Here is a 111,582-nt window from a genome sequence, read left to right as displayed (position 1 = left end):
GCTATCGACCGGCGCTTATCGCGCCAGCGTCGCCGCGACCATGCCGCGCGCGGCATTGCCGATGAAAAAGCCGCGTTCCAGGTCATGAACCTTGAGGTCCGCCTCCGCAGCTTCCCCCATGTCGATCAGGCTCTGGCGCAAAACGCCGGGTAGCAGGCCGCGCGTGAGCGGCGGCGTCACCAGCTTGTCGCCGCGTTCGACGAAAAGGGTCGAGAAACAGCCTTCGGTCAAATACCCTTTTTCATCGGTCAGCAGCACTTCATAGGTGCCGCCACGGCGCAATGCGTCGCGATAGACGGCCCGGTCCGTCGTTTTGTGCCGCAGGCGCGGGTCGTTAGCCGACGCCTGTCGGGGCACGACCGCAACCGGCACGATCGCGTGCGGCCAGGTGCGATGATCGCGCACCTCGATCGCCAGCGCTCCGCCCCTGGACACCAGCAACCGTACCCGGCTGCGTTCGCGCAGGCGGAAGGTCGCGGCCTGAAGTTCGTTGCGGACATCGTGCCGATCAAAGGCAAAACCCAGCGCATCGGCGCTTGCCTTCATGCGCGCGAGATGCAGGTCCAGCAGCCTTATCCCCTCATGCGGGTCGAAGGCCATGGTTTCGAGCAGGTCATACTGTCCGTCGATCAAAGACATTGCGGTTATTTCAAGCCCCTGCTCTCATTCAAGTCAAGCTGCGCAAAGAAATCGGCTCTTGGCAAGACATTCGGCCCATTCAGATGCGCCATCGGAATCCGCGACGATACCAGACCCCAGCCCCAACTGCGCCACGCCCTTGCCGTCTTCGATGCACAATGTGCGGATGGCGACATTGAACGCCGCGTCGCCGTCCGGATCGATCCAGCCCATCGCGCCGGTGTAGACGCCGCGCGGATGCGGCTCGACCGCGTCGATGATCTCCATTGCCCGCACTTTGGGCGCGCCGGTGATCGACCCGCAGGGAAACAGCACGCGCAACACATCGACGGGCGACAGGCCCGGCAGCACGCGGGCGCGGACGGTGGACACCAGTTGATGCACCGTGGGGTAGCTTTCCACCCGGAACAGGTCAGGCACGATGACGCTGCCCGCCTGCGACACGCGAGACAGGTCGTTGCGCAGCAGATCGACGATCATCAGATTTTCGGCGCGCTGCTTGTCATCCTCCTCCAGCCAACGCGCCTGGGCCGCGTCGCTTGCCGGATCGACGCCGCGCGTCGCGGTGCCCTTCATCGGCCGCGCGGTCAGCTGGCCGCGCACCTGGCTGAAGAAGAGTTCGGGGGAGAAGGACAGAATGTTATGGCTGCCGGTGTGGACGACGCCACCATAGCCGGCGGCGGCGCGCGGGCGGACCGCGGCATAGAGCGCCAGCGGGTCGCCTCCGAACGGCACATCGCAAGGAAAGGTCAGATTGACCTGATAGATGTCGCCGGCATGGATATAGCCCTGCACCGCTTCGAAGGCGCGGCGATAATCCGCCTCGGCGATCAGCGGCCGCACGGTTCCGATCTTTGCCTGCGCCCTGTCCGGCAGCAGGCCGGGCACGGCGGTGGAGGGGATGCGGCGCATCCCTTCGAACAGGCCGAACCACAGCAAAGGCGCGCCGCCCCCCTCGCTTCGCGCGGCGATCGGCGCCAACCTGTCTTCCAACGCCAGGCCCGCTTCATAGCTGATGAAGCCGGCGGCGTGCAGGCCCGCATCACTCGCCTGTGCGACGCGATCGAGCGCTGGTTGCACTTCATCCATGCGGTACGCCGCGATGGTGGCCACGGGATCACGATAGAGACGGGCGGGCGCGGGTCCGCGCACACGCGCGTCGTCGAACAGACAAAATATTTCGGTCGGACCCGGCAGGCGCATGACGCTTCCTAGCAGGCTTTGCGCTCGACGGAAGCGATGTCCGCGCGCCCATCATATTGCGCCGGTCCGGATGTCGTCCTAGCGATGAGGGCATGACCGATCCGATTGTCCCGCAACCGCCCGAACGCGCCGCCTGGCCCGCCATCGCGCGTGGCCTGCGTGGCCGCTGTCCCGCGTGCGGCGCGCAGGGCATGTTTGCCCGGTTTCTGAAGGTCAGGCCCTGCTGCGAGCGGTGCGGCCTCCAGCTGGACACGCATCAGGCGGACGATTTCCCGGCCTATATCGTGATCCTGCTGCTGGGCCATATCCTGGTGCCATTGATGATCGAGACGAACAGGATGCTGGCGATCCCGCTGGCGTGGCAATCGCTGATCTGGCCCGGCTTGGCCGCGATGCTGGCCATCGCCCTGATCCAGCCGGTCAAGGGCGGGGTCATCGCTCTGCAATGGAGCCGCCATCTGGCGGGTTTTAGCTAAGGCGCCATCAGGCGGGGGTGCGCAGGAAATTCCGCTCCATCGCTTCGCGCAGCGTATCGTCGATGATACGACGCCCTTCGGCGCCATGAGTCACCACCGTCGTATCGCAGGTCGCGACGCACACGCCCTTCTGGAACCCCGCCGAACTGATCGTCCAGCTGGTGCGGCCAATATGGCCGATGGCGCAATGGACTTCGAACGGATAGGGAAAATGCGATTCCTCCAGAAAATTAAGGTTCACATTGGCCACCAGCCAGCGCACCCCCTGTTCCTGCGGGTGACGGCCCAGATGATGGTGAAAGCGGATGCGCGCCGTTTCGAAAATACCAGAAATGGCCACATTGTTGATGTGACCCATCGTGTCGAGATCCTGGAAACGAGTATCGATGCTCGTGATGAAACGATAGGCATCGGGACTGAACCGCCAGCTTTCAGGTTTGGGCATGTTCTGCTTTCCCTTGGAAATATATGGTCATTGCCATAGCCGTCACGGCCATCGATGCAATAACATCATGCAAAATGACGAGGGTGCGGCTTTTCTGACACAGGCCTGCAACACACCATTCATGACGCACCTGTCACGACCATGACGCCAATCCGTCAACGATCCCTCACCACCTTGCAACATGCCGACGATACAGGCCCCTCGCGACCCGGCGATCAGACCGGTGTCCAGGGGGACTATCATCATGCGGCCACTTCACACTTTCTTGCTTGCATCGACTTTCCTGGCGGCGACGCCGGCTTTCGCGCAGAACGCCCTGCCCGCAGCAGCCACGCCGACGGACGGCGGGGAAATCATCGTCTTTGGCCGTGGCGAAACGCGCCAGGTGCAGGAAATCACGGACAAGGACATCGTCACGCTGACGCCGGGCACCAATCCGCTCAAGGCGATCGAGAAGCTGCCAAGCGTCAATTTCCAGTCCGCCGACCCGTTCGGCAATTATGAATGGTCGCAGCGCGTCACCATCCGCAGCTTCAACCAGAACCAGCTGGGATTCACCTTCGACGGCATTCCGCTGGGCGACATGAGCTATGGCAACCATAACGGCCTGCACATCACCCGTGCGATCAGCAGCGAAAATATCGGCAGCGTGCGCGTCAGCCAGGGGGCAGGTTCGCTGGGCACCCAATCGACCGGCAATCTTGGCGGTACGGTCGAGACATTTTCCGCCGACCCTGCCGAATATCTGAGCGGCGGATCGCTCGCGGGCCAGGGCAACCTGACCTATGGCAGCGACGAAACCTGGCGCGCCTTCGCCCGGTTGGCGCTGGGCACGCGCGATGGCATCCGCGGCTATGTCTCCTATGGTTATGGCGCGACCGACAAGTGGAAGGGCCAGGGGACGCAGGACCAGCATATGGGCAATGCGAAGGTCGTGATCCCGGCCGGCAACGCGACGATCGACGGGTGGCTGAGCTATTCCGACCGGCGCGAGCAAGACTATCAGGACATGTCGATGAACATGATCCGCCGCCTGGGATGGGACTGGGACAACACGTTCCCCGACTATGCGCGCGCGATCGATTATGCCGACCGCCTCAACGACGTCGATCGGGTCAGCAACAGCGGCGGATCGCCATTCCCCGACGGCCTGTACGATTATAGCGGCGCACCGGTCGCGGGCGGACAGGTCTATCCCGGTAACGTCACCAGCGCCGACGACGCCTATTATGACGCGGCGGGCCTGCGTAAGGACTGGCTGGGCGCGGTCGGCCTGACAACCCCGATCGGCGAGGCCGCGACCTTCCGCATCAAGGGCTATTATCACAATAATAGCGGCATGGGCCTGTGGGGGACGCCCTATACGCCCAGCCCCAACGGCGTGCCCATGTCGGTTCGCACGACCGAATATGACATGGACCGGATCGGCGTGTTCGGCAGCGTCGACTATACGCTGGGCATTCAGACGCTGAGCGCGGGGGCATGGTATGAGAATAACGAATTCCATCAGGCGCGCCGCTTTTACGCCTTCGCCAGCCGGACGGAGCCGGGCCTGAGCTTCCGCGACTATCCCAAAAACCCCTTCTTCACCCAGTGGGAGTTCGATTTTACGACGAACACCTTCCAATATCATGTCCAGGACAAGATCGACCTGGGCATGGTGACGATCAACCTGGGATGGAAGGGGTTCAAGGTCACCAACAAGGCCGATGCCATCGTCCAGGCGAGCTTCCCCGAAGGCAGGATCAAGGTCGAGGACTGGTTCCAGCCGCATGCCGGCTTTGCCGTCGAGCTGAGCCCGGAGGCGGAAATCTTTGGCGGCTTCACCCAGGTGACGCGCGCCTTCTCCTCCGCCACCACAACTGGCCCCTTTTCGACCAACCAGGTCGGCTTCGATGCGATCAGGGATGATCTCAAGCCCGAGCAGTCGGATACATATGAATTGGGGCTGCGCTACAACACGCCGATGTTCAACGGCGTGCTGGGCGCCTATCTCGTCAACTTCCGCAACCGCCTGCTGGCGGTGACGGTGGGCAGCCCGATCCAGGGTCTTGCGTCCGCGTTGCAGAATGTCGGCGGCGTGCGCGCGCTGGGCTTCGAAGCGGCGGGCGACCTCAAACTGGGGTCCGGCTTTGGCGTCTACGCGTCCTACAGCTACACCGACGCCACGTACCGGGACGATGTGCTGAACAGTTCGGACGGCACGCTGGTCGCGGCGATCAGGGGCAAGACCGTCGTCGACAGCCCCAAGCATATGGCGCGCGGCGAGTTCAATTATGATGATGGCCGGGCGTTCGGACGGGTCGGCGTCAACTATATGTCGCGCCGTTATTACAGCTACACCAATGATGCCTCGGTGCCCGGCCGGGTCATCGTCGACGCATCGGTCGGCTATCGCCTGACCGACCGGATCGAAGTGCAGCTGAATGCCACCAATCTGTTCGACAAGAAATATGTCGGAACGATCGGCTCGGGCGGCTTCGTCAACAGCGGCGATGCACAGACCCTGCTGGTGGGCGCGCCCCAGCAGTTCTTCGCCACGCTCAAGACCGGCTTCTGAGCCGGATAGCGGAGAAAGACGCATGAAAAGACTCGCGCTTGTCGTTTCGGCCCTGACCACGGTTGTACCGCTCGCGGCCCGGGCAGAACCCGTCCTCCTCATCTCCATCGACGGGTTGCGCCCCGGCGATGTGCTGGAGGCGGACAAGCGCGGGCTTTCCATTCCCAATCTGCGCCGCTTCGTGAAGGAAGGCGCGCATGCGACCGGCGTGACCGGCGTGCTGCCCACTCTGACCTACCCCAGCCACACGACGCTGATGACGGGCGTGTCGCCGGCCAAACATGGCATCGTCGCCAATAACAGCTTTGACCCCATGGGGATGAACCAGGGTGGCTGGTACTGGTACGCACAGGATGTGAAGACGCCGATGCTGTGGGAAGCGGCGACCAGGGCAGGGCTGTCCACCGGCAATGTCCATTGGCCCGTCAGCGTGGCGGCCAGGGGCGTGACGTGGAACCTGCCGCAAATATGGCGCACCGGACATCAGGATGACGCGCGACTGCTCGATGCGCTCGCGACACCGGGTCTGAAAGCGCAACTGGAAGCGCGGGTCGGCGAACCTTATGCCATGGGGATCGACGAAAGCCTGGCTGCGGACCAGAATCGCGCGCAGTTCGCCCGCGCCCTGATCGACGCGCACAAACCCGATTTCCTGACCGTCTACTTTGCCGCACTGGACCATGAGGAACATGCGAGCGCGCCGGGATCGCCAGCGGCGAAGGCCGTGCTGGAAAAGATCGACGCGCTGGTCGGCGATCTGGTGGCCGCCGAACGACAGGCGCATCCCGACGCGGTGATCGCGCTGGTCAGCGACCATGGGTTCGAAGCGACGCATAGCGCACTCAACCTCTACCGCCCCTTCATCGACGCCGGCCTCATCACGCTGGGGTCCGACGGCAAGGTCGCGTCCTGGCTGGCGATGCCCTGGATCGCGGGCGGATCGGCGGCGATCATGCTCGCACGACCCGATGATGCGGGTCTCAAGGCGCGGGTCAAGACGCTGCTCGACCGGCTGGCCGCCAATCCCGCCAACGGTATCGATCAGATCGTGGATCACGACAGGCTCGTTTCGATGGGCGGCAATCCGCAAGCGAGTTTTGCCGTGAACCTGAAGCCGGGCTTTGTGACCGACATCTTCCGGGGCGCGGCAGCTCCCGTAACCGGCCCAAGCCCGGTCAAAGGGATGCACGGCTATTTTCCCGGCCCCGCCGCCCTGGACGCGACCCTCCTGCTGCTGGGCGAGGGCATTCCCGCCGGCAAGGATCTGGGGCGGATCGACATGCGCGCCATTGCGCCCACGCTGGCGAAAATCATGGGCGCCGACTTGCCAACGGCGCAAGTGAAAGCGCTGGATATCGAGGATTAGCACGACCTCCCCCCCGGCGTTGCACGGGCCGGTCGCGGGCGTGACCTGCGTGATTGGTTGCAAGATGATGGACTTGCATGCGCGTCCGACCTAATTTGGCGGCACGCCACAACGGGGAGCATCCATGCCGCAGCGCTACAGCATAGCCGCCATCATCCTGCACTGGGCGATCGCCGCCCTGCTGGCGTTCCAGATTGCCGTGGGATGGGCGCTGGAAGATCTGGGCGCGCGCGGCTTCAACCTGTTCCAGCTGCACAAGTCGGTCGGCATCACCATATTGGCGCTGACGCTGTTGCGGATCGCCGTCCGTTACTGGAAGCCGCGTCCGCCAGCAAAGGAAGGCGGTTGGCAGGGAAGCCTGGCCTCTGCCGTGCATTTCGGGCTCTATGCCTTCATGCTGGCCGCGCCGCTGACGGGCTGGGCGCTGGTTTCCACTGCGAAGGTCAAGGTGCCGACACTGATCTTTGGCGTCATCCCCCTGCCCCATCTGCCGGTGCCCGCTGGCGCGCACGAACTGGCCGAGGGCAGCCATGGCGTGATCGCCTGGATCGGCATTGCCTTGTTCCTGCTGCATGTCGCGGGCGCGTTGCGCCATCATCTGCTGCTGCGCGACGGGTTGCTCTGGCGGATGGTGCCGGGCCGCTCGCAGCTGTGGCTGGTGGCATTGCCCGCGCTGATCCTGATCGGCTTCCTGGCCGGAAGCGCGATCGTGCCGACCGGCGCGCCGCCCGCCCCGGCGCCGGTTGCGCAGGACGTCGATATGGGCAACGACGCCGCCAATGTCGCCGAAGCGCAGAATGCCACTGCCGCGACGGAGGTGGACAATGCGGTCGCCAACGCCAGCGACGCGGCCGAGGACACGACCGCAGAGCCAGCGACGTGGGCCGTGCAGCCGGGCGGCGCCATCCGATTTTCGGTGGGCAATGACGGTGAGACGATCAGCGGCACATTTTCCAAATGGACCGCGAACATCGTCATGGACCCCGCCCGGCCCGAAAGCGCGGACATCGCCGTAACGATCGACATGACGTCGGCGAGCGTCGGCGACGCCTATAAGGACGGGATGCTGCCCGGCGACGAGTTTTTCGCGACCGCCGCCCATCCAACCGCGACCTTCACCGCCAAGGGCGCACAGGAAACCAGCCCCGGCCGCTACAGCGCCGATGGCATGTTGACGCTAAAAGGGATCTCCAAGCCCCAGTCCATCCGGTTCAGCCTGTCGGGCGACGGCGCGACGCGGCGGGTGCGCGGCATCGCCAGCATCGCGCGCGCGGCCTATGATGTGGGCAACGGGGAGAGCGGCGGCAGCCTGGCCCCGCAGGTGGCGGTGACGTTCGACTTCACCGCCCGACGCAAGGACTGACGGCAGGACTGGCGACTGGACTGATGGCCTGGTCGATCAGCCTGATCGAGACAAATCATTGCGCGGCGGACGGGCAGGACCGCTATAAACTTGCCTTGACCTGCGTGGCGGCGTAGGTGCGGCGCCTATTTTGATGCATGCGAAGGAGAAGAGACGTGGCGGCGAAGTGGACGCCGGAAAGCTGGCGGAGCCAAAAGGGCATTCAGATGCCCGTCTATCGGGACCAGGCGGCGCTCGCTTCGGTCGAGGCTCAGCTTGGCCAGTTTCCGCCGCTCGTCTTTGCGGGCGAGGCGCGCAACCTGAAGGCCGATCTTGCCAAGGTGACGACTGGCGAGGCGTTTCTGTTGCAGGGCGGCGATTGCGCCGAGAGCTTTGCCGAATTCCACCCCAACAATATCCGCGACACGTTCCGCGTGCTGCTCCAGATGGCGGTGGTGCTGACCTTTGCGTCCAAGCTGCCAGTGGTGAAGGTCGGCCGCATGGCGGGCCAGTTCGCCAAGCCGCGATCGGCTGATACCGAGACGATCGGCGGGGTGGAATTGCCCAGCTATCGCGGCGACAATGTCAACGACATCGCCTTTACAGCCGAGTCGCGGGAGCCGGACCCGGCGCGGATGGTCCGCGCCTATAATCAGTCCGCTGCGACATTGAACCTGCTGCGCGCCTTTTCGACGGGCGGCTATGCCAGCCTCGACCGGGTGCATGGCTGGATGCTCGACTTCATGGGCCGCAGCCCCTGGGCCGCGAAGTTCGAGGCAATGGCCGACCAGATCGGCCAGGCGCTCGACTTCATGCGCGCCTGCGGGCTGGACGCGGAGAGCGTGCCGCAGCTGGGCGGAACCAGCTTCTACACCAGCCACGAAGCGTTGCTGCTGCCGTTCGAACAAGCGCTGACCCGGCAGGATTCGATCACCGGCGAATGGTATGACACGTCAGCGCATATGCTGTGGATCGGCGACCGCACCCGCTTTGAAGGGTCGGCGCATGTCGAATATCTGCGCGGCATCGGCAATCCCATCGGCATGAAATGCGGGCCGAGCCTGGAGCCGGACGCGCTGCTGCGCCTGCTCGACGTGCTGAACCCCGCACGCGAAGCAGGCCGCATCACGCTCATCACCCGCTATGGCCATGACAAGATCGAGGCGGGCCTGCCCAAGCTGGTGCGCGCGGTGCTGCGCGAAGGGCATCCGGTCGTCTGGTCGTGCGACCCGATGCACGGCAATGTCATCAAGGCGCCCAATGGCTACAAGACGCGGCCGTTCGACCGCATCCTGGCCGAGGTGCGGGGTTTCTTCGCCGTGCATCGCGCCGAGGGCAGCTTTGGCGGGGGCATCCATGCCGAAATGACCGGGCAGAATGTCACCGAATGCACCGGCGGCGCGATCGCCATCACCGACGAAGGTCTGGCGGACCGCTACCACACCCATTGCGACCCGCGCCTCAACGCGGCGCAGAGCCTGGAGCTGGCCTTCCTGCTGGCGGAAATGTTGAACGAGGAACTGAAGGAACGTCGCGCGGCGGCGTGATTTCCTAGCCGATCGAACATGGGGCGCTACCGGCGGGTGGCGCCCTTTTTCATGCCTATAGCGCGACAGCAAAAGCGACGGCTGTTAGGCGTTTTGCATTTCCGCGCCGCCAGGATCAAACATTATCGTTGTAAATCAGATGCTTAGCCGTTCGCAATAAGGCGCATTATTGCGAATCCTGCCATTTTGTAAAAAACGCTCCGCACCTGTCGCCTTTGCGGGGCGCGGTCAGTTGCTGCGCTGCGGCACCGAGAAGGTGCCCGAGACCCGTCCGCTGGGGCTGGTAGAGGTGCCCGCGCCGCCGCCGCTGGAGCGCCCATCGACGGTCGATCGCCCGCTGTTCAAATCCATCACCAGCCGTCCGCCGGTGAGCCGATTCGCCCCCTGCGTCAGCGCAACATTGCCCAGCATCGTGATCAGCTTGGCATTGAGGTCGTAAATGGCGACATTGCCGCGCGCGGTCTGATCGCCCTTGGTCACGACGACATTGCCCGATGCGTCGATGCGGTCGATTTCGACGCCATTGGCGCCGCCGCCCGGCTGGTTGCGATAGGCGACGGTCATGCGCGCGGCGTTGAGCGTCATGCCCGCCTGCGTCACGACGACATTGCCCGACACGACGACGCGGTCGGCGCGGTCCTGCACCTCAATCCGGTCAGCGGTGAAATTGACCGGGGCGTTGCTGTCATGATTGCGGAGCGCCTGCGCGAACAGGGGGCCGCCAGAGCCGACGATCATCACGCCAGTGGTGGCCAGAAAGCCTGTCGAAAGCAGGATGAGGGTGCGTTTCATCACTTCTGCCCTTTGAGGCCATTTTGTTCGATACGCAAGCGGGCGCGGCCGTCCAATGTCACGGTGCGCGCGCCCATGTCGGCTTCGAGATGATCGGCGCTGAACGTGCCGATGGGAATGCGCCCGTCGACGCGGCCGGCGCTGCGCATTCGCCGCGTCGTGAGATCGACGCCGACGTCGCGGGTTGTGAGGCGATAGCCGCCCGCCGCCTGGAACTGCACAGGCCCTTCGATCGCGACGCGTTCGCTTTCCATGTCGTAGCGGCCCTTTTGCGCGGTCAGCACGGCGGGACCATCCGACAACAGGATGCGCGCGGACATGTCGTTCAGGTCCACGATCGGTTCGCGTGAGCTTTTCTGCACCGCCGATCCGGCGCGCAGTGAAAAGGGCTGACCCTTGCTGTCTTCGCCGCGATAGAGCGCTTCGCTGACGCGCATGCGTTCCTTGGCCACTTCCACCTTGTTCTTGTCGAGCACGAAGCTGACCTTGTCGCCGCTGGTGAAAGGCGCGGTGGCGAGCAGCGCGGCGAGTATGCCGACCGACACGGGCAGCCAGTTTTTGAGCAGCTTGACCAGTCGGTCATGGCTGCCCCCCGGCCGCGCCCAATGGCGGCGTACATTACGTTGCTGTTCGGCCTGAACGGACATGGCGGTGCGTCCCCGTCCCCCTTACATATGCGCGAAAATGTCGGTTTCCGGCCAGCCCGCCAGGTCCAGTTCGGCCCGGTGCGGCAGGAAATCGAAACAGGCCTGGGCCAGTTCCATCCGCCCTTCCCGCTCCAGCCGCTTGTCCAGTTCTGCCTTGAGCTGGTGGAGGAACCGCACGTCGGACGCGGCATAATCCTTTTGCGCGTCGGACAGGACCGGGCCGCCCCAGTCGCTCGATTGCTGCTGCTTGCTGATGTCCTGCCCCAGCAATTCGCGCACCAATTCCTTCAGGCCATGGCGGTCGGTATAGGTGCGCACCAGGCGTGAGGCGATCTTCGTGCAATAGACCGGCGCGGCGACGATGCCCAGATAATGGCGCAGCGCGGCAATATCGAAGCGGCCGAAATGATAGAGTTTGAGGCGCTCAGGATCAGCCAGCACGGCCTTCAGATTGGGCGCGGCATAATCGCTGCCGGGGTTGAAGCGGACCAGATGCTCGTCCCCCTTCCCGTCGCTGATCTGGACCACGCACAGCCGGTCGCGCGGGGTGATGAGCCCCATGGTTTCGGTATCGACGGCGATCGGCCCAGGCGCGAGCACGCCGACGGGCAGATCTTCTTCATGGAAATGAACGGTCATGCCACCCCCTCTATGGCGAAACCGCCCGCACCGCAATCGACGCAATGCAGGAGCCCCGTTGCGCGACGAGCGGACGCGCACATGCGGCAGGATGCACAGGATAGCGATAATATCGCGAAAAGGAACGGATCGGGTCCGAAGAGGTGAAAATCATTCGCATGGCCCTGAAAAGTTGATATAGTGATTCCCAAACCCGCCTTTGCGGTGGATTTTGCATGTCATTCGCCCGACATGTTTGTCCGATTGGTCTTGGGGCGAAGCGAAAGTGACTAACAGGGCATGAGTTTTGATAGAGGTCGCCGCGGCGGGCGCGGCAAGGACAAGCGCGACGGTTTCGGCGACGACAATTTCTACGATCAGGGCCGCGGCGGTTTTGGCGGCGGCGGTTTCGGCGGTGATCGCGGCGGCTTCGGCGGCGGCGGTGGCGGTTTCGGCGGCGATCGTGGCGGTTTTGGCGGCGGTGACCGCGGCGGCTTCGGCGGCGGCGGCGGTGGTGGCCGCGGCGGCTTTGGCGGTGGCGGCGGTTTTGGCGGCGGCGGCGGCGGCGGTGGTCGCGGCATGCCCGCGCAGGTGGTCGGCGAAGGCAAGGGCGTCGTTAAATTCTTCAACGGACAGAAGGGCTTTGGCTTCATCGTTCGTGACGATGGCGGCGAAGACGTGTTCGTTCATATCAGCGCGGTGGAACAGGCCGGCCTCACGGGCCTCGCCGAAGGCCAGCCGCTCGGCTTCACGCTGGTCGATCGCGGCGGCAAAGTGTCCGCCACCGACCTGGTGATCGACGGCGAACCGATGCCGGTGACCGATCGCGCGCCTCCGCGCGAACCGCGCGCCGGCGGCTTCGGCAACGATCGCGGCGGCTTTGGCGGCGGCGACCGTGGCGGCCCGCAGCGGCAGCTGACCGGTGAGCGCGCGAGCGGTACGGTGAAATTCTTCAACGCGATGAAGGGCTTTGGCTTCATTCAGCGCGATGACGGCCAGCCCGACGCCTTCGTCCACATCAGCGCCGTCGAACGCGCAGGCATGGCCGCCCTCAACGAAGGCGACCGCCTCGACTTCGAACTGGAAGTCGACCGTCGCGGCAAATATGCCGCGGTGAACCTCCAGTCGAAGGCCGACTGAGCCAGCGCAAAAGACACATCCCTGTCACAAGGGAGAGGATGCGAAAGGGGCCGCTTGAAAAAGCGGCCCCTTTTTATTTGGTAGATCGGAAGACCGATGCAGCAGCCCTATGCCCCCGTCGCCAAGGGCAGGGATCGGTTGCCAGTGATCATAAGCTGTCAGCGATACCGATAGAGGCGGACGCGATAGACCTTGTTTTCGGCAGCGTCCGATGAGGAGAGCCGCAGGGATTGACCCTGGCCATTTTCGTCGCCGTTCAGTCTTCTCCCGGCGGACATCGTCCCATCCTTCAAGATTTGTTCGTCGATACTCTCAATACCGACAATCGGCGGTCCGGGACGGTCCGTGGTAAAGCTGACCTGCATATCGCCAGCCCCCAAGACGATGAATTCGTCCGGTCCGGTTTGGAGGAACATCGCCGCGACGCGGCTGTCAGGATCGACATTACCATCGGGTCCGTTCGCGCGGGCCATGTTGACCATATAATCGCCGATCCGCCCCCGGCCCGATCGTTGCGCCGAGCCCTCCATGATAACAGTCGAGATCTTTCCTTCTGCCTGCTTCTCAAGCACCAACGGCGCGAGTTGTTCGAGCTGGCCATAGAGCGCGCCGATCACAGGGTCGCCATCCCCGCCAGTGCCGAGCCCGACGCTCGGATCTCCAGCCAATTGCACGCCGCGCTCGTCAATGCCGAAGGGCGAGAAGCCGAAACCCTTGAGCGCGCCGAACGTGTAAAGAGCATTGGCCGCACCGATCGCCCCGCCCCGCGCTTCGGGCACGAACAGCACATTATCGGGGCGTCGATATTGAGACGCCCAATAGGCATAATTGTCGAAATAAATGTCGGGAGCAAGGAAATCGAGGGCCGGCGCACCCGCCTTCCAAAGATCCATGGCAAAAGGCAGCGGGCCACCCGAATTATACTGGCCCGGCTCGTAATTGGGCCGGATCAGCGCCGCATTGGTGAACATGGGCAGCGCATATTCCGCTTTGCCAGCCGCAGCGACATGATTAATATAGCGCGCATAGGACCAGGACATGAACAGAGAATCCGTCATGCCTTCGTCCCCGAAGACCTCGGTCCAACTTCCGCTGGCCCGCCCTCCATTGGCTTCCCACGCGGCGCGCAATTCCGGGTTAAGTGTCGCGCGATGCTCGGTCAGATAGGTCATCAACTCCACAGGGACCGGCCCGGCAAAAGCGGCTTCGGCGTCGGGCGCGTGGTCGCGCGATTCAGGAATGACGCCGACCTCATTTTCCACCTGCACCATCAGCACCGTCTGGCGCGCGCCATCCACGGCCTTCAAATGCCGCATCAGTTGCGCAAAGGCACGCGCGTCGGCATCGCGAGCTGTGGTGGACAGAGCGGAAATGCGTTCCGTCCCGCGTCCATCCGCAGTCTGCATGCGCGGAAACCGCTTCGTGTCGCGCTTCACCCAGGAAGGGACATAGCTGGAGAACGTGTTCTTCCAAGTGCCGAACCAGAGAAATACCAGCCGCAGATCATGATCGCGCGCGCCCTTTATCAGGCCATCGACATTACTAAAGTCAAACTGGCCCTCGACCGGCTCGATGGTCTCCCATGCGACGGGCACCAAGATCGTGTTAAGATTGTCGCGGACCAGCAATGGCCATTTCCGACTGAAATGGACAAGGTTGCTGGTGCTGCTGTTCTTGACCTCGCCGCCCAGCACCAGAAAGGGTTTGCCATCCACGATTAGCTGCGTTGCGGCGCCGCGTTGTTCGAAATGCGGCAGATCGGTGCGCGGGGCGGTAGCGGCGATGCCAACCTGAGGCAGGCCGCATAGGCTAGCCAGCAATAACAGCGCGCATATATGTCGCATGGAAACCCTCTCCGCATCGTATTGTGTTAACGATACCATTACGCGGAGTTACTTTGGATGCCAAGACGCAATTGGGTAAATGCCGGTCCTATCAGGATCGTCTGGAATGCCAGCCCAAAGGTGGTGCGCCCATGACAGCCCTTACCGCTACCCCGCGTCGCGGGGGCGGCGTGCTTGGGCCTCGCGTTGGGTGACGGCGAGGATTTTGGCGTGGGCGCGGATCAGGTCGCTGTCGCGATTGCGGCGCGTCTGGGCGGGCGGGCTTGCCGCCTGCGCCGCGCTGGGGGTGCGGAGGGCCGCTTGCTGGCGTTCGGTCATCGGCGAGAGGTCGCGGCCGGCAGTTGACGCGCGACATGCGAGGCGGAGCGCACCACTTCACCCTGGATCAGCTTGCCCTTCATCAGTCCGCGCAGCGTGTCGGCCTCGCGCGGGTCCAGCATCACGACGCGCACGCCGCCCGATTGCAGCGGTTCGATCACCGAAATGCGCAGCGCATGGCTGGCGCACAGGGCCGTGACCGCTTCGGGCGTGCCCTTGACGTTGATCGCGCGGCTCATGCCCGCACCTCCACATGCGCGGAAAGGGTGAAGCTCGCCGAGCCATCGGCGCGTTCCGACCGATAGGGATGAGGATGCTGGCGAATACGTCGATTATAATCGGCCGCCGATCGACGATGGGCGGAAGATATTTCAGGCGTATGCGCGCTATGATAGCGGATCAGTTCTTCCTGTTCCCGCATCAACAGATAATTGAGATCGTCCAATATTTGGCTCCCTGGCTGGCAAGCGGGAGCACAATGGTCTCTCTGTCACGGCGAATGCTTGCGGCATGGGTCGCGCGATGGCCATGATGTAGCATAATAGTGACGCCGCGTCGCCCTTTTAATCGTCCAATGTCAGGCGGGCAGCACCAGGCTGGCCTCCAGCCCCCCTTCCGGGCGGTTGGCGAGGAGGAGTTCGCCATGATGTTCGGTCATGATCGCACGGACGAGCGCAAGGCCGAGGCCCGCGCCGCCGGTTTCGCGGTTGCGCGAGCCTTCCAGGCGGGTGAAGGGTTCGAGCATTTCGGCCATGCGGTCCTGCGCGATGCCAGGGCCTTCGTCGGCGACGGTGATACGCACCTGGCCGGGCAAGTGGGAAACGCTGACATGGGCGCGATCGCCATAAACGATGGCGTTTTCGATGAGGTTGCGCAGCGCGCGGCGGATTTGCTGCGGGCGGACCAGAGCGACCGCGCGGGCGCTGTCGGCCAGGGTGACGGGCGATCCCAGCTCGACGAAATCCTCCACAACCGCGTCCGCCAGCGCCGACAGGTCGACCTTTTGCGGGTTTTCGGCGCTGCGGCCGGCGCGGGCGAGCGAGAGAATATCCTCCAGCATACGGTTCATTTCGTCGATCGTGTCCGACATGCGTGCACGCTCGGCGTCATCCTCCACCGATTCGGTGCGCACGCGCAGCGAGGCGAGCGGGGTGCGCAGGTCATGGCCGATCGCGCCCAGCATCCGGTCCTTTTCATCCAGCATGGCGATGATGCGCGCGCGCATGGCGTTGAAGGCCATGGTGAGATCGCGCACATCGCCCGGCCCGCGTTCGTCCACCGGATCGGCTGCGCCCGTGCGAGCGAATTGCTGGGCCGAGGCGGTCAGCTGGCGCAGCGGGCGCGCAAGGCGGCGGCCGATCCACAGCAGCGGCGCGAGCACGATGATGTAGAGGATGAGCGTCTGCCCCGCCAGCCAGCCGCCAAAGCGCGGCGGGCGATTACCGATGCGCCCTTCGACCAGCAGCCACTGGCCCGCATCATATTCGACGGCCAGTTGCAGCCGGCCGACGCGGCGATCATCGGGCGCCTCCCCCTGGCGCAGGCGGAGCCTTTCCCAGCGGCGGAGTGGCATGACGCGGCTGTCCTCCGCCGCGATCACCTGGCGCACGGCAAGCCCCATATCCGCCAGCATGTCGCGCGCGCGATCCGCGACGTCGGGCCGGGGCTTGCCGCCGAGCGCGGGCTGCGCGGCAAGAAAGCGGATATTGCGGGCTTGGCGCCGGTCAGCCCGCCCTTCGCGCGGGGAGGCGCGGTCGGGCGTGCGGTCGGCGCGTTGATCAAGCGCGGTCAAGACGCGATAGGCGAGCGGCGCGGTCTGGCCCGTCAGCGTCAGCCGGTTGCGTTCGCGCAGCAGCAGGCCGAAATTGATCGCCTGCGCCACGAACAGCGCCAGCGCGACCAGCAGGATCACCTGCCCGACCAGGCTTTGCGGCCAGAAGCGGCGTATCGTCATGCGGCGCGCGTCACAATTTGCGCACTTCGGCCGAGAGCGTGTAGCCGCCGCCCCAGACGGTCTTGATGAGCGTCGGGTTCTTGGGGTCTGGCTCTATCTTCTTGCGCAGGCGGCTGATCTGATTGTCGATCGCGCGGTCGAAGGCGTTGGCTTCGCGCCCCTGGGTGATGTCGAGCAGCTGGTCGCGGCTCAGCACCTGATTGGGGCGCGTAGCAAAGGCCAACATCAGATTATATTCGGCGGTGGACAGCGGCAGCGACACGCCTTCGCTGTCGATCAGCGTGCGTTCCTGCGATTTGAGCAGCCAGCCGGCAAAGGCATAGGTCGCGCCATCGGGCGCGGTGACGCGCTGGCCGCCACTGGCGACGCGGCGAAAGATCACCTTGATGCGGGCGACCAGTTCGCGCGGCGAAAAGGGTTTGAGCACATAATCGTCCGCGCCCATTTCCAGGCCGACGATGCGATCCGTCTCCTCCGATTTCGCGGTGAGCAAGATGACCGGGATCTCGCTCGTCTCGCGGATATGGCGGCAGAGCGACAGGCCGTCCTCGCCCGGCATCATGATGTCGAGGATGACGAGGTCGATGGCGTTGGCGTTGAGCCGCACCCGCGCCTCCGCGGCGCTGTCGACGGCGGTCACGCGAAAGCCGTTGCGGGACAGATATTGCGCCAGCGGTTCGCGGATCGAACGCTCGTCATCGACGAGCAGGAGGTGGGGACGGTCGCTCATCATGCCTGTCTGTCATGGGTTGTTCATGGTTGGAAGGGCGAAGGCCAGGCCCCCGCCCTTCCGATGAAGGCCGGACGGTCGGTGCGCGGGGCCGAGGGAGAGGAAATCCCGTGCGCCGGGCCGCCGACAGTCACGCGGCTCAGTTCTGAGCGGACGCTTTGCGGTCCTTCCACGCAGCGCGCATCGCCTGACGGCCGGCCTTCATTTCGTCGGCGGTGACATAGCCATCCTTGTTGCTGTCAGCCCGATCGAACATGGCCATCGCGCCAGCGGTAAATTCGGCCTTGGTGATCGTGCCGTCCTTGTTCGCGTCGGCAAAGCCGCCGCGCGCGCCGTGCATCATGCCCTTGCCGGGGCCGCGATGATGGCGCTTGCCCATGTGACGGCCGCCTTCGCCCTTGCCCATTTCAGCGCGCTTGTCGGCGCGGGCCTGCTGACCGGCGGCGAGTTCGGCTTTGCTGAGCTGGCCATTCTTGTCGGTGTCGAGCCGGGCGAAGCGTTCGTCCATGCGCTGCTGGCGCTTGAGGTCACGATCCTTGGACGTCAGCTGGCCGTCCTTGTCGACGTCCATCCTGGCAAAGCGCGCGTCGAGCGCGGCCGTGAGTTCCGCCTTGCTGATCTTGCCATCCTTGTTCGCGTCGGCCTGCATCATCATGCCGCCGCGCGGGCCACGGGGGCCGTCTGCGCCGGGCTGGGCGAAAGCGACATGGGTGGCGGCAAGGCCCCCGACGAACAGGAATCCGACCGCGACGGTGGTGAAAAATTGGCGAAGCATATCTGTTTCCTTGGCTTGGTTCATCCGAACGAGGCCGGTGCCGCGTCCTTGATGACCCTTATGGAAACCAGTTGTCCCGCAACTTTGTCAGGCCACCGCCGAATTTGTCGCGAAATGTATCAGGCAGAGGCTGTCCGCAGGGATGGCGGAGGCGTCCTTTCGCAGGAATGGCCGAGGGGCAAGGCGGGTCCCCGCCTGCGCGGGGACGACGGGGGTGGCGGCTCTGGCGGCTGCGCCCACCCCCCCCCCCGGTGCGATCAGCGGTCGCGCCGTCCGAGCAGACGAAGCCGCAGGGCGTTCAGCTTGATGAAGCCGGCCGCATCGCGCTGATCATAGGCGCCAGCGTCATCCTCGAACGTCACGACCTTTTCGCTGTAGAGCGAATAGGGCGATTTACGCCCGACGACATGGACGCCGCCCTTGTAGAGCTTGAGCCGGACGGTGCCCGTTACCTTTTCCTGGCTATGGTCGATCGCGGCCTGGAGCATCTCACGCTCCGGGCTGAACCAGAAACCGTTATAGATGAGTTCGGCGTAACGCGGCGCGAGTTCGTCCTTCAGATGCGCAGCGCCCCGGTCGAGCGTCAGCTGCTCGATCCCGCGATGGGCGAGATGATAGATGGTGCCGCCGGGCGTTTCATACATGCCGCGCGACTTCATGCCGACGAAGCGGTTTTCGACCAGATCAAGCCGGCCTATGCCATGTTTGCGGCCATAGTCGTTCAATGTTTCGAGCAAGGTCGCAGGCGACATGCCCACGCCATTGATCGCAACACCATCGCCGCGTTCGAAGTCGATCGTGATATATTCCGGTGCGTCCGGTGCATCTTCCGGGTTCACGGTGCGCGAATAGACATAGTCCGGGGTTTCTTCCCACGGATCTTCCAGCACTTTGCCTTCCGAAGAGGTGTGCAGCATGTTCGCGTCGGTCGAAAAGGGGCTTTCGCCGCGCTTGTCGCGGGGAATGGGGATCTGATGCTTTTCGGCGAACTCGATGAGCTTCGTGCGGCTGGTCAAATCCCATTCGCGCCAGGGGGCGATCACCTTGATGTCCGGCGACAGCGCGTAATAGCCCAGTTCGAAGCGAACCTGGTCGTTGCCCTTGCCGGTCGCGCCATGGCTCACCGCGTCCGCGCCCACTTGTTTCGCGATTTCGATCTGCCGCTTGGCGATCAGCGGCCGGGCGATCGACGTGCCGAGCAGGTACAGCCCCTCATAAAGCGCGTTGGAGCGCATCATCGGAAAGACATAGTCCTTCACAAATTCTTCGCGCAGGTCGTCAATGAAGATATGCTCTTGCTTGACGCCCATCAGTTGCGCCTTGGCGCGGGCGGGCTCCAGTTCTTCCCCCTGCCCCAAATCAGCGGTGAAGGTCACGACCTCGCAGCCATAGGTCTGCTGCAACCATTTCAAAATCACGCTGGTGTCGAGACCGCCGGAAAAGGCGAGGACGATGCGATTGATCTTTTCGGTCATGGAGCGGCGACTCTTTCTGATGGAAACGGCGCGTAAAGGCGTGCGCGCGCCCGGTATCAGTCACGCCGAAAAAGCGCAACCGGACTGGCGCGGCCGGGATCGCAAAAAGGCCGAGCGCATGGCCCGGCCTTCGTTGCCTTTCTTGATTGCGTGGCGGGGGCCAGCGCCGATCAGCGTGTACGCGGTTTCAGGAAGCCGCTACGCGGACCATCCTTGTCGAAGCGGTAGACCATCTGGCTGCGATCCTGCGTCGCCGGACCGTGTGGTGCAACTGGTTCGGCATGTACTGTTTGCGGCGCATCGGGCGTGCGGGCCGCCGCTTCACGCTGGGCCAGCAGGAAACGGGCGCGTCGAGTGCGTTTGGCCCGGGTCGTAAAGGGATTTTCCGGGCTGGGGGGCGCGGCGACCATGGCGTCGAGCGTCGCGTCCTGTGGCGTAACCATCGCCGGGGCCATCGCCGGACGCGCACCGATCGAGGGCCGGCTGGCGGGCGCATGCTCTACAGGCGTCGTCCGCGCCGGACCGACCATAGCAGGCGCGGGCTCAGGCATTGCCGCAGCGGTGGCATAGGTTGGCGTAACAACTCCGTCCTCCGCAACGGGGCGTCGGCGGCGCATCACCATCGCGCCACCCAGGCCCATCAGCAGCAGCGCGCCGCCACCCATGGCCCACAGAAGCGCCTGATCCGTACGCGCGGCTTTTGCCGGGGCTTCAGCGACCGTCGATGGCGCGGTGGCGGCGGCAGCCGGCATATCTGCCGGGGCGCGATCCGTCGTGGATGGGGCTGGCGGAGTCGGCGCCTCCGTCGCGGCGGCGGGCGACGTCACTGGCGCGGCCGGCGCATCCATTGCCGTGGATTCGGGCGTGGGGGCAGCCTGGCGAGCGGTTGCCTGACGCGCGGATGGGCGGTTCGCCTGATCCGTAGCGCGGCTGCTTGCCTGCTCCGCCTCGGCAGCGGCACGTGCCTCGGCGATGCGCTGTTCAACCGGGGCGGTCGATTGCACGACAGGCGCGCTCGGCTGAAACACCGGGGTTGCAGGCATAGTGCTTCCTGCCATCGTGCTTCCCGGCGTCGCCACGGCCGGCGCGGCCTGTGCCGGGGTCATTGCCGGCGGACTGACGATGCTCGCCTCCGGCGCGGCCGAGGGCGCAACAGCGGGCGGCACAATGTCCTGCGCCAGCAGAGGCGTTGCGGTAAAGGCCAGAACAGCGGCGATCGCGGCCCTGGCGGGGCGGATGGTGCGAATATGTCCAGTCATAGTGGATCATCAACCATCGACTGGTCCGAATCTTTGCATGAACTGGCCGCATCAAGGACGAACCGAAAGGACGATAAGGCGAAGCGATCATTATGAACGGATGTTCATCGCATGAAGGCCAGGACATCTCACCTTCGCTAAACGATTATTCATCCTACAGAGATCATTACTGATCTTTTTCTTGAGGCGACTCGCGAAATGCGCCCCTCAACACGGCATTCTGGCGCTCCTCTTGGGCCGCCTGCGCCGAACGTTCGGCCTTCGTGCGGCCATGGAGCGCCCGATTGGCGGCCGCGTTCGCCGCCTTGTCGGCACGAGCCTTGCGCTTGCGCGCCTGACGCAGATTGATGACAGTGCCCATCGCGCCACCATAAGGGAGCGCGCCATGGCTTGCCAAGCGCGACGACAAAGGGGCATGACAAACGCCTCCCCGCGCCATGAGCCAGAACCCATGACCAGCATTCACGACGTCGCCGCCCTCGCCAAAGTCTCGATCAAGACGGTGTCCCGCGTCGTCAACAAGGCGCCCAATGTCAGCGACGCGTTGCGGGACCGGGTGCAGGCGGCGATCGCGCAGCTGGGCTATCGCCCCAACCAGTCCGCGCGGCGGCTGGCGGGCGGGCGGTCGTTCATGATCGCATTCCTTTATAACAACCCCGCGCCCGGCTATGTCAGCCGCATCCAGATGGGCGCGGCCTGGCGGTGCAGGGACCTGGGCTATCATCTGGTGGTCGAACCACTATCGCCGGGCGGAGAGGAACGGTTCGACGTGCTCGACCGGCTGGTCGCGGCGCTGCGGCCCGATGGCGTGCTGCTCGTCCCGCCGCTGGCCGACGACCAGCCGCTGCTCGACAGGCTGGCGCAGATGCAGCTGCCCTGCGCGCGCATTGCCGGTTCCGGGCCCTCGCCCAGCTTCACCATCTCCACGCCCGAACAGGCGGCGGGCCGGATGGTCGCGGATCATCTGACCGGCCTTGGCCATCGCCGCATCGGCGTCATCACCCCGCCCGCGACCCACCATGCCGCGCTGCGCCGGGTCGATGGCTTTCGCGAAGGGCTGGCGGCGGCGGGCATCGCGGCGGAGGACGCGCTGTTCGTGCCCGGCCGGTTCGATTTCGCGTCGGGGATCGCGGCGGGCGAGGCATTGCTGGCGCTGCCGCACCCGCCGACCGCCATCTTCGCCACCAATGACGACATGGCGCTGGGCGTGCTGACGCTGGCGCACCGGATTGGGTTGCGCGTGCCCGAAGACCTGTCCGTCACCGGCTTTGACGATACGTCGGCGAGCCTGACATCCTGGCCCCCGCTGACCACCGTGCGCCAGCCGCTGGAGGAAATGGGCCGCACTGTCATCGACGCGCTGGCGCAAGACACACGCGACACACCCGAATTCCGCTTCACCCTGATCGAACGCGGCAGTTCAGGGCCGCCGGCGCAAGCGTGAGGGATAAACGATGTACGGAATGGCTGGAGCGGGTAGCGGGGATCGAACCCGCATCACAAGCTTGGAAGGCTAGTGCTCTACCATTGAGCTATACCCGCCCGGCAGAGGAGCGCCCTGCCATCATCGCGGGGGGTTCGTCAACCCGGCTTTGCGTGGAAAGCGCGCGAAGATGGCGCTTACGCATGGAGGCCATTTCCTCTATCACCGGCGCATGAGCAGCCCGTCCCTGCGCCAGTTGGATATTTTCGCGCAGATGGTGGCGGCGGGCAGCGTGGCGCGCTGTGCCGAGGATATGGGTCTGACCCGGCCCGAGGTGCTGGACGGGATCGCGGCGCTGGAGATGCGGCTGGGCTATCGGCTGTTCGACGATCCAGGCGGCGAAGCGCGGCTGACGCCGGCCGGGCGCAAGACCGCGCAGGCGATGATGCAGCTGGGCGGCGACGCGCCGACAGCCCTCGATACGCCAGCATCGGATATGCCGCCTTTGCAAGCAGCGCAGCCCACGCCGCCGCGCGACGCGATCATCCTGGCCGCGCCCGCGCCGATCTTCGGCCATTTCCAGGACGCGCTCGCCGCGTTCGAGGCGGCCAATGACGATATCGCCATCAGCATCGACCTGCATGTCCACAGCGCGAACGACGCCGCGGCGGCACTAGCGAGCGGGCGCGCCGACATCGCCTATTTCTACGCGCTGGAAGAGCCGGCCGCGCCCCCGTCCCGCTATGGCTGGTCGGAGCCGCTCAACCTTTATGCCGGAAGCGGCCATAGGCTGGCGCGCGCGGACATGGTGGCGCGCGCGGACCTCGCCGCGACGCCGCTGCTGACGATGGAACGCAGCAACGGAATGCGCGACATCGTCGAGGCGGCACTGGCGCGCGGGCGCGCATCCTTTGCGATGGCAGCGCTGGAAAGCGACAATATGCTGGAGATCGTCGAGGCGCTGCGTGATGGAGCCGGCTGCTTTGCCGCCTTTGGCCCCCTGGCGCGCGACCTTGGCCGGATGAGCGGCATCCGGCGGCTGGCGCTGGACATGCCCCTGCCCGCCATCGAAATCCGGCAGGCGGTGGGACCGCATCTGGCCGACAAGCCGGCGGCCGAGGCGCTGGCCGACTATCTGTTTCTATAAGCCGCCATTGTCATTGCCGCCATGTTTCCGCGTCGTGGCGCATCGTCGCAAATTTCCGACGAACAGGCTTGTTACGGTGTAACATCCTAGATACAGGGTCGGCATCAGATCATAGTCAAAGGGTTGATCCTCCATGTCCCGCTTTTCGATGCTGCGCGCCGGCTGCGCCCTGCCGCTGCTGTGCCTTTCCGTCCCGGGCCTTGCCCAGACCGCGCCGGCCGCCGACGCGGATCAGGATGGCAGCTATCATGACCAGCGCGCCGACATTGTCGTCACCGCCCTGATCCCGCGGCGGCAGGGGGACATATTGTCGGGCACCAGCGTCCTGACCGGTGAGAAGCTGACTCGCGAACTGCGCCCCAGCATCGGCGAAACGCTGGCGCGTCAGCCGGGCGTGTCGGCGACCTCCTTTGGCCCCAGCGCATCGCGCCCCATCCTGCGTGGCTTTCAGGGCGAGCGGGTACGCATATTGACCGATGGCATCGGCAGCTTCGACGTGTCGAACACATCGGTCGACCATGCCGTGGCGATCAATCCGCTGACCGCCGATCGCATCGAAATCCTGCGCGGGCCGTCCGCCCTGCTCTATGGGTCGTCGGCGATCGGCGGCGTCGTCAATGTGATCGACAGCCGCATTCCGCGCCGCGTGCCCGATGAGCCGATACATATCGACGCGATCGGCACCTATGGCAGCGCCGCCAATGAGCGCACGGGCGCGGGCGAAATCGAAGTGCCGCTGGCCGACAAGTTCGTCGTCCATCTGGACGGCAGCTACAGCAAGACCGGCGATCTTGACACTGGCAACTATATTCTGACGCCGGCGCTGCGCGCGCAGGCGGCGGCGAGCGGCGACGCGGAGATTGCCGACCTAGCGAACCTCAAAGGCAAGCTGCCCAACAGCGCCGGGCGCGTATGGGAAGTGGCCGGCGGCGCGGCCTATATCGACGATGGCGGCAATCTGGGCGTGTCGTTCGCGCATACCGACAATTTCTACGGTGTGCCGGTGCGCTATGCGCTCGACCCCGATGGCGAGGCGGAGGAGGTGCGGCTGCGCATGAAGCAGGACCGCGTCGACCTGCGCGGCGAAGTCGCCGTCAACGGCGGCGTCCTCGACAGCATCCGCCTGCGCGCGGGTTATGCCGATTATCAGCATCAGGAAATCGAGGATACGGGTGAGGTCGGCACGACCTTCTACAACCAGTCGATGGAAAGCCGGCTGGAATTCGTGCAGTCCAAGCGCGGCGGATGGGACGGCGCGTTCGGCGCGCAGTTCTTCACGCGCCGCTTTGAGGTCGAAGGCGAAGAAAAATTCCTGCCCAAGAATGAAACCAACCAGATCGGCTTCTTCACGCTGCAATCGCTGGACCTGGGCGACACCCGGCTGGAAGGTGGCGCGCGCTTTGAACATACCAATGTCAGTGCCGACGCCGACGAGGCGCTGTTTTTCGACGGGCGCCGCCGCAGCTTCGATGCGCTGTCCGGTTCCATCGGCATCAGCCAGGCGATCATGCCCGGCTGGCGCGTGGGCCTGAACGCGTCGCGCAGCGAACGCGCGCCATCGGCCGAGGAGTTGTTCGCGCGCGGCAATCATGCCGGTACGCAGGCCTTTGAGTTGGGCAACCCCGATTTCGGCAAGGAAAAAAGCTGGGGCCTGGAAGGCACGCTGCGCGGATCGGGCGACGGCTACAGCTTCAGCCTGGCGGCCTACCATAACTGGTTCAGCGGCTATATCTATGAAAGCGTCGCCGCCGACAGCGCGTGCCAGGCGGTCAATGGCGGCGAGGAGCTGGAATTTCCCTGCTACGCCTTCAACCAGGCCGATGCCCGCTATTACGGGTTCGAGGCGGAGGCGACGGTCAAGCTGGCGCAGCTGGGCAGCTATGCGATCAATGTCGATGGCGTTGCCGATTATGTCCGCGCCACCATCAAGGGCAGTGGCCCCGCGCCGCGCATCCCGCCGCTGCGGCTGCTGGGCGGGCTGGAAGCGCAGGGCGATCGGCTGTCCGCCCGCGCCGAAGTCGAGCATGTGTTCGATCAGGATCGGGTGACGGACTTCGAAACGCCGACCGACGGCTATACGATGGTCAACGCATCGCTGTCGTTCAAGCCGCTGCCCGGCAACGACCGCACCACGCTGATGCTGTCGGCCAACAATATCTTTGACGTGGAGGCCCGGCGCCATGCCAGCTTCCTCAAGGATTTCGCGCCGCTGGCCGGCCGCGACATCCGCGTGACGGCGCGCTTCTCGCTATAAGGCACGGAACCGGGGCCGGACGATGCGTCCCGGCCCCGACCGGCCGATTGCGCATTATGACGTTTATGTTACATGCGATCGATGCGCCAGATCGCCGCCCTGCCCTATACGACCGCCGCCGATGGTTCGATGCAGATCCTGCTGATCACATCGCGCGATACCGGACGCTGGGTGATTCCCAAGGGCAATCGCATGAAGGGGCTTGCGGGGCATCGCGCCGCCGAACTGGAAGCCTATGAGGAAGCGGGGATACAGGGCATCGCCTGCCCGGCCCGAATCGGCCGCTACCGTTATGACAAGCGCCGCCGCAAGGGCGGATCGCGCGAGGCGATGGTCGACGTATTCCCCCTGGCCGTCACCCGCCACTTGACCCACTGGCCCGAACAGGGGCAGCGCGAACTGCGCTGGTTCCCGCTCGCCGAAGCGGCGAAAGCGGTGGACGAGCCGGACCTGCAATCCATCATCGCGCGCTTCCGCAAACCCCCCGCCGATCCGGGCTGGTTCTTTCGCGTCCTGATCGCTATGCGCGACCGGCAGAATGAAAGGACAGGTCTATTGCGCTGGTTCCACGCGCTGATGCCCAAGCAGGGGCGTTTCTTCGAACAGTTTGAGGATCATGCCACGACATTGGTCGCGGGCGCGGATGCGCTGGCGCGGCTGATGCAGGGCGGACCGGACATGGCGACCCATATCCGCACCATTTCCGATCAGGAGCATGTCGCCGACGACATCATCCGCGATGTGCTGAAGGACGTGCGGCGCATCTTCGTCACGCCTTTCGACCGCAGCGCGATCACCGACCTCATCGGGGTGATGGACGACGCGATCGACCAGATGAACCAGACTGCCAAGGCGGTCGCGCTCTACGAAGTGACGACATTCCCGCCGCAGATGCAGGATATGAGCGCTCTAATCGTCGAATGCGCGCGCATCACGGAGGAAGCGATCCCGCTGCTGCGATCGCTCAACCTCAACGCCGCGCGGCTGCACGACCTGACGGAGAGGCTGGTCACGCTGGAAGGCCATGCCGACATATTGCATGAAGACGGGCTGAAACTTCTTTATGCGCAGGCCCGCGACGGCAATCCGATGGACTTCATCGTCGGCCGGGAAATCTACAGCCATCTGGAAAAGGTGACCGACCGGTTCGAGGATGTCGCCAACGAGATTTCCGGCCTGGTCATCGACCACGCCTGATCCCGCGCGCATCCCATGGACCCCATCGCCCTTCCGCTGCTGATCGCGCTGGTCGGCGTCGCCCTGCTGTTCGATTTCCTGAACGGGCTGCACGACGCCGCCAATTCGATCGCGACCATCGTGTCGACCCGCGTTCTCAAGCCGCAATATGCGGTCGCTTGGGCGGCCTTCTTCAACTTCATCGCCTTTCTCTTCTTCGGCCTGCATGTGGCGACCACGGTGGGCAAGGGTATCGTCGATGCCAGCATCATCGACCCGCAGGTCATCTTCGGCGCACTGATGGGGGCGATCAGCTGGAACCTCATCACCTGGGCGCTGGGCATACCGTCCTCGTCCAGCCATGCGCTGATCGGCGGATTGCTGGGCGCGGGCGTATCCAAGGCGGGCCTGCCCGCCGTGGTGTGGAGCGGGGTGTTCAAGACCAGCGTCGCCATCGTCCTGTCGCCGGCGGTCGGCCTGTTCCTGGCGCTGATGCTGGTGCTGGTGGTGAGCTGGATATTCCGCCGCTTCACGCCGCAGGGCGCGGACCGGGTGTTCCGCAAGCTGCAACTGGTATCCGCCTCGCTCTATTCGCTGGGGCATGGCGGCAATGACGCGCAGAAGACGATGGGGATCATCGCCGTGCTGCTTTATTCGCAGGGCATGATGGGCGGCACCTTCTACGTACCCTTCTGGGTGATCCTGTCCTGCCAGGCGGCGATGGGGCTGGGCACGTTGCTGGGCGGGTGGAAAATTGTCCACACCATGGGGTCGAAGATCACGCGGCTGACGCCGGCACAGGGTTTCTGCGCCGAAACCGGAGGGGCTATCACCCTGTTCATGGCGACCCATCTGGGCGTGCCGGTGTCGACCACTCATACCATTACCGGCGCCATCGTCGGGGTGGGCGCGTCGCGCCGCCTGTCGGCCGTGCGCTGGAACATCGCGTCGCGCATCATCGTCGCCTGGGTCGTCACCCTGCCCGCCGCCGCGGCGATCGGCGCGCTATTCTATGGGCTGACACAGCTGTTCTAGGCAAGACGAAGGCGCGGTCGGTTGCCCGCCGCGCCTTTTCCTCTCCTAGCCGATACCGTCAGGCCACGCGGCCGAGGCGATGATAGAGATTGGCATATTTGACCGATTCAGGCTGGTCCTGCACTTCGCGCAGATAATGGGCGATGGCGGTGCGAATGAGGCTGAAATCCTCCTGACTGAACACCGCGCGCGAACGGGCGGGCTGGGGATGGCCGTGGGTCGGTTCGATCGTCTGCGCCTGCATGAGTCGGTTTCCTTGTGTGATGCCACATAGCGTTGGGGCCATGGACAGCGATGTAGACAGATGCGGCGGCGGCTTACAGGCCGATGAGTGGCCGCCAGTCATGATTTGGATTGGTCATAGTGTCAAATCATGACATAGTGACCGCATGGCAGGTGTAGGCGACCGCAAACTCTATCTAGGCCCCAAGCTCCGCGTGCTCCGCCGCGAATTGGGGCTCAGCCAGACGCAGATGGCCGAGGAACTGGGCGTGTCGCCGAGCTACCTCAACCATCTGGAGCGTAACCAGCGTCCGTTAACGGCCCAGATGATGCTGCGGCTCGCCAATACCTATGACATCGACATTCGCGATTTCGCCGCACCCTCGACCGATGGCGGGCCGCGCGAACTGGGCGAGATATTGTCCGACGCGCTGGTGCGCGACATCGGCATATCGCGCGACGAGGTGCTGGAGGTCGCGGAAAATTATCCGGGCGTGACCGAGGCGGTGGCGCGTTTCTACCGGGCGCTGACCGACCTGCGCCGGGTGCCGGGGGAGGCGCTTGCGGGCGGGGCGGAGCGGGTCCCGATGACCGCGCCGATCGACTGGTTGCGCGAGATGATCGCGCGGGCGGGCAATCATTTTGCCGAGATCGACGCCGGCGCGGAAGTGATCGCGGCGGATTTGCCGGAAGACCCGGCGCTGCTTCAGGCGGCCTTGCGCACGCGGCTCAAGGACCGGCATGGAATCAGCGTGCAGACGGTCCGGGCAGACCTGATCGCGGGACGGCTGCGCCATTTCGACATGCACCGCCGCCGCCTGATGCTGAGCGAGCGATTGGCCCCATCGGGCCGACTGTTTGGCGTAGCCTGGCATCTGGTGGCGCAGGAACTGGCCGAGGCCATCGCCGCGCAGGTTGCGCGCGCCGCGCCGCCGGACGAGGACAGCCGCCGACTCGCGACGATCGCACTCACCAACCATGCCGCCGCCGCGCTCGTCATGCCCTATGAGCGGTTTCGCCAGGCGGCCGAGCAGAGCCGGCACGACCTGCCATTGCTGTGCGACCGGTTCGGCGTGTCGATGGAGCAACTGGCGCATCGCCTGACCAGCCTCAACCGCACCGGGGCGCGCGGCATCCCCTTTTTCATGGCAAAGGTCGATGGGGCGGGACAGATCGCCAAGCGGTTCGATGGCGAGGCCTGGCCCTTTGCCCGCTATGGCGGCACCTGCCCGCGCTGGGACGCGCATGACGCGCCCGCGTCCGGGGCGATCGCACCGCAATTGATCGAGACGATAGAAGGCAAACGGTTCGTCACGCTGGCCGTGAGCGTGCCGCGCGGTGCGACGGGCGCGCGAGCGCGGAGCGTCATCGCGCTGGGTTGCGAGGCGAAACACGCCGCCCGCATCGTCCATGCCGATGGGTTCGACGCCGAGCGGGGCGAAGCGACCGAGGTAGGGCCGGGCTGCCCGCTATGCGAGCGGCGGGCCTGCCCGGACCGGGCACTACCGCCGGTCACGCGCGCGCTGGATCTGCACAGCTATGAACGGACCGCCGCGCCCTATCCCTTCCGCCGGGTCTGACGGAACGCCGCATCCGGTCAGGGATGGTCAGGCCGCGACTTCTTCCGCGTCCTCCGGCTCCACCTTCTTGCGATCGGTGAACCAGATGGCGATGATCGTGACTTCGTAGAGCAGCAGCAGCGGGATGGCGAGCATCAGCTGCGACACGACATCGGGCGGGGTCAGCACGGCGGCCAGCACGAACGCGGCGACGATCATATATCGACGCATGCCGATCAGTTGTGCGCGCGTGACAAAACCCGCGCGGTTGAGCAGCATCAGCAGCACCGGCATCAGGAAACTGATGCCGAAGGCCAAAATGAACTGCATAACAAGGCCAAGATAGGCGTCGGCGCTGGGCAATGCCTCGACCGACAGGCCGCTGCTGTCGCCCTGAAACTCCAGAAAGAAGTGGAAGGCAGTGGGCATCACCACGAAATAGGCGAGGCTGGCACCCATGGCGAAGAGGAAGGGCGTCGCCAGGATGAAGGGCAGCAGCGCCTTTTTCTCGCGCGCGTACAGGCCGGGCGCGACAAAGGCCCAGAGCTGGTTGGCGATGATCGGGAAGGAGAGGCAGAAGGCACCGAAAAAGGCGATCTTCACCTGCACGAAAAAGGCTTCGTAAAGCTTGGTGTAGACCAAGCGCCCGCCGCCATCGCCGAAGGCCTCCTTGAGCGGGTGGACGAGAATGGCGAACAATTGCTCGGAAAAATAGAAGCAGATCGCGCCAGTGATGGCGAGCGCATAGACGCATTTGAGCAGCCGACCACGCAGCTCGATCAAATGGTCGAGCAAGGGCGCCTTGCTGTCGTCAATATCGTTGATCATGCCGCCGCGTCACCCTTGTGCGCGGGCAAGGCCTCGTCGTCCTTGGCAGGGGCGGCCGCCACATAAGGTGGACGATCGCCCTCCTGTGACGGCGGCGGAGCGGGCGCTGGGCGTGATTCGGCGACAAAGGCGGGCTTGGGCGCGGGCGGCGCAGGATCGGCGACATAGGGCGGCGCATCCGCACCTTTTGCCCCATCCGCGCCGGGCAGAGCCGATTCGGACGCGGCGACGGACGAGCCATCATCCGACGCAGCATCGGGCGCCGGCAGCGCGTCGGTCGCGGGCGCGGGCGGATGATCGTCCATGATCCGCTTGTTCTGCGCGGCCCATTTCTTTTCCAGCTCTTCCAGTTCCACCTCGCGCACCATGGCGTCGATGCCGGTGCGGAAATGGCGCGCCATGCCCTGCGCCTTGCCCACGATCTGCCCCACCTTGTAGAGCGCGCGCGGCAGGTCCTTGGGACCGATCACGATCACCGCAATGATCACGATCACCAGAAATTCGGTCGAATCGATGCCAAACATGCGCGACTACCGGCCCGGGGGTTGAAGGATCAGGCCTTGGTCTTTTCTTCCGTGGTCGTGCCGGGCGCGTCCTGTTCGGGCACGCGATGCCCTTCGATCCGGGTGGCGGGCTTGGCGGGCTTGGCGTCCTCATCGTCGTCCGCCATGCCCTTCTTGAAGCTCTTGATGCCCTTGGCAACGTCACCCATCAGGCCGGAAATACGGCCGCCGCCGAACAGCAGCATGACGACCAGGAGCACGATCACCCAGTGCATCAGCGAGAAGGAACCCATAATATTTACTCCTGTCAGAGGGCCTTACTAGGCCTCTTCCTCATCATTTTCCAGAACGGATTGGCCGCCCATAGCCTCCAGTGCCAGATCGACGGGATCGAGCAGCCCGGCGGCGCGCAGATCCTCCAGCCCCGGCAGGTCCCGACGGCTGCTAAGGCCGAAATGTGACAGAAAGTCTACGCTGGTTGCATATATAAGCGGCCGGCCGGGCACTTCGCGGCGCCCCGCCGGACGCACCCAGCCCGCCTCCATCAGCACGTCCAGCGTCCCCTTGGCGACCTGAACGCCGCGGATCGCCTCGATCTCCGCGCGACTGACCGGCTCATGATAGGCGATGATCGCCAGCGTCTCCATTGCCGCGCGTGACAATTTGCGCGGCTCGTCCTTTTCGCGACGCAGTATATGGGCAAGGTCGGGCGCGGTCTGGAAATGCCAGCGCCCGCCGCGCTCGACCAGATTGACGCCGCGCCCGGCATAGGCGTCGGCCAGACTCGCCAGCGCGGCGGCCATATCGCCATCGCCGACATGAAGTTTCAGTTCGGCCGCCGTCATCGGCGCTTCGGCGACGAACAGGGCCGCTTCGATGGCGCGCATATAATCATCGGGTTCTGAATTCATGATGCCACCCGTCCCGGCACGGCGGCGCGCAAATAGATGGGCTGGAAAATCCCGTCCTGCTGGATATCGAGCCGCCCCTGCCGCGCGAGTTCCAGCGCCGCGACAAAGCTGCTCGCCAGCGCCGACTTCGCCTTGGGCTGCTCCAGACCGGCCGGCAGGAACGCCTCCAGCCGCGTCCAGTCCAGCGCCGCGCCGACCAGCGCGCCGACGCGCTGGATCGCTTCGTCCAGCGTCACGACCGGGCGCACGGCGATGGTGTGGACCACCGGCTGCGTACGCGCGCGAATCTGGCCATAGGCCTGGATCAGATCATAGAGGCTGGCTTGCCACTGCGCCTTTTTGACAAGCGCCAGCCCTTCCGGGCGGCGGCGGCGAAACACGTCGCGGCCGATGCGGTCCCGCGCCATCAGCCGGGCCGAGGCATCGCGCATCGCGTGTAGCCGCTGCAACCGCAATTGCAGCCGCAGCGCCAGTTCCTCGGGGCTGGGATCGGGCTGTTCCGCGCGGGGCAGCAGCAGCGAGGATTTGAGATAGGCGAGCCAGGCCGCCATTACCAGATAGTCGGCGGCGAGTTCGAGCTTGAGCTGCCGCGCCCCTTCGATGAAGGCGAGATATTGCTGCGTCAGCGCGAGGATCGAGATTTCGCGCAGGTCGACCTTCTGGTTGCGCGCCAGCGTCAGCAGCAGATCGAGCGGCCCTTCCCAATGATCGAAGCTGACGGTCAGCATCTCCGGCCGCGCCGCGCGGCTGTCCTCATCCTGCGCGAACTGGTCCTCGCTCACTCCACCGTCACCGATTTGGCAAGGTTGCGCGGCTGATCGACATCCGTGCCCTTGGCGACGGCGACATGATAGGCGAGCAGCTGCACCGGTACGGCATAGACCAAGGGCGCGATCAGCGGATGGACCTGCGGCATTTCGATCGTCGCCATGCAGCCTTCGCCCGCGATGGCGATGCCGTCCGCGTCGGAAATCAGTACCACCTTGCCCCCGCGCGCTTGCACTTCGGCCATGTTGCTGACGGTCTTTTCGAACAATGGGCCGCTTGGCGCGATCACGATGACCGGCACGGCATCGTCGATCAGCGCGATGGGGCCATGCTTCATTTCCCCCGCAGCATAGCCTTCGGCGTGGATGTAGCTGATTTCCTTGAGTTTCAGCGCGCCTTCCAGCGCCATCGGATAATCCGGGCCGCGCCCCAAATACAGGACGTCGCGCGCCGGCGCGATCAGGTGCGCCATCGCCTCGATCTGGCCGTCGCGGGCCAGCGCCTGGTTGAGCGCGGCAGGCGCTTCGGACAGGTGCCAGACGATGTCGGCTTCCTCTACCGCCGTCAGCTTGCCCTTGGCGCGGGCGAGATTGGCCGCCAGCGCCGCCAGCACGGCGAGCTGACAAGTGAAGGCTTTGGTCGATGCGACGCCGATTTCCGGCCCGGCATGGGTGGGCAGCAGCAGGTCCGCCTCGCGCGCCATCGAACTGGTCGGCACATTCACGACAACCGCGATAATCTGCCCTTCGGCGCGGGCATGGCGCAAGGCCGCCAGCGTGTCGGCGGTTTCGCCCGACTGGCTGATGAACAGGGCAAGGCCGCCCGATTCCAGCACCGGTTCGCGATAGCGAAACTCGCTTGCCACATCGATATCGACGGGCACGCGGGCGAATTTTTCGATCCAATATTTGGCGACGAGCCCGGCATAGAAGCTGGTGCCGCACGCGACGATGGTGATGCGCTTCACCTGGCCCAGGTCAAAATCCATGTCGGGCATGGCAATCTGGTTTTCCATGCGGCGCAGATAGGATCGCAGCGTCTGGGCGACGACGACCGGCTGTTCGTAAATTTCCTTCTGCATGAAGTGGCGATGATTGCCCTTGTCGATCATCGCGCCCGACACGCCGGAAATGGTGACGGGGCGGTCGACGGGGTTGTTGTCCTTGTCAAAAATCTCGGCGCCGTCGCGGGTGATGACGACCCAGTCGCCCTCCTCCAGATAGGCGATGCGTTGCGTCAGCGGAGCGAGCGCCAGTGCGTCCGACCCAAGGAAGGTTTCACCCTCGCCATAGCCCACCACCAGCGGCGACCCCAGCCGCGCGCCGATCAGCAGGTCGGGATGCTCCCGAAAGGCGATGGCGAGCGCGAAGGCGCCGTGCAGGCGCGGCAATATCGCCCGTACAGCGTCGGTCGGGGACGCGCCCTGCTCCACCTGCTCGCTTACCAGATGAGCGACGACTTCGGTGTCGGTCTGGCTGTCGAACACGCGGCCGCGCGCGACCAGTTCCTCGCGCAGCGGCTTGAAATTTTCGATGATGCCATTGTGGACCAGCGCCACCTGCGCGGTGGCATGGGGATGCGCGTTGCTGGTGGTCGGCGCGCCATGGGTGGCCCAGCGCGTATGGGCGATGCCGGTGGTGCCGGGCAGCGGTTCGGCGACCAGTTCCTTCACCAGATTGTTGAGCTTGCCCTCCGCGCGGCGGCGTTCGATCGCGCCGTCATGGATGGTGGCGACGCCCGCGCTGTCATAACCGCGATATTCCAGGCGCTTCAAACCATCGACCAGCCGTTCCGCCACGTCGTCCCTGCCGATGATCCCGATAATGCCGCACATGAAGGAAACGCCCCGCTATTGTCCCGCTCAAGCCCCTCGCGCGCCGCAATCGGCTGCCAAGGCCACGGACCAGCCATTAAAGACTCCGCGCCCCTGCGCCAACAGCGCGGCACAACTATTTCGGCGCGGCGGGCCGGATGGTGAGGAACCAGATGTCGGGCGGGGCAAGCATGCGAAAGGGCAGGCCGCTGGTGCCCACGCCCGCCGCGACGATCATCTGACGCTCACCCTCGCGATAACGGCCGCAAGCATAGCGCGTGCCATATTTCGACGGCACATAGACGATGCCGGCGAAGGGGAAGGCGATCTGGCCGCAATGGGTGTGACCCACCAGCGTTAGCGAGGGCGTGTCGGGCAGGCGCGGGAACACGTCTGGCCCGTGCGACAGGAGGATGGGCGCGCCGCCGACGCGCGCCATCGCCGCCAGTGTCCCGTCAATCGCTGGCTTGCGGGTATAGATATCCTTCAGGCCGCCGATCGCCAGCGGCCCGCGTCGCACCGCACCGTCCTGCAACAACGTGATGCCGACCGCATGGAACGCCGCCTGCCAGTCGCTCGCGCTCAAGGCCCGGCGGTTCTGCTTGCTGCGGCTGTCATGATTGCCGAGCACCGCCACCACCCCCATCGGCGCGCGCAGCGCGGCAAAGGGCGCGATGCTGGCGCGCGCGTCATAGATGGCCGCGCCCTTGTCATCGCCGATATAATCACCGCCCAGCAGGATGAGGTCGGGGCGCAGCGCGTTGATCTGGCGCACGATCCGCGCCATCCGCTGCGGGCTGTTGTCCGGGCCGGACAAATGCGTGTCGGTCAGCAGCGCGACGGTGACGGGGCGCAGCGCCGCACCAGCCGGATAGGGCAAGATCACCTCCGCCCGCCGCACCACCGGCATCGCGCGCGCATTGTGGATCAACCACAAGGCAAAGCCGACGCCCAGCACCAGCAACGCCGCCAGCCCCAGGAGCAATTTGCGGATCACGAGCGGTACGCGCTCAAGGGCGCTGCTTCTTCGCCTGCATCCTCTCGCGGAAGCGGGCCGCCCAGCCGGTCTTGCCGACTTGTTCGGGCCGGACGAGGCAGAGCGAATCCGGCTCTACCGGACGGGTCACCACGCTGCCGGCCGCCACGATCGCGCCCGCGCCGATGCTGGCCGGCGCGACCAGGGCGCTGTTGGAGCCGATGAACGCACCCGCGCCGATCTCCGTCCGATATTTGAAATAGCCATCATAATTGCAGGTGATGGTACCCGCGCCGATATTGGCCCCCGCCCCCACGCTGGCGTCGCCGATATAGGACAGGTGATTGGCCTTGGCCCCTTCGCCCAGCGTCGCCTGCTTGATCTCGACGAAATTGCCGACCTTGGCCTTTGCGCCGATCTGCGCGCCCGGACGCAGCCGCGCATAGGGGCCGACGGCCGCGCCGCTGTCGACGCTGGCCCCTTCCAGATGGGAAAAGGCGTGGATGATGACGTTGTCGGCAATGGTGACGCCGGGGCCGAAGACGACATTGGGCTCCACCACCACGTCGCGACCCAATAGCGTATCATGCGAGAAGAAGACGGTTTCGGGCGCGACCAGCGTCACGCCGTCGCGCATCGCATCGGCCCGGCGGCGCGCCTGCCACAGCGCCTCCACCCCAGCCAGTTCGGCGCGGCTGTTGACGCCCGCCACTTCCCACGCGTCGGTTTCAATCACCGCGCTCTGGCCGCCGGGCAGCATGACGATGTCGGGCAGATAATATTCGCCCGCTGCATTGTCGTTGCCGATCGCGTCAAGCAGCACGAACAGGTCGGTCGATCGCACCGCCATCAGGCCGCTGTTGCACAGGGTGACGGCGCGCTCGGCTTCATCGGCGTCCTTATATTCAACCATTTTCTCGATAATGCCCTGCCCGTCGGCGATGATGCGGCCATAGGCCGCCGCATTGTCGGGACGAAAGCCCAGCACCACGGCGCGCGGCTCGTCGCCCCGGTTGAGCCGATCCAGCATTGCGCGCATCGTGTCGGCGCACACCAGCGGGACATCGCCATAAAGGATCAGCACATCGCCCGCGAAACCGGCCAGCGCGTCATGCGCCTGCGCGACCGCATGGCCGGTGCCCAGCTGCTGGTCCTGCACGGCGACAATCGCGCCGGTGCCTTCGACCGCGCGCTCCACCTGGTCGCGGCCCGCGCCCACGACCACCACCTGCCGTTGGGGCGACAGCTGCGCCGCGCTCGCCAGCAGATGCAGCAGCATTGGCCGCCCGGCGACCGGGTGCAGCACCTTGTGCAGCGACGATTTCATCCGCGTCCCCTGCCCGGCGGCAAGGATGATGACGGCAAGCGGGCGAGCGGCGGAACTGGTCACGATGATTTCCCGATGATTGGCCTGTGCTGGCCGCTCTGTGCCATGTTTGCCTTGCCTTTGCCACCGCGCACGCGGCATGGAACGCGGCCATGAACAGCATTCCCTTCGATATTGTCGGCTTTGACCTGGACGGCACGTTGATCGACACCAGTGGCGACCTGGCCGCCGCGGTCAACCATGCGATCGGCACCATCGGCCGCAATCCCTTCCCTGCGGCCGACATCCGCCCCTTCGTCGGCAAGGGCGCGCGGGTGATGCTGCAACGCGCGCTGGATGCGTCGGGGGGCTGTGACGAGGCGATGCTGGCCGATCTGTTGCCCATATTGCTCGACCATTATGCGCAGAATCTGGCGATCCATTCCGTGCCTTATCCCGGCGCGGTCTGGGCGCTCGACGCACTGGCGCAGCGGGGCGTGCGGATCGCCATCTGCACCAACAAAGTCGAGCGGTTCACCATTCCCCTGATGCGGCAGATCGGCCTGCATGACCGGTTCGCTTCCATCGTCAGCGGCGACACCGTGGGCGTGTCCAAGCCCGACCCCGCGCCCATCCGGGCGATGATCGAGCGTGCGGGCGGCGGCCGCGCGATCTTCGTGGGCGACACGATCAACGACATTGCCGGCGCGCGCAATGCGGGCATCGCCAATATCGCGGTCGGCTTCGGTTTTCTGGACGGGCCGGTGGAGCAACTGGGTGCGGATGCGGTGATCGCGCATTTCGACGAGCTGGTGCCGCTGCTGGAACGCTGGCCGGGATGAGGGCGCGCGCATGACGCTGCGGCTGGAGTGCGAGGGACCGATCGCCCGGCTGCTGATCGACCGGCCCGCGCGCCGCAACGCGATGACGCAGGCGATGTGGGAGGATGCGCCGCGCCTCGTCGCGCAAGCCATGGCCGACGATACGGTGCGCGTGCTGATCCTCGCCTCCGCCACGCCCGGCCTGTTCTGCGCCGGCGCGGATATCGACGAATTTGCCCGCTGCGCGGCCGATCCCGACTGGCGCATCGCCAATCAGGCCGCGATCCGTTCCACCCAATATGCGCTGGCCCATGCCGACAAGCCGGTGATCGCCGCGATCGGCGGGGATTGCATAGGCGGTGGTTGCGGCATGGCGATCGCCTGCGACCTGCGCATCTCTGCGCCCGCCGCGCGGCTGGGCATCACGCCCGCGAAACTGGGCATCGTCTATTCGCTGTTCGACACCAAGCTGCTGGTCGACCTGGTCGGGCCAGCGCGGGCCAAGCGCATCCTTTTCACCGGCGCGCTGCACGATGCGCAGACGGCGCTTACGATTGGCCTGATCGACGAGATCGCGCCCGATCCGCTTGCCGCCGCCGATGCGATCGCCCGCGCGATCGCCGCCAATGCCCAGCACAGCGTGCGATCCGCCAAGGCGATCATCCGCCGCATCCTCGACGGCCAGGCCGACGACGACGATGCCACATTATCGCTGTTCCGCGACGCCTTCACCCTGCCCGACTTCACCGAAGGCGCCGCCGCCTTCCGCGAAAAACGCCGCCCGAATTTTTGAGCATCCAAGCAAAAAGGGGCAGATAACCGCCCCTTTCCTTTCTATCACTATAGGACCAGTCACATCACATCGTGATTTTGGCACCCGCATACATATAGCGGCCGACATAGCTGATCGGATAGTTGCTCGACGCAATCGAAGGTTGCTGGTCGAACAGATTGTTGGCGCCGACATAGAAACGGAAGCGTTCGTCCACGTCATAGGCGACATAGAGGTCGTGCTGCCACTTTTCCTTGTACCACAGATATTTGGATTCCGCGATGTCGGGATTGGCATTGGTCTGTTCGATTTCGTAGCGCCGCGTCTTGCTGAACCAGCTGATGCCGTAGTTGACGGTCAGCTTGTCAAGCTTCCAGGTGATGTCCCCGGTCGCGTTCCACTTGGGATAATAGGGCTCTTCGCGATCGACATCGACGGTCGCGCCCGGGGTCGGGATGAACTCCAGCTTGTTGAGGTAGCCGCCAACCAGCGACAGGGCGAAGTTGCCGGCGCTGGCGGTTTCAAACTGATAGTTCAGCTTGAAATCCGCGCCGGAGGTACGGAAATTGGCCACATTCTGAGGCTGCACGAACCAGCCGTTGATATAGCCGGTCGTGGGATCGCGCGAGATATTGCCGCAGAAGACATTGTCCAGCGACGGCTGGTCGACGCATAGTTCGGCGACTTCCTCGGCCGTGGCGGTGTTGACCGCGTTCTTCAGCTTGATGTCATACCAGTCGAAGGATGCCACCAGCCCGCGAATGAAGCTGGGCCGCACCACGACGCCCGCCGTCCAGGTCCGCGCGGTTTCTTCACGCAGATTGCGATTGCCGCCGCTGTTTCCGGGCAGGCTGACCGTCGCCGTCGGATCATTTTCCGGGTTGAAGGCGGCAATCTGATCGGGCGTCAGGCCCAGGGCAGACAAAGCCGCCTGGCAATTGGCGGCGCGATATTGCGTGCCTTCGCCGATATAGACCGGGTCGCACGGATCGCCGATGAACGAGAAGCCCCCATTCAGCGGAGCGAACAATTCCGTGATGTTGGGGGCACGCACCGCTTCCGACCAGGTGCCACGGAAAGTGATGTCCGGGATCGGCGCGTAGGTGCCGTCCACCTTCCACGTCGTCGTCTTGCCGATGGTGGAATAGTCCGACAGGCGCAGTGCGGCCCCGAAGCTCAGATTATAAGCGAAGGGCACTTCCTTGAGCACCGGCACCGACAATTCGCCGAAGACTTCCTTGACGTCAAAGCTGCCGCGTTCGGGAAGCTGGAGCGAGAAATCGGCGAGCGCCCCCTGCTGGAGCAGATCGTCAGGCACAAAGCTGCTCTTTTCCTTACGATATTCCGCGCCAAGGGCAAAGCCCACCGGGCCACCGGGCAACTCGAAGAACTGGCCAAAATCGCCCGAGATGGATCCCGACACGACATGCTGCTGAATCTTGGCGCGGTTCATGATGTCCGCATTGACCCAGTCGAGCGCGGCCTGGCTGGGCGATCCGTTGCCCAGCAGGTTGAGCGGCTGGCACCCACTGCCAGCACCCGGCGTGAAGGTAGTGGCTGGCGCGTCATAATTGTCTGGATTGATATTGCCCGTCGGGTCGAGGGTCGAGCGACAGACGATCTGACCGGTCGCCGGATCGCGCACCGCGTCGATCGCCGCCCAGTAACGATCGCCGATGCGATAGTCGGTCAGCAGCACCTTCGACTTGGTCTGACCGAAAGTGTAGGACAGTTCGTAGCGGGCATGATCGGAAATCGCGCCTTCAAAGCCGCCAACGAAGCGCATCGTTTCGCGCTCATTTTCTTCGCCACGCACGCCCATGTCGAAATTGTCGCGAGAAATCAGCGCGCCATCGGGCGCCAGCGCGCCGAACTGATCCTGCAAATAGGCATTATCGGGCGACAGATAGGTGAAGAAGTCGAAGGATGGCTGCGCCAGCGTCTTCGTCTTGTTCTTCACATATTTGGCTTCGAAGAAAAATTTGACCGCGTCGCTGAAGTCGTAATGTGACAGCAGATTGATATTATGGACACGGTTATAGGCCTGCAAATCGCCCTGATAGCCAGCCAGCGGCGTACTGTCGCCGCCCTGCGTCAAGCCGCCCGACGACGGCAGCAACGTGCCGCGATCATAGACTTTGCCTTCGCCGGTATAGTCGGGAATGCCATCGAAATCGACGTCGATCGCGCCGCCCAGCGAACTGTCCGCATAGCGCAGATTATTGGTCGGCACGCGATCGGGGATGTTCGGATCGTCGGGGAAGTCGAGAGGATTGCGCACGATGCCATAGGTGTCGAGCGGATTGCCGGTGCGCGCCCGGTTGAAGCTGCTCAGCCGATCCTGTTCGCGAAATTCGTAGGACAGGGCGATATTGCCGCGCCCGTCGCTGAAATTGCGGCCATAGGTCAGCGATCCATAACGCTGCCCGGCGTCGCCGCGGCTGGAAATGCCGACCTGGCCGCTTGCCTTGAACCCGTCGAAATCGCGCTTCAGGCGGAAATTGACGACGCCCGACACGCCGTCCGCGCCATAAATGGCCGATGCGCCGCCGGTGAGGACATCGACCGCCTCCACCAGATCATTTGGGATCGTGCTGATGTCCACGGCGGCCGACCCCGCCAAGCTGGCCACATGGCGGCGGCCATTGACCAGAACCAGCGTGCGGTTTTCGCCCAGACCGCGCAAATCAAGCAGCTGGACGCCGACCGCACCGAAGTCCGCGTTCGATCCCGATGTCCGCGCGCCGTTGAGCGAATTGATGAGCGCGGGGTTCTGCGCCAGCGTATCGACCAGCTGGATGTTACCCGCCTGCTCCAGTGCTTCGGCGGTCACCGTGACCAGCGGGTTGGCAAGATTATAGTCGCTGCGCTGAATACGGCTGCCGGTAACGACTATCGTGTCGCCGGCATCGGCGGGCGCGGCATCCTGCGCAAAGGCCGGCGCGACGATCAGGGTGGACAAGGCGCTGGCCGCAAGCAGCCGGCGCGCCGCAACAGCGGTGCGATGCATATATTTTCCCTCTGTTTTGTGAGAGTTCGGGGGCGAACTCAATCCGGTGAAAGACGCCAAAAGCGATCCGACGGATCAACCCCGGTGCGACGAACAGAGGGCAATTGTAACGTTTTTGTTGCGACGTGTAGCATCACTGCAACACAGCCCGAAGCGGACCGCCGTTCGTTCGAAAAGTCTTACTCCCGCTTATCCCCCTACGGCTTCCGCACGCGCGATGAGCGCCCTGGCCTGTTCGACGTGCATGGTTTCGATCATGCGGCCTTCGAAGCGTTCGGCGCCGCCGGTGGCGGCTTCGATCAGGCGGCGGGCGTCGGCCAGGGCCTGGGCGTCTGGGCCGAACACCTGATTGGCGACCGGGACCTGCGCGGGGTGGATCAGCGTTTTGCCATCAAAGCCCAGCGCATGGCCCTCGGCGCATTCCGCTTCCAGACCCGCTTCATCGTCCAGCCGGTTGAACACGCCGTCGAACACCGCGATGCCCGCCGCCCGGGCGGCGAGCACCACCGTCTGCATCGCAAGGCCTAGGCCCGCGCGCCCGGCATTGTCAGGAAGGCCAAGGTCGCGGCGCAGGTCGTTATTGCCCATGAACAGCCCGGCGCAGCCTTCCCCCGCGGCGATGGCATTGGCCGCCAGCACGCCACGCGCGCTTTCGATCATCGCGATCACCGGCTTTTGACTGACGGAAAAGACATCCTTGACCTGCTTGGGATGTTCGACCTTGGGCAGCACCACATAGTCGGCCGCCGTGCCCTTGAGCGCGATCATCTCGCGCCCATGGGTGGCCGCCCCCTCGACATTGATGCGCACGGCGGCAAGCCTTGTTCCAAAACCCTCGCCCAGCGCTTCGAGCGCCTGCTCCAGCGCCTCTGCCTTGCGGTCATCGGCCACGGCATCTTCCAGGTCCAGGATCACCATGTCGCACGGCAAGGTGCGCGCCTTGGCGATGGCGCGCGGGTTGGATGCGGGCAGGAACAGCAGCGAACGGGCGTGGCGCAGCAACATGGGGCTTACTCTCCTTTGCGGTCGGTTTGACTTTCCTCGTTAACGAAACAGGCGCATGATCCAAGCCGGACATGCCCTCACGGAAAATGAAAGCGCCATGCTGACCACCTTTGCCCTGACACTGACCGGCCTTGTGCTCTTCTACCTTGCCGTTAGCGTGAAGGTCGTGCGGCAAGGCTATCAATATACGATCGAACGCTTCGGACGGTTCACGGAGGTCGCCCGGCCCGGCCTCAATTTCTACCCCGCCTTCTTCTACGCGGTGGGCCGCAAGATCAACATGATGGAGCAAGTTGTCGATATTCCGGGGCAGGAAATCATCACCAAGGACAATGCCATGGTGTCGGTCGACGGCGTGGTCTTCTTCCAGGTGCTGGACGCGGCCAAGGCGGCTTATGAAGTGAGCGAACTCTATGTCGCGATCATGCAGCTGGCGACGACCAACCTGCGTACGGTGATGGGGTCGATGGACCTGGACGAGACATTGTCCAAGCGCGACGAGATCAACGCGCGGCTGCTGTCCGTCGTCGATCATGCGACCAACAGCTGGGGCATTAAGATCACGCGCGTCGAACTGAAGGATATTCGCCCGCCCGCCGATATCGTCAACGCGATGGGCCGGCAGATGAAGGCAGAGCGGGAGAAGCGCGCGCTGATCCTGGAATCCGAAGGCCTGCGCGCGTCGGAAATCCTGAAGGCCGAGGGCGCGAAGCAAAGCCAGATCCTCGAAGCCGAGGGCCGTCGCGAGGCCGCCTTCCGCGACGCCGAGGCGCGCGAGCGCGAGGCCGAGGCGGAGGCCAAGGCGACGCAGATGGTGTCGGACGCGATTTCGTCGGGCAATCCGCAGGCGCTCAACTATTTCATCGCGCAGAAATATACCGAGGCGGTGCAGCAATTCGCGACGTCGCCCAATGCCAAGACGATCCTGTTCCCGGTGGAAGCGACGCAGCTGATCGGCACGCTGGGCGGCATTGGCCAGCTTGCCAAGGACGCGTTGGGCACCGATGGCCAGCCCATTCCCACCCCGCCCGCGCCGCCGCGTCGCGGCCCGTTCGGCCAGAGCCAGGGGTAAGGGCGATGGCGCGTGACGGCGGCAGGAGAGAGCGGGCATGACCGACTGGATCGCCATGATGGAGGATCATTGGGCCTGGCTGGTGTTCGCCGCGCTGCTCGGCATCGGCGAAGTGCTGATCCCCGGCGTATTCCTGATCTGGATCGCGATCGCCGCGGCGATCACCGGGCTTGCCGCGCTGGCGCTGCCGATCGGCCTGCCGCTGCAATTGCTGTTGTTCGCGGCGCTCAGCATCATCGCCGTCTATGCCGGGCGGCGCTGGTATGTCGACCATCCCGTCGCCTCCACCGATCCCCTGCTCAATGACCGCGCCGCCCGGCTGATCGGCGAGACGGTCAGCGTGGTGGAACCGATCAGCGGCGGCGAGGGCCGGGTGCGCGTGGGCGACAGCGTCTGGACCGCGCGCGGCCCCGACGCCCCCGCCGGCGCCCGCGTCCGCATCATCCGCGCGGAAGGCGCGACCCTGTGGGTAGAGGGGGCTGAATAGGGTTATGATTTCGACGTCATCCCCCGGTTGATCTTGAGCACTCTGTCCGTATCCGCCTGCGACCGAGCATAATCACCGAGGGATTCATATATATCGCCGCGCAGGCGGAGCGCCCATAAGTCATCAGGATCATGCCCGATGGCTGCGGAAAGTTGCTCTATGGCAGCATGGGGATTTCCGCCATGAAGGCTTAGCAGCGCGCGGCCGTGCAGAACGATGACATTAGACCGGTCAATTGCATCAACTTTCTGAAAATCAACAAGTGCTTTCTGGGTGTCCCTTTTCCAAACATAAGCAATACCCCTGTTTGCCAACGCTGTAGCGTTTTCGGGTTCCAAGTTAGCGGCCTCGGTAAAATCCGCTATGGCCCTATCCAACTCGCCATCGTCAAGAAACAGCAGTCCGCGATTGAGGAACGCCTCCCCATTCTTATTGTCTTTTGTGATGGCCTGACCGTAGTGACGAATACTGGCGCTGCGATTGCCGAGTTTGGTTGAAACGAGACCCAGATTGTACCAAACTGCCGAATTTTCGGGATCGAGATTTGCCGACGCGGCGTAGTCTCGTTCCGCCAATATATAATTTTTCTGGTCATAGTGGCCGTTACCCCTAGCCAGCAATATGTCCGATCTCTGCGCTCGACCATTGGCCCCTTTCAGCAACGCATTGCACGCTTCGATTGCCTCTACGGCCGAAAAGCGATCCTGATAATTATGGCATTTTTCCCGCTCTTGCTGGACCGGCGCATCACGAACACCAATCGCGCCCATGGAAATACATAGCCCACCAAGCGTGCCGTTCCACAGTAGCGCTGCCCAAAAGCGCTTAGGCTGAGATTTACGCTCAAATGTCCAGTCCACACCCCTAACGATGGGTTGGATTCGACCCTTGCGAAAAGCTGACACGATTGTGGAAGCCGCCCATAGCCCCATCAGTACGATGAGCAAGGGCCAAAAGGATGGCGACCTGGCGAATGCGTCTGCGGTCGGTGTGAAAATGAATAAACTGAGTGAGATCAAACCAGCGAGAATGAAAAAATTGCGTCTAAATTGCGCCACCGATCGGATCGTGTCCCGGGGGATGGTGTAACAGCGGGTATCCTCGGTAGAGGATCGGACTGGATCAGGCTGCCACGCCGGGCAAACTGATGAGGGGATTGTCGCTGACGGTGGCGAGACTTTCAAGTGTCATATATCGGCGAGCCACGGCCCATTCGTCCTGCTGTTCGAGCATGAGGGCTCCGACGAGGCGTACAATGGCCGCGTCATTGGGAAAGATGCCGACAACGTCGGACCTTCGTTTAATCTCTCCGTTGAGACGTTCCAGGGGATTTGTGCTGGAAATCTGCGGCCAATGTTCTTTCGGGAAGGCTGTGTAAGCGAGGACGTCTTCGCGGGAGCCATCCATCATCTCAGCAAGTTTGGGAGCGCGATCACGCAGGGCATCGGCGACTGTTTGCCATTGCTTATGAGCCTCCTGAGCAGTTTCCTGCGCGAAAATTGTCTTGATCATGGCGGTGACGGCAGCACGCTGCTTAGTGGAAACATGGGCGAGCGCATTGCGCATCCAATGAATCCGACAGCGTTGCTGGGTTGCGTGGAAAACCTTGCTGGCAGCGGCGCGTAGGCCCTTGTGATCGTCTGCAATGACAAGCTTGACGCCCCGGAGCCCGCGATCGGCAAGAGAGCGCAAGAAGCCCTTCCAGAAGGTTTCGGCCTCGGTTGGCCCGGTGTCGACGCCCAGTATCTCGCGGCGGCCATCGTTGCTGACACCGACAGCTATTATCGTCGCGGTCGACACAATCCGGCCACCCTGGCGCGATTTGATGTAGGTCGCATCGAGCCACAGATAAGGGAATTCGCCCTCGATTGGCCTGTTGAGGAAAGCGTTAACCCGTTCGTCAATCTCTTGGATCAGTCGGCTGACGGCGCTCTTGGAGATGCCCGTAGCGCCCATGGCCTTCACGAGATTATCGACCGATCGCGTCGAAATGCCCTGGACATAGGCTTCCTGGATCACCGCCGTCAGCGCCTTCTCGGCAGTCCGACGGGGTTCAAGGAAGGATGGGAAATACGATCCCTTGCGTAGCCGCGGGATCTCCAGTTCGATGTGGCCGGCCCTGGTCTCCCAGGAACGCTCTCGATAGCCGTTGCGCTGGACCTGTCGCCCGGCAGGGTCGCGAGCGCCATGCGCGGCGCCAGTCAGCACCTGCACTTCAGCTTCCATCATTCGCTCAGCGGCAAATGCCAACATCTCGCGAACGAGATCCGCATCAGCGCCCTTTTCAACCAGCTCAATAAGGGCCATTCTGTCTGTGGTCATCGTCGTCTCCGATAGGTTCATTGGTTTCGCAACCCGAACTCTACCGAAGATTGGCGATGGCCGCCTAGACAGAAGCCATGCCACCGTTGGGGCATGAAGCTCCGGTCGCTACGCTCCCTCCGCTTCACGCCCCAACGGTGACGCTGTTACACCACTTAACGGGACACGGCCCACCGATCGCCAACCATAGTCTTTAGGAGCGGAGGTAATATCTCGTCGAAGCGGCGTGTCGGTGAGGTATCTAAAGATATAAAGTGCAGGTCCGTACGCAGCGATTGCAATCGCGAACAATATCCAGACCCGAACCGACACATCATCGAACATCACTATTGATTGGAACATCCGCTCCCAACACGCAAGATATCGTAGAAGCCCCTTCGCTACTCTATCGTCACGCCCACCACCTGCCAGCCTGCATCGCCCTGTTCCAGCGTGACGGTTTCGACGGCGTTTGGCTTGGCGGCGAAATCGGTGCGGAATTTGATGACGGTGTAGCCGGCCGGTGGGGCGGGCAGTTCCTGTTGGCTCAGGAACTGGCGGGAGGATACCGCGCCCAGCGGCACGCGCACCTTGTCCGAAACGGAAGCCCATACCTGCGGTGTGTTAAGCTTGCGGAAAGCGGGGCCGAACAGGCGATAGCTCTCGTCCCAGCGGCCGGCGTCGACCAGCGTCAGGAAGGCGCGCGCCTTTTGCACCAGTTCGGCATCTTGCGGCGCCTGCGCCTGGGTCGCGGCCGGCTGCGTCGTCGCGCCATCGGGGGAAAGGGTCGTCATGGCGAGCAGGCCAAGGATAAGGGTCATGAGCATCACTCCTGTCAGGATCAGGGGCCGGCGGCTGGCCTGCCCCGCGCCGTCCATCGGCGCTGTCTGCTCATCCCCCGGCGCGGCCGTCCTGTCCGCCCCGATTTCGCTGTCCCCCAGATTTTCGGGGGGTCCCGACGTTGCATCGGCCCCTTCCGCGTTCAGCAGCATCCGGGCCGCTTCCCGGCTGCTCGACACCGCCAGCTTGCGCCGGGCGTCACGCAGCCGTTCGTTGATGGTGTGGACCGACAGGCCCAGGCTGCGCGCGATCGACTTGGCGTCATGCCCGCGCACCATCAGGCGCAACGTCTGCTTCTCCTTCTCGGTGAGCGCGAGAACGGCCTCTTCCACAGATATGCTCATGGGCATCATGCCTAAGCCCCCGGCCCAATCGCAGCCACCCCAAAAAATTGGGGTCATGCCGCCGCCCGCGCCGGGAATGGCCTCCGTTCGCCTCACCGGGCGCTCGCATGACCGGCAGACTGGCGCGCGCCGCGTCGTTCATTCATCAATCGGCAATATTCGCCGGAACAGGCAGGACGGGCTTATTCAAGAGGATGGAGGATCACCCATGTCTATCACGTCAAAGGGAGGCGCCGCGCTGCTGGCATGTGCGTTGCTCACCGGGCCGATGGCGAGCCCGCTGGCCGCGCAGGACGCGCCGCCGGCCGACCTGTCGGCCACGATTACCGAACCCGAGCCGGCCCCTGCCGAAGCGGTCAAGGGACCGACGATCGAAGGCTTCATCTCCGCGCGCAGCGGCGACCAGATGCAGGTCACGGGCGAGGATGGCGCGAACAATGTCGTGGCCATCGGGGAAGCGACCGTGGTGCGCGCGAGCGGCGGCTTCCTTGGGCTGGGCCGCGAAACGCTGGGGCCGGACGCGCTGCTGAACGGTCTGCCCGTCAGCGTCGAGACGGTGCAGGGCGCGCAGGGGCTGGTGGCGACGCGCATCGCGCTCAAGAACAAGGACCTGAAAACCGCGTCGATGATCCGCAACGGGACGGCGCAGGGCTTTGCCGAACAGAGCGCCGCGACCGAGGCGCTGCGCGGCCGGGTTGCCGATATCGATCAATATAATGTGAAGGCGACCACCAACGTCAATTTCGACACCGGCAAGACCGCATTGTCGCCCCAGGCCAAGAGCGATCTGTGCGCCACGGCGGCCAGCGCCGAACAGATGGACAACGCCCTGCTGCTGGTCGTGGGCTATACCGATTCGACCGGGCCAGAGGAGTATAACCAGATGCTGAGCGAGAAGCGTGCGGGGCGGGTGGTCAATTATCTGCAACAGCATTGCAACTGGAAACCCTATCGCATGCTGACGCCGACCGGCATGTCGGAAGCCCAGCCGATCGCCAGCAACGACACCGAGCAGGGCAAGGCCGAAAACCGCCGCGTGTCCGTCAACATCCTGGTCAGCAAGGGGCTGGACGGGATGTAGGACCCGACCGTGGCGGAAGGCGCGCGGCGTGGGTTCAGGCCCCGCCGCGTTCCTTGACCCAAGCATCGACATTGGCGGCGAGCACGGTCATCGGCACGCCGCCCCCCTTCACCACCATGTCGTTGAACAGGCGAAAGTCGAACCGGTCGCCCAGCGCCCGTTGCGCGTCCCCGCGCAGCCGTACGATTTCGCCATGGCCGACCTTGTAGCCGCAGGCCTGGCCCGGCCATGCGCAATAGCGGTCAACTTCGCCCTGCACATCCTCCAGCGTCGATCCGTTGGTGCTGGCAAACCATTGGATCGCCTGATCGCGCGTCCAGCGTTTGGCGTGCAGGCCGGTGTCTACCACCAGCCGGCAACAGCGATAGGCGATCGACTGGAGATAACCCAGCCGCCCGGCGACATCGCCATCATAGACGCCCAGCTCATCGCCCAGCTGCTCGGCATAGAGCGCCCAGCCCTCGCTATAGGCGTTGAACGCCAGCAGCGATCGGATCAGCGGCAGTTTATAGGTATATTCGCCCTGCCAGATATGGCCCGGTATCCCTTCATGATAGCAGAGCGTCGGCAGGCTGTAGCGCGGCCAGATGCCGGTATCGCGCAGGTTGATATAATAGTTCCCCGGCACACTGCCGTCGATGGAGCCGGCCCCGGCATAGGCGCCCGGCGCGCCCGCCTCTATCTCCACCGGCACGCGCTTGACGATCAGCTTGGCCGGCACCAGCGTCGCAAAGGCGCGGGGCAGCCGGGTGCGGATGTCGGCGAGCCGCCCGTCGATATAGGACAGGATCTGCGCCCGGCCTGTATCGTCATTGGGGAAGAGGTAGCGCGGGTCCTTCCCCATGGCGGTCATGCGTTCGCCCACCGTACCCTTGGTCATGCCCAGCCCCTTGAGCAGGCCGTCCATCTGCCCTTGCAGCGCGGCGAGCTGGTCAAGGCCAAGGCTGTGCACCTCATCAGGGGTCATGCGCGTCGTCGTGCCCGCGCGCAGCGCCCAGCGATAATAGTCTTCGCCTTGCGGCAGTTTCCATACCCCCGCGTCCATCGTCGCGCCCTGACGCTGGCGCTGAAGTTCGGCGCGCTGGCGGGCGAGCGCGGGCGCGACCTTGTCGCGCACGATCGCCTGCGCGCGCGCGGCATGGTCCCCCGGCACGTCCTGCGTACGGCGGGCCAGCGAGGCGACGGGCACCCATTGGTCGATGGGCTGCGCCTCCACCCGCGCCATCTGCCCCAGCGTCTTGTCGAGCAGGAAGGCGGGCGCGACGACGCCGATGCCCGCGTCATGGCGCAGGCGCTGCGTTTCGCCATCCAGATTGGCGGCATAGGCCTCCAGCCGGGACAGATAGGCGTCCGCGTCGGCGGCATTGCCGATCTTGTGGTTGGAATCGAGGAAGTCGGGGGTTTCGACGAAGCTGCCGGTATTCTGTGCCACCGCATAAGGGCTGTTGCGGTAGGACCAGTTGCTGTTCATCATCGCCATGTCGCCGAACGGGAAGGCGAAACCGTCCGCCGCCAGTTCGTGCGACGTGCGCACCACCTCCACATCGGTGCGGGTCGCGGGCGACAGCGCATTGAGGTCGATCGCGCGCAGCCGCGCCAGCCGGTCGCGCACATGGGCAGCGATGCGCGCTTGGCCTGCCGGGCTCTTGTCGCCCAACCGCGCCTTGAGCGGCGCGCGCGCGCCGGTGTCGATGCCAAGGCCGCTGGCGGTTTCCGGCGCATCGACCAGCATCGCTTCGGCCATCTGCGCCAGCAGCGCCTCGGCCTGCGCGTCCGCGGCGGTGGCGGCGCGCGCACGGGGCGGCAGGGCGGACAGGGCCAGCGCACTGGCGCCGGAGGCTAGCAGGTCGCGGCGAGTGATATGCATGTGAAAACGGTCTCCGGCGTAGCTGGTTATCGCTCGCTTTGGCATAGTCGCCGCAAAATTCGATATCTTATTTGACTGTCAGGCCGACGGCGCATCGTCAGGATCATCCTGACCCGTCAGTTTCCAGCGGCGCAGCAGCGGCGGCATGGTCAGCCCCTGGAGAAAGATCGAAAAGGCGACGACGCCGAACGCCAGCACGATGATCTGTCCACGCTCCGGCACGCTGTCCGGCACCGCCAGCGCCAGCGCCAGCCCCACCGCGCCGCGCAGCCCGCCCCACAGCAGCACATGCTGATACGGACCGGGGAGGCGCAGACGGGTCGGACGGAACAGCAGGGCGATAGGGTAGACCGCCGCCGCGCGGCCGACCAGCGTCAGCGCGATGACCACGGCCAGCGCGCCGGACACCAGCGCGAGCGGCTGATGCGCCTCATGACTGCCGATCATCAGGAACAGCAGCGAATTGGCAAGGAAGGCGGCATATTCCCAAAAGCCGAGCACATGGCCGCGCCCATTTTCGGAAATGGCGCGCCGCCAACCCAGATTGCCGACGATGACCCCGGCGACCAGCGCAGCGAACACCCCAGATGCGCCCAGATGTTCGGCCAGCAGAAAACTGCCCCATGCGATGACCGTCGTCAGCGTGATTTCGACCAGATGATCCTCCGTGCGCCCAGCCAGTTTCAGGAGGACGAAGGCGACGGTTCCGCCCGACGCGATCCCGCCCAACACCGTCCAGGCAAGCGCGCCCGCCGCCGCGACAGGGGTCAGCGCGCCGCCGCCCGCCAACCCCAGAAGGATCGAAAAGCCCACGGCGGCGACGCCGTCATTGAGCAGACTTTCGGACTCGACCACCATCCCCAGGCGCGGCTCAGCCCGCATCTCCTTGAAGGCGGCGATGACGGACACCGGGTCGGTCGCGGCGATCAGCACGCCGAAAAAAGCCGCGCCAAGCCAGCTCCATCCGAGCAACCAGTGAAGGCCACCCGCCACCACCGAGGCCGAAATGGCGACGCCCAGAAAGGCGAGCGTGATCGTCAGCGGCAGTTGATCGCGCAGCCGCTTCCAGGGCATTTGCAACGCCGCCTCGAAGATCAGCGGCGGCAGGAAGATGTTGAAGATCAGTTCGCGCGACAGCGGCAGGTCGATGCCGATCGGCAGCAGCGCCAGCACGATGCCCGCCGCCACCAGCCCCGCCGTATAGGGCAGCCCGATGCGCCGCGACACGATCGCCACCAGTGACGTGACGACCAGCAACATGCCAAAGTCGATCAGTTGCAGTTCCGCCATGCCTGTCCCGCCCCCGCCTGCGATTGGTCGGTCAGCGCACGACCGATCGCAGCACCGTATAGGCGCCGTCCGATCGTTCAAGCACGCTCATGCTGCCATCGCTTTCCAGCACGACCGCGCCCACATCCTCGATCCGCCCGATGCCGCTCTTGCGAATAGACGCTTCCACCTCCGCGCGGGTGACACGTTCGTCGCGCATCGCCCCTTCGCGAAAATCGCCATCTTCCACCAGCAACCGGGGGCGGGAGCGGACCAGGTCGCTGAACCAGGAGGACCGGATCGACAATTGCGCGACGATCCATTGCAGCAGCGCCAGCATGCAAAAGGCCAGCGCCCCTTCGGCAAAGGCGACATCCTTGGTCAGCAGCACCGTCGCCAGCGTGGACCCGAGCGCGACCGTGACCACCAGATCGAATGCGTTGAGCTTGGCGAGCGATCTCTTGCCCGACAGGCGCAGGACAAAGACCAGCCACGCATAGGCGAGCACGGAAATGACAAGGACGCGCATGAGGCCGTGCAGGGTATCGAAGAACATGAACATGGAAGCGTTGGGAGCGCCGCGCGGTTCCGCGCCGGCCCAACCTGCATCAGCCAATGGCGTGCCCGGCACGGTCCCGCCTGCGTCGCGCTTGTCAGCGGCCGCTGCGACGGGCAAAGCCATCGCATTCCTTCCCGTTCCGCGAGCATCCATGTTTCCTTCCTTCGACGTCCAAGCCTTTCTGCGCGATCACTGGCAAAAGCAGCCGCTGCTGATCCGTAACCCCTGGGGCGCGTGGGCCAATCCGCTGGAGCCTGACGAGCTGGCGGGCCTTGCCTGCGAAGAAGGGGTCGAATCGCGGATCGTGGTTCAGACGGACGGCGACTGGGCGTTGGAGCATGGCCCCTTCGCCGACGATCGGTTTGCGACATTGGGCGGGTCGCCCTGGACCCTGCTGGTGCAGGCGGTCGATCATCACGCCCCCGATGTCGCGGCGCTGATCGCGCCCTTCCGCTTCATCCCCGACTGGCGGATCGACGATGTGATGGTGAGCTATGCCAGCGACGGCGGCGGGGTCGGGCCGCATTTCGACCAATATGACGTGTTTCTGGTTCAGGGGCTGGGCCGCAGGCGCTGGCGCGTGGGGCAGCGCTGCGACCGCGACACGGCGTTGCGCCCGCATCGCGACCTGCGCCTGCTGCCCGATTTTGCCGCGACGGACGAATGGGTGCTGGAGCCGGGCGACATTCTCTATGTCCCGCCCGGCTTCGCGCATGAGGGCGTTGCGGTGGGCGATGATTGCATGACCTATTCGATCGGCTTTCGCGCGCCGTCGCGGCCCGACATGCTGGTCGAATGGGCCGACCATCTAGCGGCACAGATGCCCGACGATGACCTTTATGCCGATCCCGACATTCAACCCGCCGCCAACCCCGGAGAGATCGAACCCGACGCGATCGCGCGGCTGCACGAGATGACGATCGCGGCGATGGCCGACAGGTCCGCCTTCGCCGCCTGGTTCGGCCAGCATGTGACGACGCCCAAATATCCCGACGCGGATTGGCGGCCGGAGGAGCCTGTCACCGCCGAGGAACTGTTGGCCCTGATCGACGCGGGCGCGCAATTGTGGCGCAATCCGGCTAGCCGCTTCGCCTTCCTGCGCGAAGAGGATGGCGTGACGCTGTTCGTCGATGGCAGCGCCTATCCTTGCGCGGGCGATCTGGCGATATTGGCGCAGCAACTCTGCGCGTACCCGGCGCTGGCGCTCGATCCGTCGATGGTTGCGGGCGTCGGCCTGCTCGTGACGCTCGTCAATCAGGGCAGCCTGATGATCGAAGACGGGCAAGAGGACTGACCCGCCATGGCCCGGCTGATCCTGTTCAACAAACCCTATGATGTGCTGTCCCAATTCACCGATTCCAGCATCGGTGCGGACCGGCGCACCTTGTCGGACTTCATCGACGTGCCGCGCGTCTATCCCGCCGGGCGGCTCGACCGCGACAGCGAGGGGCTGCTGCTGCTGACAGACGACGGCCGATTGCAGGCGCGCATCTCCAATCCGCGCTTCAAGACGCCCAAAACCTATCTGGTGCAGGTGGAAGGCGATGTGACGTCCGATGCGCTTGCCTGCTTGCGCGCCGGCGTGAGCCTGAAGGACGGGCCGACCCTGCCGGCGGAGGCGGAGCGGATCGACCCGCCTGCACTCTGGCCGCGCGATCCGCCGGTGCGTTTCCGCAAGACCGTGCCCGATTGCTGGATCAGCCTCACCATCCGCGAAGGGCGCAACCGGCAGGTGCGCCGGATGACCGCCGCCGTCGGGCACCCGACGCTGCGACTGGTGCGCTGGCGCATCGGCGACTGGACGCTCGATGGCGTGGCGCCGGGAACATGGCGCGACGCCTCTCCCTGACGTCGATGCGGGTTCAGGGCTGAAACAGCACGCCGCCGGTCATCGGCGCGGGCGCGCCCGTGGTGCCGGGAAAGCTGATCGGCAGGCCTTTTAAGTGCCGCACGGCCATATAGGCAAAGCCCTGCGCCTCCAGCGCGTCGCCGTCCCAGCCCAGATGATCGACGCCAAGCACTCTGGCCCCCGTCCGCTCGGCGATCATCGCCATCAGCGTGGCGTTATGCCGGCCGCCGCCCGCGACATGGATTTCGGCCGGGCGCTGCGGCAGATGATCGATCGCGCGCGCCACCGCTGCGGCCGTAAAGGCCGTCAGCGTCGCCGCGCCATCCTCAAGGGTCAGGCCCCGCACCGCTTCGATCGAGAAGGCTTCCCGGTCGATGCTCTTGGGCGGCGGCAGATCGAACCAGGGGTCGGCCAGCATCGTCGCCAGGATTGCCGTATCCACCTGCCCCCGCGCCGCGCAGGCCCCACCTTCATCATAGGGCGCGTTGCCCTGCATCTGCATCCAGTTGTCGATGAGGCCGCTCGCCATGCCGGTGTCGAACGCGATCAGCGCGCCGTCCGATCCGATGACGGTGATATTGGCGACCCCGCCCAGATTGAGGATCGCGGCGGGTTTGGCCAGCGCGTCAGCCAGCGCGCGGTGATAGACCGGCAGCAGCGGCGCGCCCTGCCCGCCTGCAACGACATCGGCCTGGCGCAGGTCGGCGACCACCGGGATGCCGAACGCCCCGGCCAGCCCCGCGCCATCGCCAATCTGCCAGGTCCAACCGCGCTCCGGCCGGTGGGCGACCGTATGGCCGTGAAAGCCGATCACGCCGATATCCTGCGCGACATGGCCGCTGCGCCCCAGCAGGTCCGCCACCGCCTGCACATGGCGTTCGGTCAACTCCGCCTCGACGGATGCAATCAGCGGTTCGAAGCCCGGCCGTTCCATCGCCATCGCGCGCTGGCATGCTTCGGCCAGGCGCAGGCGAAATCCCTCGTCATAGGCCATGGCGTGAAATTCCAGTGCCGCGACCGCACCCTCCCCATCCGTTTCGATGAGCGCAGTGTCGATGCCGTCGCGCGATGTGCCGGACATGAGGCCGATGGCCAGGATGGGTTGGGACATGGGGGAAAAATCCGTTCTGGCTGAGCCGGTTCAAACACCTTTCTTGAAACAAGTCGCGCGCTTCGACAAGCGCGGGGCGAACGGTATCTTTCCGTCAACTCTCTGCGATGCTACAGGCGCGCGCCATGAGCCATTATCAGTCCGATCTGCTGCGCCTGCTCGACGAGCGGGGCTATATCCACCAGTTGACCGATGCGCAGGGCCTCGATGCCCTCGCCGCGCGCGACGTGGTGCCGGGCTATATCGGCTTTGATCCCACCGCGCCCTCGCTCCACGTCGGCAGCCTGGTGCAGATCATGATGCTGCGCCGGATGCAGCAGGCCGGGCACAAGCCCATCGTCCTGATGGGCGGGGGCACTGGCAAGATCGGCGACCCTTCGCTGCGCGACGAAGCGCGATCGCTGCTGACGGTTGACAAGATCAACGAGAATGTCGCCAGCATCAAGCGGGTGTTCGAACGCTTCCTGACCTTCGGCGACGGCCCGAGCGATGCGATCATGGTCGACAATGCCGACTGGCTCGATGCCCTCGAATATATCCCCTTCCTGCGCGACATCGGCCAGCATTTCTCGGTCAACCGGATGCTGAGCTTCGACAGCGTGAAGCTGCGTCTGGACCGCGAACAGTCGCTCAGCTTCCTTGAATTCAATTACATGATCCTGCAGGCTTATGATTTCCTGGAGCTGTCGCGGCGTGCCGGGTGCCGCCTCCAAATGGGCGGCTCCGACCAGTGGGGCAATATCGTCAACGGCATCGAACTGTCGCGCCGCGTCGACGGCACGCAAGTGTTCGGTCTCACCTCCCCGCTCATCACCACGGCGGATGGCGGCAAGATGGGCAAGACCGCCAAGGGTGCGGTGTGGCTGAACGCCGATGCGCTATCTCCCTATGACTATTGGCAATTCTGGCGCAATACGCAGGACGCCGATGTCGGGCGTTTCATGCGGCTGTTCACCGACCTGCCGCTGGATGAAATCGCCCGCCTGGAACGGCTTGAAGGGGCAGAGATCAACGACGCCAAGAAAGTCCTCGCCGACGCGGCGACCGCCATGGCGCATGGCGCGGACGCCGCCACCGCAGCCGCCGAAACCGCGCGCCGGACGTTCGAGGAAGGCGCATCAGACGCCAATTTGCCAACGATCAGCCTGGGCAGCGAAGGGTTGAGCGTCGTTCAGGCGACCACCGGACTTGGCTTTGCCACGTCCAACAAGGAAGTGCGCCGGAAGCTGAGCGAAGGGGCGATCAAGGTGAATGGCGTGGTCGTTACCGATCCGGCGGTTCTGCTGAAAGCCGGCGACAAGTTGAGTTTCGGCGCCAAGAAGCATGGGCTGGTCATCGATTGACGCGCGCCGGGGAAAAACCCCGCTCCGTCAAGGGGATCATGGCATGGCTGGAAAAGGCTTAACCTGCTGCTAAGCCTGTTTTTGCGTATCTCGTTCATGATCGCATGCTTAGGCTTGCGGCCATGCCTAACTCGGTCTTCGCCAATCTCGACCATGTGATGCGATCGCGCGACCCGTCGGTCGAACAGCGTCGGGCTAAGCGTCACCTGGTGGACCTCGTCAGCCACGTCACCGCGCGCGGGCAAACCCATGGCGTGCGGGTCATCAACATCTCGGCGCTCGGGCTGATGTGCCGATCGGACGAGTCCCTGCTGACCGGAGAGCGGATCACCATCTGGCTGCCGGTGGTGAAGGATTATGCCGCCGAAATCCGCTGGGCGGAAAATGGCCGGGTCGGCATGGAGTTTCTGACGCCCGTCAGTCCGCGCCTTTATGACGCGATGATGGCGCTCATTCCGCCGCGGCAGACGGCCTGGTAGGCGGCGCCCACTGTTCAAAGCCCTCTCCCGGCTCCAGCCGATGGCGGCTGCGCACCAACGCTTCGGGCATCTGCATACGCAAAAAGTCCATCACCGCTTCGCGCACTTCGCATCGCAGGTCGAACGCGATGCCGGCGTTGCGCGCGGACAATAGTCCGCGCAATTCCAGTGCGTCGGCGCGATGGTCAGTCACTTGCAGGATGGCGACCCGCCCGTCCCACCGGCTGTTTGCCTTGACCGCATCGACGAAGGCGTCGCGGATCCGCCCGACGTCAGCCGCTGGATCGACATAGAAGAACACCGTGCCCAGCAGGTCCGACGTTCTCGTCGTCCAGTTCTGGAACGGCTTTTCCAGAAAATAGGACACCGGCACCACCATGCGCCGGTCGTCCCAGATTCGGACCGCGACGAAGGTCAGCGTGATATCCTCGATCCGGCCCCATTCGCCCTCCACGATCACCACATCGTCAAGGCGAATGGGTTCGGAAAAGGCCATCTGGATGCCGGCGATCAGATTTTTGAGCGCGGGCTGTGCCGCCGCGCCCACCGCCAGGCCGACCAGACCCGCCGACGCGGCCAGCGTCACGCCGATCGACCGGACGCCGGGAATGGCGATCAGCACCATCGCGATCACCAGCACCGCGATCATACTCTGGGCGATGCGGTAGAGGATGCGCACGCGCGTATGCCGCTGCCGCGCTTTGAGATTATCCTCGGCGCTGATGTCGCTATGGCTCTCGATCATTTGCCGCACCGCCCGCAGCACGCGCAGCAACAGCCAGCCCGCAAGCAGCGCGAAGAGCATCTTCGACCCGATCGACCAGAGCGACTCCACCCGTGGCCCAAGCTCCAATGGCTGGACGCCCGCGCCCAGCGCGAACAGCACGACCAGCCAGCGCGTCGGCTGAAAGATGGCGGGCAGCAGGATCGGCGTCATGCGCGCGCGCACCACGCGCACGGCGATGGCATAAAGCACCCAGTGGATCAGGAAGGCCGCGACGACCGACAGCGCGATGGAAACCGCGGCCAGCGACGTGATATTGGTCAGGCTGATGTCCGGCATGAAGTAGGCAACGTCATTGCCCGCAAATTGTTTCGCAGGCGCAGCATGAACGGAATCGCGAAGGGCTTATTGGGCGCAGATCCGGGTCCGCGCATTCACCCAGCATCCGTCGCGCTTCGTGACGACGCCCAGCGGGTCATAGGCCCGGCTGTCATCCGGCTCCTTGTTCCAGGTCGCGATCGTGCGACCGTCGCTCTGCGTCGTGACGACCGCGAAATGCGACTGGCGCGGTTTGCCGCCGTCCCATGTGTTGAGCGTATATTGGTCCTTTCCCATCGGAAAGACACGGCAAGGCCCGTCAATCAGCCGCTTGCCGTCCACCTCGAAATGGCAGTCGCGCATGGAGGATGTCATGCCCGCACCGGCCTGATCGCCCGCCTGTGCCATGGTGCCGCGGATCGTATTTGGCGCTTGTGCGGGCAGGCCGGCATTGCTGGCAGCGACTTCCGTTTCAGCATTAGCGATGGTCGCGTCGGTCTGCCCCGCCTGCGGCGCCGAATGGCACGCCGCCAGCGCCAGCACGGCCACCAGAAACCCACATGGTCGCACGGCACGCTCCTTTACAGATGCCGGCATGGAACGATCAGGGAGGACATTTCTATCCGCCTTGCCGGTTCGATTGGCGTGCGCGTCACCCGCCGCGCAGCAATCCTACGGCCGCATCCTTTTCGAACAGATAGAGGCAGGTGCGCGCCGCCTGCCCCCGCGCGCTGTCCAGCCCGCCGTCGCGTTCGATCAGCAGATTCGCGTCATCGCGCGCCGCGTCCACCAGCGCCGCGACATGCTCGGGCGTCGCGAGCTTGAGTTGCGCCTCGCCCGACTGGCGCGTGCCCAGCACCTCGCCTGCGCCGCGCAGCTTCAGATCCTCTTCGGCGATGCGGAAGCCGTCATTGGTTTCGCGCATCAGCGCCAGCCGCGCGCGCGATGTTTCGCCCAGGGCGTTGCCGCGCAGCAGCAGGCAGGTCGATGACTTGTCGCCGCGCCCCACCCGACCGCGCAGCTGATGCAATTGCGCCAGGCCGAACCGGTCGGCGCCCTCGATGATGATAAGGCTGGAGTTGGGCACATCGACGCCCACCTCGATCACCGTCGTCGCCACCAATATCTGCGTGCGGTTGCCGGCAAAGGCCTCCATCGCGGCGTCCTTTTCCGGCCCCTTCATCCGGCCATGGACCAGGCCGACGCGGTCGCCGAACCGCAGCCGCAGCGATTCCGCCCGCGCCTCGGCCGCGGCCTGGTCACTGGTCTCGCTTTCCTCCACCAACGGACAGACCCAATAGGCCTGCCCGCCGCCGTCCACATGGCGGGCGAGCGCATCGACCACTTCGTCCAGCCGGCTGGCGGCCATGACCAATGTCTGGATCGGCTGGCGGCCCGGCGGCATTTCATCCAGCCGCGACACATCCATTTCGCCATAATAGGTCAGCGTCAGCGTGCGCGGGATCGGCGTCGCCGTCATCACCAGCAGATGCGGCGCGCGTTCGGCCTTGTTCGCCAGCATCATCCGCTGCGCGACGCCAAAGCGATGCTGTTCGTCGATCACGGCCAGACCCAGCGCCTTGTAGCGCACCGCTTCCTGAAAGATGGCGTGGGTGCCGACCAATATGTCGATGCTGCCGTCGGCGAGGCCCATCAGCGTCGCTTCGCGCACCTTGCCCTTCTCACGCCCGGTCAGGATCGCGATTTCAATGGGCAGGCCCGATGTCATCTTGCGCAGCGTGTCATGATGCTGCCGCGCCAATATCTCGGTCGGCGCCAGCATCGCCCCCTGCATCCCCGCTTCCACCGCGTTAAGCAGCGCCATCAGCGCGACCAGCGTCTTGCCCGAGCCGACATCCCCTTGCAGCAGCCGCAGCATCGGCGTCGCCTGCGCCATGTCGCCCTCAATCTCGCCGATGGCGCGGCGCTGCGCGCCCGTCGGCGCGAAGGGCAGTTTCAGCATCGCGCGCAGCCGCCCGTCGCCCTGGATCGACACGCCGCGCCTGCGCCGCGACGATTGCCGCACCAGCATCAGCGCCAGTTGCCCGGCGAAAATCTCGTCATAGGCGAGCCGTTCGCGCGCGGGTCCATCGCCCGGATCGGCATGGGCACGGGCCAGCGCCTCGCGCCAGGCGGGCCACCCCTTGCGCGCCAGCAGGCTGGGTTCGATCCATTCGGGCAGGTCGGGCGCGCGCGCCAGCGCCTGCGCCGCCAGGTCGCGCATCCGGTTGTTGGTCAGTCCTTCGGACAGGCCATAGACCGATTCGCGCGCGGGCACCGTATCGGCTTCCTCGGGCGGCAGCACATGGTCGGGATGCACGATCTGGAGGTTTTCGCCATAGGCCTCCAGCTTGCCCGACACGAATTTGGGTTCGTTCAGCGGCAACAGCTTGCGCGGCCAGCCGCTATTCTTCCCGAAATAGACGAGGGCGACGCCATTGCCCTGCCCGTCCGCCGCCAGCACGCGAAACGGCGCGCGCGCGCTGCCACCGGCGCGATAATCGACCGGCGTCAGCAGCGTGCCGATGATTCGCCCCGCATCGGCCATGTCTAGCCGATCGGTAAGGTGACGATCGACCCAGCCGACCGGCAGATGAAAGGCGACATCGACCGCGCGTTTGAGGTCCAGTCGCTCCAGCGGACGGGCCAGCGCCGGCCCTACCCCCTTGAACAAGGAAATTTCGGCAAAGAGCGGATTGAGAATATCGGGTCGCATGGCTATCTCACGCGCTCTAGCCCAGCCGGGACGGTGGCACAAATGGCGGCTCGCACCTCTTTACAGCCGTTCGTGCTGAGTGGGGCGGAGCGACCTCGAAGACCCGTATCGAAGCATTCTGCGTCGAACGATCCTTCGATACGCCGCTTCGACTTCGCTCAGCGGCTAATCAGGACGAACGGATGAAGCGAATGACCATGACCGACACTCCCCATCTGCGCCGCATGAAGTTTCGCGCCTGGCACCGGGGGACGCGCGAATCGGACTATACCGTCGGCGGTTTCTTCGACCGCTATCATGCGACCTGGAACGAAGAGGAAATCGCGTGGTTTGAGCGCTTCATGGAAGAACAGGATGCCGACATCATGGGCTGGGCGATGGGGACGATCCCCGTGCCCGACGAATGGAAAGGCCCGATGATGGACCAATTCCTGAAACTCGATTTCGTGAAGATCGTGTAGTTGCTTCCTCCCCGCTGGGCGGGGATCGATGTCCGGGCGACAGCCCAATTTTGCAAGGCATGGGGCATGGATTCCCGCCTTCGCGGGAATGACGAATATCCTATGACCGACCTTCAGAAAATCCTCAGCGCCAAGGCGCCGATCACGCTCGCTGGCGCGCCGGCCGGTTTCCTGCCCTGGCTGCTTGCGGACCTGGCGCGCGCGGCGGGCGGGGCGGCATCGGGCCGCGCCGTCTTCATTGCCGCCGACGAACAGCAGGCGCGGGCCATCGCCGACACCGCGCCCACCTTCGCCCCGGAACTGGAGCTGATTGACATTCCGGCCTGGGACTGCCTGCCCTATGATCGCGCCAGCCCGTCGCTACGCGCGGCGTCTGCGCGTCTGGCGGGTCTCCACGCCTTGCAGGTCAAGCCCAGGGGGCCGCAACTGGTCGTCACCACGCTCTCGGCGATGACCCAGCGCACGCTGACCCCCTTTCGCGTGCGGCAATTGGTGGCGAAGCTCGCGCCCAAGGAACGGATCGCGATCCAGCGGCTGGCCGACATGCTTCAGGCCAATGGCTATGTCCGCACCGACACCGTCCACGACCGGGGCGAATTCGCGATCCGAGGCGGCATCGTCGATCTGTTCCCCGGCGGCGAGGACCAGCCGCTGCGCCTTGATTTCTTCGGCGACGAGATCGAGACGGTGCGCCGTTTCGACCCGGCCGACCAGCGCACCACGGGCAGCGTCGAGGGCTTCACCCTGCTCCCCGCGTCCGAAGCACTGCTGGACGAGGACACGATCAAGCGGTTTCGCCTGCGCTATCGCGAGACATTTGGCGCGACCGCGACCGGCGACCCGCTCTATCAGGCCGTCAGCGATGGCCGCCGCCTCGCTGGCATGGAACATTGGCTGCCGCTGTTCGAGGAAAAGCTGGTCCCGCTGACCGATCATCTGGGCGATGCGGTGATCGTGCGCGATTCCGGGGTCGCGGGCGCGGCGGAAAACCGGTTCGAGGCGATCCGCGATTATCACGCCAACCGGGTGCAGGCGAAATCATCCGATCCGGGCTCCTATCGTCCGCTCAAACCCGACGCCCTCTATCTCGACGCCGCCGAATGGGACGCGGCGGTCGCATCGCTGCCGATGCACGCGACGACGCCTTTCCATGAGCCCGAAAGCGCGACCGTGCTGGACTTCGCGGTGGACGGACCGCGCGACTTCACCCCCGAACGCGCACAGAACAGCAATATCTACGACGCGGTCAGCGCCCATATCGACGGCCTGCGCCGCAAGAAGAAGAAAGTGGTGATCGCCAGCTATTCGACGGGCGCGCGCGAACGCCTGTCCGGGTTGCTCGCCGATCATGGCGTGGCGCGGATCGCGGCGGCCGATGACTGGCAGGAGGCGCTGGGCCTTGCCGGCGACGGGCGCGTGGCGCTGATCGTCCTTGGCCTCGACCATGGTTTCACCGCGCCCGATGTCGCGGTGCTCACTGAACAGGACATGCTGGGCGACCGGCTGGTGCGCCGCGCCAAGCGCAAGAAGAATGCCGACGCCTTTCTCCAGGAACTTGCCACGCTGACGCCCGGCGACCTGGTCGTCCATCGCGATCATGGCATTGGCCGCTATGATGGCCTGACGCAAATCCCGGTGTCGAAGGCCGCGCATGACTGCGTCGCGCTGGAATATGCGGGCGGCGACAAGCTCTATGTGCCGGTCGAAAATCTGGAGGTCCTGTCCCGCTACGGCTCTGAAACCGACGGCGTAAGCCTCGACAGGCTGGGCGGCGAAGCCTGGCAGCGGCGCAAGGCGAAGATGAAGGAGCGGATCCGCGAAATCGCGGGCGAGCTGCTCAAGACCGCCGCCGCCCGCGCGCTGCGCCCGGCCACCGTCGCCGAACCCGATGTCGCGGGCTATCCCGCTTTCGTCGACCGCTTCCCCTATCAGGAAACTGACGATCAGGATCGCGCGATCAGCGACGTGATCGAGGACCTTGGCGCGGGCAAGCCAATGGACCGGCTGGTGTGCGGCGATGTGGGGTTCGGCAAGACAGAGGTTGCGCTCCGCGCCGCCTTCGTCGCGGCGATGGCGGGGATGCAGGTCGTCGTCATCTGCCCCACCACCCTGCTCGCGCGGCAGCACCACATGAATTTCGTCGACCGCTTTCGCGGCTTCCCTATCGAGATCGGCCGCCTGTCCCGCCTCGTCCCCGACAAGGAGGCGAAGGCCGTCAAGGCGGGCCTTGCCGACGGCAGCATCGACATCGTCGTTGGCACCCATGCGCTGCTCGCCAAGGGGATCGACTTCAAGCGGCTGGGCCTCGTCATCGTCGATGAAGAGCAGCGCTTCGGCGTTACCCACAAGGAGCGGTTGAAGGGCCTCAAGACCGACGTCCATGTGCTGACGCTGACGGCGACGCCGATCCCGCGCACGCTGCAAATGGCGATGTCGGGCTTGCGCGAATTGTCGGTCATCCAGACGCCGCCGGTCGATCGGCTCGCGGTGCGCACCTATGTCATGCCGTGGGATGGGGTGGTCATCCGCGAGGCGCTACTGCGCGAACATTATCGCGGTGGGCAGAGCTTCTTCGTCGTGCCGCGCATCGCGGACCTGACCGAGGTCGAGGAGTTCCTGCGCAACGAGGTGCCCGAGGTCAAGCCGATCGTCGCCCACGGTCAGATGAGCGCCACCGATGTGGAGGAGCGCATGTCGGCCTTTTACGACAAACGCTATGACGTGCTGCTGTCCACCACCATCGTCGAATCCGGCCTCGACATTCCCAGCGCCAATACGCTCATCATCCACCGCGCCGACCGCTTCGGCCTGGCTCAGCTCTACCAGCTGCGCGGCCGCGTCGGCCGGTCGAAGACGCGCGCCTATGCCTATATGACGACGCCCGCCAACCGCATCATCACCGACACGGCGGAAAAGCGGCTGAAGGTGTTGTCGGACCTCGACACGCTGGGTGCAGGCTTCCAGCTTGCTTCCCATGACCTCGACATTCGCGGCGCGGGCAATCTGGTCGGCGACGAACAGTCGGGCCATATCAAGGAAGTGGGCTTCGAACTCTACCAGTCGATGCTGGAAGACGCGATCCTGGATGCCAAGGCAGGCGGCATTGCCGAGGAACGGCGCAGCGAGGAGTTTTCGCCGCAGATCAGCGTCGATGCGCCGATCCTCATTCCGGAGGATTTCGTGCCCGACCTCGACCTGCGCATGGGGCTTTACCGCCGCATCAACGAACTGGAGGATCGCCAGGGCCTCGAATCCTTCGCCGCCGAGCTGATTGACCGCTTCGGCAAGCTGCCGCTGCCGACGCAAAATCTGCTCAAGATCATCGAGATCAAGCAGAATTGCCTCGCCGCCAACATCGCCAAGATCGATGTCGGTCCCAAGGGCGCGCTCGTCACCTTTTTCGAGGATCGTTTCCCGAAGCCGGAAAATCTGGTCGCCTATGTCCAGCGATTGAATGGCGTCGCCCGGTTGCGCCCCGACAGCAAGATCGTGCTGGACCGCGCCTGGGGCAATCCGCAGGCGCGCCTCAATGGCGTGCTGCAATTGTCCAAGGGGCTGGCAAAGGCCGCAGGATAAGGCGACGGGCGGGCGGCGCGCATCATGCGCCCCGCCCGTCGCACGCATCGTCAGCCGACGAAGGCGCGCTCGATCACGAACTGGCCGGGGGCCGCGTTGGAGCCTTCGGTAAAGCCGGCGCCTTCGAAATAGGCGGCGAACTGCTTGATCATCTCCATGCTGCCGCACATCATGATCCGGTCGGTTTCCGGGTCGAACTTCTTCGCGCCGGGAATCCCTTCGAACAGCGCGCCGCTCTCGACCAGCGCGTCGATGCGCTGCGTGTTGCCCTCGAAGGGCTCGCGGGTGACGGTCGGCACATAATGGAATTGCGCGGGCGCCTGTTCGGATACCAGCGGATCTTCCGCCCATTTGGCCTCCAGATCGTCGCGGAACGCCAGGTCGGACACACGGCGAACCGAATGGACGATCACGACCTGCTCGTAAAATTCATAGACGTCCGGGTCGCGCGACAGGCTGAGGAAGGGAGCAAGGCCCGTACCGGTCGACAGCATGAAGAGCCGCTTGCCCGGCAACAGCGCGTCGGTGACGAGCGTGCCGGTCGGCTTGCGGCCCAGATAGATCTGGTCGCCCGGCTGAATCAGCTGGAGCCGCGACGTCAGCGGGCCATCCTGCACCTTGATCGACAGAAACTCGATTTCCTCGTCCCAGCTGGGGCTGGCGACCGAATAGGCGCGCAGCAGCGGCTTGCCATTGTCGCCCTTGAGGCCGATCATCACGAACTCGCCCGAACGGAAGCGGAAGCTGGCGGGGCGCGTGATGCGGAAGCTGAACAGATGTTCGTTCCAGTGCTTCACCGACAACACGGTTTCCACGGAAAGCGCGCCGGTGGGTTCCAATACCGGCTTTTCGGTCGTTACGTCGGTCAACTAACTTCGTCCTTGCTTGCCAGGGCGCGGCCAGCGCCGCTCTAGTTGCGGATCATTCGCAACAATTCAGATGGCCGCGAATTGGCCCTTCCGCGCCGCGAAGGCAAGGCCAAAAAAACTTGGGGTGGCCAAAGCGCGGGCTTTTACCTGCCTATGCGATTTAGCCGAACAGTCCTTTGGCGATGCCGCTGAGTTCATTGGCGGGATTGCCGTCGCCGTCCCGGTCGAACAGGCTGCCGATCTGGCCCATGATCGCTTCGGGGCCGCCGAAACCGGCCATCAATTGCTGCAACTTGTCGGCCGACACGCCATGTTCCGCTGCGGTTTCGGCGAGCGCCGCCACGCTTGTTTCGCCAGACCCGATCTTTGCTGCGATTTCGCTCATCAGCGCCTGCATCTGCTCGGGCGTGACGCCGATCTGCGCGGCGACTGCTTCCAGCCCGCCCAGTTTACCGATGATGCTGTCGAACATGCGCGTCACTCCTTTTCACTGTCCATGCAGAATAGCAGGGGCACCGCGGCAACGCAAAACGTGCCCGTCTCCCTTGCAAGGAAAGGATGAGCGGGGCGCATAGGAAAAGGGCGGGAAACCATAGTCCCCGCCCCTTCCGTCATATTGTCGTTCGCGTCAGGCCGCAGTCAGTGCCGCGCCGCGCACGCCATCGTCGACATGATCCTCGAACTGCGCGAAATTGTCGACGAAGGCCTTGACCAGCGTTGCTGCCGTTTCGTCATAGGCCTCGCCATCCGCCCAGGATGCGCGCGGATCGAGAATGGTCGAGTCCACCCCCTCCACCGCGACCGGCACCTGGAACCCGAAATTGGGGTCGGTGCGGAACTGGGCGTTGTTCAGGCTGCCGTCGAGCGCGGCGTTAAGCAGCGCACGCGTGACCTTGATCGGCATGCGCTTGATGCCCGGCATCGTCGCCTTGCCGCCCGACCAGCCGGTGTTGACCAGCCAGCAGGTGACGCCGCCCTTGTTGATCCGTTCTTTCAGCAGATTGCCATAGACCGACGGATGGCGCGGCATGAACGGCGCGCCAAAGCAGGTCGAGAAGGTCGCGGTCGGCTCCGTCACGCCGATTTCGGTGCCCGCGACGCGCGCGGTATAGCCCGACAGGAAGTGGTACATCGCCTGTTCGGGCGTCAGCCGCGCGATCGGCGGCAGCACGCCATAAGCGTCGGCGGTGAGGAAGATGATGTTCTTCGGGACCGGCCCCAAATTCTTCTCCGATGTATTCGGGATGAAGTCGATCGGGTAGGATCCGCGGCTGTTTTCGGCCAGGCTGTTGTCGTCAAGGTCGATGGCGCGGGTTTCCTCGTCCATCACGACATTTTCCAGCACCGTGCCGAACCGTTTGGTGGTGGCGAAGATTTCCGGTTCGGCCTCCGCCGACAGGTTGATCATCTTGGCATAGCAGCCGCCCTCGAAATTGAAGACCGCGGTGTCCGACCAGCCATGTTCGTCGTCACCGATCAGCGTGCGGCTGGCGTCGGCCGACAGCGTGGTCTTGCCGGTGCCACTGAGGCCGAAGAACACCGCCGTATCGCCGTTCGCGCCGATATTGGCCGAACAATGCATCGGCATCACACCCTTGGCCGGCAGCAGATAGTTGAGGATGCCGAACACGCTCTTCTTCATTTCGCCGGCATAGGCGGTGCCGCCGATCAGGATCAGCTTTTCGGTCAGGTTGACCGCGATCACCGTTTCGCTGCGGCAGCCATGGCGCGCGGGATCGGCGCGGAAGCTGGGCAGGTCGATGATCGTATATTCAGGCGCAAACCCGCTCAGTTCTTCAGCGCTCGGCCGCACCAGCAGCGTGCGGATGAACAGATTGTGCCAGGCAAATTCGTTGATGACGCGCACATTGACGCGATGCTCAGGCTGCGACCCGCCAAACAGGTCAGCGACGTAGAGCGTCTCCTTTTCGCCCAGCGCCTTGAAGAAATCGTCCTTCAATGCGGCGAAATGCTCCGGCGTCATCGCGACATTGGTGTTGCCCCACCAGACGGTGCTTTCGGTTTCGGCGTCGCGGACGATGAACTTGTCCTTGGCGCTGCGGCCGGTATGCTTGCCGGTCTTGACGACCAGCGGGCCGTCCTTCGACAGCTTGCCCTCGCCATTGCGCACGGCCGCTTCGACCAGCGGCGCGGTGCCGAGATTCCAATGCTGGGTGGCATGAGTAGTGATGCCCTGGTCCGCCAGGGTGATAGAGGATTTGGCCTGCACGCCTTTGCTCCTGAATATGTTGTCGCCCGCCCCTATGATCAGGATGACGGCCGATCCGGCTCCCCGGCAACCCGCCGTTTTACGGCGTGGCGTCCGGCTTGCCGACAAGGCTGGGCATAGGCCGTGACGCCCCCAGCGTCAAACTGAGTCGATGCTGCGCCGCAGCGATCGTGACAGCACCGTGACGGACCATGCCGCGCGCCTTTCTTGCAGCCCCGCGCCCCATGGTCTAACGCTGCTGCGCTCTGCAACCTGACATGTCCGGGACGCCGCATGACCGCAACCATCGCATTGGTGGACGACGACAAGAATATCCTGACCTCCGTGTCGATCGCGCTACAGGCCGAAGGCTTCGTCACGCGCATCTATCCCGACCCCGAAGGCGCGCTGAAGGCGCTGCTCGACAATCCCGCCGACCTTGCCGTCTTCGATATCAAGATGCCGCGCATGGATGGGCTGGAGCTGTTGCGGCGGCTGCGGGAAAAAAGCGCGATGCCCGTCATCTTCCTCACCTCCAAGGCCGACGAGCTGGACGAGGCGCTGGGCCTGGCCATGGGCGCGGACGACTATATCTCCAAGCCCTTCTCGCAACGGCTGCTGATCGCGCGCATCCGCGCCATTTTGCGCCGGGCCGAGGCCAACCGCGCGCCCGAAACCAGCGACGAGCCGGTGGCCGAACCGATCGTGCGCGGCCGGCTGAAAATGGACCCGGCCCGGCACCGGGTCAAATGGGACGGCAAGGACGTGACGCTGACCGTCACCGAATTTCTGATCCTGGAAACGCTTGCCCAGCGCCCCGGCGTGGTCAAGAACCGCAACCAGCTGATGGACGCCGCCTATCAGGACGACGTCTATGTCGATGACCGCACCATCGACAGCCATATCAAGCGCCTGCGCCGCAAATTCCGTGAGGTAGACAGCCAGTTCAATGCAATCGACACGCTCTATGGCGCCGGATACCGATTCTCCGAGGAATGACCGCTTGCCCGCACCGGAGCGCTGGTCGGGGCGGGTAAGCCTCACCCCGCGCATCCTGGCGGTCAATGTATTCGCGCTGGCGCTGCTGGCGGGCGGATTTTTCTATCTCGACAGCTATCGCACCCGCATCGTCGATGACCGGCTGGTCCAGTCCGCGCGCGAATTGAAGCTGCTCGCCATCGGGCTGGACACCGCGCCGACCGACCGGCAGGACCGGCTGATCGCTTCCTATGCACGCCAGACCGGCGACCGCGTGCGTCGCTATGGTGCGAACGGCGCGTTGATCGCCGACAGCTTCGCCATGGACGCGCCGCGCTATGAACTGCGCTCACCCGAAGACGAAGCCTTGCGCCGCCATGTCGCGCGCTTCCTCGACAAGATGGTCGACAGCGTCGTGTCCGCCGATCGACCGCCCGATTTCGAGGAACCGGCGGTCGATCGCGCCAGCGCCTGGCCCGAACTGGTCGCCGCGCGCCGATCCGGCCAGCCCGAAGCGATGAACCGCTATGCGCCCGACCGCACATTCATGATCTCGGCCGCCGTGGCGATGAAGGACGGGACCAGCCTGCTCGCCACCGAAAACGCGCGCGACATCACCCGCACCGTGCGCGCCGAACGCTTCCGCCTGGGACTGGTGCTGGCCGCGGCGGTGCTCGCCTCGGTGCTGCTCTCACTGTTCCTCGCCCGCACCATCGTCCAGCCGCTCCAGCGCCTCGCGCGCGCCGCCGTGCGCGTGCGACTGGGCCGCGCGCGCGAGGTCACGGTGCCGCGCCTGCCCGAACGGCGCGACGAAATCGGCATGCTGGCCCGCGCCCTCTCAGACATGAGCCATGCGCTGCGCCAGCGGATCGACGCGACCGATGCCTTCGCCGCTGACGTCAGCCATGAACTCAAGAACCCGATCGCCTCGCTGCGCTCCGCGCTCGATTCGCTCGAACGGGTGGACCGCCCGGACCTGCGTGCGCAATTGATGGCGATTGCGCAGGATGATGTGCGCCGGCTCGACCGGCTCGTTACCGACATCGCCGAAGCCTCGCGCGTCGACGCGGAACTCTCGCGCACACGCTTTGAACCCATCGACCTGGGCCTGCTGATCGAGAAAATGGTGATCGCCCGCGAAGCGCGCGGCGTGCCGCGCGGCGTGCGCCTGGCCTTCGCCCGCCCGCGCAAGGATGTCGCCGTCGTGCTGGGCGAGGAAGGCCGGCTGGTGCGCGTGCTCGACAACCTCATTGACAATGCGGTGTCCTTTTCGCCCGACGGCGGTCTTGTCCGCATCATCGCCACGGTGGCGGACGATCAGGTGCTGGTCAGCGTGGAGGATGAAGGGCCGGGCGTCCCCGAATCCGAACGCGAACATATTTTCCGCCGCTTCCACAGCGTTCGCCCCGAAGGCGAGGCGTTCGGCAAACATTCGGGCCTGGGTCTGGCCATCGCCCGCTCCATTGTCGAAGGGCATCAGGGCCGCATCAGCATCGGCGACCGGGAGGATGCGCAGCGCGGCGCCAGCTTCGTCGTGCGCCTGCCGATGGCGGTGGCGCGCGACCCCGGCATTGTTTCGGAATAAGACGGCAAGGCATTGCTCGCCCATTTTCATCAGCCGCGACAGGCGTTAGAAGGGGCGGGATAATGGCGCGCGCCCTTTCCTCCGAAACGCTGCATGCGACCAGCGTGGCCATCGATGGCCGGGCCGTATTGCTGTGCGGACCCAGCGGCGTCGGCAAGTCCGACCTTGCGCTGCGCCTGATCGACCGTGGCGCGACGCTGGTCAGCGACGATTATACGCTGGTCCAGCGCATCGACGGCGCGCTGCGCGCCACCGCGCCCGACACGATCGCGGGGAAGATGGAGGTGCGCGGCCTTGGCATCGTGCCCATGCCCCATGGCGACGCGCCCGTCGCACTGCTGTGCGACCTGTTCGACCAGGTCGACCGCATGCCGCCCGAAGGCCTGTCCCGCGCCGTCGCCGGGCTTCAGGTTCCGGTTATCAAAATTGCCCCGTTCGAAGTCTCCGCCGCGATCAAGGTCGAACTGGCGCTCAGGACGCTGGCGCCGCGATGACTGCATCCCACCCCAAATCGATCCTTTTGCTGTCGGGCCTGTCAGGCGCGGGCAAGACCACCGCGCTCAAGACGCTGGAGGATATGGGCTGGGAAGTCGTCGACAATCTGCCGTTGATGCTGCTCGACCGGCTGCTCGACACGCCGCTGCCGGTCGGCCATGGCGCGGATGCCGACCGGCCGCTGGCGCTGGGCATCGACGCGCGCACGCGCGGCTTTGACGCCGGCGCCATCGTGCGCCGCATCAAGGGGCTGCGCGAACGCCACGGCCATGACATCGAAACCCTGTTCCTCGACTGTTCGGACGCGGAACTGGAACGGCGCTTTGCCGAAACCCGCCGCCGCCATCCGCTGGCGGCCGATCGCCCCGCCGCCGATGGCATCGCGCGCGAACGCGAACTCACCGAACCGCTGCGCCGATGGGCGAGCCAGGTGATCGACACCACCAGCTTTTCCAGCAACGCCCTGCAACAGGAAATGCGCGACCGCTTTTCGCGGCCCGGCCTGTCGGATCCGGTGCTGACCATCCTGTCCTTCGGCTTTTCGCGCGGGGTTCCGCGCAACGCCGACCTGATGTTCGACATGCGCTATCTGCGCAATCCGCATTGGGACGATGCGCTGCGGCCCAAAACCGGGCTGGAGGCCGACGTCGCGGCCTATATCGCGCAGGATCCCGCCTATGCGGACAGCGTGGGCCGGATCGAGGATCTGCTTGTCACGCTGCTGCCGCGCTATGCCGAAGGGGGCAAGACCTACATCACCGTGGCGTTCGGCTGCACCGGCGGGCGGCACCGCTCCGTCCATGTCGCCGATCGGGTCGCGAGGCACTTGCAAGCGGCGGGCTTTTCGCCCACGGTTCTGCACCGCAATATAGAATCAGCGCCCCAGGACAGTCTGGAGAAGCGCCGGCCGGGAGGCCCGAAAGCAGAATCATGACACAGGTGGGCCGCACAAGCACATGATCGGACTCGTTCTCGTCACCCATGGGTCGCTGGCGACCGAATTCGTCGTCGCCATGGAACATGTCGTAGGGCCGCAGCAGCAGATTGCGACGATCTGCATCGGCCCGGAAGACGATATGGAATTGCGCCGCGCGGACATTGCCGCCGCGGTCGCGCGCGTCAATGATGGGGCGGGCGTCATCCTTCTCACCGACCTGTTCGGCGGCACGCCGTCGAACCTGGCCATCTCGCTGCTCAAGGCCGGCGAGATCGAGGTGATTGCGGGCATCAACCTGCCCATGCTCATCCGCCTGGAAAGCGCGCGCAAGGTCATGGACGTGCGCGCCGCCGTCGCCGCCGCGCGCGAGGCGGGCCAGAAATATATCAGCGTCGCATCGGAATTGTTGGGCAGCACTGCATGAACGAATTCAGCCAGGACGTCCGCATCACCAACAAGCGCGGCCTCCACGCCCGCGCCAGCGCGAAATTCGTGACCCTGGCGAGCGGCCTGCCCGCTGACGTCACCGTCAGCAAGGACGGCCATCATGTCACCGGCACGTCGATCATGGGGCTGATGATGCTGGGCGCGGCGATGGGCGACCAGATCACGATCAAGGCAACGGGGCCGGACGCCGCGCAGGCGCTCAGCCAACTCGTCACCCTGGTCGAGGACAAGTTCGGGGAAGAATAGGCGCGGCCGGCTGGCAAAGCGGCGCTGGCATATTTTCCCACTATGCGTGCGCCCTTCCGATAGGATCGCCTTTTGCTGGAGCCACCCCATGACCATGATGCCCCTGCCCCTGAACGCGCATCGACCCTCGATCCTTGTCCGCCATATCGCGGCGCTGGTCGGCATGGTCGCGCTCAGCGCACCGCTGGCCGCCCAGACGGCCCCGCCCCCGCAACAGGGCACGATCGCGGTCGAAGCGCATCTTGCTGACGGCAGCCGCGACGGCACGACCGAAAGCGCGCGCGACGCCGCGGGAGAGGCGCTTTCGGCGCGCGGCTTCACCTTGCTGGATGGCGCGGATCATGCGGCCTACTGGATGGAACTGGTCATCGACCGGTCCGACGTCGGCACCGGCGACGCAAAGGTCGCGCCGTCCAGCTCCAACCTTGCGAATGGCGGCGTACCCGGAGCTGCGGGCTCCGTCTTCAAGGTGCCGCTGCCATCGGGCAAGTCGCGCCATGTCGCGCTGCAAAAGACGCGGCTGGACATGATCCTGCGCAAACGGGGCAGCGCGGCGTCGGTCTGGCGCGGATCGGCGGTCACGGTGCGGTCTTCGGACCAGCAGGATGCGGCGGCTAAGGCGCTCAGCGGCGCATTGGTGCGCGCTTATCCGGCCCAGTCCGACGCCGTCATCGGCGTGCCCTGAACCGCTAACCCTGCGCAATGCGGAAGGCCAGGATAAGAGTTCCAATGTTGGATTTTATCTGATCTATCCTGCTGGATGTCGTCCATCCGGCCTCTTGTGACACGTGCGCCGCGCCCGATCGTGAGGCGCCATCGGCCTGTGGCGTCGGGTTCGCGCAGGTGTCGCTTCAGTGTCGCGTCGCAGTCGCCTAGTGGTCGCTTCCGCCCGCAAAAGCGCCACGACACTGTGAACTTCGGACGTCTGACAGGTCGGAACGCCTCGTCAGCGCTCCTTCGCCGCGTCGATGCCCGCATCCTCCCCCCGCATCCGGGTGAAGATATTCCACGTCGCGATGAACAAAGCCGCGATCACCGGGCCGATGACGATGCCGTTGAAGCCGAACAGTTCCAGCCCGCCCAGCGTGGAGATGAGCACCACATAATCGGGAATGCGCGTGTCGCGGCCGACCAGGATGGGGCGGAGCACATTGTCGACCGACCCGATCACCAGCGCGCCGCACACGACCAGCACCACGCCCTGCCACACCGCGCCGGTGGCGAACAGATAGATGGCGACGGGCACCCACACGATCGCGGTGCCGATCGCGGGCAACAGCGAAAAGGCGCCCATGAGCACCCCCCAGAGCAGCGCGCCCTGGATGTCCAGCGCCCAGAAGACCAGCCCGCCGATCAACCCTTGCACGATGGCGACGACGATGCTGCCCTTGATCGTGGCGCGGGTGACGATGACGAACTGCTCGATCAAGGCGGTGCGCTGTCCCGCGCGCAGCGGCGCGGCGGCGGCGACCTTGCGCGCCAGCCAGTCGCCATCGCGCAACAGGAAGAAGGCCAGATAGAGCATGACGCCCAGCGCCACGAAGAAGCTGAAGGCGCTCTGCCCGATTTGGAACGCCTGGCCCGCCAGCGTGCGGAAACTGCTGGTCAGCCCCCGCGTCACCATTTCCTGCGCGGCATAGAAATTGGTGATGCCCAGCCGCTGGACATAGGGGCGCAACCAGTCGGGCAGCGCCGCGATCACGTCGTAGAACAGGCGAACGAAATTGATCTCGCCCGACTGGACCTTGCCATAGAAATAGGTCGCTTCCTGCAACAGCGCCGCGCCCAGGACGAAGGCAGGGACGATCACCACCAGCAAAATGAGGAGCAAGGTCAGCAGCGCCGCCGCATTGGTCCGCCCCGGCATCTGCGCGCGGATGCGATGATGCACCGGCGCGAACACGATCGCGACGATGACGCCCCACAGGATCGCGGCGAAAAAGGGTTCGATAACCAGAGCGAAGGCGACCGACACCAGCAGCACGAAGCCAAGGAAGAAGCCATCTTCCAGCTTGATCGACAGGTGCATGGGCGGCGGCGCATCGGAATCGGGTGTCATGACGCATCCTTGGCAAAATCCTTGCGCCAAATCCATCGCCCTGCGCGGGGCAAGCCTGTCCTTTTGCGCTTGTGCCCGCTAAGGAAGCCGCCTGTTTATCTCCAGCATGGGCATATCGGCGCAGTGGCACGTGAAATCACCGGTTTTTCCAACCCGCTGGTCAAGCGCGTCCGCAGCTTGCGGGAAAAGAAATATCGCAAGGCCGAAGGGCTGTTCCTGGCCGAAGGGCTGCGCATCCTGACCGAAGCGCGCGAGGAAGGCGTGCTGCCCGAAATGCTGTTCCACGCCGGCACCGCCCATCCGCTGGGCCTGGAACTGATCGACGATATCGAGGCAGCGGGCGGCGACGTCATCGTCACCACGCCCGATATCCTGTCCAAGATCAGCGGCAAGGACAATGCGCAGGCACTCGTCGGCGTCTATCGCGACCGGCTGACGCCGCTGGCCGCGCTTGACCGGAGCAGCGCCGACATCTGGATCGTCGCCCAGTCGCTGCGCGATCCCGGCAATCTGGGCACGATATTGCGCACCGGCGACGCAGTCGGCGCGGGCGGCCTCATCCTGATTGACGATTGCGTCGATCCCTTCTCGGTCGAATCGGTGCGCGCCAGCATGGGCGCGCTCTTCACCCAGTCGATCACGCAGGCGCGGTGGGAAGAGTTCCTCCCCTGGCTGCGCGGCGGCGCGGGCCAACTGATCGGCACCAGCCTCAAGGCCACGCAGGATTATCAGGAGCCGGCCTATCAAAGCCCCAGCTTCCTGCTGGTCGGCAACGAGGCCCAGGGCCTGCCCGCCGACTATGAAGCGCAATGCGACCTGCTGGTCAAAATGCCGATGCGCGGCAAGGCCGACAGCCTCAATGCCGCGGTGGCCACTGCGGTGATGGCCTATGAGCTGCTGAACCAGAGGCGAAAGACATCATGACTGTCATCCCGGCGAAGGCCGGGATCTCACTTTTCTTTACCGCGACAAAGGCAGAGAGATGCCAGCCTTCGCTGGCATGACGAATTCCGGGGGGCGAAAAAACGTGACACAGACCAGCGGCATCGGCGAAATGTGGCGGCACAAGCGCGTGCTCGCGGCCAGCCTGATCGGCACGGCGGTCGAATTTTACGACTTCTACATCTACGCCACCGCCGCCAGCCTGATTTTTCCCGCGCTGTTCTTTCCGGCATCCTCCCCGACCGCGCAACTCATGGCCTCCTATGGCAGCCTCGCTCTCGCCTTCTTCGCGCGGCCGCTGGGCGCGGCGGTGTTCGGCCATTATGGCGACCGGGTCGGGCGCAAGGCGACACTGGTGACGTCGCTGATGCTGATGGGTGGCTGCACGCTGGCGATCGGCTTCCTGCCCACCCATGCGCAGATCGGCTGGTGGGCACCGCTGATCCTCTGCCTGCTGCGCTTCGGCCAGGGTCTTGGCCTGGGCGGCGAATGGGGCGGCGCGGCGCTACTGGCGGTGGAAAACGCGCCGCCGGGCTGGCGCGCGCGTTTCGGCATGTTCCCGCAGCTGGGCGCGCCGGTCGGCTTCATCGCCGCCAACGGCCTGTTCCTGATCCTCGACACGGCATTGTCCGAAGCGGATTTCCTCGCCTGGGGCTGGCGCCTGCCATTCCTGGGCAGCGCGGTGCTGGTGTTCCTGGGCCTGTGGGTCCGCCTCAAGCTAACCGAAACGCCCGAATTTGCAGCGGCGCAGGCGGAAGCGCCACCCCCCGCCCTGCCGCTCGCCACGCTGCTGCGCGATCATCTGGGCGCGGCCATTGCCGGCACCTTCGCGGTCGTCGCCTGCTTTGCCGTCTATTATATCGCCACCGCCTTCGCGCTGGGCTACGGCACGACGACATTGGGTATCGACCGCAGCATCTTCCTGTCGCTGCAACTCGGCGCAATCCTGTTCATGGCAGTGGGCATCGTCCTGGCCGGCTGGTGGTCGGACCAGCGCACGCCGACGCGCGTGCTGGCCTGGGGCTGCGCGGGCACGACGCTGATGGGACTTGCCTTCGGACCGATGATCGGCACGGGCGCGCTGCTCCCTATCTTCGCGATCCTGGCGATCGCCCTGTTCCTGATGGGCTTCGTCTACGGCCCGCTGGGCGCCTATCTGCCCGCGCTCTTCCCGATCCAGCTGCGCTATACTGGCGCGTCCTTCGCCTTTAACCTTGGCGGCATCATCGGCGGCGCGCTCGCCCCGATCGTCGCCACCTGGCTGATCGCGGCGCAAGGTGTGGCGCTGGTCGGCCTCTACATGACCGCGGCCGCAGCCATCAGCCTCGCGGGCCTGTGGTGGACCAGCCGCGCCGCCTGATCGATCAGCGCAACATGCGCACCGCGATCCAGGCGCTGGGCAGGCCGATAACCAGAGCAACGCCCAGCGCATAGACCAGGAAGAAGACCATGGCGAAGACGACCATCCCGGTCGTCCCGCCCGGTTCCTGCGGCTGCGGCCCCGCCAGCGTGATTACCAGCACCACGGCAAAGGCGATCAGCGCCAGCAGGGGAAAGGCGGACGCCGCGACCAGCACCTGCCGCCCGGCGCTCAGGTCCGGCCAGCGGCCAAGACTGAACTTCGCCGCGCCAAAGCTCATCAGGATCGCCAGCAGCGCCGACCCGATCAGAAAGCCCATCGTCCCTAATCCGCGCAAGGCTGCGGCGGCAGCGTCTTGCCGGCACCGTCCAGCGACTGCACCGCAAACCGCCCGTCCGCATAGCGGACCGTCACAATGTCCCGTGCGCGCAAGTCGCCCCACAGTTGACGAAAGGCCGGCGACCGCGCCGCATCCGCAATATGCACGTCGCCCCGCTTATCCGTCATGAAGCGCGTTTCGCGCGACCCGGAGCGCGAGGAGGCTATGAGCCGCAACTGGCTATCGGGCGGCGGTGCCTGCCCTTTGATCTGCGCCATGATCGTCACCGCCCTGCCCTTGCACGACAGGTTGAGCGCGCCGCCTGTGGGCGAATCCCATTGCCCGGTCAGATATTCGCTGACGCCGTTCTGATAGGCATAGGTCCACATGGATTTCCCCGCCGCCGGCAGCGCGGCTGGCAGGGCGATGACGGCGACCGCCGCAAGTCCCGATATGATGCGCATCTCTCTCTCCTCGCCATCACGGAAGGATAAGCGCACCTGGCAGCCACGAGGTTCCCGGAGGGCCCGGGACAAAAAAAGGCGGCGAGCCGAAGCCGCCGCCTTTCCTTACCCTCAGGTCTGATCGCGCGGCGATCAGCCTTCGCTGCGGGTGTCGCGGCGCTCGGCGATACGAGCGCGCTTGCCGGTGCGGCCACGCAGATAATAGAGCTTGGCGCGACGCACGACACCGCGGCGAACGACAGTGATCGAATCGATGTTGGGCGAATAAAGCGGGAACACACGCTCCACGCCTTCGCCGAACGAAATCTTGCGCACGGTGAAGTTGGATCCCATGCCCTTGTTCGAGCGGGCGATGCACACGCCTTCATAATTCTGGACGCGGCTGCGGTCGCCTTCCTTGACCTTGACGCCCACGCGCAGCGTGTCGCCGGGGCGGAAGTCTGGGATATCCTTGGCGAGGGCGGCGATGCTTTCCGCCTCGATCTGCTGGATGATGTTCATGTCACACTCAGTCCTTGGTCGTTCGTTGCGCACCAGAGGGCGGCTGGTCCCGAACGCCGATATGACGTTCCCAAAGGTCCGGCCGCCTTAGCCGTGTATCCTCCTCCGCCCTTTGTTTCCGCCAGGCGGCGATTTTCGCATGATCCCCCGATCGCAACAGTTGCGGGATCGTGCGCCCCTCCCATTCCACCGGGCGGGTATAATGCGGATATTCGAGCAGCCCTGTTTCGAAGGATTCCTCGACTCCGCTGGAAGCCGCGCCCATTACACCGGGAAGCAGCCGCACGCAAGCGTCGAGCAGCAGCAACGCAGCCATCTCCCCGCCCGACAGGATGATGTCGCCCATGCTGACCTGTTCGATGGCGCGCGCTTCGAAAATCCGCTCGTCAAACCCCTCGAACCGGCCGCACAATATGGTCGCGCCCGGCCCTGCGGCCAGGTCGCGCACACGCGCCTGCGTGATCGGGCGTCCGCGCGGCGTCATCGCCAGCACCGGCAGGTCGGGCCGCTTGTCCAGCGCATGATCCACCGCCTTGCCCAGCACGTCGGCGCGCAACACCATCCCCGCGCCCCCGCCCGCCGGCGTATCGTCCACGGTGCGATGCTTGTCCGCCGCGAAGTCGCGGATCTGGATTGGGTCGCACGCCCATTTCCCCTCGGTCAAAGCCCGCCCTGCAAGCGACACGCCCAGCGGTCCGGGAAACATTTCCGGATAGAGCGTAAGGATCTGCGCGGTGAAGGTCATCCGCGCCGCCTCGCCCGCAGCCGCGCGGCGGAAAAGCCGCCGGCAAGGCACAGCATGCCGCAGACAAGCAGCGTCAGGCCGAAGCGGATCAGCAGGTCCGACCAGCCATCCTGCCGCGTCATGCCTGGCAAAATGAAGAGCAAGGGCATCGGCAGGACGAGCGCGAACGCCACCGCGATCTTGACGCCCGTGCGCCAGCTTATCCCCCACAGTCGCCACCCCGCCGCGAGCAGGAATAGCAGATACAGCATCAGGACGATTTGCGGGACGACAGCCATATCGCCGCGCTTAGGCGATGGGGCGGGCAGCGTCCAGCAGGCGCCGCTTCATGGCTGGCGGGCAACCAGCTTCAATTCCTGAATCCCTGCTGTCGGCGTTGGCGCAAGCAGCAACGTCCCGTCCACACGCCCGCGCTCGCACGACCAGGTAAAGCTGCCGGACAGATTGCCGCTGGCCGAGATCGGCGCGTCCGTGCGGCAGTCCCCCACTTCACGGCGCAATGCAGCGAGCCGACGCGTCCAGCTGTCTGCATCGCTGTCCATCAGCATGTTCATCGCCAACCGCTCGCGCACCGCCAATATATTTCCAGCCGCATAGATTTGGCCCGCAGCGGCATAGCCGTCAGCTAGAAGCGGCGTTACCGGCGGCTCCCGCGCAACCAGCGCACCTGCCTGCTTCAAAGCGACCGCCGCATCCCAGGCCGGACCCGCCCCGCCATTATAGGTGCGGTTAGTGAAAACGAAAATGCCCACGCCATAGTCCGGCATCAGCATCACATGGCTGCCATAGCCGGGGTAGCCGCCGCCATGGGACAGGGTCAGCCCCAAGTCGCAATCCTGCGCGACGCGCATGCCAAAACCATAGGCCGCCGCCTGCTTGCAAGCGCTCGGCCCGCTCTTGCCATTGCGCTGCGCCAGCTTCGCGAAATTGCTGCCCTGCGCCAGCATCCGCACCGACGCGCGCGAGACCGGCGCTTGATCCGGATCATCCCGTGCCGGCCAGGCCGACAGCAGGAAGGCGACCCAGCGCGCATAGTCGGTCGCGCTGGTCTGCAAGCCCCCCATCGCGCCGAACGCGCCATCGTCCATGTCCGGCTCGCGCAGCCACCGCCCTTCCTCCCAGCGATAACCCAGCGCGCGCCGATCCTGTGGCCATTCACGCACGGCATAGCCGCTCGACGTCATGCCGATCGGGCCAAGCAGGATGCGTTCGACATAGCGGCGATAGGGCATGCCGCTCACATTGGCGATCACCCGGCCGAGCAGCGCATAGCCAAGATTGCTATATTCATAGCGCGTACCCGGCGCGGTGTTGAACGGCACGCCCTGTGCCAGCAACCGCGTGAATGCCTCCTGCGGCATCGGCGTCTGCCGGTCGCCCCATGGATTGTCATCGACGAACCCGGCGCTGTGGGTCAGAAGGTCGCGGATGCGGATGCGCGGACTGTCCTTCGTGGGATAGGTCCACTGGCGCAGTTCGGGGACATGCTGTTCCGCCAGGTCATCCAGCGACAACTTGCCGTCTTCGCGCAGCTTGAGGATGGAAAGCGCGGTGAACGCCTTGGTCATCGATGCGATGCGGAACAGGCTGTCGGGCGTGACCGGGCGTTTCTGGTCCAGATCCTGCACGCCAAAAGCCTTTACATGGACCAGACGCCCATTGGCGACGATGCCATAGATAAGGCCGGGGGAATGGCTGTCTTGCCTGAAATCATGGAACAGGCGGTCGATGTCAGGGACGACAGCAGCGATCTTCTTTTCGTCTGCCTGCGCGTGGGCAAGGGCGGGAAAGCAAAGCAGCAGGAGCACCAGCCAGAACTTCACAGGGTCCAGTCCTCCATTTTCAAGCCCTCGATATCCGCGAAGTCCTTCCGATTACGCGTCACCAGAATCATTCCGAGCGCCAACGCCTGTGTTCCGATCAAGCGATCGAAGCTGCTGCGAGGAATGCCGACCTGGGCCGCCACCTGCGCATAGGTCCGCGATGCCGCGTCATCAAAGGGCGCAATATTCAGCAGAGAGAGGAAGGAATCCACCCGCCGCCCGTCCCCTACCGGATCGCTGGACGTGCGATTACCCACCCGCAATTCGGCAGCGGTTATCGCCGACACGCTTAACGCGTCCAGGCAATCGCCCATGCGCCGCGCCAGCGTCGCGCTTCGCCCCAGCAGGAAATCAATGCAAACATTCGTGTCAAGCAGATAGAGCGACGTCGTCATGCGGCCTGGGTCGCGGCATGGCTCCAGTCACGGTCATCTTGAGCCGTATCGTCCCGGCCATCCGCCATGAAGCCGGCAGACATGCTGCCGTAAAGTCCCATCAGGACCTCCCGCGCCCGATCCTGTCGCCAGAAGAAAAAGCTGCCATCGTCATGCGAGACGAGCGTCACTTCTTCGCCTTCCTGCAGCCCCAGCGCCTTGGGCAGGCGCAAGGCAAGGCTGTTGCCCGACTTGAACACCTTGGACTTATACTCTTCGCCCATGGGACGCCTCCGTATATACGGGCCGTATATACTATTCCACGAATGCAGCGTCAATCACAGCTCCGCCGTCGCCCAGCGTCACCGCATGCATCGGCACCATGAAGCGCTTGCCACTGGCGCGTTGCACTTCGACAATGTCGCCCGCGCCGAAATTCTCGACCGCGACGACGGTGCCCAGCGCCTCGCCCGTGCTGGATGCGCAGGGCAGGTCGATAAGGTCGACATGATAATATTCGCCCTCGCCCAACGGCGGCAGGGCGGATCGCGGCACTGTCAATTCCGTGCCGCGCAGCGCCTCGGCCGCGCCGCGATCGCCGATTTCGGCAAAGCGAGCGACCGCGCCATTGGGGCCAGCGCGCACCGACTTCAATGTCAGCGTGCGCCCGGCGGCCATGAAGGCGCCATAGCCCTTCAAGCTGTCCGGCCCATCGCCGAACAGCTTGAGACGAACCTCGCCCGTCACCCCATGCGCCCCAGTGACGACGGCCAGAGTGACGGGCTTGTCGGTCAAGTCGATCAGCCTTCGGCCTGCTCGGCAGTGGCTTCTTCGGCGGGCGCGGCTTCCTCAGCAGGAGTTTCAGCCGGCGCGTTGGCGGCTTCTTCCGCAGCCTTGCGGGCTTCTTCGGCCTCGGCAGCCTTGGTAGCGCGATCTTCCGCGCGGTCCTTGGCCTTCTGGCCCGGCTCCGCCTTCTTGGGGTTGTTGCGGGCAGCGCGTTCCTTCACGCCGGCGGCGTCCAGGAAGCGGGCTACGCGGTCGGTCGGCTGCGCACCGGCGGCGACCCAGTGCTTCGCGCGCTCGATGTCCAGAACGACGCGCTTTTCATCGCCCTTGGGCAGGACGGGGTTGTAGCTGCCGATGCGCTCGATGAACTTGCCGTCACGCGGCGCGCGGCTGTCAGCGACGACGATGCGATAATAAGGACGCTTCTTGGAGCCGCCGCGCGACAGACGGATGGAGGTTGCCATGGATATTTGCCTTTCTGTTCAACTCTGATCTGTGAAAAACTGCTTATTTCTTCATGAAATTCTGAAAGCCTGGGGGAAGCTTTGGCATGGTGCCGCCAAGACCGCCCAGTCCGCCCAGCCCCGACAGGTCGGGCGGCGTGCCACCTTCGGGACCGCCAGCGCCGCCCAGGCCGCCCATTCCGCCGCCGCCGAACATTTTGGCCAGCCCTTTCAGGCCGCCCATCTTGCGGATCTTCTTCATCGCGCTTTCCATTTCCTGATGCATTTTCAGGAGCCGGTTGACCTCCTGCACCGTGGTGCCGGAACCCTTGGCGATGCGGATCTTGCGCTTGGCGTTGATGAGCGCGGGCTTCTCGCGCTCCTTGGGCGTCATGGAGCCGATCATCGCGTCGAGATGGATCAGCGTCTTGTCATTGGCGCCACTGTTGGCCATCGCCGCCTGCGCTTTTTTGAGGCCCGGCAGCATGCCCGCCAGCGCGCCTAGCCCGCCCATGCGGCGCATCTGATTGAGCTGCGCGCGCAGGTCGTTCATGTCGAACTGACCCTTGGCCATTTTCTTGGCGAGCTTGTCGGCTTCCTCGGCGTCGATCGTCTCGGCGGCCTTTTCCACCAGCGACACGACATCGCCCATGCCCAATATACGCTGCGCGACACGTTGCGGGTGAAAGAGTTCGATCGCGTCGAGCTTCTCGCCGGTGCCCGCAAACTTGATCGGACGGCCCGTGACCGCGCGCATCGAGAGCGCCGCGCCGCCGCGCGCGTCGCCGTCCATGCGGGTCAGCACCACGCCGGTCAGCGGCACCTGCGCGGTGAAGCTGGTCGCGACATTGACCGCGTCCTGGCCGGTGAGCGAATCGACGACCAGCAGGATTTCGGCCGGCGTGGCGACATCCGCCACCGCCTTCATCTCGTCCATCAGCGCCTGATCGACGTGCAGGCGACCGGCGGTGTCGAGCATCACCACGTCGAAGCCCTGGAGCTTCGCCGCCTGCAACGCGCGCCTGGCGATATCGACCGGCTGCTGACCGGCAATGATCGGCAGAGTCGCGACATCCGTCTGCGTGCCCAGCACCGCCAGCTGTTCCTGCGCTGCCGGGCGCTGGACGTCCAGCGAGGCCATCAGCACCTTCTTGCGCTCTTTTTCCTTGAGGCGCTTGGCGATCTTGGCGGTGGAGGTCGTCTTGCCCGAACCCTGCAGGCCGACCATCATGATGACGGCCGGCGGCGTCACGTCGATCATCAGGTCGGACGTGTCCGAACCCAGTGTTTCCGTGAGCGTGTCGGACACGATCTTGACGACCATCTGCCCGGGCGTGACCGAACGCAGCACGTCGCTGCCCACCGCCCGTTCGGTCGCCTGATCGACGAACTGGCGCACCACGGGCAGCGCCACGTCGGCTTCCAGCAGCGCGATTCGCACCTCGCGCATCGCGGCGCGGACATCGTCCTCCGTAAGCGCACCGCGCCCACGCAGCTTATCGAAGACCCCACCTAGGCGATCGCTGAGCGAATCGAACATCAACACCTCATCCGGGCCGAAGCCCTTGAAAATTCGTAGCAGACCCCTCAAACGACAAAATCGCCGGCGGGCGAAACCTCGCCGGCCAGCGTCCATCCGATGCCCCGATTGGGCGCCTTGGAGTCGTCAGAGTCGAACGGCACGCCGCCCGATGCTGGGCGTGCCCTTAGGGGAAAGCGTGCGGAATGGCAAGTGGGGAGCGGTGGTGGCTGGGTTGGGTGGACTGCCGGCTACGGCGCGTGCAGGTCAACTTTGCCGGCGTTCGGTCAATAACGAATGATTTCTGCAAACCGGGAAGTTGACGGATCGGCGGCCGTATCCGCATCGACTTGAATGACCTCAACGTTGTGCTGAGCAGCCAGGTTTCGGACTTGCTCAATAAGACTTGAGATTTGGGAAGTTGAATTCGGCACCGGCAGTTTTGGGTATAAGAAACCACCTTCCGCATCGGTGAGATTCACAGCGTCAAATTCAGCGAGCTTTTCTGCAAACGCTGCCAATCGATTCGACGGTGCCGTGAGGTAGAACGTCAGCCACAAATCCGGAATGTCAAAGTCCGGCCCAGACTGGATGGTCGCCATCCGCTGTTCTATTTCAGTGCTATCCATGGCTCGACGCTAAACCAATCTGCGGTCGTCAGCTATCGAAGATCATCAATCGCCACTTCAATTGCTGCCATTGGTCGATCCTTACTACTCCCTTCGTCATGCTGGGCTTGACCCGGCATCCCACTTATTTGTCTTTGCGAAAAAGCGGGATCCCGGCTCAGGGCCGGGATGACGGTACGGACTCACATTTACAGAGGCTCTTCTACATTGCCCTTCATTGCCAAGCTGTGATCCACAACTGGCACCCGATCACCCACTTTCCGATAGGATCGCCCCCGCGTAATTTTATGTCGCATTTTGCGGGAAATATGCGAAGCTAAGGGATAGCAGAGGGGAGCCTACACGCATGAGTTGGACACGCCGCAAGCCGATGGAGGCCATGGTGCCGCAGGATAGCGGGCATCAACTCGCCCGCACCCTCTCCTGGCCGCACCTGCTGGCGTTGGGCGTCGGCGCGATCGTGGGGACGGGCATCCTGACGCTGATCGGCGTCGGCGCGGACCGGGCGGGGCCGGCCGTCCTTCTTTCCTTCGCCATTGCCGGCGCGATCTGCGCCTGCGCGGCGCTCGCCTATGCCGAACTTTCTACCATGATGCCGGCGGCGGGCAGCGCCTACAGCTACTCCTATGTCGTCCTTGGCGAAGGGATCGCCTGGATCGTGGGATGGTCCCTCATCCTTGAATATAGCCTCGTCGTGTCGACCGTGGCGGTTGGCTGGTCGGGCTATGCCGGGCCGTTACTGACCCCTTTAGGGTTCCCCGAAGCTCTGACCCAAGGGCCGGAACTGGGCGGCATCATCAACCTGCCCGCCATCTTCATCATCGCCGTGGTCGCAGCGCTGCTGATGTTCGGCACGCGCGAAAGCGCACGGCTCAACACCATCCTCGTCCTCATCAAGATCGTGACGTTGAGCCTGTTCGTTGCTTATGCCCTGCCTGCTTTCGACGCCGCGAACCTGGAGCCGTTCATGCCCTTCGGCTTTGCCAAGTCGATGAGCCCCGATGGCGTCGAGCGCGGTGTCATGGCCGCGGCCGCGATCATCTTCTTCGCCTTTTACGGCTTTGACGCGATTTCGACTGCGGCCGAGGAAGCGAAGAACCCCGACCGTGACCTCGCCATCGGCATCGTCGGGTCGCTGATCGTTTGCACGCTGATCTATGTCCTTGTCGCCGCCGCCGCGATCGGCGCACTGCCCTTCACCCGCTTTGCTGACAGCCCCGAACCGCTGGCGCTGATCCTGCGCGAAATGGGACAGGGCGGCATCGCCCGCATTGTCGCCATCGCGGCGGTCATCGCGCTGCCAACGGTGCTGCTGGGCTTCCTCTATGGGCAAAGCCGCATCTTTCTGGTGATGGCGCGCGACGGCTTCCTGCCGCAAGGCCTTGCCCGCATATCGAAACGCGGCACCCCGGCGCGGATCACGCTGGTGACGGCGGTGCTGGTCGCGATCATCGCGGGCCTGCTGCCGATCGACGAGATCGCGGCGCTGGCCAATGCCGGCACGCTGATCGCCTTCACCGCCGTTGGCCTCTGCCTTCTCGTCCTGCGCAAGCGCGCGCCCGACCTGCGCCGCCCGTTCCGCACCCCGGCGGCCTGGATCGTGGGCATCGGCGCGGTCGCGGGCTGCGCCTATCTGTTCCTCAGCCTGCCGATGATGACGATCATGGCCTGCGCGGCCTGGAATGCGATCGGCCTGGCGGTCTATTTTCTCTATGGGCAGAAGCGGGCCTTGGCATGAGGGGAATGACATGAGCTTGGTACTGACCTTCATTGCGGCATCAGGACTTGTTCGCGCAATGCCAGCCGGATCGCCCTATTGGATGAGTGACATGGATTATCCCGCTGGCGCTGTTCGTCGGAAGGAGGAAGGCACAGTTGGCTTCTCCATGTTGATCGCGCCTGACGGCAAAGTCGCTCGGTGCTTCATCACAAAGTCCAGCAGTTTCCCGGAGTTGGACCAAAAAACCTGTGCGGTCATGCTGGCGCGAATGAAGTTTAAGCCCGCCCGCGATGAAAATGGCGCGCCCGTTTACGATCACTACAAAGCCTTTGTTACGTGGCGCCTGCCAGGCAAATCTGGCGGCGGGCGATCCGTCACACGTCCAATTTTCGCGCCTGACATGGTCTTGGAAGTGCAAAGACTCCCCCAGGGCGAAACGGAAAAAATTGTTTCCATCGTCGTCCGCACCGACGACCAAGGACGTGTCGCCTATTGCGAAGCCAGCCAACACGAACCGCCACCACCTCAACTGGCGGCAGTCGCCTGTGCGCAGATGAGGTCCTTCTACATCTCCGATTTGAAGGATGATGCTGGTAAGGCTTTACCAGCGATCGAAAGCATCAAGGTCGCCTTCCGCGCACCCGCCAAGTAGCGACTCGCCTTTTCCTTCCCCCCCCACTACATGCCCGCCCATCATGGGACGCTTTTCGAAAATGCATGGCCTGGGCAACGACTTCGTGGTCATCGACGCGCGCGCCGCGCCGGTGGCCATGACCGAGGCGCGCGCCCGCGCCATTGCCGACCGTCATGCCGGCATCGGCTGCGACCAGTTGATCGTGATTGGCGATGCGCCCGACGCTGACGTGTCCATGCAAATCTTTAACGCCGACGGCAGCGAGGTGGAGGCGTGCGGCAACGCGACCCGCTGCGTGCCGCTGTTTATCGGCCATGACGTCACCATCCGCACCAGGGCCGGCCTGCTCGACGCCCGGCTGATCGATGGCGGGGCCAGCGTCGACATGGGCGCGCCGCGTTTCGACTGGAACGCGATCCCGCTCGCCTATGCGATGGACACGCTGACGATGCCGGCAAGCTGGGAAGACCTGCCCGCCCCCGCCGCGGTCAATGTCGGCAATCCGCATGTCATCTTCTTCGTCGATGATCTTGACGCGGTCGATACCGCACGGCTTGGCCCCATGATCGAGCAGGACCCGCTCTTCCCGCAGCGGGTGAACGTCAATTTCGCGCAGGTCGTGGGCGAAAACCATATCCGCCTGATCGTCTGGGAAAGGGGCGCGGGCCTCACCCGCGCCTGCGGCACCGGCGCCTGCGCCACCGCCGTCGCCGCGATCCGGCGCAAGCTGGCGCACGGCCCTGTCACCGTGACGCTGCCGGGCGGCGATCTCGTGATCGACTGGCGGCCGGGCGGCACCATCCAGATGACCGGCCCCGCCACCCATGTCTTCGATGGCGAGGCCGACTGGGCGCGCTTCTGATATGAGCGGCCCCGATATCATCACCATGGGTTGCCGCCTCAACATCGCCGAAAGCGAGGCGATCCGGCAGATGGCGGCGGAGCAGGACGACCTGATCGTCGTCAACAGCTGCGCCGTCACCGCCGAAGCGGTGCGCCAGACCCGCCAGGCGATTCGCCGGGCACGACGCGAACGACCCGACGCGCGCATCCTCGTCACCGGCTGCGCCGCGCAGACGGAGCCGCAGACCTTCGCCGCCATGGCGGAGGTGGACGCTGTCATCGGCAATCGGGAGAAGATGGAGGCGGCGACCTACCTCCCTCCGTTCGTTTCGAGCGAGGTCGAGAAGCGGCTAGCGCATCCTGATCGTTTCTCGACTTCGCTCGAAACGAACGGTCCTTTTGAACAGTCTGCAAAGGTTCGCGTCGCCGACATCATGAGCGTGCGTGACACCGCACCGCACATGGCGAGCGCCTTTGCCGACCACGCCCGCGCCTTTCTGGAGGTGCAGAATGGCTGCGACCATCGCTGCACCTTCTGCATCATTCCCTATGGCCGGGGGAACAGCCGCTCCGTCCCGGCGGGCGCGGTCGTGGACAAGGCGCGCGAGTTGGTGGACGCGGGCTATCGCGAAATCGTCCTGACGGGCGTCGATGTCACCAGCTATGGCCCCGACCTGCCCGGCGCGCCGACGCTCGGCCTACTGGTCGAGCGCATATTGAAAGGCGTGCCCGACCTGCCACGCCTGCGCCTCTCCTCGATCGACAGCGTGGAAATGGACGATCGCCTGTTCGACCTCATCGCGCATGAACCGCGCATGATGCCGCATGTCCATCTGTCGCTTCAGGCGGGCGACGACATGATCCTGAAGCGCATGAAGCGCCGCCACAGCCGCGCCGACGCGGTAAGGATCGTCGAGCGCTTGAAGGCCGCACGGCCGGACATCAGCATCGGCGCGGACATCATCGCCGGCTTCCCGACCGAAGACGACGCCATGTTCACGCGCAGCCTGGCCCTGATCGACGATTGCGCCATCGTCCACGGTCATATCTTTCCCTATTCCCCGCGTGAAGGCACCCCCGCCGCGCGGATGCCGCAAGTCGATCGGCCGACGATCAAGGCCCGCGCCGCCCGCCTGCGCGCCGCCTGCGCGAACCGCCGCGACGCTTGGCTGCGCAGCCTGATCGGCACGCAACAGTCCGTACTGGTCGAACGCAGCGGCCTGAGTGGCCATGCGGAAAATTTCGCGCCGGTGCGTTTTACGGCGACGCAGACACCCTCCGCCATCGTGCGCGCGACCATCACGGGACTTGAGAAGGGCGTCCTGATCGCGCAAGAGGCGGCATGACGGATTATCATCATGGCTGACACTAACTGGCGCGATCGACTGTTCGGCGGCCTCAAGCGCACGTCCGACAGGCTCGGCGACAATCTGACCGGCCTTTTCACCAAGGCCGCGCTCGACGACCAAACGCTCGACGAAATCGAGGAGGCACTGATCGTCTCCGACCTTGGCCCGGCCATGGCCGCGCGCGTGCGCGACAGGCTGGCCGAAGGGCGCTTCAACAAGGAACTTACCGAGGAATATCTTCGCGAGATCATCGCCGAAGAGATTGAAAAGACGCTCGCCCCCGTCGCGCGCCCGCTGGAGATTGAGGCGTTTCCCCGCCCGCAGGTGATCCTGGTCATCGGCGTCAATGGATCGGGCAAGACCACCACCATCGCCAAACTGGCGCATAATTTCCTGGAACAGGATTATGGCGTGATGCTGGCCGCCGGCGACACATTCCGCGCCGCCGCGATCGGCCAGCTCAAAGTCTGGGCCGAACGGTTGGGCATCCCCATCATCGCGGGCAAGGAAGGGGGCGATGCCGCCGGCATCGTGTTTGACGCCGTCAAGCAGGCGACCGCCACGGGCATCGACGTGCTGATCGTCGATACCGCCGGGCGGCTTCAGAACAAGACCGAACTGATGGACGAACTGGCCAAGGTGCGCCGGGTGCTGGGCCGTTTGAACCCGGCGGCCCCACACGACGTTGTGCTGGTGCTGGACGCCACGACGGGACAGAATGCGTTGAACCAGATTGAGGTCTTCAAAGAAACCGCGCAGGTGACGGGGCTGGTCATGACCAAGCTGGATGGCACGGCGCGCGGCGGCGTATTGGTCGCGGCGGCGGAGAAGTTCCGCCTGCCCATCCACGCCATTGGCGTAGGCGAAAAGATCGAAGATCTACGCCCCTTCGATCCCGGCGACATGGCAAAGGCGATCGCGGGCACCGCTTATGCGCGGTAAGCGATAAGAAACCGTTCGGGTTGAGCCTGTCGAAGCCCAGCCCTCCTCTTGAAAAAAGCGAGGCCCTTCGACAGGCTCAGGGCGAACGGATGATGCAATGACCGCGACAAAATCTCCCCATAACGGCACCCTGTCCCTTGCGCTCGACTTCGGGCCGCTCCTTGTGTTCTTCCTGACCTACAAGGGCGCAGGCTGGATATGGGGTGCGGGCAATCCGATCACGGCGATGATTTTTGGCACCGGCGCCTTCATGGCCGCGATCGTCATTGCCGTCATCATCTCGAAGGTAAAGCTGGGCCGCGTATCGCCGATGCTCTGGCTCTCGGCGCTGCTGATCCTCTTTTTCGGCGGCCTCACCATTTATTTCCGCGACCAGAGCTTCATCCAGGTCAAGCCCACCATCATCTATGCCTTTTTTGCGCTGATGCTGATTGCAGGACTGTTGCGTGGCCAGCCTTTGCTCAAATATCTGCTTCAGGCGGCCTATGACGGACTGACGCATGAAGGCTGGATGAAGCTGTCGCGCAACTGGGCGCTGTTCTTCGTCGCCATGGCGATCGCCAATGAAGCCATGCGCCGGTCGATGAGCTTCGACACCTGGCTCGCGGTCAAGGTCTGGGGCGTGACGATCGTCTCGGTGGTTTTCGCCGGCGCCAACATCCCGATGCTGATGCGCCATGGCCTGACGCTGGGCGAGGAAAAGCCGAGCGACGAAATCGGCGAAACCACCCCGCCGCAGGGCTGATTTCTGCGATCGTTTCGCAATAGGCACAAGCCTCTTTTAATCCGCGCCGGCGAACGCATATGGGAAGCGCGGCGGGCTTGCAGCCTTGCTGCACCGATGAACCTTTCGGCCGCTCCGTCCGTTGAGCGGCCGTCCCCATAACGAACCCGAGGAGTTCCGCCATGGCCTTTGTTCTGCCCGACCTTCCCTATGCCAAGGACGCCTTCGGCGACATCCTGTCGGCCGAAACCTTCGACTATCACCATGGCAAGCATCATAATGCCTATGTGACCAAGGCCAATGAACTGGTCGCCGCCGATGCGTCGCTCCAGGGCAAGTCACTGGTCGAGCTGATCAAGTCGTCCAAGGGCGGCCTGTTCAACCAGGTGGGCCAGATCTGGAACCACACTTTCTACTGGCATTCGCTCAGCCCCGAAAAGAAACAGCCGTCGGGCGAGCTGCTGGAAAAGATCAACGACGCCTTTGGTTCGGTCGATGCGCTGATCGACAAGATGAAGGCGGAGGCCGTGGGCCATTTCGCCAGCGGCTGGGCCGCGCTGATCCTGAAGGACGGCAAGCTGGAGGTGACCAGCTATCACGACGCCGACACGCCGGTCGCGCATGAAGGCCACACGCCGTTGCTGATCCTCGATGTATGGGAACATGCCTATTATATCGACTATCGCAACGCGCGCCCCAACTATGCCGAGCGCGTGCTCAAGGAAGCGATCAACTGGGATTTCGCAGCCCAGAATCTGGATGGCCAGGGCGTCAGCCGCGCTGACCAGCCGGCCTGATGTTCAAACGCCGCCCTGCCGCTACGGCAGGGCGGTGCTTTCCCTGCCATTATGCGCAGGATGCCAAGATATTCTTAAATATCTGCGGCGATGATCTACCCTCCAGCGCGACGCTAGGAGGGACGGATGGACCTGGACGAGTTACGCCGCCAGCATGCAGCGATCGGCCTCACGGCGCGCGCGCTCGAACAAGCGGTTTCAGAAACATATCAGCCCGACGGCGTGGCGAGACTGCGCTGGCAACTGGCGCGGCAGCTTATGACGCATGTCGCGTTCGAAGACCGCATCTTTTATCCTACGCTTAAAAGATCAGCCGAAGCGCGAACGCGGGACCGGGCCACCATGCTTGAAAGGGAACTTGGCGCACTGGGCGATCGCTTCAAAGCCTACATGACCGACTGGAGCGATGCGCGCATCCGCCGCGAATGGCCGGCGTTTTGCGCGGAGACGCGGCCGATCCTCAACATGCTCATGGACCGTATCGGTCAGGAAGACCGCCTGTTTGACACATTGGCGCACGATCGCACGATTCGTCACGGTACCACCGCCCGGTCCGCCTGACCGGGATCAGGCCGCTTCCAGCTGCGCCACGAATTGGTCGGCCGCGCGCTGCAAGGCTTGTGCTGTGCGGGACAATCCCGAAGCGGCGCTCGACACGCGATCGGAAAGGCTTTCGGTGCTGCGCGCCATATCGGCCGCTTGCTCCACCTGCTGCGCCATGCGCGTGACGCCTTCGGCCGTATCGCGGGCCGACTCGCCGATGGCGCTGGTCGCATTACGCTGGCTATCGACGGCCTGCTGGATCTCCCCGGCTGCCGCCGCCAGCTGCTCGACCACGCGCGCAACGTCGGACAAGGCGCCTTGGGCCACGCCCGCACCCTGATGCGCAGATGTCGCTAGCGATTGAATCTCGCCGGTCGCGCTTGCCGCCTGCCCGGCCAGTTGCTTCACTTCCTGCGCCACGACCGCGAACCCGCGCCCGACCTCTCCTGCGCGGGCGGCCTCGATCGTCGCGTTGAGCGCCAGCAAGTTGGTTCGTGCCGCGATTTGTGTGATCGAATCGGCAAAGCTGGTGATGGACGCGGTGCGGCTTTCCATGTCCCGGACAGCATCGTGCCCGGCGCCTGACACGCGCTTTGCGTCGCTGCCAAGGGTCGCCTGCTGTGCCGCTGCCGTGGCGATGGCGGTGATGGACTGGGACAATTGCTCGATACGGCCGGCCAGTTCCGCCGCGCGATCCGACGACCGCTCGGCCGCCGCCACGGTTTCGTCCGTCCCCGCGCTCGCGCGCCGCGCCAGTTCGTTAAGCGCTCGCGCCGACTCGTCCAGTTCGCGGGTCGCACCACTGACGGCGCCCACGACATCCGCAATCGACTGGCGAAAGGCCTTAACCAGCGCCAGCGTTTCCGCGCGCCTTTCCGTGGTGAGCCGCGCGCGCTCCTGCTCGCGTTCGGCGCGCATGGCGTCCTCGCGCAGAGCCGCCTCATGGCTCGCCGCCATGGCGCGTTCAGCGGCGGTTCGCCCCGCCTCCGCGGCATCGGCCAGCTGCGCCGCCGCGTTCGCGTGGCTATCAAGCGCGAGCAACTGGGACCGCAGACGCACCGCCAGATAGCACAGTACCGCAGCCTGCAAACTGACCGCCAGGCCGTGAACCGCAACACGCTGCACATCGCCGCGCCCCAGAAACACCCACTCGGGCGCGATGAAGTTGAGCGCAAGATGGTGCAACGCCGTCAGCCCCGCCGACAGCAGGATCGGCCGCCAATCATAGAGCAGCGCCAATCCCGCCAGCGCCACGAAGAAGAACATATGCGCGTCCATCTGCCACCGGTGCCCGGACAGCAGGAAGACGCCAAGCGCCGGCTGAACCGTCGCCAGAGTGCTCATCATCAGGCGAACGACCGCATCCTGACGATGGCGCAGGACCATGATGGTGGGCATGACATTCACCAATGGCGATACCAGCAGCACCTGCGCTCCATCGCCTAGGCCAAGCCCGAGCGAAAGCAGCCCCAAGGCGCCGCTCCAGATCCAGCTGCCCAGCAACAGGATCTGCAATCCCTGAAGCCGCAGGCGGCTCAGACTATCGATCGCCCGCATCAGCCGATCTCTCCGCAACCGCCTGCGCGCGCCGAGAGCACCAGCACGCCGCTGTGCAGCAAGGGCTGTATCAGGCGAGCGCGTTCACCTTCGATAAGAAGACTATGCCCCGGCCCCGCGCCCACCAGCCTAGCCCCATGGGCAATGGCAACCGAAGCGAGCGCGGCGCGACCAGCGGTGGTTACAGGGACCAGCGCCATCCGGCCCGATGGGGGCGGCATGACATACAGAAACATCAGCCCAAGAAGGCCAAGGCCGCATTGCAGGAAAACAGGCGCGCTACGCCCTAATCGAGCAGGAATCGTCATACCGTCGCGATAAGGGCGGATGGTAAGGATGTGATTAACGATTCGCTGCGGCAGACAGCCCCAATTCCCGCGCCAGCATGTCCAAATCAGCCTTTGGGCGCACCAGCAACCAGTCGCGACTGTCGGCGCCATTTACGACGGTAACAGCATTTTTCGGGCATATGCCGAGGCAATTCACCTCGACGATTCCCGCTGCGGCCTTGCGCCCTTTTTTCAACGATAAATGCCGGCGCAATGCCTTGGCCAAATGCTCGTCGCCATCCGGGCCAAACCCACCGTCGACCTTCTTGGAGCATTTGCGGCAGACCAGCGCCGCCTGCTGCCAGTTTGATCGGATATGATCCTTCAATCCGCTGCCTTTCAGTCCGCCGCCGCGCGCGGTTTCCAGGTCCGGCGCTCCTCGGCGGCGCGCAGTACCTCATACGCGGCCTGTATGGCCTGAAACCGCACCGCAGCCTCGGCATCGCCCGGCTTCACATCCGGGTGATTTTCCTTTGCCAGCCGTCGCCAGCTTTTCTTGACCGTCTCGAAGCTCGCATCGTCCTCAAGCTCCAGTGCCTTGAGGGCATGGAGTTCGTCGCGCGACCGGCTGCCATCGCCCGGCCCGCCCCAGCCATGATAGGCGCTGGACTGAAAACCGCTGGCGTCGCGGCGCTCCGCCCGCTCGCGCTGTTCGCGCTCTTCCTGGTCCAGCCCCTGAAAATAATCCCAGTTCCGGTTATATTCCGCGGCGTGATCGAAGCAGAAATACCAGCGTTCCGGGCTGTTGGGGGATTTGGGCGCCGGGCACTCCCCCGGCTTTTCACAACCATGGCGATCGCATAGCCGCACCTGCTGCGCCTCGCGCGCCGCGCCATAGCTGCGCCACCGGGGAAATCCCCAGTCATTGGATCGACCTTGTCTCGCCATCACTGCAAACTAGGGAATATGCGCACTGAATACCAGTGCGGGCCGTCATCACGGGTTAACGAAGTGAATAGTGCCCACGCTGCCGCCACAGCCCATGGCGCCATCGGGGCGATAGGTCTGTTCATACTTCGCTCGCGACATCAGCGCCACGCCATTGGGGCTGAACACGATCGGCGGATAAGCGGCAATCACCCGCGCATTCAGCACTTTGCCGTCGGCCGACACATCATGCTGAACCCGCGTCCAGCCCTCGATGCCCAGACGCACCATGTCGGTGGGATAGTCGTTGCTGGATACATTGACCCCGCGAAGCATGGGCTGCGCATCGACGATAGAACATTGCTGCTCGGTCAGCCCGGTCGCCTGGTAATCCGCCCGCGCCCCGGCAAAATCTTTTGCCGCTGCCCGTACCGAAGCCCGCCGCATCAGCGCCGCAACCCGCAGGGGATCATCCTGCGCCAACCGCGAATCGGCGATGATGCCATCCAGTATCGCCGGGTCCCGTCGCCGGCGCCGCGATTGCGGCCGGTCATAGTTCAGCAATTGGGCGCGCGCAAAGGCGGCGGGATCAGCGGCATAGGCATTGGCGTCCAGTTCGTCAGAGCCGGTCTTGCGCGACAGCCAATCCGCCCACAGCCGGACCGATGCCGGGGCGCTCGCCGCGTCCAGCAGGGATCGCAATTGCGCCTTGTACGCCTCCGCCGTCGCGCCGGTGACCAGCGGATTTTCCAGCAGGTCCGACAGCAGCATGGCCTGCGCAAGCGGATTGGTCGCGCTTGCGCGTCGCCGTTCAAGTTCGGCCACCAGCATCGCGCGCCGCTGCGCTTCCGATCCGGCGTCCGCCAGATAGGGCTGGACGCCCCGGCTCTCGACCCAGTCGCGAAACGCCGCGCGCGCGCCGTCGGCCAGCGAGGGCCCACCTTCGCTGGTCGAACAGCGCAGTTCCATGCGCGTCACCAATCGGAACAGCCAAGGGATTTGCGCGACCTCTTCTGGACGCCAGGTCCAGTTCTGCACCGCGCGCGCAAACGTCAGCGGCATGGCGCCGGGACGCGACCCGTATATCGGCCGGGCGTAGCTGATCGTCCCATCATCGGCGATGCCGAACTCGACCACCGCCATATCGTCGGGCTTGATGCCGTCCTCGCCGCAAATGGGCAAAGCCATGTCCGCGCCAAGACCGAAATCCTGTTTTTCCATTCGCCCCGCACCGGTGTAGAGCAGATATTGCTGCGCCTTGTCCCGGTGCCCGGCCAGCAGCGCGGCGATGGAGGCGTTGGATCGCGCGACCAGATCGTCATAATTGACCTTGCGCGACAAGCCACCTTCGGCCGCGACCGTCCTGGCGAACGCCTGCTCCGCCTCGGCAAAACGCCCCAGATTAAGGAGCGGCTGCCCGCGCATCGACGCGGCATAGCCGGCGACCGATTTGTCGCCCTTGGCGCTCTGCTCGATCAGCGCCGCTGCGGCATCGGCATCGGCCAGCGCGCGGTTCGCATCGATGAACGTGCCGGCCTGCGCCTTGCCCAGCAAGCTGGCGATGCGTTCGGACGGGTCGATCGCGACCGCCAGCGAGCGATCATAATAATCGAATGCCGCTTCGTAGTCGAGGTCGTGCAATTCCAGCCGCCCAAGCGTGCGCAGGGCCTGTCCACGATCGATATCCAGGCTGCGGTCATCCATCGGCAGGGCTGCCAGCGCCTGTTCCAGCAGCGGTCGCGCTTCCTTCCAGCGGCGCATTTCCCCCAGCGCCATGCCCCGGCGCAGTCGCACGATGGCCAGGCTGCGCGGATTCTTGACCCGCTGCTCCAGGGTCGCCAGCATCGCGGCGGCGGCGGCATGATCGCCCTTGCCCGTGGCAGCGGCGGCGGCATCGAAAATTTGCTGCACGCTTTGCGTCGGCTGCTCCTGCGCCTGCGCCGTCCCAGCCGCCAGCACGCACGCCAGCGCCCAACCCCCTATCTTCATCGCCACCCCCGTTTGGTCCGTGGCCCATGCAGCATGAAAAGACAGGAAAATCAAATGCCAGAGGGCCTGTAAGCCGGGTTCTGTCCACCTTCTTGCGAAGGATGGGCGACCATTCCTCTAGGGAACGGATTGCTCCGTTCCTCCAGCAACCAACCCGGGCGGTCTCGGCCGAAATCTGCCTAGCAGCATGACGCTGCGCGCCGCCCCTATTCGGTCTTGCTTCCGGTGGGGTTTACCGTGCCGTCTTGCGTTGCCGCAGACGCGGTGCGCTCTTACCGCACCCTTTCAATTTCGCTGGGCCTAGGCCTTAGCGACCTGCTTTCTGTTGCACTGTCCCTTGGATCGCTCCAGCCGGCCGTTAGCCGGCACCGTCATTTCGTGAAGCCCGGACTTTCCTCGCCGTGGAAGTTACCCGCCACGCCGCGGCCGCCCGGCCCTCTGGCGTCCAGCGCCCTAGCGCGCTTTTCCAACTCCGTCACCTGGCTATTCGTCACCGCGCGGCTTTGGCAGCAACAGCGCCAGCAAAATCGCCCGGCATTCGCCATCGATCACGCCATCAATCAGCTCGGGGCGGAACCGGCGTTGAAAGGCGATGACCGCGGCTTGCGGCTCGGCGATGTCATAGCCGAACCGCTCCAGCGCCAGCAGAAAGGCGCTGTCGGTCCAGAGTGGGTCCATCAAATTGCGGGTCGGACGCGGCAGGGCCAGGCGCAGCCGCGCCAACTGCCCCCAGGGGAAAAGTTCGCCGGGGTCCTGCTTGCGCGCCGGGGCGACATCGCTATGCCCGACGATGTTGCCGCGGGTGATGCCATGGCGCTGAACGATGTCGTGGATCAACGGAATGAGCGCGCCGATCTGCGCCTGCGGAAAGGGCCGGTAGCCCCATTCATGGCCCGGATTGACGATCTCTATGCCGATGCTGGCGGAATTGACGTCGTTGATGCCGCGCCAATGCGACGGGCCCGCATGCCAGGCGCGCTTTGCCTCATCGACCATGCGGATGATCTGCCCGTCTTCGCACACGACATAATGCGCCGATACTTTCGATTCAGGGCTGGCGAGCCAGGCGACCGCGCTCTGCGCGTCCCGCATGCCGGTATAATGCAGCACCAGCATCGACACCGGCGACGTACGCTCGTCGAAATTGGGCGACGGCGTCTCGATCATCGGCACATCGGTCATCGGGAAAGGCCAGTCACGTCCACAATTTGCTCATCGCGCCCTTCCGGCCGGTCGAACGGAAATTCGCCCGCGCCGACCATGACGCAGTCCTGCGATGCAATCAAGTGTGGCCGGCAGTGCGCCCGGGGAATCAGCCCGCGTGCCGCATCCTGGCGACATGCTGCGTGGTAACGGCCGTCTGCCGCGCATAGCCGCCGCGAAAATCGCCATGGGCGATGAAATCGTCCCCCTGCCCGATGACCGTTTCGCCGGCGCCCAGCAGCAGCACGGATCCGGAATGGCTGTGGCGGCCCAGCAGCGTCAGAACCGTCTTGCGCCGTTCAGGCGTGAAATAGAGGAGGACATTGCGGCACAGCAGCAGGTCATATTCCCCGGTCGGTTCGCGCGGGTCGAACAGATTATCCTGACGGAAACTGATCATCCGCCGCAATTCCGGGCTGGCCCGCCAGTCATCGCCATGCGGTTCGAACCATTTGACCAGATCGCCGATCGCCAGCCCGCGCTGCACATCCATCTGCGAATAGATGCCCGACGTGGCCTGCTCGATCGCGCGGCCGGAAATATCGGTCGCCAGTATCTCGATCTGCCATCCATTCCAGCGCGACCAGCCATTGCGCAACTGGATCGCCAGCGAATAGGCTTCCTGACCGGTCGAACAGCCGGCGCTCCAGATCCGCAGCACGCGGTTGGCGCGCGTTTCATGCAGATGCGGCAATATCTGGGTTTGCAGCATATCGAACAGTTGAAGGTCGCGGAAGAAGCTGCTTTCATTATTGAGCAGCGCCTCCACTACGGCCTTTTCCAGCATGACATCGGCCTTGCGCAACAGCCGCGCCGTCAATGCGTCAATATCCGCCAGCCCATGATCACGGAGCACCGGACGCAGTGCCGTTTCCATCCGCCAGGCGCGCCCTTCCGACAGCGTCTGCCCCGTTCGGGACTCCAGCAAGGCGGTCAGGATGCGCGACGCGCCCTGTTGCGTATCGGCCCCACCCATCGTCATCAAGCCACTACCTTTCCGCGACGTGCCACGAACGCCATCATTTCTCCGGGCGCCATCATCGCGCAGGTCAGGCCTTCGCCAGCGACGGATCCCGGCATGCCCCACACGACGCTGCTCGCCTCATCCTGCGCCACGACCCATCCACCGGCGGCAACGATATCGCGCGCGCCCACCGTTCCGTCGCGCCCCATGCCGGTAAGCACTATCCCCGCCGCGCCCGCGCCAAAGGCCTGAGCCATGCTGGCGAACATCGGATCGACGCCCGGCAGATTGCCCGCAGGCGTGCGTTCCGGGTTCAACTGTATGGTGACGCGCCCGTGCAACCCCTTGCGCAATTGCAGATTGGCGTCGCCCGGCGCGACGTAAATAGTGTCCGGCGCGAGTAGATCGCCGGTTTCGGCAACCTTGACGCGCAGGCTGGTCATCCGCGCCAGTTGCTGCGCGAAATAGACAGTGAAGCTCAAGGGCAAATGCTGCGTCAGCAGGATTGGCACGCCCAGCGGTGCGTCCAGCCCGTCCAGCAACTGGCTCAGTGCATGGATGCCGCCAGTCGACGCCCCGATTCCCAGACAGGCGAGTGGCTGGGTCGCATTCTGGCTGGCCGGGTACGCAGGGGGCTTTGATGCAGGCGGCGGCATATCCTGCGCGTCATCATCGAAAAGGCGTTTCAGCCGTTCGACCAGCGCATGGGGGAATTGCTCGCCAAAGCTCCCGCTTCCGGGCTTCGACAAAATATCGCTCGCGCCCAGCGCCAGCGCCTCAACCGCCGCCGCGCTGCCTTCCTCGCACTTGCCCGACAGGATTGCGACCTTGACGCCAGCGCCTGCCTGCAAAATCGCGGGCAGCGCCGCCAGGCCGCTCTGGCCAGGCAATTCGATGTCCAGCAGGATCAGGTCGACGCTATTTTCCGACAGGAAAGCAAGCGCCTGCTCGGCGCTGCTGCTCTTGTTGACCACGACGAACCGGTCATTGCCGTTCAGGATGCGCTCTATCACCGTGCGCACAACGACCGAATCATCGACGACCAGCGTGCGGATCGGCTTCGACACATGGCTGGGACCGGTCATGATCGGCGCACTGGGCATCGCGAAACTTCCTGAACGAATGACGAAAGTGAAACCGGGCTCCTTCGAAACGGCATCAGGGCCGCGTTGCTAGATGATCCCCACGATCGACAATTTGCTTTCCAGCGTTTCCCGATCGAACGGCTTCATCACATATTCGTCGGCCCCGGCATCCACCGCTGCCTTGATGTGGCTGATGCCGTTTTCCGTGGTGCAAAAAATGATCTTGGGCCGAGCGGTCATCTTGGCGCTGGACAGGGCCTGGAGGAATTCCATACCGCTCATGATCGGCATGTTCCAGTCGAGCAACACGACGTCTGGCGCAGCGGCTTCGCACTGGGTCAGCGCATCCTGGCCGTCCACCGCTTCGCTGACAGACAGATCGAGCGATTCCAATATATGACGGGCCACCTTGCGGATAACCTTCGAATCGTCGACGACGAGGCAGTTTTTCATGGAGCGTCCCTTTGATACGTGCATCCCGTTGACCGGGATTTAGTTAGCAAAAGCGAGTATTTGGTAAATATTCGCAAAAAGCTTGTTGCCTGCGCGACGTCAGGCCGCCTGCGCGGCCGATGCCCCATCGATGAATGCGGGTAATGATACCAGCAACCACGGGTGGCCGTCATGCTCCACGACCGCGCTGGCATAGGGCGACCAGGATGGGTCAAGCTGCCCCCGCAACGGCGCCGCCCCTTCGGGCACGCGGCATATGTCCAATACGCTGTCCAGCATCAGCCCATAGCTGTGGCCGCTGATATCGGCGATGATCGCCAGCCCGCGCCGGTCGGACGGCGTCGGCAGCCCGTGCACGATCGCAGCGACATCGACGATGGTGAGCACCCGGCTGCGCAATGCCGACAAGCCCGCGACATGCGCGCCCATGCCAGGCACCGGGGAAATATCGGTCAATTTCACCACAGCCTCGACTTCGCTGGCTTCCACCGCGACGCGCGTGCCGGCCAGGATCGCGAACAGATAGAGATTGTCCATGCCCCTTACCCCTGCCTTCCGCCGATAGCCGCCATCAGCGCATCCTGGTCGTAGCGATAGATGCTGCCGTCCTGCGGCCCCGCCGCGCGCGGCGAGGCGCGCAGCTGCACGACGCGGCAGCCCAGCATCTCACCGGCCTGCGCCGTATCCGGGCCATTGCACAATATGATGTCGCGCGGGTCGACCGGCGCTTCGGCCGGCAGGCCCAGGGTCACGTCATGGCCGGCCTGCCGCAGCAGGGGCGCCAATATCTCCCGTGTCCACCCGTCCTCGCTTTCCACCAGGATGCAGCGTCCCTGACGCGCCGGATCAGGCCGCTCCTGCGGCAGGGACGCGAACAAGGCAAAGGGGCTCAGCACCTCCAGGTGCTCGCCATCGATGACGGATACGCCGCTCAGCAAGCCGTGCAGGGCAACCATGTCGGGCACCAGTGGCATCTGCACGATGTCCAGCACCGCAGCCACCGGATAGCAGGTTTCCTGCTCGCCATCGCGCAGCCGCAGCGCGCAGACCTTGTCCCCCGCAAAAGTGCTATAGCCATTCACGACCGTGATCAGTCGCCCGTCGAGCTGAACGAAAGCCTGGCCGCCGGATCGTCCGAACAGGCTTGTGTCGATATCCTCGACTCGCTCGATCAGCAACAATTTGAGCAGGCGGCGCTCCCCTGACAATTCCTCGAAGCGCAACGCGGCCACCATCTCGACGCCGGCGGCTTCGCTTTCCTCTTCCTGCCTGCGCGCAGCATCATCCTCGACGACGTCAGGCAGGCGCGCCACGCTGGCCAGGCCGGCCGCATCCAGCAGCAGCATCGGCCGGCCATTGTCCGGCAGGGTCATGCCGGCATAGACGCCGCTCGCCATCACCAGGGGAGACGCGGGGCGAATCACCAGTTCCTCGTGATTGTCCACGGCGGCGACGCCCAGGGCAAACGGCATGCCAGTGCTCGACCGCACCACCATGATCGCCCGCGGCACGCGCTGCGGCTCCTTTTCCATCCCCAACACCGCTTCGAGATCCACCATCGAATGGCGCACCGCGCGGATCGTCGCGATCTTGGCGCCGCCGACTTCGCTGATCTGAAGCATGTCGTTATTGTCATGCAGGATTTCGACCACGGCCGCGCGGGGGATCGCGAAATGCTGGCCCCCTGCGCGCACGATCAGACCTGGAATGATGGTGAGCGTCAGCGGCACGCGCAGCGTGATGCACAACCCCTGACCCGGATGATTCTCCAGCGAAATGAGACCGCCGATCCGTTCGACATTCGCGCGGACGACGTCCATGCCGACGCCCCGCCCGGAAATCGCCGTCACCTGCTGGGCGGTCGACAGCCCGGCCATGAAGATGAGGTCGAGCTTTTCCTGCTCGGTCATCCGCGCGGCGGCATCGGCCGTCAGTCGACCTGCGGCGATGGCCTTATCCACCAGCCTGCCCGTGTCGATCCCCGCGCCATCATCGCTGATCATGATGACGATCTGGTTGCCCGACTGGCGCGCTTCGACGCGCAGACGTCCAGCCTCCGGCTTGCCGGCCGCGCGGCGGCGTTCGGGCGTCTCGATGCCATGGTCGATGCTGTTGCGCACGATATGGGTGAGCGGGTCGACGACCATCTCCACCATCTCGCGATCCATTTCGACATCGCCGCCTTCGAGCGTCAGGTCGATGCGTTTGCCAAGGTCCCGTCCCAGGTCGCGAACCATGCGCGGAATCGCGGCGAACAGACGATCGACGCGTTGCATTCGCGTCTTGGAGATGACGTCGCGCATGTCGGCGACGCAGGTCGACAGGCGTTCAAACACGGTATCCAGCTCGGCGTCGTTGCTCCGCTCCCGCAATTTGCGCGACATTTCGTTGCGCGCCAGCACCATGTCGGACACGCCGTTCATCAGTTGGTCGATCAGGCTCAAGGGCAGGCGGATGGTGCGCGGAGCCGCCTGCGGCGCGTGGGCGCGCGCGACGGAAGCCGGCGCAGCCGCGCCTTGAGCGGCATCGGCGGCGGAGGCTTCGAGAGCGCCGGCATCGGGCCGCGCATGCAGCGCCGCGATCAGATAATCGTCATTTTCATTGGGCAAAGCGGCCCCAATGGCGACCGCCTCTGTCAATTCGCCGATCCGGTCCATCAGGCCAAGGACCGCGCTCACCGTCGCCGGATCGGGCTGCCGTTCGCCCGCGCGGATGTCGGCCAGCACATCTTCGGCCGCGTGGCTCAATCGCTCGAACCTGGGCAGGTTGAGGAAGCCGCAGCTGCCCTTGACCGTATGGAAAAAGCGGAAGATCGCGTCCAGCCGGTCGCGATCCGATGGATCAGCCTCCCAGGCGACGACCTCACCCGCCAGAGCCTCCAGCGTCTCCTGCGTTTCTGAAATGAATTCCTGAAGTAGTTCGTCCATGCCCCTGGCCCTGATGGCTGCGCGCCAGGGCACCATGGCGGGGCGTGGTTAAGGCTGCGTTAAAACCGCGCCGACACGAAAAAGGGCGCCACGGCAAGCCGCGGCGCCCCTTCGAAACTCGATCGGGCAGCGATTACTGCTGCTTTTCCACCGCGTCCTCGGCTTCGTCGCCGGCTTCACGCGTGGCGTCGGCCTTGTTCTCCAGACGATCGGCTGCATTTTCAGCCGCCATTTCAGCGTTGCCCGACAGGTTGTCGGCCATGGCTTCCATATTGTCAGCCTGGTTGTCGAGCGCATCCGCCTGATTTTCGTAAGCATTCTCGACCTGGTTTTCCTTGGCGGAATCGCACGCGGCGAGCGCGACAAGGCTGGCAAGGCCAAGGACAGTGACGAAGGTTTTCACGGCGTTATTCTCCTGTTGTGCCCCCGGGGGCTGACGTCTCTGGGCAAGGCGTCAGGCTGCCATGGCAACCCCTCACCCTGACGGCGATCAACCGGTCGCATGCCGGATGGTTCCCGCCGCCAACTCGTTTCGTCGCATAAACGATTATTTTTTCAAGGAGTCGCGGATCTCGCGCAGCAAAATAATATCTTCGGGCGTGGGCGGCGGCGGCGCGGCTTCCTGCTTTGCCTCTTCCTTGTGCGTCAGGCGATTGACGGCCTTTACCATCAGGAAGATGATGAAGGCCAGGATCAGGAAATTGACCAGCACGGTCAGAAATTCGCCCCAGCCGAACATGGCTATGCCCGCCGCCTTCAGGTCGGCATAGCTGGCAGGATTGCCCTTGAAGCTTTCCGGGATGGGCCCCAATCGCACGAAATAGCGCGAAAAATCCGCTCCGCCAAAGACATAGCCGACGACCGGCATGATCAGGTCGTCGGTCAGCGACTTGGTGATGGTGGCGAACGCGCCGCCGATGATCACGCCGACCGCCAGGTCCATGACGTTGCCGCGATTGATGAAGGTCTTGAATTCGGACATCAGCCCCATGTGCATATCCCTTTGCAGTGACGATGATGAAGTGAGGATGGCCCGTTGCGCCGCGCAGGACAACGTCCTATTTCCACGATCGAAACAAAGCCGAGGATGTTCCATGTCGCTGCTGCGCCGCCTTTCTTCCGTCCTGCTGCCGATTTTCGGTGCGCTGGCCCTTTCCGCCTGCGGCATCAACAGCGTGCCCACAGCGGAGGAGGAAGCGAAAGCGAAATGGGCCGACGTCCAGGCGCAATATCAGCGCCGCGCCAATCTGGTCGGCAATCTCGTCGCTACGGTGAAGGCGGCGGGCAAGCAGGAACAGGATACGCTGGTCCGTGTAACGGAGGCGCGCGCCAAGGCGACGTCGGTGCAGGTCAATGCGGAAGATCTGTCCGATCCCGCCAAGGTCGCCCAGTTCCAGGCCGCGCAGGCGCAACTGAGCCAGGGCCTGGGGCGCCTGCTCGCGAGCGTCGAGGCCTATCCCGATCTCAAGACCAATGAGAATTTCCTGCAATTGCAGTCGCAACTCGAAGGCACCGAAAATCGCATCGCCGTCGCCATCCGCGACTATAATGGCGCGGTTCAGGCCTATAATACGCGCATCCGCACCTTCCCCGACGCGATCGGCGCGAAGCTGATCCACGGCGCCAAGCCCATGACGCCGTTCGAAGCGACCACGCCTGGCGCGGAAGAAGCGCCCAAGGTCGATTTCGGCAACTGACCAGGACGTGCATTTCGCCCCGCCCAGCCCCACGCCCCTGCACCCGTTCGGCCTGAGCCTATCGAAGGTTCGTCCTTTTGCCGCGGATCGGCGGGTCCAGGTGCCTGCGCTGTTCCTGCTCCTCGCTGTCCTTCTGCTCGCCCTGGCATCGGCGGCGCAGGCGCAGACCTTCCCCAAATTCGATGACAAGGGCGTGGTCGACGCCGCCAATATCCTGACGCCGCAGCAGGAACAGGCGCTGAGCCAGAAACTGATCGCGCAGAAACAGGCCAGCGGCCGATCTCTGGTCGTGGCGACCATTCCTGATCTTCAGGGCTATGACATCGCCGACTATGGCTATCGCCTGGGCCGTGCCTGGGGCATTGGCGACAAGGACAGCAATGGCGCACTGCTGATCGTTGCGCCGGCCGAGCGCAAGCTGCGGATCGAGGTCGGCTATGGCCTTGAAGGCATCCTGACCGACGCGCTGTCATCGCAGATCATCCGCACCGTCATCGCCCCGCGTTTCAAGGCCGGCGACATGGCCGGCGGCATCGACGCGGGCGTCGACGCCATAACCACGCTGCTCGCGCTCCCCCCCGATCAGGCGCGGGCGCAGGCGGCCAAGGCGGAAGCAGCCGCGCGCGACGGCAAGGACAGCGGGGGCGGCATCATCGGTTTCTGGATCATCCTGTTCGTCGTCTTCTTCATCCTGCTGCCGATGCTGTCGCGGGCGCGCGGCGGTCGGCGTTATCGACGTGGCGGCAGCGCGCCCGTCGTCATCTGGGGCCCGGGGCTCGGGTCCGGCTGGGGGTCGGGCTCGGGCGGTTCGGGTTGGGGCAGCGGCGGTAGCGGAGGCTGGGGCGGCGGCGGCTTTTCGGGCGGCGGCAGCTTCGGCGGCGGCGGCGCGTCGGGGGACTGGTGATGCAGCTTCATCTGACCCAGGCCGACCATGCGCTCGTGTCCGCCGCCGTGGCGGAGGCGGAGGCCCATACCTCTGGTGAGATCGTCACCATCGTCGCCCGCCGGTCCGACAGCTATCATGACGTGGGTTTGAGCTGGGCGGCGGCGGCGGTGTTCATCGCCCTGGCGCTGATGGCCGCCTTTCCCGCCCAGCTGCGCGCCTTCCTGTCGATGCTGCTGCTCGATTGGGAGCATGAACTGGCGGACTGGAAGCTGCTGACGGGGCTGCTCGGCCTGCTGATCCTTAAGTTCCTTATCGTGCGGTATCTTCTGGCGATCATGCCGCTGCGGATGCTGGTGACGCCCAAAGCGACCAAAGCCCGCCGCGTGCGCCGCCGCGCGATCCTCCTCTTCCGGACCGCCGCCGAAGCGCGCACGCGCGGCCGCACCGGCGTGCTCCTCTATATCAGCCTGGACGAACATCGCGCCGAACTGGTGACCGACCGGGCCATCAACGAAAAAGTGTCGCCCGATGCGTGGGGCGATGCGATGGCGACGCTGGTCGATGCGCTGCGGCAGGATCGTGCCGGCGAAGGGCTGGCCGCGGCCGTGACCCAGGTCGGCGCCGTCCTTGCGCTCCATTTTCCGCGCGCGACCGATGATATCAACGAACTTCCCGACAGGCTGATTGAACTATGACCGACCCGGACCGCGACCTGCCCGAAGAGATCATGTGGGCGGGCCGATTCATCACCGCCAAGACGCGCGGAAAATGGGAATATGTCTCCCGCGCGCGCGGCATCCATGCTGCCGTCATCCTGGCGATCGACGAAGCCCCTGACGGGCGGCACGTCCTGCTGGTCGACCAATATCGCGTGCCGCTAGGCCGCCGCTGCATCGAATTGCCCGCGGGCCTTGTCGGCGATGAACAGTCCGGCGAGGAGGCGAGCCTGGCCGCCGCGCGCGAACTGGAGGAAGAAACCGGCTATCGCCCCGAGCGGCTGGAACGGCTGGGCGACTTCAGCGCCTCGCCGGGCATGGTGTCCGAAGGTTTCACTCTGTTCCGCGCCCATGGCCTGACAAAGACCGGCGCGGGCGGCGGCGTCGCCGAAGAGGACATTCTCGTCCATCGCGTGCCGCTCGACCGCATCGCCGATCATGTCGCCGACTGGCGCGCGCAGGGCTATGCGATGGACGTGAAGCTGCTGCTGCTTCTGGGAGCCGGCATGGTCGCGTGAGGACGCGCCCTCACGGCACCCGATACCAGTCCGCGACCCGGTCCAGCGCCAGCGTCAGCACCAGCTTGCCAGCGCGGCTAGGCCAGCAGAGCGCCTTTTCCGCCGCCGCCAGCCCTTCGCCCGCGCAGGCGACGCGCCAGAGAATGTCAGCCAGTCCCGGCCCCGCCGCCCGGATCGCGCCATCGAACCGTTCGCGCGCTGCCATTTGCGCCAGCGTGGGATCGGCGGGACGGCTTGGCCCTCGCCGCCCGCCATCCCGCGCCGCCGCGTCCCAGCGCATCGTGACCCGCGCACCCAGCCCCGCCCGCTCCCAGTCGTTTCGCAACATATCGCCCGCAACGAAATGGCGATCGCTCAGTCGTCCCCGCGCCCGCAGCCAGGCGAGCGGCGATTCGCCCAAATGCACCAGCACCGATTGGCGAACCCCCTCAGGATCCTCGATCATCTGTTGGACATGGCTGGCCATCGACATCTCCCTCGCTTCGGACTTCAAGGCGATTGGACTTGCCATGGGGGATAATCTGTAGGAAAGGGGAAACCAAATAGGTTATACGGAACAGTGCCATGATCACCCGCATCCGTGAGGTCCGCAAGGCGAAGGGGCTGACGCTCGAACAGGTCGGCGCGCTCTGCGATCCGCCGACCACGGCGCAAACCATCGGGCGGCTGGAAACCGGCACCCGCACGGTTTCGGTCAATTGGCTCAACCGCATCGCCCTGGCGCTGGGCGTCACCAGCGCCGAACTGGTCGCGCTGCCGGGCCATAGCGAAATCGCCGTGGCGGCATTGCTGGGCCCTGACGGCGTGCGCGCGCCGACCCGGCCGCTCGCTTTCCCCCCGCCGATCGCGTCCGATGGCATGGTCGGCGTGCATGTCGGCGCCAGCATCGGCGATTATCGCGCCGGCGACGCGATCTGGTGTCGCCGCATCGCCCCTGCGGACTATGGCGCGGCGCTCAATCGTGACATATTGCTGCCGCGCCCGGCGGGCCGTTTCCTGTTCGGTCGCCTGATCGGGCGCGAAGGCGACCGGTTGCAGCTCCTCCCGCTTGGTTCCGGCACGCGCCAGCTGGTCGTCACCGATCCGCCCTGGGCGGCGGTTGCCGAACAGCTCGTCCGACGTCTCTAGCCAATTGGTCGCTCCGCGCTTAACCATGTATCAAAGCTGTGCATCCAAAGAGGGGTCATGACACTCAACGTCCTTACGCTCTCGACCCTCTTTCCGGACATGAGCCGCCCCAATTTCGGCGTCTTCGTCGAACGCCAGGCGCGCGAGCTGGCCAGCCGCCCGCAAGCGGACGTGACCGTCATCGCGCCGGTGGGCATCCCAATCTGGCCCTTTTCGCTCGCCCCCGGCTATGCCGCATTGCGCGCACTGCCGCGCAAGGAGCGCTGGCGCGAAGTCTCCGTCTATCGCCCGATCTTCCGCACCATCCCGAAAATTGGCGGCCGCACCAATGTCGGCGCGATGACGCGCGCGATCCTGCCGCTGGTGCGCCGCCTGCACGCACAGCGTCCCTTCGACGTCATCGACGCCAGCTTCTTCTTTCCCGACGGCCCGGTCGCCCGTCGCCTGTCGAAGGCATTGGGCATCCCCTATTCGGTCAAGGCGCGCGGCGCGGACATTCATCATTGGGGCACGCAGCCCGCGACGCGCAAGCTGGTGCGCCAGGCGGCTGATGACGCGGCCGGCCTGCTCGCCGTATCTGACGCAATGCGCCGGTCGATGGCGCGCATGGGCATCGATGCCGACAAAATCCGCGTCCATTATACCGGGGTCGATCTCGACACGTTCGAACTCACCGATCGGCAGGCGGCGAAGGCTGCGCTGGATTTCAACGGCCCTGTCGTGCTGAGCGTCGGCGCGCTGATCCCGCGCAAGGGGCAAGACCTGCTGGTGCGCGCATTGCCGCATTTGCCCGACGTGACGCTGCTGCTCGCGGGCCAGGGCCAATATCGCCGCACGCTTGAAACGCTGGCGCAGGAATTGGGTGTCGAGCGGCGGATCGGATTTCTGGGTTCAGTCCCCCACCACAAGCTGCCCCGCATTTTCGCGGCGGCGGACGTAATGGCGCTGGTGTCCGAATCAGAAGGCCTGGCCAATGCCTGGGTCGAATCGCTTGCTTGCGGCACGCCCATCGTCATCAGCGATGTGGGCGGCGCGCGCGAATTGCTCGACCGGGCGGAAGCGGGCCGGATCGTGGAGCGTGATCCCGAAGCCATTGCCGCCGCCATCCGCGCGATCCTCGACAATCCACCGGCGCAGGCTGCCGTCCGCGAATCCGCGCTGCGCTTTACCTGGCAGGCCAATGGCGACGCACTTCTCGCGCATCTTCATTCCATCGCCGCGTCCGACGACAGCTGAAGCGGCAATAATCGCGCCCGCCCGTCGGGCGTCGGGAACCGCCCGTCATCGAACGGCACCTCACCCCAGCGCCAGGGCGTGAGTTCGGCATAGGCCGGGTTGGAAATGGGCGCATGCCGCTTGAGGTTCAGCACCCGTTCGCCGGTATTGCCATAAGCGGTCAGCCGCACATGCTCGCGGTAAATATCTGCCGGCCGCTCATAATGAAAGGCGTCGCCCCATCCCATCGCCTGCGCGATCCGGGTCAGCATATACCAGCCGGATCGCACCTCGCCCGGCAGGTCGAACAGGCGGCGCTGCCGGCTCACCAGCCGATCAAGCGCGGTCATCGTCCCGTCCTGCTCTATCCCGACCGGAGCTGGCAGCAGCGCGGTCCACCCGTCCGCCGCCGCGTCCGCGTACGTGCTGGCACGGATCGACAGGGCGACACCCGACCGCGCCTGCGCCAGCCAGTCCATAGCGCCTGCATCGTCGCCAATGCTGATCAGCGCGCGCACAGCCCCGTCGCGGATCGCCTGCAACAGCGCCTCGCCCTCCAGCCCAGGCGCCTGCGCCATGGTGCGCGCGCCCCAGAAACGTTGCGCATCGACAATGCTGTCGGGCGTAAAATCCCGATGCGCCGCCAAAGTGTCGGCCAGGCACCCAACCTCGCGCGCGCCCATCCCATTCGCCGCCCGCCCCAGCGCGAACGGCCCCGCGCCCGGCCGGGCGATCCGCCCTGTCACCAGATGCAGGTTCAGGATCGCAGTGGAGATCGCCGCATCCTCTGCGCTGAACAGCGACAAGGCGCGATCCTGCGATGCCCACAGATCATAGAAATCGCGCACACCTTGCGGCGACAGCCCGCATGTCCGCGCTACCGACCAGATGTCATGGCCCGGGCGCAGCGATTGCCAGAAATCGGGCGGGGCCAGTGCGGGCGGGCGCCCATCCGCCTGACCCATGCCGGCATCATGGACATGCAGCAGCAATCCGCCAAGCAAGGGCGCGATGGCCTTTTGCGCCACGGGCAAGTGCAGATCCACGTCCAGCCCGTCCCCGGCCCCGGCCGGCGCGACGAGCACGAGGCGCACGCCGCTTTCCGCTCGCATGGCCTGCACCCGGTCGAATAGCACGGGATGATCCGTCACCACTGCGTCACCGATCATCAGGATCAGGCCTGCGCTGCCGATATCCTCAAAACTCGCCGGCATGACGTCCTCGCCAAAGGCCGCGCGGTGCAACCGATCGATCGCGCCGCGCCAGGGCGCATGGATATGCGCGGACCCGAAAAAGCCCTTCATCAGCTTGTTGGCGACATAATAATCCTCGGTCGGCATCCCGCCACCGACATGCAGCGCCACGCTGCCCGGACCATGGCGCGACAACACCGCCGCCAGCCGCCGCGCCAGCAGCGCGATCGTCCGCTCCCAGCCCTGCCTGCGTCCCTCTACCAGCGGATAGAGCAATCGCCCGTCGAGCGCGCAGCCATCGCGCAGCCGTTTCGCCTTCGCGCACAGCAATCCGCCATTGGCCGGATGCGCCGAATCACCCTCCAGGTGCAGGCTGCGTTCCTCGCCGGTCACGGCGCGAATTCCGCAGCCTACGGCACATTCCCCACACAGGCTTCGCACAATGGCCATGGTCAGGCGATATCGCTGCGGCGAACGGTCATGGCCCGGGTCCTAGCCGATGCCGCGCCCGGACAAA

Annotated in this window: 114 protein-coding genes, 1 tRNA gene and 1 other RNA gene; 46 read left to right on the top strand and 70 right to left on the bottom strand. The window is 64.8% G+C overall.

What is annotated here, in order from left to right:
• Positions 1-15: 15 nt before the first annotated feature.
• Positions 16-639: an aminotransferase class IV gene (locus tag SKA58_RS03725; RefSeq protein ID WP_009821015.1), complete on the bottom strand. Its 624-nt coding sequence runs from the start codon at positions 637-639 to the stop codon at positions 16-18.
• A 33-nt stretch (positions 640-672) separates the two neighbouring features.
• Positions 673-1,842, bottom strand: coding sequence for an aminodeoxychorismate synthase component I (pabB, locus tag SKA58_RS03720; RefSeq protein WP_009821014.1), 1,170 nt, complete (start codon positions 1,840-1,842; stop codon positions 673-675).
• 92 nt (positions 1,843-1,934) lie between these two features.
• Between pabB and SKA58_RS03715 the strand changes: the two genes are divergently transcribed.
• A complete protein-coding gene (locus tag SKA58_RS03715; protein ID WP_009821013.1) occupies positions 1,935-2,318 on the top strand; it encodes a DUF983 domain-containing protein in 384 nt (127 codons plus the stop codon).
• Between the two features lie 7 nt (positions 2,319-2,325).
• On the opposite strand, the gene SKA58_RS03710 is transcribed toward SKA58_RS03715, so the two are convergent.
• On the bottom strand, positions 2,326-2,763 hold the full coding sequence (locus SKA58_RS03710) for an acyl-CoA thioesterase (protein WP_009821012.1): 438 nt from the start codon (positions 2,761-2,763) through the stop codon (positions 2,326-2,328).
• A gap of 244 nt (positions 2,764-3,007) precedes the next feature.
• Here SKA58_RS03710 and SKA58_RS03705 point away from each other — a divergent pair, with 244 nt between their 5' ends.
• From SKA58_RS03705 to SKA58_RS03690, 4 genes are all read left to right on the top strand, one after another.
• The gene (locus SKA58_RS03705; protein ID WP_009821011.1) at positions 3,008-5,323 is read left to right on the top strand and encodes a TonB-dependent receptor; all 2,316 of its coding nucleotides are present in this window, start codon (positions 3,008-3,010) and stop codon (positions 5,321-5,323) included.
• Positions 5,324-5,345: 22 nt separating this feature from the next.
• Entirely contained in the window at positions 5,346-6,689 is a 1,344-nt protein-coding gene (locus tag SKA58_RS03700; protein ID WP_009821010.1) for an alkaline phosphatase family protein, read from the top strand.
• Between the two features lie 124 nt (positions 6,690-6,813).
• Entirely contained in the window at positions 6,814-8,052 is a 1,239-nt protein-coding gene (locus SKA58_RS03695) for a cytochrome b/b6 domain-containing protein (RefSeq protein ID WP_009821009.1), read from the top strand.
• Positions 8,053-8,207: 155 nt separating this feature from the next.
• Positions 8,208-9,578: a class II 3-deoxy-7-phosphoheptulonate synthase gene (locus SKA58_RS03690; RefSeq protein WP_009821007.1), complete on the top strand. Its 1,371-nt coding sequence runs from the start codon at positions 8,208-8,210 to the stop codon at positions 9,576-9,578.
• Between the two features lie 228 nt (positions 9,579-9,806).
• Here the strand turns inward: SKA58_RS03690 and SKA58_RS03685 are convergent, their stop codons facing one another.
• The 3 genes from SKA58_RS03685 to SKA58_RS03675 are packed head-to-tail and all read right to left on the bottom strand — an operon-like array spanning position 9,807 to position 11,656.
• A complete protein-coding gene (locus SKA58_RS03685; protein WP_009821006.1) occupies positions 9,807-10,370 on the bottom strand; it encodes an LptA/OstA family protein in 564 nt (187 codons plus the stop codon).
• A complete protein-coding gene (locus SKA58_RS03680) occupies positions 10,370-11,017 on the bottom strand; it encodes a hypothetical protein (protein WP_009821005.1) in 648 nt (215 codons plus the stop codon). The genes SKA58_RS03685 and SKA58_RS03680 overlap by 1 nt, the downstream gene beginning before the upstream one ends.
• A 21-nt stretch (positions 11,018-11,038) precedes the next feature.
• A complete protein-coding gene (locus tag SKA58_RS03675; protein WP_009821004.1) occupies positions 11,039-11,656 on the bottom strand; it encodes a ribonuclease D in 618 nt (205 codons plus the stop codon).
• A gap of 279 nt (positions 11,657-11,935) precedes the next feature.
• Here SKA58_RS03675 and SKA58_RS20460 point away from each other — a divergent pair, with 279 nt between their 5' ends.
• Positions 11,936-12,775, top strand: coding sequence for a cold-shock protein (locus SKA58_RS20460; protein WP_037542085.1), 840 nt, complete (start codon positions 11,936-11,938; stop codon positions 12,773-12,775).
• 158 nt (positions 12,776-12,933) lie between these two features.
• Here the strand turns inward: SKA58_RS20460 and SKA58_RS03665 are convergent, their stop codons facing one another.
• The 10 genes from SKA58_RS03665 to SKA58_RS03625 form a co-directional block, all read right to left on the bottom strand.
• The gene (locus SKA58_RS03665) at positions 12,934-14,619 is read right to left on the bottom strand and encodes a GH35 family beta-galactosidase (protein ID WP_009821000.1); all 1,686 of its coding nucleotides are present in this window, start codon (positions 14,617-14,619) and stop codon (positions 12,934-12,936) included.
• 147 nt (positions 14,620-14,766) lie between these two features.
• Entirely contained in the window at positions 14,767-14,937 is a 171-nt protein-coding gene (locus SKA58_RS20220) for a hypothetical protein (RefSeq protein ID WP_009820999.1), read from the bottom strand.
• Entirely contained in the window at positions 14,934-15,176 is a 243-nt protein-coding gene (locus tag SKA58_RS03660) for a hypothetical protein (RefSeq protein ID WP_009820998.1), read from the bottom strand. The genes SKA58_RS20220 and SKA58_RS03660 overlap by 4 nt, the downstream gene beginning before the upstream one ends.
• Positions 15,173-15,382: a hypothetical protein gene (locus SKA58_RS03655; protein WP_009820997.1), complete on the bottom strand. Its 210-nt coding sequence runs from the start codon at positions 15,380-15,382 to the stop codon at positions 15,173-15,175. The genes SKA58_RS03660 and SKA58_RS03655 overlap by 4 nt, the downstream gene beginning before the upstream one ends.
• A 132-nt stretch (positions 15,383-15,514) precedes the next feature.
• The gene (locus SKA58_RS03650; RefSeq protein WP_009820996.1) at positions 15,515-16,891 is read right to left on the bottom strand and encodes an ATP-binding protein; all 1,377 of its coding nucleotides are present in this window, start codon (positions 16,889-16,891) and stop codon (positions 15,515-15,517) included.
• Between the two features lie 10 nt (positions 16,892-16,901).
• Positions 16,902-17,621, bottom strand: a complete 720-nt coding sequence (locus SKA58_RS03645) for a response regulator (protein ID WP_037542536.1) — start codon at positions 17,619-17,621, stop codon at positions 16,902-16,904.
• A gap of 139 nt (positions 17,622-17,760) precedes the next feature.
• On the bottom strand, positions 17,761-18,396 hold the full coding sequence (locus SKA58_RS03640; protein WP_037542535.1) for an EF-hand domain-containing protein: 636 nt from the start codon (positions 18,394-18,396) through the stop codon (positions 17,761-17,763).
• A 257-nt stretch (positions 18,397-18,653) separates the two neighbouring features.
• Positions 18,654-19,871 carry an argininosuccinate synthase gene (locus SKA58_RS03635; RefSeq protein ID WP_009820993.1) on the bottom strand — a complete coding sequence of 406 codons (1,218 nt, stop codon included), beginning with the start codon at positions 19,869-19,871 and terminating at the stop codon, positions 18,654-18,656.
• A 170-nt stretch (positions 19,872-20,041) separates the two neighbouring features.
• Positions 20,042-21,130, bottom strand: a complete 1,089-nt coding sequence (locus SKA58_RS03630) for a hypothetical protein (RefSeq protein WP_009820992.1) — start codon at positions 21,128-21,130, stop codon at positions 20,042-20,044.
• A gap of 166 nt (positions 21,131-21,296) precedes the next feature.
• Complete coding sequence (locus SKA58_RS03625) at positions 21,297-21,491, bottom strand: DUF4169 family protein (RefSeq protein ID WP_009820991.1); 195 nt, start codon at positions 21,489-21,491, stop codon at positions 21,297-21,299.
• 90 nt (positions 21,492-21,581) lie between these two features.
• On the opposite strand from SKA58_RS03625, the gene SKA58_RS03620 reads away from it, so the two are divergent.
• Positions 21,582-22,574, top strand: a complete 993-nt coding sequence (locus SKA58_RS03620) for a LacI family DNA-binding transcriptional regulator (protein ID WP_037542081.1) — start codon at positions 21,582-21,584, stop codon at positions 22,572-22,574.
• Positions 22,575-22,598: 24 nt separating this feature from the next.
• Here the strand turns inward: SKA58_RS03620 and SKA58_RS03615 are convergent.
• A tRNA-Gly gene (locus SKA58_RS03615) sits at positions 22,599-22,672 on the bottom strand.
• Between the two features lie 113 nt (positions 22,673-22,785).
• Between SKA58_RS03615 and SKA58_RS03610 the strand changes: the two genes are divergently transcribed.
• The 4 genes from SKA58_RS03610 to SKA58_RS03595 all read left to right on the top strand — a co-directional run bounded on the left by SKA58_RS03610 (position 22,786) and on the right by SKA58_RS03595 (position 28,165).
• Positions 22,786-23,700, top strand: coding sequence for a LysR family transcriptional regulator (locus SKA58_RS03610; RefSeq protein ID WP_037542532.1), 915 nt, complete (start codon positions 22,786-22,788; stop codon positions 23,698-23,700).
• A 133-nt stretch (positions 23,701-23,833) separates the two neighbouring features.
• Positions 23,834-25,954, top strand: a complete 2,121-nt coding sequence (locus SKA58_RS03605; protein ID WP_037542079.1) for a TonB-dependent receptor — start codon at positions 23,834-23,836, stop codon at positions 25,952-25,954.
• Between the two features lie 81 nt (positions 25,955-26,035).
• A complete protein-coding gene (locus SKA58_RS03600; RefSeq protein WP_037542530.1) occupies positions 26,036-27,151 on the top strand; it encodes a DUF47 family protein in 1,116 nt (371 codons plus the stop codon).
• Positions 27,152-27,166: 15 nt separating this feature from the next.
• Positions 27,167-28,165, top strand: coding sequence for an inorganic phosphate transporter (locus SKA58_RS03595; protein WP_009820986.1), 999 nt, complete (start codon positions 27,167-27,169; stop codon positions 28,163-28,165).
• 58 nt (positions 28,166-28,223) lie between these two features.
• Here SKA58_RS03595 and SKA58_RS03590 read toward each other — a convergent pair whose 3' ends face one another.
• Positions 28,224-28,409 carry a hypothetical protein gene (locus tag SKA58_RS03590; RefSeq protein ID WP_009820985.1) on the bottom strand — a complete coding sequence of 62 codons (186 nt, stop codon included), beginning with the start codon at positions 28,407-28,409 and terminating at the stop codon, positions 28,224-28,226.
• 145 nt (positions 28,410-28,554) lie between these two features.
• Here SKA58_RS03590 and SKA58_RS03585 point away from each other — a divergent pair, with 145 nt between their 5' ends.
• Positions 28,555-29,967 (top strand): helix-turn-helix domain-containing protein, encoded by a 1,413-nt coding sequence (locus SKA58_RS03585; protein ID WP_009820984.1) that lies wholly within the window; start codon positions 28,555-28,557, stop codon positions 29,965-29,967.
• A gap of 27 nt (positions 29,968-29,994) precedes the next feature.
• Here SKA58_RS03585 and tatC read toward each other — a convergent pair whose 3' ends face one another.
• The 8 genes from tatC to glmU form a co-directional block, all read right to left on the bottom strand.
• Positions 29,995-30,774 carry a twin-arginine translocase subunit TatC gene (gene tatC / locus SKA58_RS03580; RefSeq protein ID WP_009820983.1) on the bottom strand — a complete coding sequence of 260 codons (780 nt, stop codon included), beginning with the start codon at positions 30,772-30,774 and terminating at the stop codon, positions 29,995-29,997.
• The gene (locus SKA58_RS03575; protein WP_009820982.1) at positions 30,771-31,298 is read right to left on the bottom strand and encodes a translocase; all 528 of its coding nucleotides are present in this window, start codon (positions 31,296-31,298) and stop codon (positions 30,771-30,773) included. The genes tatC and SKA58_RS03575 overlap by 4 nt, the downstream gene beginning before the upstream one ends.
• 29 nt (positions 31,299-31,327) lie before the next feature.
• Complete coding sequence (locus tag SKA58_RS03570; RefSeq protein ID WP_037542078.1) at positions 31,328-31,570, bottom strand: twin-arginine translocase TatA/TatE family subunit; 243 nt, start codon at positions 31,568-31,570, stop codon at positions 31,328-31,330.
• 27 nt (positions 31,571-31,597) lie between these two features.
• Complete coding sequence (gene scpB / locus SKA58_RS03565; RefSeq protein ID WP_009820980.1) at positions 31,598-32,188, bottom strand: SMC-Scp complex subunit ScpB; 591 nt, start codon at positions 32,186-32,188, stop codon at positions 31,598-31,600.
• On the bottom strand, positions 32,185-32,916 hold the full coding sequence (locus tag SKA58_RS03560; protein WP_050763006.1) for a segregation and condensation protein A: 732 nt from the start codon (positions 32,914-32,916) through the stop codon (positions 32,185-32,187). The genes scpB and SKA58_RS03560 overlap by 4 nt, the downstream gene beginning before the upstream one ends.
• Before the next feature lie 50 nt (positions 32,917-32,966).
• Positions 32,967-34,790, bottom strand: a complete 1,824-nt coding sequence (gene glmS, locus SKA58_RS03555; RefSeq protein ID WP_009820978.1) for a glutamine--fructose-6-phosphate transaminase (isomerizing) — start codon at positions 34,788-34,790, stop codon at positions 32,967-32,969.
• 115 nt (positions 34,791-34,905) lie between these two features.
• Complete coding sequence (locus SKA58_RS03550; RefSeq protein ID WP_083784875.1) at positions 34,906-35,679, bottom strand: metallophosphoesterase; 774 nt, start codon at positions 35,677-35,679, stop codon at positions 34,906-34,908.
• Between the two features lie 100 nt (positions 35,680-35,779).
• Entirely contained in the window at positions 35,780-37,072 is a 1,293-nt protein-coding gene (glmU, locus tag SKA58_RS03545) for a bifunctional UDP-N-acetylglucosamine diphosphorylase/glucosamine-1-phosphate N-acetyltransferase GlmU (RefSeq protein ID WP_050763005.1), read from the bottom strand.
• A gap of 152 nt (positions 37,073-37,224) precedes the next feature.
• Here glmU and SKA58_RS03540 point away from each other — a divergent pair, with 152 nt between their 5' ends.
• Both SKA58_RS03540 and SKA58_RS03535 read left to right on the top strand, forming a co-directional pair.
• Positions 37,225-37,893, top strand: coding sequence for an HAD family hydrolase (locus SKA58_RS03540; RefSeq protein WP_009820975.1), 669 nt, complete (start codon positions 37,225-37,227; stop codon positions 37,891-37,893).
• 10 nt (positions 37,894-37,903) lie between these two features.
• Positions 37,904-38,665, top strand: coding sequence for an enoyl-CoA hydratase/isomerase family protein (locus SKA58_RS03535; protein ID WP_009820974.1), 762 nt, complete (start codon positions 37,904-37,906; stop codon positions 38,663-38,665).
• A gap of 64 nt (positions 38,666-38,729) precedes the next feature.
• Here SKA58_RS03535 and SKA58_RS03530 read toward each other — a convergent pair whose 3' ends face one another.
• On the bottom strand, positions 38,730-41,654 hold the full coding sequence (locus SKA58_RS03530) for a TonB-dependent receptor plug domain-containing protein (protein WP_009820973.1): 2,925 nt from the start codon (positions 41,652-41,654) through the stop codon (positions 38,730-38,732).
• A gap of 189 nt (positions 41,655-41,843) precedes the next feature.
• Positions 41,844-42,659, bottom strand: coding sequence for an HpcH/HpaI aldolase/citrate lyase family protein (locus tag SKA58_RS03525; protein WP_009820972.1), 816 nt, complete (start codon positions 42,657-42,659; stop codon positions 41,844-41,846).
• Between the two features lie 97 nt (positions 42,660-42,756).
• Here SKA58_RS03525 and SKA58_RS03520 point away from each other — a divergent pair, with 97 nt between their 5' ends.
• Positions 42,757-43,731, top strand: a complete 975-nt coding sequence (locus SKA58_RS03520) for an SPFH domain-containing protein (protein ID WP_037542527.1) — start codon at positions 42,757-42,759, stop codon at positions 43,729-43,731.
• 37 nt (positions 43,732-43,768) lie between these two features.
• Complete coding sequence (locus SKA58_RS03515; RefSeq protein ID WP_009820970.1) at positions 43,769-44,218, top strand: NfeD family protein; 450 nt, start codon at positions 43,769-43,771, stop codon at positions 44,216-44,218.
• Positions 44,219-44,220: 2 nt separating this feature from the next.
• On the opposite strand, the gene SKA58_RS03510 is transcribed toward SKA58_RS03515, so the two are convergent.
• The 3 genes from SKA58_RS03510 to SKA58_RS03495 all read right to left on the bottom strand — a co-directional run bounded on the left by SKA58_RS03510 (position 44,221) and on the right by SKA58_RS03495 (position 47,703).
• Positions 44,221-44,988, bottom strand: coding sequence for a tetratricopeptide repeat protein (locus SKA58_RS03510; protein ID WP_009820969.1), 768 nt, complete (start codon positions 44,986-44,988; stop codon positions 44,221-44,223).
• Positions 44,989-45,340: 352 nt separating this feature from the next.
• Positions 45,341-46,540 (bottom strand): IS256 family transposase, encoded by a 1,200-nt coding sequence (locus tag SKA58_RS03500; RefSeq protein WP_037542386.1) that lies wholly within the window; start codon positions 46,538-46,540, stop codon positions 45,341-45,343.
• 380 nt (positions 46,541-46,920) lie between these two features.
• Positions 46,921-47,703, bottom strand: coding sequence for a helix-turn-helix domain-containing protein (locus SKA58_RS03495; RefSeq protein ID WP_037542525.1), 783 nt, complete (start codon positions 47,701-47,703; stop codon positions 46,921-46,923).
• Positions 47,704-47,911: 208 nt separating this feature from the next.
• Here SKA58_RS03495 and SKA58_RS03490 point away from each other — a divergent pair, with 208 nt between their 5' ends.
• Positions 47,912-48,784 (top strand): OmpA family protein, encoded by an 873-nt coding sequence (locus SKA58_RS03490; protein WP_009820966.1) that lies wholly within the window; start codon positions 47,912-47,914, stop codon positions 48,782-48,784.
• Positions 48,785-48,818: 34 nt separating this feature from the next.
• Here the strand turns inward: SKA58_RS03490 and SKA58_RS03485 are convergent, their stop codons facing one another.
• The 3 genes from SKA58_RS03485 to SKA58_RS03475 all read right to left on the bottom strand — a co-directional run bounded on the left by SKA58_RS03485 (position 48,819) and on the right by SKA58_RS03475 (position 52,602).
• On the bottom strand, positions 48,819-50,651 hold the full coding sequence (locus SKA58_RS03485) for a DUF885 domain-containing protein (protein ID WP_009820965.1): 1,833 nt from the start codon (positions 50,649-50,651) through the stop codon (positions 48,819-48,821).
• Between the two features lie 78 nt (positions 50,652-50,729).
• Positions 50,730-51,941, bottom strand: coding sequence for a cation:proton antiporter (locus tag SKA58_RS03480; protein WP_009820964.1), 1,212 nt, complete (start codon positions 51,939-51,941; stop codon positions 50,730-50,732).
• Between the two features lie 31 nt (positions 51,942-51,972).
• The gene (locus SKA58_RS03475; protein WP_232209357.1) at positions 51,973-52,602 is read right to left on the bottom strand and encodes a DUF421 domain-containing protein; all 630 of its coding nucleotides are present in this window, start codon (positions 52,600-52,602) and stop codon (positions 51,973-51,975) included.
• Positions 52,603-52,630: 28 nt separating this feature from the next.
• Here SKA58_RS03475 and SKA58_RS03470 point away from each other — a divergent pair, with 28 nt between their 5' ends.
• Entirely contained in the window at positions 52,631-53,773 is a 1,143-nt protein-coding gene (locus tag SKA58_RS03470; RefSeq protein WP_009820962.1) for a cupin domain-containing protein, read from the top strand.
• A 6-nt stretch (positions 53,774-53,779) separates the two neighbouring features.
• Complete coding sequence (locus SKA58_RS03465) at positions 53,780-54,328, top strand: rRNA large subunit pseudouridine synthase E (protein WP_009820961.1); 549 nt, start codon at positions 53,780-53,782, stop codon at positions 54,326-54,328.
• Positions 54,329-54,341: 13 nt separating this feature from the next.
• Here the strand turns inward: SKA58_RS03465 and SKA58_RS03460 are convergent, their stop codons facing one another.
• Positions 54,342-55,439 carry an anhydro-N-acetylmuramic acid kinase gene (locus SKA58_RS03460; RefSeq protein ID WP_009820960.1) on the bottom strand — a complete coding sequence of 366 codons (1,098 nt, stop codon included), beginning with the start codon at positions 55,437-55,439 and terminating at the stop codon, positions 54,342-54,344.
• A gap of 125 nt (positions 55,440-55,564) precedes the next feature.
• Here SKA58_RS03460 and tyrS point away from each other — a divergent pair, with 125 nt between their 5' ends.
• Together tyrS and SKA58_RS03450 are read left to right on the top strand one after the other, a co-directional pair.
• Positions 55,565-56,782: a tyrosine--tRNA ligase gene (gene tyrS, locus SKA58_RS03455; protein WP_037542520.1), complete on the top strand. Its 1,218-nt coding sequence runs from the start codon at positions 55,565-55,567 to the stop codon at positions 56,780-56,782.
• Between the two features lie 122 nt (positions 56,783-56,904).
• Positions 56,905-57,261 carry a PilZ domain-containing protein gene (locus tag SKA58_RS03450; RefSeq protein ID WP_009820958.1) on the top strand — a complete coding sequence of 119 codons (357 nt, stop codon included), beginning with the start codon at positions 56,905-56,907 and terminating at the stop codon, positions 57,259-57,261.
• Here SKA58_RS03450 and SKA58_RS03445 read toward each other — a convergent pair.
• From SKA58_RS03445 to recG, 3 genes are all read right to left on the bottom strand, one after another.
• The gene (locus tag SKA58_RS03445) at positions 57,233-58,324 is read right to left on the bottom strand and encodes a mechanosensitive ion channel family protein (protein ID WP_009820957.1); all 1,092 of its coding nucleotides are present in this window, start codon (positions 58,322-58,324) and stop codon (positions 57,233-57,235) included. The two genes, SKA58_RS03450 and SKA58_RS03445, sit on opposite strands and share 29 nt — an antisense overlap.
• Before the next feature lie 66 nt (positions 58,325-58,390).
• The gene (locus SKA58_RS19095) at positions 58,391-58,900 is read right to left on the bottom strand and encodes a hypothetical protein (RefSeq protein ID WP_232209356.1); all 510 of its coding nucleotides are present in this window, start codon (positions 58,898-58,900) and stop codon (positions 58,391-58,393) included.
• A 55-nt stretch (positions 58,901-58,955) separates the two neighbouring features.
• The gene (gene recG / locus SKA58_RS03435; RefSeq protein ID WP_009820955.1) at positions 58,956-61,019 is read right to left on the bottom strand and encodes an ATP-dependent DNA helicase RecG; all 2,064 of its coding nucleotides are present in this window, start codon (positions 61,017-61,019) and stop codon (positions 58,956-58,958) included.
• A 197-nt stretch (positions 61,020-61,216) separates the two neighbouring features.
• Here recG and SKA58_RS03430 point away from each other — a divergent pair, with 197 nt between their 5' ends.
• A complete protein-coding gene (locus tag SKA58_RS03430) occupies positions 61,217-61,480 on the top strand; it encodes an FAD assembly factor SdhE (protein WP_037542518.1) in 264 nt (87 codons plus the stop codon).
• Positions 61,481-61,582: 102 nt separating this feature from the next.
• On the top strand, positions 61,583-65,056 hold the full coding sequence (gene mfd / locus SKA58_RS03425) for a transcription-repair coupling factor (RefSeq protein ID WP_037542517.1): 3,474 nt from the start codon (positions 61,583-61,585) through the stop codon (positions 65,054-65,056).
• Between the two features lie 50 nt (positions 65,057-65,106).
• Here the strand turns inward: mfd and SKA58_RS03420 are convergent, their stop codons facing one another.
• The 3 genes from SKA58_RS03420 to SKA58_RS03410 form a co-directional block, all read right to left on the bottom strand.
• Positions 65,107-65,925 (bottom strand): ferredoxin--NADP reductase, encoded by an 819-nt coding sequence (locus SKA58_RS03420; protein WP_009820952.1) that lies wholly within the window; start codon positions 65,923-65,925, stop codon positions 65,107-65,109.
• Between the two features lie 160 nt (positions 65,926-66,085).
• Complete coding sequence (locus tag SKA58_RS03415; RefSeq protein WP_037542075.1) at positions 66,086-66,397, bottom strand: hypothetical protein; 312 nt, start codon at positions 66,395-66,397, stop codon at positions 66,086-66,088.
• Positions 66,398-66,553: 156 nt separating this feature from the next.
• Positions 66,554-68,155, bottom strand: a complete 1,602-nt coding sequence (locus tag SKA58_RS03410; protein ID WP_009820950.1) for a phosphoenolpyruvate carboxykinase — start codon at positions 68,153-68,155, stop codon at positions 66,554-66,556.
• Positions 68,156-68,428: 273 nt separating this feature from the next.
• Here SKA58_RS03410 and SKA58_RS03405 point away from each other — a divergent pair, with 273 nt between their 5' ends.
• From SKA58_RS03405 to SKA58_RS03375, 7 genes are all read left to right on the top strand, one after another.
• On the top strand, positions 68,429-69,133 hold the full coding sequence (locus tag SKA58_RS03405; protein WP_009820949.1) for a response regulator transcription factor: 705 nt from the start codon (positions 68,429-68,431) through the stop codon (positions 69,131-69,133).
• The gene (locus SKA58_RS03400) at positions 69,102-70,697 is read left to right on the top strand and encodes a sensor histidine kinase (RefSeq protein WP_009820948.1); all 1,596 of its coding nucleotides are present in this window, start codon (positions 69,102-69,104) and stop codon (positions 70,695-70,697) included. The genes SKA58_RS03405 and SKA58_RS03400 overlap by 32 nt, the downstream gene beginning before the upstream one ends.
• Positions 70,698-70,759: 62 nt before the next feature.
• A complete protein-coding gene (locus SKA58_RS03395; RefSeq protein ID WP_009820947.1) occupies positions 70,760-71,191 on the top strand; it encodes an HPr kinase/phosphorylase in 432 nt (143 codons plus the stop codon).
• A complete protein-coding gene (gene rapZ, locus SKA58_RS03390; protein ID WP_009820946.1) occupies positions 71,188-72,126 on the top strand; it encodes an RNase adapter RapZ in 939 nt (312 codons plus the stop codon). The genes SKA58_RS03395 and rapZ overlap by 4 nt, the downstream gene beginning before the upstream one ends.
• A 22-nt stretch (positions 72,127-72,148) precedes the next feature.
• Entirely contained in the window at positions 72,149-72,553 is a 405-nt protein-coding gene (locus tag SKA58_RS03385; protein WP_009820945.1) for a PTS sugar transporter subunit IIA, read from the top strand.
• Positions 72,550-72,822 (top strand): HPr family phosphocarrier protein, encoded by a 273-nt coding sequence (locus tag SKA58_RS03380; RefSeq protein ID WP_009820944.1) that lies wholly within the window; start codon positions 72,550-72,552, stop codon positions 72,820-72,822. The genes SKA58_RS03385 and SKA58_RS03380 overlap by 4 nt, the downstream gene beginning before the upstream one ends.
• Positions 72,823-72,910: 88 nt before the next feature.
• The gene (locus tag SKA58_RS03375; RefSeq protein ID WP_009820943.1) at positions 72,911-73,507 is read left to right on the top strand and encodes a hypothetical protein; all 597 of its coding nucleotides are present in this window, start codon (positions 72,911-72,913) and stop codon (positions 73,505-73,507) included.
• 261 nt (positions 73,508-73,768) lie between these two features.
• Here SKA58_RS03375 and SKA58_RS03370 read toward each other — a convergent pair whose 3' ends face one another.
• Positions 73,769-74,881, bottom strand: a complete 1,113-nt coding sequence (locus SKA58_RS03370; RefSeq protein WP_009820942.1) for an AI-2E family transporter — start codon at positions 74,879-74,881, stop codon at positions 73,769-73,771.
• Between the two features lie 123 nt (positions 74,882-75,004).
• On the opposite strand from SKA58_RS03370, the gene SKA58_RS03365 reads away from it, so the two are divergent.
• On the top strand, positions 75,005-75,805 hold the full coding sequence (locus tag SKA58_RS03365) for a TrmH family RNA methyltransferase (RefSeq protein WP_009820941.1): 801 nt from the start codon (positions 75,005-75,007) through the stop codon (positions 75,803-75,805).
• Between the two features lie 58 nt (positions 75,806-75,863).
• On the top strand, positions 75,864-77,183 hold the full coding sequence (locus SKA58_RS03360; RefSeq protein WP_009820940.1) for an MFS transporter: 1,320 nt from the start codon (positions 75,864-75,866) through the stop codon (positions 77,181-77,183).
• Between the two features lie 4 nt (positions 77,184-77,187).
• Here the strand turns inward: SKA58_RS03360 and SKA58_RS03355 are convergent, their stop codons facing one another.
• From SKA58_RS03355 to SKA58_RS03300, 12 genes are all read right to left on the bottom strand, one after another.
• The gene (locus tag SKA58_RS03355; RefSeq protein ID WP_009820939.1) at positions 77,188-77,502 is read right to left on the bottom strand and encodes a hypothetical protein; all 315 of its coding nucleotides are present in this window, start codon (positions 77,500-77,502) and stop codon (positions 77,188-77,190) included.
• A 5-nt stretch (positions 77,503-77,507) separates the two neighbouring features.
• Entirely contained in the window at positions 77,508-77,966 is a 459-nt protein-coding gene (locus SKA58_RS03350) for a hypothetical protein (RefSeq protein ID WP_009820938.1), read from the bottom strand.
• 132 nt (positions 77,967-78,098) lie between these two features.
• The gene (gene rplS / locus SKA58_RS03345; RefSeq protein WP_009820937.1) at positions 78,099-78,467 is read right to left on the bottom strand and encodes a 50S ribosomal protein L19; all 369 of its coding nucleotides are present in this window, start codon (positions 78,465-78,467) and stop codon (positions 78,099-78,101) included.
• A gap of 7 nt (positions 78,468-78,474) precedes the next feature.
• Entirely contained in the window at positions 78,475-79,212 is a 738-nt protein-coding gene (gene trmD / locus SKA58_RS03340) for a tRNA (guanosine(37)-N1)-methyltransferase TrmD (RefSeq protein WP_009820936.1), read from the bottom strand.
• Complete coding sequence (locus SKA58_RS03335) at positions 79,209-79,490, bottom strand: hypothetical protein (RefSeq protein WP_009820935.1); 282 nt, start codon at positions 79,488-79,490, stop codon at positions 79,209-79,211. The genes trmD and SKA58_RS03335 overlap by 4 nt, the downstream gene beginning before the upstream one ends.
• A 48-nt stretch (positions 79,491-79,538) precedes the next feature.
• Entirely contained in the window at positions 79,539-81,035 is a 1,497-nt protein-coding gene (locus SKA58_RS03330) for a serine hydrolase domain-containing protein (RefSeq protein ID WP_009820934.1), read from the bottom strand.
• Complete coding sequence (locus tag SKA58_RS03325) at positions 81,032-81,430, bottom strand: type II toxin-antitoxin system VapC family toxin (protein ID WP_009820933.1); 399 nt, start codon at positions 81,428-81,430, stop codon at positions 81,032-81,034. Before SKA58_RS03325 ends, SKA58_RS03330 begins: the two co-directional genes overlap by 4 nt.
• Positions 81,427-81,693, bottom strand: coding sequence for an AbrB/MazE/SpoVT family DNA-binding domain-containing protein (locus tag SKA58_RS03320; protein ID WP_009820932.1), 267 nt, complete (start codon positions 81,691-81,693; stop codon positions 81,427-81,429). The genes SKA58_RS03325 and SKA58_RS03320 overlap by 4 nt, the downstream gene beginning before the upstream one ends.
• Before the next feature lie 31 nt (positions 81,694-81,724).
• Positions 81,725-82,204: a ribosome maturation factor RimM gene (gene rimM, locus SKA58_RS03315; protein WP_009820931.1), complete on the bottom strand. Its 480-nt coding sequence runs from the start codon at positions 82,202-82,204 to the stop codon at positions 81,725-81,727.
• A 5-nt stretch (positions 82,205-82,209) separates the two neighbouring features.
• Positions 82,210-82,659, bottom strand: coding sequence for a 30S ribosomal protein S16 (gene rpsP / locus SKA58_RS03310; protein ID WP_009820930.1), 450 nt, complete (start codon positions 82,657-82,659; stop codon positions 82,210-82,212).
• A gap of 43 nt (positions 82,660-82,702) precedes the next feature.
• A complete protein-coding gene (gene ffh, locus SKA58_RS03305; RefSeq protein ID WP_009820929.1) occupies positions 82,703-84,178 on the bottom strand; it encodes a signal recognition particle protein in 1,476 nt (491 codons plus the stop codon).
• 266 nt (positions 84,179-84,444) lie between these two features.
• Complete coding sequence (locus tag SKA58_RS03300; protein ID WP_009820927.1) at positions 84,445-84,786, bottom strand: hypothetical protein; 342 nt, start codon at positions 84,784-84,786, stop codon at positions 84,445-84,447.
• A gap of 346 nt (positions 84,787-85,132) precedes the next feature.
• On the opposite strand from SKA58_RS03300, the gene SKA58_RS03295 reads away from it, so the two are divergent.
• From SKA58_RS03295 to SKA58_RS03260, 8 genes are all read left to right on the top strand, one after another.
• Positions 85,133-86,524, top strand: a complete 1,392-nt coding sequence (locus SKA58_RS03295; protein WP_009820926.1) for an amino acid permease — start codon at positions 85,133-85,135, stop codon at positions 86,522-86,524.
• Positions 86,525-86,534: 10 nt separating this feature from the next.
• Positions 86,535-87,158: an energy transducer TonB gene (locus SKA58_RS03290; protein WP_009820925.1), complete on the top strand. Its 624-nt coding sequence runs from the start codon at positions 86,535-86,537 to the stop codon at positions 87,156-87,158.
• A 43-nt stretch (positions 87,159-87,201) separates the two neighbouring features.
• Positions 87,202-88,002: a diaminopimelate epimerase gene (dapF, locus tag SKA58_RS03285; protein ID WP_009820924.1), complete on the top strand. Its 801-nt coding sequence runs from the start codon at positions 87,202-87,204 to the stop codon at positions 88,000-88,002.
• A 1-nt stretch (position 88,003) separates the two neighbouring features.
• Positions 88,004-89,329, top strand: a complete 1,326-nt coding sequence (gene mtaB, locus SKA58_RS03280; protein ID WP_009820923.1) for a tRNA (N(6)-L-threonylcarbamoyladenosine(37)-C(2))-methylthiotransferase MtaB — start codon at positions 88,004-88,006, stop codon at positions 89,327-89,329.
• Positions 89,330-89,341: 12 nt separating this feature from the next.
• Positions 89,342-90,274, top strand: coding sequence for a signal recognition particle-docking protein FtsY (gene ftsY, locus SKA58_RS03275; RefSeq protein WP_009820922.1), 933 nt, complete (start codon positions 89,342-89,344; stop codon positions 90,272-90,274).
• Between the two features lie 97 nt (positions 90,275-90,371).
• A complete protein-coding gene (gene ispZ / locus SKA58_RS03270) occupies positions 90,372-91,019 on the top strand; it encodes a septation protein IspZ (RefSeq protein ID WP_009820921.1) in 648 nt (215 codons plus the stop codon).
• Between the two features lie 161 nt (positions 91,020-91,180).
• Positions 91,181-91,795, top strand: a complete 615-nt coding sequence (locus SKA58_RS03265; RefSeq protein ID WP_009820920.1) for a superoxide dismutase — start codon at positions 91,181-91,183, stop codon at positions 91,793-91,795.
• Between the two features lie 126 nt (positions 91,796-91,921).
• Positions 91,922-92,356 carry a hemerythrin domain-containing protein gene (locus SKA58_RS03260; RefSeq protein ID WP_009820919.1) on the top strand — a complete coding sequence of 145 codons (435 nt, stop codon included), beginning with the start codon at positions 91,922-91,924 and terminating at the stop codon, positions 92,354-92,356.
• Positions 92,357-92,362: 6 nt separating this feature from the next.
• On the opposite strand, the gene SKA58_RS03255 is transcribed toward SKA58_RS03260, so the two are convergent.
• From SKA58_RS03255 to mscL, 14 genes are all read right to left on the bottom strand, one after another.
• Positions 92,363-93,895: a methyl-accepting chemotaxis protein gene (locus SKA58_RS03255; protein ID WP_009820918.1), complete on the bottom strand. Its 1,533-nt coding sequence runs from the start codon at positions 93,893-93,895 to the stop codon at positions 92,363-92,365.
• The gene (locus SKA58_RS03250) at positions 93,895-94,131 is read right to left on the bottom strand and encodes a hypothetical protein (RefSeq protein WP_009820917.1); all 237 of its coding nucleotides are present in this window, start codon (positions 94,129-94,131) and stop codon (positions 93,895-93,897) included. Before SKA58_RS03250 ends, SKA58_RS03255 begins: the two co-directional genes overlap by 1 nt.
• A 106-nt stretch (positions 94,132-94,237) precedes the next feature.
• The gene (locus SKA58_RS03245) at positions 94,238-94,591 is read right to left on the bottom strand and encodes a hypothetical protein (RefSeq protein WP_037542069.1); all 354 of its coding nucleotides are present in this window, start codon (positions 94,589-94,591) and stop codon (positions 94,238-94,240) included.
• Positions 94,564-95,112, bottom strand: a complete 549-nt coding sequence (locus tag SKA58_RS03240; protein WP_009820915.1) for a J domain-containing protein — start codon at positions 95,110-95,112, stop codon at positions 94,564-94,566. Before SKA58_RS03240 ends, SKA58_RS03245 begins: the two co-directional genes overlap by 28 nt.
• A 48-nt stretch (positions 95,113-95,160) precedes the next feature.
• Positions 95,161-97,080, bottom strand: coding sequence for a hypothetical protein (locus SKA58_RS03235; protein WP_009820914.1), 1,920 nt, complete (start codon positions 97,078-97,080; stop codon positions 95,161-95,163).
• A 53-nt stretch (positions 97,081-97,133) separates the two neighbouring features.
• An RNA gene (gene rnpB, locus SKA58_RS19145) (RNase P RNA component class A) lies at positions 97,134-97,522 on the bottom strand.
• 41 nt (positions 97,523-97,563) lie between these two features.
• Complete coding sequence (locus SKA58_RS03230; protein WP_009820913.1) at positions 97,564-98,262, bottom strand: N-acetylmuramoyl-L-alanine amidase; 699 nt, start codon at positions 98,260-98,262, stop codon at positions 97,564-97,566.
• Positions 98,263-98,392: 130 nt separating this feature from the next.
• A complete protein-coding gene (locus tag SKA58_RS03225; RefSeq protein ID WP_009820912.1) occupies positions 98,393-99,265 on the bottom strand; it encodes a CheR family methyltransferase in 873 nt (290 codons plus the stop codon).
• The gene (locus SKA58_RS03220; RefSeq protein ID WP_009820911.1) at positions 99,265-100,350 is read right to left on the bottom strand and encodes a chemotaxis protein CheB; all 1,086 of its coding nucleotides are present in this window, start codon (positions 100,348-100,350) and stop codon (positions 99,265-99,267) included. The genes SKA58_RS03225 and SKA58_RS03220 overlap by 1 nt, the downstream gene beginning before the upstream one ends.
• A gap of 69 nt (positions 100,351-100,419) precedes the next feature.
• On the bottom strand, positions 100,420-100,785 hold the full coding sequence (locus tag SKA58_RS03215) for a response regulator (RefSeq protein WP_009820910.1): 366 nt from the start codon (positions 100,783-100,785) through the stop codon (positions 100,420-100,422).
• A gap of 99 nt (positions 100,786-100,884) precedes the next feature.
• Complete coding sequence (locus SKA58_RS03210; protein WP_009820909.1) at positions 100,885-101,322, bottom strand: chemotaxis protein CheW; 438 nt, start codon at positions 101,320-101,322, stop codon at positions 100,885-100,887.
• Positions 101,323-101,327: 5 nt separating this feature from the next.
• Positions 101,328-103,712 carry a chemotaxis protein CheA gene (locus SKA58_RS03205; protein ID WP_037542068.1) on the bottom strand — a complete coding sequence of 795 codons (2,385 nt, stop codon included), beginning with the start codon at positions 103,710-103,712 and terminating at the stop codon, positions 101,328-101,330.
• A gap of 133 nt (positions 103,713-103,845) precedes the next feature.
• Entirely contained in the window at positions 103,846-104,115 is a 270-nt protein-coding gene (locus tag SKA58_RS03200) for a hypothetical protein (RefSeq protein WP_009820907.1), read from the bottom strand.
• 144 nt (positions 104,116-104,259) lie between these two features.
• Positions 104,260-104,703, bottom strand: coding sequence for a large conductance mechanosensitive channel protein MscL (gene mscL / locus SKA58_RS03195; protein ID WP_009820906.1), 444 nt, complete (start codon positions 104,701-104,703; stop codon positions 104,260-104,262).
• Positions 104,704-104,806: 103 nt separating this feature from the next.
• On the opposite strand from mscL, the gene SKA58_RS03190 reads away from it, so the two are divergent.
• The 4 genes from SKA58_RS03190 (at position 104,807) to SKA58_RS03175 (ending at position 107,529) form a co-directional block, all read left to right on the top strand.
• Positions 104,807-105,409, top strand: coding sequence for a LemA family protein (locus tag SKA58_RS03190; RefSeq protein ID WP_009820905.1), 603 nt, complete (start codon positions 104,807-104,809; stop codon positions 105,407-105,409).
• 100 nt (positions 105,410-105,509) lie between these two features.
• The gene (locus SKA58_RS03185) at positions 105,510-106,313 is read left to right on the top strand and encodes a TPM domain-containing protein (RefSeq protein WP_037542507.1); all 804 of its coding nucleotides are present in this window, start codon (positions 105,510-105,512) and stop codon (positions 106,311-106,313) included.
• Positions 106,313-106,990 (top strand): TPM domain-containing protein, encoded by a 678-nt coding sequence (locus tag SKA58_RS03180; protein WP_009820903.1) that lies wholly within the window; start codon positions 106,313-106,315, stop codon positions 106,988-106,990. Before SKA58_RS03185 ends, SKA58_RS03180 begins: the two co-directional genes overlap by 1 nt.
• On the top strand, positions 106,987-107,529 hold the full coding sequence (locus SKA58_RS03175) for an NUDIX hydrolase (RefSeq protein ID WP_009820902.1): 543 nt from the start codon (positions 106,987-106,989) through the stop codon (positions 107,527-107,529). The genes SKA58_RS03180 and SKA58_RS03175 overlap by 4 nt, the downstream gene beginning before the upstream one ends.
• Before the next feature lie 10 nt (positions 107,530-107,539).
• Here the strand turns inward: SKA58_RS03175 and SKA58_RS03170 are convergent, their stop codons facing one another.
• Complete coding sequence (locus SKA58_RS03170; RefSeq protein WP_037542505.1) at positions 107,540-107,995, bottom strand: DUF6456 domain-containing protein; 456 nt, start codon at positions 107,993-107,995, stop codon at positions 107,540-107,542.
• Between the two features lie 98 nt (positions 107,996-108,093).
• Here SKA58_RS03170 and SKA58_RS03165 point away from each other — a divergent pair, with 98 nt between their 5' ends.
• Positions 108,094-108,657: a helix-turn-helix domain-containing protein gene (locus SKA58_RS03165; RefSeq protein ID WP_009820900.1), complete on the top strand. Its 564-nt coding sequence runs from the start codon at positions 108,094-108,096 to the stop codon at positions 108,655-108,657.
• A gap of 57 nt (positions 108,658-108,714) precedes the next feature.
• Entirely contained in the window at positions 108,715-109,893 is a 1,179-nt protein-coding gene (locus tag SKA58_RS03160; RefSeq protein WP_037542066.1) for a glycosyltransferase, read from the top strand.
• Here the strand turns inward: SKA58_RS03160 and SKA58_RS03155 are convergent.
• Positions 109,863-111,515, bottom strand: coding sequence for a molybdopterin-dependent oxidoreductase (locus tag SKA58_RS03155; RefSeq protein WP_037542064.1), 1,653 nt, complete (start codon positions 111,513-111,515; stop codon positions 109,863-109,865). The genes SKA58_RS03160 and SKA58_RS03155 overlap by 31 nt on opposite strands.
• Between the last annotated feature and the right edge of the window lie 67 nt (positions 111,516-111,582).

It is taken from the genome of Sphingomonas sp. SKA58 (assembly GCF_000153545.1).
Lineage (GTDB): Bacteria > Pseudomonadota > Alphaproteobacteria > Sphingomonadales > Sphingomonadaceae > Sphingobium > Sphingobium soli.
The sequence above is the reverse complement of the archived record's forward strand: the minus strand, read 5'-3'. Positions and strand labels throughout refer to the sequence as shown.

Bases quoted from the DNA above. Each gene is read 5' to 3' on its own strand.
- SKA58_RS03725 (WP_009821015.1), bottom strand. From the start codon at position 639: ATGTCTTTGATCGACGGACAGTATGACCTGCTCGAAACCATGGCCTTC.
- pabB (WP_009821014.1), bottom strand. From the start codon at position 1,842: ATGCGCCTGCCGGGTCCGACCGAAATATTTTGTCTGTTCGACGACGCG.
- SKA58_RS03715 (WP_009821013.1), top strand. From the start codon at position 1,935: ATGACCGATCCGATTGTCCCGCAACCGCCCGAACGCGCCGCCTGGCCC.
- SKA58_RS03710 (WP_009821012.1), bottom strand. From the start codon at position 2,763: ATGCCCAAACCTGAAAGCTGGCGGTTCAGTCCCGATGCCTATCGTTTC.
- SKA58_RS03705 (WP_009821011.1), top strand. From the start codon at position 3,008: ATGCGGCCACTTCACACTTTCTTGCTTGCATCGACTTTCCTGGCGGCG.
- SKA58_RS03700 (WP_009821010.1), top strand. From the start codon at position 5,346: ATGAAAAGACTCGCGCTTGTCGTTTCGGCCCTGACCACGGTTGTACCG.
- SKA58_RS03695 (WP_009821009.1), top strand. From the start codon at position 6,814: ATGCCGCAGCGCTACAGCATAGCCGCCATCATCCTGCACTGGGCGATC.
- SKA58_RS03685 (WP_009821006.1), bottom strand. From the start codon at position 10,370: ATGAAACGCACCCTCATCCTGCTTTCGACAGGCTTTCTGGCCACCACT.
- SKA58_RS03680 (WP_009821005.1), bottom strand. From the start codon at position 11,017: ATGTCCGTTCAGGCCGAACAGCAACGTAATGTACGCCGCCATTGGGCG.
- SKA58_RS03675 (WP_009821004.1), bottom strand. From the start codon at position 11,656: ATGACCGTTCATTTCCATGAAGAAGATCTGCCCGTCGGCGTGCTCGCG.
- SKA58_RS20460 (WP_037542085.1), top strand. From the start codon at position 11,936: ATGAGTTTTGATAGAGGTCGCCGCGGCGGGCGCGGCAAGGACAAGCGC.
- SKA58_RS03665 (WP_009821000.1), bottom strand. From the start codon at position 14,619: ATGCGACATATATGCGCGCTGTTATTGCTGGCTAGCCTATGCGGCCTG.
- SKA58_RS20220 (WP_009820999.1), bottom strand. From the start codon at position 14,937: ATGACCGAACGCCAGCAAGCGGCCCTCCGCACCCCCAGCGCGGCGCAG.
- SKA58_RS03660 (WP_009820998.1), bottom strand. From the start codon at position 15,176: ATGAGCCGCGCGATCAACGTCAAGGGCACGCCCGAAGCGGTCACGGCC.
- SKA58_RS03650 (WP_009820996.1), bottom strand. From the start codon at position 16,891: ATGACGATACGCCGCTTCTGGCCGCAAAGCCTGGTCGGGCAGGTGATC.
- SKA58_RS03645 (WP_037542536.1), bottom strand. From the start codon at position 17,621: ATGAGCGACCGTCCCCACCTCCTGCTCGTCGATGACGAGCGTTCGATC.
- SKA58_RS03640 (WP_037542535.1), bottom strand. From the start codon at position 18,396: ATGCTTCGCCAATTTTTCACCACCGTCGCGGTCGGATTCCTGTTCGTC.
- SKA58_RS03635 (WP_009820993.1), bottom strand. From the start codon at position 19,871: ATGACCGAAAAGATCAATCGCATCGTCCTCGCCTTTTCCGGCGGTCTC.
- SKA58_RS03630 (WP_009820992.1), bottom strand. From the start codon at position 21,130: ATGACTGGACATATTCGCACCATCCGCCCCGCCAGGGCCGCGATCGCC.
- SKA58_RS03625 (WP_009820991.1), bottom strand. From the start codon at position 21,491: ATGGGCACTGTCATCAATCTGCGTCAGGCGCGCAAGCGCAAGGCTCGT.
- SKA58_RS03620 (WP_037542081.1), top strand. From the start codon at position 21,582: ATGACCAGCATTCACGACGTCGCCGCCCTCGCCAAAGTCTCGATCAAG.
- SKA58_RS03610 (WP_037542532.1), top strand. From the start codon at position 22,786: ATGAGCAGCCCGTCCCTGCGCCAGTTGGATATTTTCGCGCAGATGGTG.
- SKA58_RS03605 (WP_037542079.1), top strand. From the start codon at position 23,834: ATGTCCCGCTTTTCGATGCTGCGCGCCGGCTGCGCCCTGCCGCTGCTG.
- SKA58_RS03600 (WP_037542530.1), top strand. From the start codon at position 26,036: ATGCGCCAGATCGCCGCCCTGCCCTATACGACCGCCGCCGATGGTTCG.
- SKA58_RS03595 (WP_009820986.1), top strand. From the start codon at position 27,167: ATGGACCCCATCGCCCTTCCGCTGCTGATCGCGCTGGTCGGCGTCGCC.
- SKA58_RS03590 (WP_009820985.1), bottom strand. From the start codon at position 28,409: ATGCAGGCGCAGACGATCGAACCGACCCACGGCCATCCCCAGCCCGCC.
- SKA58_RS03585 (WP_009820984.1), top strand. From the start codon at position 28,555: ATGGCAGGTGTAGGCGACCGCAAACTCTATCTAGGCCCCAAGCTCCGC.
- tatC (WP_009820983.1), bottom strand. From the start codon at position 30,774: ATGATCAACGATATTGACGACAGCAAGGCGCCCTTGCTCGACCATTTG.
- SKA58_RS03575 (WP_009820982.1), bottom strand. From the start codon at position 31,298: ATGTTTGGCATCGATTCGACCGAATTTCTGGTGATCGTGATCATTGCG.
- SKA58_RS03570 (WP_037542078.1), bottom strand. From the start codon at position 31,570: ATGGGTTCCTTCTCGCTGATGCACTGGGTGATCGTGCTCCTGGTCGTC.
- scpB (WP_009820980.1), bottom strand. From the start codon at position 32,188: ATGAATTCAGAACCCGATGATTATATGCGCGCCATCGAAGCGGCCCTG.
- SKA58_RS03560 (WP_050763006.1), bottom strand. From the start codon at position 32,916: ATGCTGACCGTCAGCTTCGATCATTGGGAAGGGCCGCTCGATCTGCTG.
- glmS (WP_009820978.1), bottom strand. From the start codon at position 34,790: ATGTGCGGCATTATCGGGATCATCGGCAGGGACGACGTGGCGGAACGG.
- SKA58_RS03550 (WP_083784875.1), bottom strand. From the start codon at position 35,679: ATGCCGGTGGTGCGGCGGGCGGAGGTGATCTTGCCCTATCCGGCTGGT.
- glmU (WP_050763005.1), bottom strand. From the start codon at position 37,072: ATGAAATCGTCGCTGCACAAGGTGCTGCACCCGGTCGCCGGGCGGCCA.
- SKA58_RS03540 (WP_009820975.1), top strand. From the start codon at position 37,225: ATGAACAGCATTCCCTTCGATATTGTCGGCTTTGACCTGGACGGCACG.
- SKA58_RS03535 (WP_009820974.1), top strand. From the start codon at position 37,904: ATGACGCTGCGGCTGGAGTGCGAGGGACCGATCGCCCGGCTGCTGATC.
- SKA58_RS03530 (WP_009820973.1), bottom strand. From the start codon at position 41,654: ATGCATCGCACCGCTGTTGCGGCGCGCCGGCTGCTTGCGGCCAGCGCC.
- SKA58_RS03525 (WP_009820972.1), bottom strand. From the start codon at position 42,659: ATGTTGCTGCGCCACGCCCGTTCGCTGCTGTTCCTGCCCGCATCCAAC.
- SKA58_RS03520 (WP_037542527.1), top strand. From the start codon at position 42,757: ATGCTGACCACCTTTGCCCTGACACTGACCGGCCTTGTGCTCTTCTAC.
- SKA58_RS03515 (WP_009820970.1), top strand. From the start codon at position 43,769: ATGACCGACTGGATCGCCATGATGGAGGATCATTGGGCCTGGCTGGTG.
- SKA58_RS03510 (WP_009820969.1), bottom strand. From the start codon at position 44,988: ATGGGCGCGATTGGTGTTCGTGATGCGCCGGTCCAGCAAGAGCGGGAA.
- SKA58_RS03500 (WP_037542386.1), bottom strand. From the start codon at position 46,540: ATGACCACAGACAGAATGGCCCTTATTGAGCTGGTTGAAAAGGGCGCT.
- SKA58_RS03495 (WP_037542525.1), bottom strand. From the start codon at position 47,703: ATGAGCATATCTGTGGAAGAGGCCGTTCTCGCGCTCACCGAGAAGGAG.
- SKA58_RS03490 (WP_009820966.1), top strand. From the start codon at position 47,912: ATGTCTATCACGTCAAAGGGAGGCGCCGCGCTGCTGGCATGTGCGTTG.
- SKA58_RS03485 (WP_009820965.1), bottom strand. From the start codon at position 50,651: ATGCATATCACTCGCCGCGACCTGCTAGCCTCCGGCGCCAGTGCGCTG.
- SKA58_RS03480 (WP_009820964.1), bottom strand. From the start codon at position 51,941: ATGGCGGAACTGCAACTGATCGACTTTGGCATGTTGCTGGTCGTCACG.
- SKA58_RS03475 (WP_232209357.1), bottom strand. From the start codon at position 52,602: ATGGCTTTGCCCGTCGCAGCGGCCGCTGACAAGCGCGACGCAGGCGGG.
- SKA58_RS03470 (WP_009820962.1), top strand. From the start codon at position 52,631: ATGTTTCCTTCCTTCGACGTCCAAGCCTTTCTGCGCGATCACTGGCAA.
- SKA58_RS03465 (WP_009820961.1), top strand. From the start codon at position 53,780: ATGGCCCGGCTGATCCTGTTCAACAAACCCTATGATGTGCTGTCCCAA.
- SKA58_RS03460 (WP_009820960.1), bottom strand. From the start codon at position 55,439: ATGTCCCAACCCATCCTGGCCATCGGCCTCATGTCCGGCACATCGCGC.
- tyrS (WP_037542520.1), top strand. From the start codon at position 55,565: ATGAGCCATTATCAGTCCGATCTGCTGCGCCTGCTCGACGAGCGGGGC.
- SKA58_RS03450 (WP_009820958.1), top strand. From the start codon at position 56,905: ATGCCTAACTCGGTCTTCGCCAATCTCGACCATGTGATGCGATCGCGC.
- SKA58_RS03445 (WP_009820957.1), bottom strand. From the start codon at position 58,324: ATGCCGGACATCAGCCTGACCAATATCACGTCGCTGGCCGCGGTTTCC.
- SKA58_RS19095 (WP_232209356.1), bottom strand. From the start codon at position 58,900: ATGCCGGCATCTGTAAAGGAGCGTGCCGTGCGACCATGTGGGTTTCTG.
- recG (WP_009820955.1), bottom strand. From the start codon at position 61,019: ATGCGACCCGATATTCTCAATCCGCTCTTTGCCGAAATTTCCTTGTTC.
- SKA58_RS03430 (WP_037542518.1), top strand. From the start codon at position 61,217: ATGACCGACACTCCCCATCTGCGCCGCATGAAGTTTCGCGCCTGGCAC.
- mfd (WP_037542517.1), top strand. From the start codon at position 61,583: ATGACCGACCTTCAGAAAATCCTCAGCGCCAAGGCGCCGATCACGCTC.
- SKA58_RS03415 (WP_037542075.1), bottom strand. From the start codon at position 66,397: ATGTTCGACAGCATCATCGGTAAACTGGGCGGGCTGGAAGCAGTCGCC.
- SKA58_RS03405 (WP_009820949.1), top strand. From the start codon at position 68,429: ATGACCGCAACCATCGCATTGGTGGACGACGACAAGAATATCCTGACC.
- SKA58_RS03400 (WP_009820948.1), top strand. From the start codon at position 69,102: ATGGCGCCGGATACCGATTCTCCGAGGAATGACCGCTTGCCCGCACCG.
- SKA58_RS03395 (WP_009820947.1), top strand. From the start codon at position 70,760: ATGGCGCGCGCCCTTTCCTCCGAAACGCTGCATGCGACCAGCGTGGCC.
- rapZ (WP_009820946.1), top strand. From the start codon at position 71,188: ATGACTGCATCCCACCCCAAATCGATCCTTTTGCTGTCGGGCCTGTCA.
- SKA58_RS03385 (WP_009820945.1), top strand. From the start codon at position 72,149: ATGATCGGACTCGTTCTCGTCACCCATGGGTCGCTGGCGACCGAATTC.
- SKA58_RS03380 (WP_009820944.1), top strand. From the start codon at position 72,550: ATGAACGAATTCAGCCAGGACGTCCGCATCACCAACAAGCGCGGCCTC.
- SKA58_RS03375 (WP_009820943.1), top strand. From the start codon at position 72,911: ATGACCATGATGCCCCTGCCCCTGAACGCGCATCGACCCTCGATCCTT.
- SKA58_RS03370 (WP_009820942.1), bottom strand. From the start codon at position 74,881: ATGACACCCGATTCCGATGCGCCGCCGCCCATGCACCTGTCGATCAAG.
- SKA58_RS03360 (WP_009820940.1), top strand. From the start codon at position 75,864: ATGCCAGCCTTCGCTGGCATGACGAATTCCGGGGGGCGAAAAAACGTG.
- SKA58_RS03355 (WP_009820939.1), bottom strand. From the start codon at position 77,502: ATGGGCTTTCTGATCGGGTCGGCGCTGCTGGCGATCCTGATGAGCTTT.
- SKA58_RS03350 (WP_009820938.1), bottom strand. From the start codon at position 77,966: ATGCGCATCATATCGGGACTTGCGGCGGTCGCCGTCATCGCCCTGCCA.
- rplS (WP_009820937.1), bottom strand. From the start codon at position 78,467: ATGAACATCATCCAGCAGATCGAGGCGGAAAGCATCGCCGCCCTCGCC.
- trmD (WP_009820936.1), bottom strand. From the start codon at position 79,212: ATGACCTTCACCGCGCAGATCCTTACGCTCTATCCGGAAATGTTTCCC.
- SKA58_RS03335 (WP_009820935.1), bottom strand. From the start codon at position 79,490: ATGGCTGTCGTCCCGCAAATCGTCCTGATGCTGTATCTGCTATTCCTG.
- SKA58_RS03325 (WP_009820933.1), bottom strand. From the start codon at position 81,430: ATGACGACGTCGCTCTATCTGCTTGACACGAATGTTTGCATTGATTTC.
- SKA58_RS03320 (WP_009820932.1), bottom strand. From the start codon at position 81,693: ATGGGCGAAGAGTATAAGTCCAAGGTGTTCAAGTCGGGCAACAGCCTT.
- rpsP (WP_009820930.1), bottom strand. From the start codon at position 82,659: ATGGCAACCTCCATCCGTCTGTCGCGCGGCGGCTCCAAGAAGCGTCCT.
- ffh (WP_009820929.1), bottom strand. From the start codon at position 84,178: ATGTTCGATTCGCTCAGCGATCGCCTAGGTGGGGTCTTCGATAAGCTG.
- SKA58_RS03300 (WP_009820927.1), bottom strand. From the start codon at position 84,786: ATGGATAGCACTGAAATAGAACAGCGGATGGCGACCATCCAGTCTGGG.
- SKA58_RS03295 (WP_009820926.1), top strand. From the start codon at position 85,133: ATGAGTTGGACACGCCGCAAGCCGATGGAGGCCATGGTGCCGCAGGAT.
- SKA58_RS03290 (WP_009820925.1), top strand. From the start codon at position 86,535: ATGAGCTTGGTACTGACCTTCATTGCGGCATCAGGACTTGTTCGCGCA.
- dapF (WP_009820924.1), top strand. From the start codon at position 87,202: ATGGGACGCTTTTCGAAAATGCATGGCCTGGGCAACGACTTCGTGGTC.
- mtaB (WP_009820923.1), top strand. From the start codon at position 88,004: ATGAGCGGCCCCGATATCATCACCATGGGTTGCCGCCTCAACATCGCC.
- ftsY (WP_009820922.1), top strand. From the start codon at position 89,342: ATGGCTGACACTAACTGGCGCGATCGACTGTTCGGCGGCCTCAAGCGC.
- ispZ (WP_009820921.1), top strand. From the start codon at position 90,372: ATGACCGCGACAAAATCTCCCCATAACGGCACCCTGTCCCTTGCGCTC.
- SKA58_RS03265 (WP_009820920.1), top strand. From the start codon at position 91,181: ATGGCCTTTGTTCTGCCCGACCTTCCCTATGCCAAGGACGCCTTCGGC.
- SKA58_RS03260 (WP_009820919.1), top strand. From the start codon at position 91,922: ATGGACCTGGACGAGTTACGCCGCCAGCATGCAGCGATCGGCCTCACG.
- SKA58_RS03255 (WP_009820918.1), bottom strand. From the start codon at position 93,895: ATGCGGGCGATCGATAGTCTGAGCCGCCTGCGGCTTCAGGGATTGCAG.
- SKA58_RS03250 (WP_009820917.1), bottom strand. From the start codon at position 94,131: ATGTTTCTGTATGTCATGCCGCCCCCATCGGGCCGGATGGCGCTGGTC.
- SKA58_RS03240 (WP_009820915.1), bottom strand. From the start codon at position 95,112: ATGGCGAGACAAGGTCGATCCAATGACTGGGGATTTCCCCGGTGGCGC.
- SKA58_RS03235 (WP_009820914.1), bottom strand. From the start codon at position 97,080: ATGAAGATAGGGGGTTGGGCGCTGGCGTGCGTGCTGGCGGCTGGGACG.
- SKA58_RS03230 (WP_009820913.1), bottom strand. From the start codon at position 98,262: ATGACCGATGTGCCGATGATCGAGACGCCGTCGCCCAATTTCGACGAG.
- SKA58_RS03225 (WP_009820912.1), bottom strand. From the start codon at position 99,265: ATGACGATGGGTGGGGCCGATACGCAACAGGGCGCGTCGCGCATCCTG.
- SKA58_RS03220 (WP_009820911.1), bottom strand. From the start codon at position 100,350: ATGCCCAGTGCGCCGATCATGACCGGTCCCAGCCATGTGTCGAAGCCG.
- SKA58_RS03215 (WP_009820910.1), bottom strand. From the start codon at position 100,785: ATGAAAAACTGCCTCGTCGTCGACGATTCGAAGGTTATCCGCAAGGTG.
- SKA58_RS03210 (WP_009820909.1), bottom strand. From the start codon at position 101,322: ATGGACAATCTCTATCTGTTCGCGATCCTGGCCGGCACGCGCGTCGCG.
- SKA58_RS03205 (WP_037542068.1), bottom strand. From the start codon at position 103,712: ATGGACGAACTACTTCAGGAATTCATTTCAGAAACGCAGGAGACGCTG.
- mscL (WP_009820906.1), bottom strand. From the start codon at position 104,703: ATGGGGCTGATGTCCGAATTCAAGACCTTCATCAATCGCGGCAACGTC.
- SKA58_RS03190 (WP_009820905.1), top strand. From the start codon at position 104,807: ATGTCGCTGCTGCGCCGCCTTTCTTCCGTCCTGCTGCCGATTTTCGGT.
- SKA58_RS03180 (WP_009820903.1), top strand. From the start codon at position 106,313: ATGCAGCTTCATCTGACCCAGGCCGACCATGCGCTCGTGTCCGCCGCC.
- SKA58_RS03175 (WP_009820902.1), top strand. From the start codon at position 106,987: ATGACCGACCCGGACCGCGACCTGCCCGAAGAGATCATGTGGGCGGGC.
- SKA58_RS03170 (WP_037542505.1), bottom strand. From the start codon at position 107,995: ATGGCCAGCCATGTCCAACAGATGATCGAGGATCCTGAGGGGGTTCGC.
- SKA58_RS03165 (WP_009820900.1), top strand. From the start codon at position 108,094: ATGATCACCCGCATCCGTGAGGTCCGCAAGGCGAAGGGGCTGACGCTC.
- SKA58_RS03160 (WP_037542066.1), top strand. From the start codon at position 108,715: ATGACACTCAACGTCCTTACGCTCTCGACCCTCTTTCCGGACATGAGC.
- SKA58_RS03155 (WP_037542064.1), bottom strand. From the start codon at position 111,515: ATGGCCATTGTGCGAAGCCTGTGTGGGGAATGTGCCGTAGGCTGCGGA.